The following is an 87,158-nucleotide window of genomic DNA, read 5'->3' as shown; positions in this document are numbered from 1 at the left end:
CGCCCGAGGCTAGCCCTAAAGCTATTTCGGGGAGAACCAGCTATCTCTGAGTTCGATTGGCATTTCACCCCTACCCACACGTCATCCGCCGACTTTTCAACGTCGGTCGGTTCGGGCCTCCACGAAACATTACTCCCGCTTCACCCTGCACATGGGTAGATCACTCAGTTTCGGGTCTACGACAACAAACTTTCGCCCTATTCAGACTCGCTTTCGCTCCGGCTCCGCTTCCTTCCGCTTAACCTCGCTTGTTATCGTAACTCGCCGGTCCGTTCTACAAAAAGTACGCGGTCATACCCTCTCGGGTACTCCCACTGCTTGTAAGCACACGGTTTCAGGTCCTCTTTCACTCCCCTCCCGGGGTGCTTTTCACCTTTCCCTCACGGTACTTCTCCGCTATCGGTCGCTAAGGAGTATTTAGCCTTGGGAGGTGGTCCTCCCTGCTTCCCACGGGGTTCCTCGTGTCCCGTGGTACTCAGGATACTCTCTTTAAGTCTTCCGCTTTCGCCTACAAGGCTTTACTACTTCCTGTGGCGGGCCTTTCCAGACCTCTTCGGCTAGCTTCCAACTTATTTACCGAGAGTCCTTCAACCCCAAAAGCTTTCGCTCTTGGTTTGGGCTCTTCCCCTTTCGCTCGCCGCTACTTAGGAAATCGATTATTCTTTCTCTTCCTCTGGGTACTAAGATGTTTCAGTTCCCCAGGTTCGCTCCTCTATGCCTATTTTCTTCAGCATAGGGTTACGGGATATTACTCCCGTAGGGTTCCCCCATTCGGGTATCTCCGGATCTCGGCCTGCTTGCGGCTCCCCGAAGCTTTTCGCAGCTTACCACGCCCTTCTTCGCCTCTTAGCGCCTAGGCATCCTCCGTGTGCCCTTCCTAGCTTGACCATCCTTGAGTTTTGAGTGTTGAGTGTTGAGTTTTGAGTTTTTTTCAACTCTTAACTCTTCACTTTTAACTCTTAACTCTTGACTCGCCTAGTGGATTGAATCCTTTTTTCTACCTGCGTGTACTACTTCTCGCTTCCTCTCGTTCGCTTTCCGTAGTCACTTCCTCGCTGTGCAGTTTTCAAAGAACATCCTTTTGCTTTCAGGTATTACTTACTGCTCTGGCCTTCAGCTCTCAGCTGTCAGCTTTTTCCCAAGTTCTTCTCTTGGGTCTTTTGGCTGACGGCTGCCAGCTAATCGCTGACCTTTTGTCATACCTTAAAGCTAAGTGGTGGAGATGAGCGGAATCGAACCGCTGACCCCCTGCTTGCAAGGCAGGTGCTCTCCCAGCTGAGCTACACCCCCACTTTTCTAGTGTTGAGTTTTGAATTTTGAGTTTTGAGTTATTTTTTTCAAACTCAATACTCAACTCCCTTAACTCAAAACTAGTTTCTGGTGGGCCTAGGTGGACTTGAACCACCGACCTCACGCTTATCAGGCGTGCGCTCTGACCAGCTGAGCTATAGGCCCTTATTCGCTTAGGTATTACTTACTGCTCTGGCCTTCAGCTCTCAGCTATCAGCTGTCAGCTTTTTCCCAAGTTCTTCTCTTGGGTCTTTTGGCTGACGGCTGCAGGCTAATCGCTGACCTTTTGTCATACCCCAGAGACTTCTGGTCTCTGAAAACTAAACAGTGGTTTTTTATGCCCGATTATCGACCTGGAGTGCTCTTTGGTATTACTTCTTGGTCCAGCCTTCAGCTATTAGCTATCAGCTTTTTTCCCAAGTTTTTCTCTTGGGTCTTTTTGCTGTCGGCTGTCGGCTGTTGGCTGACCTTTTGTCATACCCTTAAGCTTTTCTCCTTAGAAAGGAGGTGATCCAGCCGCACCTTCCGATACGGCTACCTTGTTACGACTTCACCCCAATCACCAACCCCACCTTCGACGGCTGCCCCCTTGCGGTTAGCTCACCGGCTTCGGGTGTTGTTAGCTTTCGTGGTGTGACGGGCGGTGTGTACAAGGCCCGGGAACGTATTCACCGCGGCATGCTGATCCGCGATTACTAGCGATTCCGGCTTCATGCAGGCGAGTTGCAGCCTGCAATCCGAACTGAGAGCTGCTTTTTGGGATTCGCTCCGGATCACTCCTTCGCCTCCCTCTGTACAGCCCATTGTAGCACGTGTGTAGCCCGGATCATAAGGGGCATGATGATTTGACGTCATCCCCACCTTCCTCCGGTTTGTCACCGGCAGTCCCTTTAGAGTGCCCAACCTCACTTGCTGGCAACTAAAGGTAGGGGTTGCGCTCGTTGCGGGACTTAACCCAACATCTCACGACACGAGCTGACGACAACCATGCACCACCTGTCTCCCTGTGCCAAATGGCTATTTCCACTTTCGTGTGTTTCAGGGGATGTCAAGACCCGGTAAGGTTCTTCGCGTTGCGTCGAATTAAACCACATGCTCCACCGCTTGTGCGGGCCCCCGTCAATTCCTTTGAGTTTCAGCCTTACCGTACTCCCCAGGCGGGGTACTTAGTGCGTTTGCTACGGCACAGAAGGGGTCGATACCTCCTACACCTAGTACCCATCGTTTACGGCGTGGACTACCAGGGTATCTAATCCTGTTTGCTCCCCACGCTTTCGCGCCTCAGCGTCAGGGTTAGGCCAGAAAGTCGCCTTCGCCACTGGTGTTCCTCCTAATATCTACGCATTTCACCGCTACACTAGGAATTCCACTTCCCTCTCCTACCCTCAAGTTAACCAGTTTCAGATGCAACCTCTCGGTTGAGCCCAGAGTTTTCACACCTGACTTAATTAACCGCCTACACGCCCTTTACGCCCAGTAATTCCGGACAACGCTCGCCCCCTACGTATTACCGCGGCTGCTGGCACGTAGTTAGCCGGGGCTTCCTCTTTAGGTACCGTCACCTATACCGCTTTTCGCAGCATAGACTTCGTCCCTCTTGACAGAGCTTTACGACCCGAAGGCCTTCTTCACTCACGCGGCGTTGCTGCGTCAGGGTTCCCCCCATTGCGCAATATTCCCCACTGCTGCCTCCCGTAGGAGTCTGGGCCGTGTCTCAGTCCCAGTGTGGCCGGTCACCCTCTCAGGCCGGCTACCCATCGTCGCCTTGGTAGGCCGTTACCCCACCAACTAGCTAATGGGACGCGGGCTCATCCTATTGCGGTAGCTTATTCCAGAGGCCTCCTTTTCCTTGCCCCAAGATGCCTTGGGACAAGCTTATCCGGTATTAGCACCGGTTTCCCGCTGTTATCCCGGTCAATAGGGTAGATTGCCCACGCGTTACTCACCCGTCCGCCACTAGCCTTTACTTATAGCAAGCTATTCATAAAGGCCCGTTCGACTTGCATGTGTTAGGCACGCCGCCAGCGTTCGTCCTGAGCCAGGATCAAACTCTCCATAGATATCTAGGCTATCAGCTTCCAGTTTTCAGCCTTCAGCTAAAAACTTTCCGCTGCCTTTTTTCTTGGTTTGTTCAATCGGCTCGATTGTCTTCTCTTCACGAGTTTCTCTTTCGATTCATTTCTTCGCCAGCCCCACTCTAGCTGATAGCTATGAGCTCTTGGCTGACGGCTAAAAGAATCGGGCATGTCGTCTTCCACTGTTCAGTTTTCAAAGACCAGCTTGCGGCTTGGGCTTTTGCCCCCGCGCGACAAAATTTATCTTACCATGTCCCGACCCTTTTGTCAACTGCCTTTTTTTCACGATGTCTATAAGTTGCTCTAAATTGCAATATTTAATGTCCGAATTATAGTAAAACCTAATATTGTAAAGTTATGTTCCTGCCTAAGCTTGCGGTTAAAAGGAACGTATTTTTACTAAAAATATTTTGCTTTTCCATATATGTAAGGGAGCGACCCCTAAGTTTTACTTATGGCTCGCTCCCATTCGCGGCGCTACCGGTTAATACTCATTTATCCTCCAGCAGCGGCTTACACTTGCGCATATCAGAATTTCTTATTGCCTTTTTCACCCACAATTGTATCAAGCCAGTTTTTTATCTTGTCAATTTCAATTTCGTCGCAAATTATTATTACAATACTATCTTCAATTTTAATGCAGCAGTTACACTCCTTTTCCTTTTCCTTTACCTTTTCATGTTCCAATGTCATTTGCTCCTTTCACATTAATTTTTTATAACCACCAGTGGTGTAATACATCTTATGATATGCAAGCAAAGCGGGTTCTTTTTTTTGCTAATTTTTCCGTTTTTTGTCTAGTTATTTTTTTGATTCTTAACTAAGTCTAAATTAACCGGATTACTAAACTATATATTTAGCAGCAATTTTATGCGGTACTCCCCAAAATAAAAACTAAAGCACCTGACCAGCAGGTGCCATTAATTTTTTATTCTTCTCTTGGTTTCATTGTGGGGAATAAAAGCACATCCCTAATAGAAGCCGCATCGGTGAGCAGCATGATCAGGCGGTCAACTCCAATCCCAAGCCCGCCTGCCGGCGGCATACCATACTCTAAAGCCCTGATAAAATCTTCATCCATAGGATGGGCTTCCTCGTCACCGGCAGCCTTTTGTTTTACCTGGGCTACAAACCGCTCTTTTTGGTCAATTGGGTCGTTGAGCTCGGAAAAAGCATTAGCCAATTCACGGCAGGCAATAAATGCCTCAAACCTGTAGGTAAATTCAGGATTATCTTTTTTGGGCTTGGCCAATGGTGAGATTTCCAAAGGATAATCAATAATAAAATGAGGCTGCATCAAATGAGGCTCAACATATGTTTCAAACATTTCGTTGATAATTTTACCTTTAGTTCGATTATTTTTCACGTCAATATTAAATTTTTCCCCGATTGCCACTGCTTCAGCATCGGTTTGTATGGTGGTAAAGTCTACATCAGTGTATTTCTTAATTGCATCCAGCATGGTTATCCTGGGCCACGGGGGTGTTAAGTTCAATACCTCACCCTGGTATACAATTTCGGTAGTCCCTAATGCCTCCTGGGCCACATAAGCTACCAGTTCCTCAGTCAGTGCCATCATATCTTCATAATCCGCGTAGGCTTGATATAACTCCATCATGGTAAATTCCGGATTATGACGAGTTGAAATACCCTCGTTGCGGAATACCCTGCCAATTTCGTAGACCCGCTCTAAGCCACCTACTAACAGTCGTTTGAGATGCAGTTCCAATGCAATCCGCATGTAAAGGTCAATATCCAGAGCATTATGGTGGGTAATAAATGGCCTGGCCGCAGCTCCTCCGGCAATAGGATGCAACACCGGGGTTTCTACTTCGAGGAAGCCCTTGGAATCAAGGAATTCCCTCATGGCTTTAATAGCTTTGCTGCGAACGATGAAAGTTTTTCTTACTTCCGGGTTCACAATCAGATCTACGTAGCGCTGACGGTACCTGATCTCCACATCCTTCAAACCATGCCATTTCTCAGGCAGGGGACGTAAAGATTTTGTTAAAAGCACCACATCCTCGGCCCAGACTGTCGTTTCTCCCATTTTGGTTTTAAAGACCTTGCCTTTTATGCCTATAATATCGCCAATATCCAGTTTGGTGAACATCTGGTATGTAAATTCACCTACATCGTCAAGGCGCACGTACACTTGAATTTGCCCGCTGAGGTCCTGGACATGGGCAAAACTAGCTTTGCCATGCCCTCGTTTAGCCATAATACGTCCGGCAATAGCCACAACCTGATTTTCCAGTTCTGCAAAATTATCCAGTATATTTTGGGCCATATGGGTACGCATATAACGCTGGCCAAAAGGATCTATACCTGCATTCCTAAGCTCGTCCAACTTTTGACGGCGCACTTGCATAAGTTCATTTAATTCGGCATCCACTATAAATTCCTCCCGGCTGCAAAATTGAAAATGAGAGGTAGTTGGGGACATACCTCCTGAAAACACATCCATTCAAAAGAGGTGTGTCCCCTGACCGACTCATCTTTTAATATCAAGTATCTGGTATTTCAAGACACCGGCAGGTACGTTGACTTCAACTATGGTGCCTATCCGCTGCCCTAAAATGGCTTTGCCCACAGGAGATTCATTTGAAATTTTGTTTTCCGCCGGATCGGCTTCCATTGAACCTACCAGAATATATTCCAACTCGTCATCGTATTCCAAATCCTTTAAAAGCACTTTTGAACCTAGGGAAACCACGTCAGTGGCTACGTCGTTATCCTCAATAACCCTGGCATTGCGCAGCTTTTTCTCCAGGGTTAAAATTTTCCCTTCGATAAATGCCTGCTCGTTTTTGGCATCTTCATACTCGGAATTTTCGCTGATATCGCCAAATTCAATAGCCTGCTTAATCCTCTCAGCAACTTCCTTGCGTTTAACGGATTTTAGGTACTCCAATTCCTCTTCTAATTTTTTTAACCCCTCGACTGTCAAAATGACTTCTTTTTCTGACATACCTTCCCGCTCCTTTTTATGTTTCTTGCCCCGGAATCAATAGTATGATATTACATTTAAGTTAAATCTGTGAAAACGACCCATTACTACCATAACAAGCACTGCTTACCCCACCAAAGGGGAAACAGTGCTTGCCTAAATTCAGTCTCCTTCTTCACAGGCTATTATATAAACGCTAACAATATTTGTCAAGGTTTTTAGCGCCTATGCTCTAAGAGCAACCCGATTGGCAAACGCTTTTTGCCGGATGGATTCAATTTGCTGTTCTTCTACAGGGCGCTCAAAACTTCGGAAACCAGCAAGTCTAAACCCATGTTTTTTGGCCAGCTTTCCAATTTCCTCCACTTGCTCCAAAGTCAGCTCCCGACCCAAAGTAAAATTTTCAAATCTTCCTTCCAAGGCTAAAATCATGGTTTCGGCCATGCAAGCCAACGCCAGTTTCGGTGGATAACCAAAGTTAAAATTGAAATTTACGTCTCCCGGAACTTCCACCATTCCGCCTTCTATTATCAGGACATCATCCCGCAGTTCAGCAACTTTTTTGGATACATCCCTTGGCCGGGCAACGTCACATACTATCGCCCCCGGTTTTAAATACTCGGGTTGAATTATAGTTTCAGCGGAAGAAGTAACTGTTATAACTATATCCGCTTTGGATAAAGCTTTTTTAACATCTGTAGTAATGCTTACTGCCAAGCCTGACTCCAGCATAATCTGCCGGGCTAACGCCTCCAGCTTCTCCAAATTCCTGGCTACCAGTGTAATATACCTTGTTTCTCTGGCCATTATACGTGCACAAATTGCTCCTATGGAACCTGTTGCGCCAATAATAACTACTTCCGCTTCAGCCAGGTCTACCCCCATAATTTCCGCCGCTTTACGGGTTCCTTCCAAGGCTGTGTACACCGTATAGCTGTTGCCTGTTGTAACTGCAATCCTGAGGTTTTTGGCCACGGTTATACCGGCATCACCTACTACGGAAGTAGTTGCGCCAAGCCCTAAAATTTTAGCCCCCAATTGTTCCGCCAATTTCCCTGTTTCAATAATTTTTTTGAGCACATATCTTTCAGGCAAATTCAACATTTGCCGGGTTGTCAACGTGCAGCCAACAAAATAGCCTTCTGTCTCGGCATATGCGGATTTAACTCCGGTGATATGGGAAGCTTTAACAGGTGGAAAGAACCGGAATACATTTTCCACCAGACTGTCGGGAAGTTTTTTCGCTAAAGGAAATTTTCTGGCCACATCATGCACATCCAGCGGATGAATCATGAAAGCAAACTTGTTCACGTCCGCACCCCCTTACAAAATCTCGACCCTAGGTTTAAACCCGATCCGGTCCAACAAATCTTCATAGTCCGCAGGCGTCATCTGCTCAGGCCGCTTACCGGCCGCTGCCACCAACACGGCTTCCATCACGTTGGTACCAAAGGACCTGCCGTTTAGTTCGGGGGTGGTAGTAATCAGCTGTTTCACTCCTCTGCCCCTTAGCAATTCTACATCCTCTTTGGTTACCGTATTGGTTAAAATAGTTTTACCTGTAAGGTTATCCGGCATGTATTTTTTAATAAAGTGAAAATCCCCCGCTATGATATCGGCCTCATGGTAATATCTGCTGTAACGGGGAACAGTCTTTTCCTGCTTGCTGCCTGTAGGATACAAATATTTAAAAGGCAATTGACATACAATGGGAGCCAGGATTTTGGCCACCATGTCCAGGGACTTGAGAGAGCGCAGCGGGATAGGAAGACCCAGAGCAAACATCAGGTCCCCGCAGGTAAGTCGCGCGCCGCTTTGGACTAATGCCTGGGCCATGCCGAAACGATCAGCGCCGCAGACCATTAATACAGGTACATTGTCAAATACCATGCCCAGTTCGGACTTCAAATATGCAATCACTTTGCGTTCCAAAGTGTTTTTTAACCCGCTGCCATCTACTATCGGAGTATGTTGGGCAGCCCTGGCGATTTGAGCCGCTTCGCGAATTACGTAGCGCTTTTCTCCGGCATAAATATATAAATCCGTCCCCCCCAGGCCAAAGGCATCTACTTTTCCGTCCAATGCTTGTATAACTGCTACTGCTTTGGCCATATCGCCATCAGTACCTCTGCGCTCTATTGTATATTTTTCTCCTAAAATCTCTGTCTCTACTTTATGGTCCCGTTTTGAGGAACCAAGGCTTACACTTACAACCCTTTTCATGCTTAACCAATCCTCCCTAACTGACACTGCAGGGGTATATTACCTTTTCAATGTTTTAACCAGTTTCCTGATTGTCTCGGGGTCAACATATACATCTTCCTGAATGGGGGATATGCCGATTTCCACTCCTACGACCTCTTTGTCCACCAATGCCTGGCACAATTTAATCCTGTAATTTGAGCCTATCACAAGTATGACATCAAAGGCCCTGGCTTTAGCAATCAGGTCCATAATATCATTTAGCAGCTGCTGACCTGTTTTGTCGCTGATAAATCGCCAGCGTTCCTCATCAGTCATGATCAGGTAAAACTCTATTCCTTCTTCCTCCAATATTTGTTCCAGCTCTTTTTTATTGGCAATAGGGAAACCAACAACCGCTACTTTACCGCCCCTTCTGACTTCCCCAATCCCTTCCAGGCGGGAGATAAACGTGCGGTCTACATTTAAACGGTTGGCCACATCTTGCTGGGATAAACCCTGCAAGCGCAAGTTTAAAATCTCATCTATGGTTGTAATGATGCGTTCCCGGTCCAGCAGCTTATCTCCGATCCGCAGCAAATGCATTCCCATCCCCCCTGTGCACAAGATTGTGTACAACTAAATTTTAGCAAACTTATGAAAATAAGGCAAGTTTTCGCCTTTTTGCGAATAAAAGAAAAAACTAGACATCACGCCAAATGTCTAGATTAATCAGGTGACACATAAATATTATGTCTTTGAGATATTTCCCATTATGCTCCAATTATTGCTCCTGCAAAAACTTGCGCAAAATTGCCTTTACATTTTCCAGCTTTTCTTCTCTGTTGATCTCCTCTCTGGCCCGGGCTGCTCCTTTCGCTCCCTTAATGTACCAGGCTAAATGCTTGCGCATTTCTTTTACTCCTATTTCTTCACCCTTGAAGCGAACCACCGTTTCTAAATGGCGCATTGCCGTAGCAATTCTTTCCCCAATACTGGGCTCGGGAAGATATTTTCCTTGTAAGAAAGCTATGGTCCGACTGAAGATCCAGGGGTTACCGAAGGAGCCCCGGCCGATCATTACCCCGGCACAGCCTGTAGTCTCCAGCATTCGTTTGGCATCAGCAGGGCAAAAAATATCGCCGTTACCAATAACGGGCACTTGGACAGCAGCTACTACCTGAGCAATAATATTCCAATCGGCCTGTCCCGAGTAAAACTGGTCTCTGGTCCGGCCATGAATTGTTAAAGCCCTGGCACCTGCTTCAACCACTCCTTGGGCTATTTCTACAGCGTTGACGTTAGAGCCGTCCCAGCCTTTGCGCATCTTGACAGTTACGGGAACCGGCACACTGGCGGCTACCTTTTCTACGATACGAAAAGCCAGCTCCGGAGTACGCATCAGGGCGGAGCCCTCCCCGTTTTTTACGATCTTAGGACTGGGGCAGCCCATATTGATGTCTACAAGGGCTGCGCCGTGTTCCACTGCAATTTTGGCAGCTTGAGCCATAGTTTCGGGTTCGGAACCGAAAATCTGCACAGCTACAGGGTATTCTTCTCCGCTTAAATCAAGCATCCTTAGAGTACGGTCATTATTATAGACCAGTGCCTTATCACTGATCATTTCTGTGTAGACCAACTGGCAGCCATGCTCCTTGGCTAGAAGGCGAAATGCTTTATCACTTATTCCCGCCAAAGGGGCCGGGACCACTTCATTCTCTACTACGACAGAGCCAATTTGTAGCATTGATCTACCCCTTATTGATTTCGTTCAAAAATAATTTTAAGCCCTTCAAGGGTTAAAAGCAAATCCACCCGATCGATGCTGGGAGTTTCCCCTTCAAAGAGCCTGGCTAAACCACCTGTAGCCACCACAAAAGCCTGTCCTCCAAGTTCAGCTTTCATTCTTTTGACAATTCCCTCGATCTGCCCGATATAACCGTAAACAATACCTGCCTGCATGCACACAACGGTGCTTTTGCCAATTACATTCTTAGGCTTGACCAGTTCAATCCTGGGGAGTTTGGCAGCATGTTGGAACAATGCTTCCGTGGATATTCCAATCCCTGGAGCAATGGCACCCCCCAGGTATTCTCCCTTGGCGGAAATAGCATCGTAAGTAGTGGCCGTGCCGAAGTCTACAACTATACAAGGTCCTCCGTATTTGGCAAAGGCTGCCACTGCGTTGACGATCCGGTCTCCACCTACTTCCTTAGGGTTGTCAAAGACAATTGGCATGCCGGTTTTAACTCCGGGACCAACGATGAGCGGCTTAACCCCGAAATATTTGTTGGCCATCTCTTCCAGAGCAATGTTTAAAGGGGGAACCACGGAGGAAATAGCTATATGCTTGATATCCCGAATATTTAAGTCAGAGGACTGAAAAAGCTGACGCAACAAAATGCCATATTCATCGGCGGTTTTAGCGCGGTCAGTGGCTATCCTCCAGTAAGCAATTATTTCATCCCCGCGGTAAACGCCCAGTACAATATTGGTATTACCTACATCAAACAAAAGCAGCATAATTAATCATCACCTTTCAAACTTTGACGTAGCTTTTACAACCAGCACTACGATGATAACAGCTACTATTACTTCGGGCAGGCCATGGGATACTACTATTCCGCCGGCAATCACCCAGGAAGGTATATAGCCCTTGAGTACAGCCAGGCTGAGTACCCCTATGGTATTGGTGAGTGTTCCCGCTACCGCCGCAACACCGGCGCCGAATAAAGGCCGATCAGCGAAAGGCCGGTAGGCCAAATAAGCTGCAACACCAATCAACATTCGGGGTACAATAGCTACCATAGGATCCGCAAAAAAAGCGTTAGCCTGCATAAAACTGAATAACCCAAAAATAAGTCCTACCAAAAAACCTACTGCCGGCCCTTCCAAAATTCCCGCTATAATAGCCGGAACATGCATAATTGTAGCTCTTCCCGCAGGAGTGGGCACAGGTACAAAACCTAAACCGGTAGCACCCAAAATAATGGCAATAGCACCAAGCAGCCCCGCAATTACAACTTGCCTTGTGGCTAAACGCATCATACAAAACCCTCCCTTATCCTTATAAGTATCACTTTAGGTCTGTCCCCAGTCCCTACTCCCCAGCCTTGTTTTTAATACTGCGGACTGGTGACAGGCGACTGCCCCAGAGAATTACATGCACCTGATGGCTGACGGCTGAAAGCTGAAAGCTAGTTACTGGTAACTGATGACTGGCGACTCTCTTTAAGCGTAACGTCCCCGCTGTAAAATGTTTGACTGCTCCCATCAGGGAGCAAAACCACCAGCCCCCCTGCCGCATCTACATCTACAGCTTTGCCGCTCAAGGTATTTTGCCAGGTAGTTATTTTAACTTCCTTGCCCAGCGTTACGTTATAGCTTTTCCAAAGCTCCAAAACAGGTCCAAACCCGTCTTCCAAGTAGCTGTAATAAAGCTTTTCCAGCGCCTCAAGAATAGTTTGCAGCAATTTCACCCGGTTTAACTGCCGCCCCTGTTCGATGGCCAGCGAAGTTGCAGTAGTTCTCACGTCCTCGGGAAAATCAGCCTCTTGCAGGTTGACATTGATTCCAATACCTAACACAAGATAATTAACAGCATCAGCTTCTGCTTTCATTTCCGTTAGAATGCCACAAACCTTTTTACTGTTGAGCAAAATGTCGTTGGGCCATTTAATCCCTGCAGGTAGAAAATACTGCTCTCGCAATACCTGGGTAATGGCAATAGCTGCAACGAGAGTTATCTGCCCTGCCTCCAGCGGACTAATCGGGGGACGTAAAATAAGGGAAAACCATAAACCTTTCCCAGCAGGAGACAGCCACGACCTGCCCAAACGCCCTTTGCCTCCGGTTTGGCTTTCAGCAATCACCATGAGGCCTTCAGGGCTGTGTTGGTCAGCCCTCTTTTTAGCCTCTATATTGGTAGATTCAATTTCTTCGAAAAAGATTATATTTTTGCCAAGGGATTTAGTATTTAACCCGTTGGCTATTTCTTGGGGCAGCATTTTATCTGGAACACCCTCCAACCTATAGCCAAGCTTGGAGAACGATTCTATGCGATATCCTTCCTCCCGTAAAGCCTGGATATGCTTCCAGACCGCAGTCCGGCTTACGTTCAGCATCCTGCTTAGCTCCTCTCCGGATACAAATTGGCCCTGTTGCCTTTTCAGCAGATTTAAGATATCCTCACGCAAGTCCAAACACCTCCTTCCCAAAACGCATGCTGAACATTGCCCGTAGCTATGGCTATTAGCCAAAAGCTAAAAGTTTATCATCAAAAAAAGCCTTCCGGACGCAAATCCAGAAGGCATGTCTTACCCTCTTCTTTCCGTCTCGGTCATCACGATCCAAGCGGCAGCATAAATATAATGCCATATGAGTGTTCGTCGTCAGTCATTAGTGTTATAAATTAACACCTAAACTAGCGAACTAAGAAAGGTAACATTGCAGTACGGCTACGTGGGGTATGCCGTCTAAGAACATTTTATCACCGTAAGCAGATGGCCACAAGTTACACAATTGATTTTCAGCAACAGCCTGCGGTCACGTCCCCAGTCCTCAGTCCCTAGTCCCCAGTTACTTCTTTAAATACCGGTGACTGATTACTGTCTTAGAGAAATACATGCAACTGATGACTGACGACTGGGGACTTCTCAATAGAATTACAAACACCTGACGGCTGATGGCTGACAGTTGAAAGCTGAAAACTATTGACTGATGACTAACGACTGGCTATTCCCCTCTGACTTCCTGACTGGCTAAAATTTCTTTAATGTCTTCGGCCAATTTTGCTAGCCCAAAGGGCTGGGCCTTAAGCTTTGGAATGAGCAAGCGGTACTGTTTCACAGTCCCCATGAGGAGAACGTCGCTGTATTCAACGCCTGCATCCACCACATGCTTGTGGACTGCTGCATCACCGCCCAAAGAAAGCATTTCCTGCTTTAATATATTGCAGGCTTTGCTCCTTAAATGCTCCACCTTGATACAAAAGTGCACTGCTTTGGGGGCCATGCGGAGCACTCCCCCCGGATCTGTGCCGATTTTGGCTATTTCTTCTTTGGCCACGGAAAGATTTGGTATGTAGACTATTTGTGTGCTGTAGTTAGGCATAAAAAATCTCGCCCCCTGAGCTTTAAAAGCAAACCCCGGGAATTGTCCCAGGGTTGCTGCTGTCAAATGTTTCTCGTTTAATTTTAGAATAAGCCGCTGATCACGCCGTTTTCATCAATATCTATGCTGCAAGCGGCAGGACGTTTGGGCAGACCCGGCATGGTCATAATAGCGCCGGTAATGCATACCAGGAAGCCGGCACCTGCGGAAAGGCGAACCTCGCGAACAGTGATATCGAAGTCTCTGGGACGGCCAATCTTGGTCTGATCATCGGATAAGGAGTATTGGGTTTTAGCCATGCAGATAGGCAGATTGCCGTAACCCATTTCGGTGAACTTAGCAATAGTCTTTTCGGCTTCAGCTGTATAAACTACGCCCCTTGCACCGTAAATTTCGGTAGCAATTTTGGCGATTTTGTCTTTGATGGGCAGCTCGGTCTCGTACAGCACTTTGAAGTTGGAAGGTTTCTGTTCAATAGTGTCAAGTACCTTTTGCGCCAACTCTTTACCGCCTTCTCCACCCTTAGCCCAAACCTCTGACAAGGCAACTTCGGCACCCAGTTCACGGCACTTGTCGTAAACGAACTGCAGCTCTTTTTCGGTGTCCGTTGGGAACGCATTAATGGCAACCACGGCAGGCACGCCGTACTTGGCAACGTTTTCAATGTGTTTCTGCAGGTTTTCAAAACCTTTAGCCAAAGCTTCCATATTTTCAGCGGCCAGTTCTGTCTTCGGTACTCCGCCGTGCATCTTGAGGGCCCGGACAGTGGCAACAATGACTACGGCAGAGGGCTTCAGGTTACCAAAGCGGCACTTCAGGTCGAAGAATTTCTCAGCGCCCAGATCAGCACCAAAGCCAGCCTCTGTTACTACGTAATCAGCCAGTTTCAAAGCAGTCTTAGTAGCTGTTAAGCTGTTGCAGCCGTGGGCGATATTGGCGAAAGGACCGCCGTGAACGAAAGCAGGTGTGTTTTCCAAAGTTTGAACCAGGTTTGGCTTAATGGCATCCTTCATCAGCAGGGTCATGGATCCTTGAGCTTCCAAGTCAGCAGCTGTAACGGGCTTGCCGTCATAGGTATAACCGATAACTATCTTGCTGAAACGCTCCTTCATATCCATCAAGCTGTCAGCCAGGCAAAGAATAGCCATAACTTCAGAAGCCACTGTAATATCAAAACCGGTCTCGCGAGGTACACCTTCTGTGCGTCCGCCTAAACCGATGACGCACTTTCTCAGCGCCCGGTCATTTAGGTCGATAACCCTGCGGAAAACCACGGTACGCGGATCGATGTTCAAAGCGTTGCCCTGGTGGATATGGTTATCGATCATGGCAGCCAGCAGGTTGTGGGCATATGTAATTGCGTGTAAGTCACCTGTAAAGTGGAGGTTAATATCTTCCATAGGCACAACTTGAGCATAACCACCGCCGGCGGCACCGCCTTTTACGCCGAAGCTAGGTCCTAAGGAAGGCTCCCGCAAGCAGACTATAACTTTTTTACCCAGTTTAGCCAAGCCATCGGTTAAACCAACGCTGGTGGTTGTTTTACCTTCCCCGGCAGGGGTTGGGTTAATGGCAGTTACCAGAATCAGCTTGCCGTCTGGCTTGTCCTGCAGTCTCTTAATAGCATCCATGGAGATCTTGGCTTTGTATTTGCCGTATAGTTCAATATCGTCCTCACTAAGACCAAGCTGCTTAGCGATCTCAACAATAGGCTTCATTTTCGCCGCTTGGGCAATTTCGATATCACTTGGCACTTTAGACATTGACTTTCACTCCTATCTTAATTAATTTCTTAATTTTTTGCTGTTCCTTACCGGAACAACTGCTGTCTCCGTAAATTAAACCACTCTTAAGATGACAGATAATTTTTAAATTCTCTTTTAATTTAAAAATTCCTCCCTCTATAATCTTTAATTTTCTTTGAAAATCTCGCTTAATCTTAGATTTTCATTTGTACAAAGTCAATCCTCTTGGACAATATGCCTATTTTTGTATATATCTGGATTAACAAGTGTATACCGACAGAATATGCGTCTTTTAAACGTATTTCGGCCATGTAATCCACTTGTTCTCCGGTGGCAAACCTCCCATGTCTCACAGGGTCTGTGCCCCTAAATTCCTTCGTACTGCCTGCCCATGAGGTGGATGTCAGCCTTGCTCCTTTGCTGGGTCAAATGCCCTTATGGATAAATTTCAACCTGACTATTCCGGCTCGCTTTGTCAATGAACGTAATCTTTAATTAAGCAAGGTTTTTTTACATTTCCAGCACCGCTTGATTGCTTGTTACATTGCAGGAGTTTGACTGTCAAGGGGCCGCGATAGCGGCGACGCAGTCTTTACCCTTGACTGGCAAACGGATGAAATGTAACATTGTCAGTTGCGGTGCGCTTTTTAGGCGGCTTCCTGTAATTCTTGCCTTCTTATATCACTCATCATTTTTTGTGGGTCATAAGCTACGCCTTTTCTCAGTAAGGTGTAAAATATCCTTATGAGCTTACAGCATAAGAGTACTAGCGACTGTTTCTTTTTGAGCGGGTTCTGTGGCCTTGTTGTGTAGTACTGGTGTAGTTCTTTAAATTCGTTGTTCTTAGCCACTATGGGCATAATCCCTTGAAATAACAACGATCTTAGCCTTTTTCGCCCTCGTTTGCTAATAGTTGTTTGGCCCTTATGCTTTCCTGAGCTATTTTCTTTCAGGCTTAGTCCCGCCAGCTTCTGTACCTGCTTTGGATGTTCAAACCTTGTAATATCCCCTACTTCAGCTATAAACCCTGCTGCTGCTATGAGGCCTACTCCCTTGATTTTTAGCATTTCTTCAATACCGGGAATCTGCATGGCTAATTCTTCTATTAGAGCCATTGTCCTTTCATATTGCCTCTGCAGCATTTCATATTCTTCTAGTAGTGTGGCAAGTTCATTTTGAGCTGCTCTTAATCCTTCTCGTACTCCTACTGATATCTTTGCTGCCTCAACTAGTTGGCTGGCTCGTCTAACTCCAACAGCTCTGCTGATTTCTTTTCTCCAGCTGGCAACTATGCCTTCGACGCCTTTTTCAAGTACTTTATCCGGTGTTGGAAACTCTTTTAGCGTTACTATTGCTGCTTTGCCTTCCCAATCCCCAAAGACTCTGTTGAACTCCGGGAAATATATGCTTATCCAGCGTTTAACTCTGTTTCGGATGCTGTTAAGCTGCTTCACTAATCTTAAGCGGGTTTCCATTGCATTTCGTAAATCGCTGTAAATTCCTTCGGGAATGTACGGTTCCATGTATCGACCGTCTTTTACCAGCATGGCAATGGTTTTGGGTCCTTTCGGTCATTTTTGGTCGGATTATTATCATCCAATTCTTTGCTTCGCTTTACGTGAAACGGATTCACTAGTACTATTTTCAGCTGGTGATCCTTAAGATGCTGGGCAAAGGTAAACCAATAGTGTCCCGTAGGCTCCATCCCAACCATTACCTGCTGCTTCTGCTGTTGTTTTGCCACACTTTTTACCCACTCAGAAAATGTCTTGAAGCCGTTGTTGTCATTATTGAATTTTAGTAGCTTAGCTAGTTCTACGCCTCTGTAATCGAAAGCTCTGGCGTAATTTGTCTCGCTAGCTACATCTACACCAATGATTAAAGTCTTTTCTGTTATTTGCAAAATTCTTGAGTTCTGGTTATACTTCATATTGAGTACCTCCTCTGTTATTTAAGGGTCGCTAGTTAATCGACACCTCGACACCTCGTATGTTAACAGGAGGTACTTCTTTTTTCAAAGCTCATTTTAATTCATTACAGGAATGCTCCTTCTCTTTAAAAAAATACTTAAATAGCAGCTAAAATTTTTATCTACCCTAAATTTTTTACCCACCTATGACACCTGATCAGGTTCCGGAGCTTCCAGCTTAAGGAAGTATTGAAATCAAGGTAACAGCGGCAGAACCAGCTACAACTTCGGCTCGGCTCGCTCGTATACTCTTGCCATATTTTTCTCTTAAAACCTTGGAGATATGCTGGGCAACACGCAAGTCATCAGTCTGGAAGGTTATTTGGTAACCCACGCTTTGCATTTTGACCTCCATCTGTCATCATAGCCAAAAATGACGGTTATGGAAATAATTTTCCTTGTTATTCCTGGTAAAAAATAAGGAAATGTGCACTTAAGATTACTCGAGCAGTACCCCTACCTCCTTGAGTTTTTGCTCGATGGCCGCCATAATCTGATCATTGTCTGCCTCCACCGTATGTAAATGGACGCCTCCGGTTAAAATTGACAATGGCTGTGCGCGTGACTCAGCTAACCGCTCACGAAAAAGCTGTACATCGTAACGGGATTTAAGGTTCAGGCTTCCACGCAAATCCCCGTAGAGAGGATGCTCCACGATAACATCCACTACCGTGCCGCCACAATCTACAATGGCCAGCAGTTCCTCCTCCAACTTGGTCTGATCATGTAAGCAAGCAAATGTCTTTCTGACTTTGGCGCAAGCAGAAGGCCTAAGCATCAGGTATCCTTGAGGAGTGGCCATTATATCCACACCTCCTGCCCGTAAAAGCGCTATGTCCTGCACAATAACCTGTCTGGAAACACCCAGCTCTTTTGCTAATGCGGTACCGGTTACAGGCGCTTTCGACGCAAGCAAAATCTCAATCATCTTTTTCCTGCGCCCTTCCGTATCCATCAAACCACCCCCAAATCGCGATCAGGTTCCAATAATAGCAAGCTACCCGGCACAAAAGCTGCCGGGTAATGTTTACGTAGATGCATATGTCTCTCTCCGTTACTCGTAAAGCCAGCCTTCCACCGCCTTAGAGTAAGAGAGTAACTCCTCAGGTTTAAAATAGATTGCCATTTCTCTGGCAGCACTTTCTACCGAATCGGCGCCATGAATCACATTACGGCCAACATCAAGGCCAAAATCCCCCCTGATGGTACCTGGTAAGGCATCAGCCGGATTAGTGGCCCCCATGAGGGTGCGCATACCTTTAACCACATTTTTCCCTTCCAAAACCATGGCAATTACCGGGCCGGAAGTAATATAACTCACCAAACCGGGGTAAAAGGGTTTACCCACATGCTCACGGTAGTGTTCTTCCGCCATTTCCTTGGTTAACTGCAGCATTTTCATGGCCACAATCTTATAACCCTTGGCTTCAATCCGGCGGACAATCTCCCCCACCAGATTCCGTTGTACACCGTCAGGTTTAATCATCGCATAAGTTCTTTCCAATTTCCGCTCCCCCTTATGAGAAATCAAAACTGCGCCAGTAGTTAAAACGCAATGTCGGGTCAATTTGGCCCGAGCCTGCTTCCTCTGTTTTTTGCTCTTTGTTCTCCGCCGCCTGCACCGACTGCGTCTTGCCGTTTAGCAATTCCTCAAATTCCTCTGCCTCCAGAGTTTCTTTTTCCATCAGCGTCTTGGCAATAAGATGCAACTCGTCCATATGCTGTTCCAAAATCTGCTTAGCTCTGTTATAGCTTTCATCCATGATGCGCCTTGCTTCTTTATCAATGGAAAACGCCACCGCTTCGCTGTAATTGCGGTCTCTGGCTATATCACGGCCAAGAAAAACTTGCTCCTGCTTATGCCCAAATGTCAGCGGGCCCAGTTCTTCTGACATGCCGTATTCGGTAATAATCTTTCTAACCAGGCCGGTTGCCCTTTCCAAGTCGTTTTGAGCACCGGTACTAATCTCTTTTAAGACAAGTGCTTCAGCAACCCGTCCCCCAAGCAGCATGGCCACTTGATCGAGGATCTGCGATTTAGTCATAAAGCGTCTGTCTTCTTTAGGCAAAAGCAACGTATAGCCGCCTGCCCTACCCCTGGGTATGATCGAAACTTTATGGAGCGGGTCGGTATGCGGCAAATAATGGCCTACGATAGCATGGCCCGCTTCATGATAAGCAACCAGTTTCTTTTCGTAATCACTGATTACCCTGGACTTCTTCTCCGGGCCTGCAATTACCCGTTCAATGGAATCTTCCAGCTCAGCCATCTCAATTTTCTTTTTTCCTCTGCGTGCCGCCAGCAGCGCAGCCTCGTTAACCAGGTTGGCCAAATCTGCCCCGGTAAAACCCGGCGTGCGGCGAGCCAGGACATCCAGGTTGACCTCATCGGCCAACGGCTTGCCTTTAACATGTACTTTCAGAATTTCAGCTCGTCCTAGCACATCAGGCACATCAACCACAATTTGCCGGTCAAAACGGCCCGGCCTTAAAAGAGCTGGATCCAAAATATCCGGTCGGTTGGTTGCAGCAATAATTATGATGCCTTCGTTAGCATTAAACCCGTCCATCTCAACCAGCAGCTGGTTCAATGTTTGCTCCCGTTCATCATGTCCGCCACCCAGGCCGGCGCCCCTTTGCCGTCCCACAGCGTCAATTTCATCTATAAACACGATGCAAGGTGCATTCTTTTTGGCCTGTTCAAATAAGTCCCGTACCCTGGAAGCGCCTACACCGACAAACATTTCCACAAAATCGGAACCACTGATGCTGAAAAAAGGTACGCCGGCTTCACCGGCCACCGCTCTGGCCAAAAGCGTCTTTCCGGTCCCGGGAGGCCCAAAGAGCAGCACCCCTTTAGGAATTTTAGCTCCCAACTCATTAAATTTCTTTGGGTTTTTTAAAAACTCCACGACTTCTTCCAATTCCTCTTTTACCTCATCGGCCCCGGCCACATCATCAAAGGTGACTCGCTTCTTTTCATCCGTATGCAGCTTTGCACGGCTCTTGCCAAACTGCATTACCCTGCTTCCGCCGCCTTGGGTTTGCTGCATCATGAAGAAGATAAGTCCAACCAGGAGCAAGATAGGCAGCAATGTCCCCAGAAGGTTAGTCCACCAGGGGGGCCCCGCGGCAGCCTTAGAGTTTACTTTGATCCCTCTATTAGCCAGCTCCAATTGTAAGTTGCCTTCTCCTCTGACAGCGGTAGTTGTAAACTTCTCGCCATTTTTCAAAGTACCGGCAATAGCGTAAGTATCCCTTTCTTCGGCTACCAATGTTACTTCCTTGACCTCACCTTGCTGAACTAACTGCCAAAATTCGGAAAAAGCCAGCTCTTTGACTTGGGGTTGTTCCGGTGTGGTTATGCGAATTAAAGATACTATAATTAAAACTACCAGCAAATAAATTGCCAGGTTTCTAAAAATACGGTTCAATCATCATCCTCCTCTCGGGATCGGGTACACTCACTCCATAATTAACCATTTTAACACAATTCCGTTTAATTATCAAATTTTGTTCATTATTCGGTATAGCTCAGCCTCAAATATGCGACTCGCTTTGTCTGTTCTCTCAGCTTATAATTTTCGTCTATCCTGTACCCCCCAACCCAAATAATCTGCCCCGTTGCATCGGTGACCACCGGAATGAGGTTGCGCCCGGCCTGCGGCACCTTGAGATCAATCAAAAAGTCTTTCAGCTTCTTTTTAGAGCCGCCCAGCCCGAGAGGCCGGAAAATATCACCAGGTTTTCTGGGGCGAACAGTAAGGGGCAGCTTGATACGCCCTAAATCCAAGTATGCTTCCCAATTTTTAGCCTGGCGGTAGTTCTGCCTGGCAAATGCCGGCTCCACTTCTTCGGCGGTCAAAACCAGCCCTCCCGGCAAACGGGCCGTTCCCGGCAAGTCCAAGGTAATTTTATATCCTGGAGAATCAGGAACAACCTGAAGCTTACTAAATATTATAGTCTCCTTCCCTGTTTTCAGTACAATTCCTTCTGGCAGGCCTAATTTTTTACCTCCCCTTTGGGTCGAAAGATAAGTTTGGGCTGCACGGACATAAGAATAATTAAGGCTCTTTTCCTCACCGGCCAAACGCTTAAAGCTAAACCTGATGAGCCTGCGCTGCAAGGCGGGATGAAGCTCACCGAAGCCGCTCTTTTCCAATACAACCTCGCAAGCAGTCGAGCGTCCAATCCTTAAAAAAACCTCTTCCGTAATTTTCTCCAAAAATTCATTTTCTACCCTGAGTATTTCAGCTGTCCGGTTAAGATTTTCTACCACGTTAGGATTATAGTCCTTTTTAAGCAGCGGTAACAACTCCAGCCTGATTTTATTGCGGGTGTAAATTGATTTGAAATTGGAGGGATCGGTCCTGGTGGGCAGGCCCTTTTCCCGGCAGTAATCCTCAATTTGCTGCCTGGTAATACCTAATAAGGGCCTAATCACTTTGCCCCGCTTAGGGCTCATCCCTGCCAACCCTGCAGTCCCACTGCCCCTAAAGAGATGCAAAAGTACCGTTTCCGCCTGATCATCGGCATGGTGTCCCAGGGCGATTTTGCTGGCCTTTAACTGTGCTGCCAAATCGTAAAAAAATCTATAACGCAAAATTCTGGCCCCCTCCTGGGGAGAAAGGTTGTACTCAGCCACAAAACGGGGGACATCCTGGGCTTTGACTGTACATGGCAGACCCAACCGTGCAGCTACTTCCCGGACAAATTCAGCCTCCTCGTCCGCCTCCTGCCCTCTGAACATGTGGTTAAAATGGGCTACGTGCAAAATCAGGTCAAATTCAGACTGCAGCATTTTCAGCAGATATAAAAGCGTTATGGAGTCCGGCCCGCCGGAAACCCCAATAACAACTTTATCTCCCTTGTCCAGCAATTGATACTGCCTAATAGCTTCTTTGACTTTGTTCAGCATTTCAGACCTAATCCTTATCAAAATGGATATTGGCTAGTTTTCGGCATCTTTTCGTCTTTCTCCTGCAAGAAATTTGTATTTTTTCCCTTTCTCTAGCTTAACTTCCCAGCTGGAAAAATATACATGAAGCAGCTTTCAGCTGTCAGCCAAAAGCTATCAGCTTTATATAAAGTAAAAACCCAGGTAATCCCGGGTTACAGACGTCGACAAATACTCCTAAGCCCGCATGTATTATGGAGCGGGACTTGTTTCGCTCCAGGCTGGCAGCTATGCTAAAGGTCAACGCGTGCGAGCTTGGCCAGAGCGAAATAATACATGCCAAGCTGAAACCAAAGGTGTGTCACTGGGTTTTTTACGCGGTCTCCCATTCAATTTGCGCCACTAATACACTCAAATCGTCGCTGCGCCTTTCCTGAGCGCTTATTTTTACCTGTCGCAATATTTGCTCCGCAATTTGCTGTGGAGTCCCTTTTACGTTATTTTGTAAAATCCCTACCAGCCATTCTTCCTGATTAACCGCTTTTTTATCTGCCTCCAACAGTCCGTCTGTCAACATCACCAAAATATCCCCGGCCTGGAGCATCTCCACCGTTGGCTCCAAAGGTATGTTAGTTATTATTCCGGCAGGCAGAGTGGAATTGTTAATAGCCCATACTTTATTTTTGCGCACTACAAAAGAGGGTGCACTGCCGATTTTTAAAAATTCAGTCTCACCGGTATAGCGGTCGATAATTGCTAAATCAACAGTAGCAAATGTTTCTTCCTCAGCCCGGAGAAGGAGCAAAGAATTTAGCATTTGCACCGCGACGCAATGCTGAAATCCGGTAAGCAATAGCCGTTCCAGCACTAAAACCGCTGTTTCACTTTCCCTGGCGGCTTTGGCTCCCACACCCATGCCGTCACTTAAAATTAAGGCAAATTTACCCCCGGGCAAATCAAACATGGCGCAGCTGTCACCGCAGATCTGCCGCTGATTTTTAGCCTCCTGGGCAAAACCGGTGACAACCCGTAGGGAAGGAAGAGGTAGAAGGCGCAGTTCACAATTCAGGCTACCCGCCGCACTCCCGCACTGGCGCCGTTCAAGCATTAGGGGGTGCCCCACCAAATCGGAAAGCAAGGGTAGAATTGTATATTCACAGGGATTGCCCCCGGGACAAGCAGCCAGGTTCAGGTTGATCTCAAGGTTCCCTCTCCGGGCTTCCTTCCAAACTTGTACATCTTCTAAATGAAAGCCTGCTTTTTCTAAGGTATCGGCGATGCTCACTTCCAGTTCCTCATGGAAATAACCCTCAGATCTGATGTCCTCCGCAGTGGCTTTCAATACTCCGGCAACTCCCTGCAGCTGAACGGCCATTAGATTTTGGCTTTCTGCAATTTTCCTGCGCCAAAAACGCTCTACCCGGTAAGTATCGTAAAGGCAGCTTAAAGTAGCCGCCATTTCCCTGCCGCGGGTGCAACGGCGGGATAATTCGGGCGGGAGCTGTTCCGGCGTTATAATACCCCCGGTTTCCACCAACCCAAAGGCTGACAGAATACTCTTGTATGTATTGTAAAAATCTTTTTCCCAGCAGACCGTATAAATGGGACAACGCTCACATACCCCTTTGGCTACAGCGTTAAACAAACCCTGAATTTTTTCTTCTTCTACCCGGTGGGGAGCAGGGGCATGCTGTAAAAAAGAATGGGAAAGTTCTTCAAAAGTCCTGACCACATCTAAGATCCTTAAGCGCAGAAGATCACCGTATCGTCTGTAATCACCAACTGCTGCAGGCATTCCTTTCCATGTGGAAACAGAACGCAAACGCAGAATAAGCCGGTTTGGCGTTAAAAACAGCAAAATGACCGCTATGGCGCTTTCGCTGAAAGCGGTGGTAATTGTCTGCTGGTCCAAGAGATAAACTGACAGCAGCAGATTACCCAGTAAAAAGCCGATACCGGCGCCAATTTTGTTCCACTGGGCCAAGACGCCTGCCAGCAGCCCGGAAAAAGCGTAGATCCCAACCAGCACAGGAGCGTTAATTGTAATTATACTGGGCATTATGCCCAAGACGGAACCAAGGGCAGCTCCTGCGCCTCCCCCGCCAATCAGGGCAGTTGCCAGGATCAAATACCGGCTAACAATATTTCCTAACGATAAGTCCCGAAAAACGACATCCAAAATACCGGCGCAGAAGCTTAAACAGAAAATAACTGCACAAACGGTTTCTTCACTGCTTAACCCGAAAGGTATTTTTTTAGCCTGTAAAGTGTTGAGGCAGGAAAAATATACAGCCACCAAACCAGCCGCTAACACACCTTCCACCAGGACGGCAATAATCTTATAGAGCACAAAGGAACTAAGCAGTACCCAACCAGCTTTCACAAGCGCTGTAATTAAAAAGACGCCAACAGGTAGAATAATCCATCTTTTTGTAAAATTGACGGGAAAAATTACTTGCCAAAATGTAAAAAGAGTGAAAACCGCTGCATTGATGCCCCACCTGAGATCCTGGTACACCACGGCCTGTCCTAATAACAGGGCAAAAAACATAGGCCACAGGTACCTCCGGTAAGAAGAGACTGCTGCCGCATAAAAAGCAAGGCCAAAAGGGGAAATACCTCCTAAAATTTGGGCTTTGCTCAAAACAAAACAAGTAGTAAAGAAAAAAAGGCCTTCCAGGGAAAACCAGTGTACCGGTAAAAAAACCTTCAGTCTCCCTCCGCCTTTATGCCTGTCTTTTCTTAACTTCTCCTTTCCAGGGGTATCATCAGTGTTCAAACGCCGGTAAGGATAAATATGCAACTGTTCCTGCACTACAAAGCACCCCACAAGTTTCGATTAGCATCTGGATCCACTTTTAGCATGATTATAGTACAAGCAGGGTGAAATCTTTGTAGCTTTAGGCGGTCAGCGACTGTATTGTTTCGACAAAAAAGCAGTAAAAAATGCAGGCAGATGCTCCAGAAACAAAAAAAGCCTTTGACAGGCTTCTTTTTTGTGTGGTAGCGGTGGTTGGATTTGAACCAACGACACTACGGGTATGAACCGTATGCTCTGACCAACTGAGCTACACCGCCAGGTTCAATTGGTTGCGGGGGATGGATTTGAACCATCGACCTTCGGGTTATGAGCCCGACGAGCTGCCAGCTGCTCCACCCCGCGACGAAAGTTACTTTATTATTATGTCTTAGAAAATGGCTGTTGTCAAGCCTTATTGCCGGGTATTATTTAACTTTTACTGTCGCTGGCAATACATTTGAGTCTAATTTAATAAGATCTTTGCCCCAGCAGCCAAAAGGCCTAAACCAACCAGTTTGAACCAGGCGAATGCGACCTTTTCCAAACCGAACATACCCAGGCAATCTATGATAAAAGCGGCGGAAACCTGCCCCACTATAATTGCGGCAGTGGCATTAGCCACCCCCACTTTGGGCATGCTGGCCACCACCCCGTAAGTAATCAAAACACCCAGCAGCCCGCCAAGATAATAATACCACGGAACCTGAGCAAATTTACCAAAATCGCCATCGCCGACGCGCAGCCCAAAAATTAAAATCAGCACAGCTATGGTTGCCGTAAGATGCACCACCAGAGTTGCTTGCAGCAAACCAATTACCTTTCCGAGGCCTGAATTCATGGCGCCCTGTAACGCCATGGTCACGCCTGCCACAGCCGCAATAATCAAAGCAAATAACGAACCTGTCAAAGACATAAAAATTCTCCTTATCAGACGGTTATTCAATTTAAAGATTTAAAGAATATAGCACATTTTAGTATAAATTCAGTGCAGTTAATTTATGTGCTCCAGGCCATGGGATTTATTTCTGGAATAAGCATAAACTTTATTCGGCACTCTAATAAATAGCAAAAACCACAGAAAGGGAGATGAAGTTGATCCGCAGGATATCCTATTTAAGAAATTTTTATATATTTTTCTTGACTTTAATCCTGGTTATCTTGACAAGCACAACTAATACTGATGCTTTAAATTTCTCAGAAAATGTTTTGGGGAAAGTCTGGGGATGCGGTGACATCTACCGCCAGTTACAGTTGACAAACCCGCCCCAGAGCGGAGATGATATCCTGGAATTAGAACAGCGGCTCATGCAGTTAGGCTTCGATCCGGGAAAAGTTGACGGCGTATTTGACCGCCAAACCCAAGCTGCCGTGCAGATGTTTCAAAAAGAAAAAAAATTAGAACCGTCCGGTGTGGTCACTATGTCCACTTGGGAAGCCCTGGGGGAAAATTGTGAGCGCCAAGTTTCCAGCCAAAAAACCCCTCCACCGGAAGGAGCGGTAAAAATCGTAATTGACCACGACACCTTAAAATTGACCGTCTATGCTGACGGAAAACCCTATAAGGAGTACCCCGTTGCTATAGGCAAGAGTGAAACTCCTTCCCCTATCGGTGAGTGGAGGATAATCCATAAGGCTGTAGGGTGGGGCACAGGCTTTGGAACCCGCTGGCTGGGATTGAATGTTCCCTGGGGGATCTACGGTATTCATGGCACCAATAAGCCTTGGTCCATAGGAACAGCTGCCTCCCACGGCTGTTTTCGCATGTTCAACAGGCATGTGGAAGAGATTTTCCCTTGGGTAAAGATTGGCACTCCTGTCATAGTAAAGGGCACAGTCCACGGATTAAGCAAAAGGCCACTTAAAGTCGGAGCAACCGGTCAAGATGTGGTCATTGTGCAGTTAAAACTTAGGGAAGAGAAACTCCTTTGGACCCCTGCCGACGGTCGATTCGGCCCAGCAACCGAACGCGCTCTAAAACTTTACCAACTGTTAAACGGCCTGCCCGCCACCGGCCAGGTGGATCAGTCTACCTGGAACCTGATTTTACCCGAAGGAGGGAGGCAATGAACAATTACCAAGAGCTTTTGGAGGCTCTCAAAGCTGAAGGATCTTATGACAAATATGTGAAGTACCTCGAAATGATGTACGGCACAAAGGAAGCAGGCAGCCACTATGGCCTGGGGATTGATGCTTGTGCTGCTACTGCTGATGTTGACCCGAACTTTTTGGAATATGCGATGAGCCGTGAACTGGCCAAAAAGTCGCTGGAGATCATAGCATGGATTGCCGAAGCAGAAAAAGAGTTCAGTCCGACTCCTTATTTCACGGCGCTGGACAGGTATTACAGGATTAACCCCCAGCAATATTCTTCCAAAGAAGAAGTGCAGAGCGCCGTCCGGGAATTGGAGCACATTTTCAGCGGTAAAGCAGAACTATTTGAAGATTATTACTTACGAAGATAGCTGCACCTCAATCCACGGTGCAGCCATTTAATGCCAAGATAATTCCGTCCAGCAGATCGCTTTCGGAAACCAGCAAATCATGCAGGGAGAGCTCATTTAAAATTACGCTTAAAATCCGGATACCTGCCAAAATTATATCTGCCCGTTCCGGCCTAAGACCGGGGACTTTTTTCCGTTCCTCCGGGGAAAGGGCCTCCAATTTTTTTAATATGCTTTCAACAGTTTTGCTTTCCAACCTGTACCCTTGGACCTTTTCCGGATCGTACAGCTCCAGCTTTTGGTCAATAGCAGCGAGAGTGGTTATAGTCCCGCCAACGCCAACCAGGTTCAGAGGCAGCTCTTTTGGTAAATGCTGCAAAGCAGGCTTGAGCGCTTGGACAATCTGGCTCTCAGGCCAAGTAGCCTCTGTACAGCGCACGGCCCCAACGTTGGTACTGGTGGTTTGTACCTTGCCCTCGTTGTCCAAATTGATAATTTCGGTACTGCCCCCACCGATGTCTACAACTACCGGGTTTTCGAGGCCCCTATGGACGCTCACAGCTCCGGCATAGCTTAAGCTGGCTTCCTCCTGCCCTGTAATGATTTCCACTTCAATCCCGTAAGCTTTAGCTGCGGATATCAACAAGGAGCTGTTATCCGCATCCCGCGCTGCGCTGGTGGCTACCGCTCTATAAACCGGGACTCCAAATTCCTGAAGAGACTGCTTGAATTTGGCCAGAGCTTTGACGGTCCTTTGTACAGCCTCTTCCTTAATCCGCCCCGAGCTTTGCACACCTTCACCGAGCCTGGTGGTGCAAAGAGAGCGGTAAATGGGCTTTACTTTCCGTTCCTCTACCTGGCCTATTAACAACCTGACTGAATTAGTACCTATGTCTATGGCTCCATACATCTTTTCCCACCCCAAATTGTTACTTTAGATCGCTGACCAATGTTGCAGTTCGAATTTGAACACAGATCATCAGACATAGAGTATCTCCAAAAATTTAAAGGTACTCGTTGTGAGTACCCTTCCATCTATTTAATATCGACTGGCGCCCCTGCCTCCCCGTTTAGCTTCAGTATTGCGCCTTACTTCCTGCAACCGTTCGTCGCTATCTTTTAGGAATTTAGCCAACTTCTCCTCGAAAGAAGCTTGGCTGGAGCGATTTTGACGGCGGCTTTTTTGCGCGGCGTCATAATCGGGGCTGGCTTGCTTGATAGATAGACCTATCTTGCCCTGGGCGTCTACGTTAATTACCTTGACAAGCACACGATCTTTTTCTTTTAGGTAATCCTTAACATCTTTAACGTAGGCGTCTGCAACTTCTGAAATATGCACCAGGCCGGTCACACCTCCGGGAAGCTCCACAAATGCACCGAATTTGGTGATCCCGGTGACCACGCCTTCAATAATGCTGCCTACTTCAATTGACATACTGAGAAAATTCCTCCTAACATTAATACATGATAACATTATACTGGAGGCCATAACTGCTGTCAATACAAGCTGCCACGCAGCTTAATCGTAGATTTCCGACTTATCCTTCAATTTCAGGGGCCTTACTTTGCCTGGTTCAGCAAAGAGCAGCACGGTTTCCCCCGGTTTAACCAGCCCCAGGTTTTCCCTGGCAGCCCGTTCCACATACTCCTTGCTCATCACCAGCTTTTTCTGTTCCTTTAAGCGTGCCTGTTCGGCCAGGATGGCATTTTTTTGTGCTTCCAGCGCTTGAATCTCCGCCTCAACCTGATTAATTTTATAATGCCAGTAGCCAAACAAAAGCAGCACGTAAAAAATGACAGCTCCAAAAAGCAGAGCCCTGCCCTTAAACCGAACTCTTCTCTTAATCGTAGTTTTGCGTCCCGGTTTCGGCACATATTCCCTGTAACCAAGCTCTAAAGCATCATAAACTTTAGGTAAATGAGACAACATTATTCACCTTCTTCCTCAATTCCGGCAGTAAATAAGCCCAGGGCATCGCCTGGCACTACAATTACCACCTCGTAGCCTTTACCCCTCGCCCGGTGGTACAGGGTGGAAACGGTACTGGCGCTTAAACCCAACTGTTTAGCAATCTGCTCAGTAGATCGCCCGGATTCCTTCAGAGCCACTACCTGTCTCTCTCTAAAACTTAATTTTTCCACGCCTCTGATTTCCATTTTCAAGAGAATCTACCCTTTACCGGAGTGTAATCCCCAAACATATCCACATGTTATCCACAAATTGTGGATAAATTATTTACAAATTTTGTACATAGTTAGATTCTACGCTTATGACAATAATCCTCCCTCATCCTTCAAGTTCTTTGAAAAAAAGGATTGGGGCAAAAACAACAGGTCAGCTCATAAAGCACAAAGAGCTGACCTGTTATCCACAAATTTATTACATTCGGCGGTTATTCACAGAAACCCGTGCTGCTGTCACCGCCCTATTCTTTAGGCCTACGCCAACAGAACGGGGTCTTAAGCCACCGAGCAGTTTTTTTCAGCAGCTTGCCAAAAAAGGGTTTAAATAATTCCGAAAGCTTAAAAAGCAACAAGCTGATGACACCTAAAGGAAATGCCAAAACCATTTTGACGAAAACGAAAGGTAATAAGGCTGTTTTCAACATTAGCCGCAAGCTTTTTCCCAGAAAAGCAAACCAATTGTACCAAAACTGCAGAATAAGATCGCTTAAGTATTTAAAATGGATAGCAAGACCAATAGCTAAACCTAAAAATACATATACCCTGACCTCGCCCCAGTTGCTAAAAATCAGCAGCAGAAATACCAGACAGGTCAAAAAAAGGCAGACGATTAAATCGGAAAGCCCTGTAGTCCACTTTTTCGGTCGAACCAGCCCACGCAAAGCCCGGTAAAAATCAAACACTATACCCATAATCAAACCTATGGCTATAGTGTTTAAAAAAATTTTTATCTGTACATATACGGGAGTCATTGGGCACCACCTTGCAGCAACTTATTTTAAAAGTTTTTGCAGCAGACCTTTACCTTTTTTCCCTCCCGCAGCATCGGAGTATGCCAGCTGGTTAACTTGACCGCTTACATTTAAGGTGCCGTTCTCCAAATTGAGCACACTTATATTCAAATCTTCGCCTTTGATAACCAAAACCCCTAAAGTGGTCTGAAGAGTGATTTCCGAGTCGTCGTAATTATCCACATGCACTACACCGGTTATAACCAACTGACGGCGATCCTCTAACTTTACCTGGTGCTGTTTCTCTTGTATCAAGGCTCATACCCCCTCTCATTAGGATTGATATGCAGCAGGGATAGCAAATATGCCTTTGACCTATATAGGTTTGGTCAAAAAATAAATAAAAAGCCGCCTTCAAAAGGCAGCTTAAGCTCTGATTTCCTGGCGCATAAAAGCGATGTAGCCTACAGCAAAACATAGCAAAGTAGCAGCAATCAACCCTACCAGATGAGGCCAGATGAGCAGCAGGCTTTGAGTAAAAGAAAGGGGACCTTGAATTGCCCCGTAAACCTGCATTACCAACACCGGCCCCAGAGTGCGGACCGAAGGGTTAAGCAAAGTAGTTATTGCTTCATCATATAAGGTAGCGGGAGACACTCTGCTTAAAGCCTGCTCCAAGCGAGATTGCGCCAAAATTTGAACTGCATCGGACGAATCTGTCACCGGGTAAACTGCACTGGCTATCATTCCCGCCAGCAATCCCGCAAATACAGCGAGGAATAACCATGATGCTATCCCTGCTAAAGCTGAGGTAGCTGTTTGTCTGAACAAAACAGAGAACAACATGGCAAGCCCAAGCCAAAACGAGATGTAAATCACGCTTAAACTTAAATATGCCAGCAAACGCAATACCTCTTCTATGGTTGGTGGGATTCCAGTTAATAACAGACCCAGCCCAGTGACCAACAGCCCTAAACTGAAAATAACCAGTGCCAAAACTGCAACGGCGGCAATAAATTTACCGTTTATCAATGCATCCCTGTAAATAGGCTGAGCTAAAATACGACTCAAGGTACTTCGATCCCGTTCACCGTTAATAGCATCAAATCCCATAGTTAACCCCACCAGTGGCCCTAGGAATGACACAAATGAGACAAAAGAAAAAGGCAGTGAGGAGCCAGAGGTGGTGAACAAGCGTAAAAAGATGAAATCAGCCGTTTCCTGCTCCAGCGTAGTCCTCAAGGTAGCTACGGCAACATAGAGTGCAGCCAGAGAAGTAACCGCTACTAAAAGAGACAGTATTAAGAAACGCTTTCCACTCAAGTGATCAGCCAACTCTTTACGGACAACTGCCCGCAATCCCTTGTTGGCTTGTAATACTTCCCCTAGTTTTTTAGCCTCTATATTAAGCGGAGAGGGTTTGCCCATAATACCCCTCCCTTTCGAAATATTCTAGGTAAATGCTATCCAGCGATATTCCGCGCAGGTAAAGGTGCAGCAGGTTAAAACCTTTTTCCACCAAGCTTTTAACCAATTCAGGACGAACATCGCGGCTGCAATGCAGGACAAAGGTGTCTGCTAGCTTTTCAATTTTTTCCACACCGGAAATACTGTTGCATAATTGCAATAGCGCCTCGCCGCCTGGTTCAGCCTTTAACTCTAACAGCCAAGGCTTACCTTGCAGGAGTTGTTCACCCAGTTCTGCAATCGTGCCACTGGCTATTAATTTTCCTTTAACAAAAATCCCAACCCGATGGCAAATTTGCTGTATTTGATGAAGATGGTGGGAAGAAATTAATATGGTCCGTCCTTCCTCTTTAGCTAAGCCTTTGATAAGCTGCAAAAGCTCCTGCACACCTTCAGGGTCGATCCCCAAGGTGGGTTCATCTAAAATGATTAACTTAGGATCCTTAATCAGAATATCGGCAATTCCCAGCCTTTGGCGCATACCGCGGGAGTATTGTGCAACTTTTCTGTCCACCGCTTCCCTCAACCCCACCTTTTCTATAGCATCTTCAATTCTATCTTCCGCAGTTTTCTTGGGAAGCCCGTTCAACGCCGCAGTATAGCGTAAATTCTCACGCCCTGTCAATTCTTGGTAAAAACCTACGTTGTCAGGCAAATAGCCAACCATGGACTTGACAAGCAACGGATTGCGGGCAGCGTCATATCCCGCAACCAGCGCTTGTCCCGCTGTAGGCTCACATAGCCCCAGAATCATCAGGATAGTAGTAGTTTTGCCAGCACCGTTAGGGCCCAGTAAACCGTAAATTGTGCCCTCTTCCACCTTGAGGCTTAAATTATCTACAGCTGTAATTTCTCCATAACGCTTGGTTAAGCCTATGGTTTCTACCAAGATACGTTTTTCCACATTCAAACCTATCGCCTCCCGTAGGTTTGAAATACTTTGTAAACGCCTACTAATACCAGTAACACAATTGCTATGCCTACAATGCCCCACAGAGTGGAGGTTTTAACGGTTACCCTTAGTTCTGCCGTACTGCTGACCTCCGGACTGGAAGCAGTAGCCGCAACCACATAGTCCCCGGCTATCGCCTTGCTTCCAGCAGTAATGGTTGCTGTAATCTGGCGGCTTTCTCCAGGTTGAAGGGTATCAATTGTATTAGGTTCAAAGCTCATCGACCACTCTTGCGGCTGGCGGGATGAAAGAGTAATGTTGTTGATAACGGCACTGCCGTTATTTTTCACCACTAAATTGAGTTTTTTCTCTTTACCCGCCACCACCTCTGCATTTAATCTGCCGGAAGGGGTATTCAGCTCCAAATCATAAGTGCCGGTAATTATCAGCTTAAGTTCCTTCGCCACTTTTCCGGCTGCACTTACAGCTTCCACCGGAATTACATATTCTCCTGCCTGCACACTGGCCGGAGGCGTTACTGCCACATCCAGCCCTTTGCTTTCTCCCGGTTTAATACTAATACTTGCTACCTGTTGATTTTCGTATGAAGGTTTAAATGTTACCTGCCATCCCTCCGGAGCCCGGGCCCCCAGGCTATAAATCTGCTCCGTACTTCCATTGTTGATCAAATCAAGTTTAAAATTAAAGGTGGCGTTACTGGGCCCCTTGAGTTCAGAGTACTGGGCTGCCAGTTCATCTTCGCCCTGCCTATCTTTGGCAATTTTTACATTTAACTTTAAAACGTCCCGTGTTCCTCCGTCACTAAAGGCCCAGACAGTAATGCCATAGTCCCCCGGTTTAGGGTTATCTTGGATTTTTACTTTCAAGTCAGCAGAAGCAGTGCCATTACCACTTACAAAGACCTGCTGAATCTCCCTGCCGTCACCTCTTAAGGCTACCACCCAATTATCCGGTCTTGTTTTGATTTCCAGGTTAATTACTTGGCTCGAACTGCTGTTATTTTTTATAGTCAGGGGGAAAGTAATATTTTCTCCCGCAGAACCGCTGATGCTAGGATATGGGGTTGATAATTCCAGCACTTTTTGAGCTGCAGCAGGCTGCAGGGGACAGATCAAAGTTAAGCTTAACAAAGCGAGCAGCACTATAGTAAGCTGAGTTGGAATAAATTTTGAATTATGTACTTCTAACGCACCTTTTTTCATTGCCTGTTCACTCCTTTCAAATAATCTAGCCTGTGGAACTACGCCAATACCCGGGACATATTCACCTCCTACGCTGGGCCCCTCTGGACCCTCATTAAAAGCTAACGGGAGACAATGTCTCCCGTTAGCATAGAGATGAACTAAAGCTTAATAAAAGCTTGCCATTTATTTCATCATGAAATAATATGGAGACATTTTATAAACTTTAAATCATCAAAATATTAGATTGTATTATTGGTAGATATACCCTAGTGTTTATTATAATTATATGGTTTGCCCATGTCAAAACGGCACTTTAAAGCGTTAATTACCAACACGCTTACTTTACTTTGATAAAAATATAAAACTCCGGCGGGTCGATATTAACCTTGCCTGTTGAACTCTCCTCGCGACCGCTGAGATATTTGAAAACATATAGCACCTGGAGGCTCTCATTTTCATCGGTAAAACTCATATCCGAGTGGCTAAGATTAGTTTTTCCTTTATTCCGGCTGTGAATCTTGAGCGCTACGTCATCAATGTTTTTGTCGTAAATCACTTTACCCTGCTCTGCTATTTTTAACCTTTTATCTTCCCGGTTATAGGATACTTCTAAGGGGCTGCTTTTTAGCAGGCTGCTATCCGACCGCTTGCCAAAACCAGCATTATAGAAGTACTCATAGCTCCCTATAGCGATCAGCATATTATCATTTTGCACATGGTAAGAAAAGTATTGTTCACCACCCACATTATAGTCCATCTCAAACCCGAAGGTGTTTTTCATGTTTTCAATCGTAAAGTCTTCTGGTAGGTATTTTAATTCCTCCAGACCATGATAGCGGTCAAAATATAGAATAATAGAACGTATATCGTTCTTATCAACTTCTGAGATGGTCTGAGGCGCCGGCGTAATGGCACCATTTTGCAGCATTTGGTTTTTTTGTAACAGGCGCTCGAACCTGGCATTTTGACTGTATTTTGAGACACTATAGGAACTCCAGGGACCTAACACCGTTAATATAGCGACAGCAGCCAAGAAAAATGCCAAGTAGACGTTTTTCTTTTCTTTACAGAACAGGAAATACAGCATGGAGCACGTAACCCAGATACCTGCCGCCACGACCAGATAACGGTTTTCCGTAATGCCGTAAGCATTGATCCGGATGCCCATTGCTACAAACATCATCACCAATAGGGGTAGAATTATTTTGGGTACAAACGATAGAAAGCTTCGTACCCACTGATTAGCGGGGCGTAACGGATAAATAATAAACATGACAAAGGTGCTAAGCAGCGCATACCAAAGGACCAGATGAGAAACCATCCCCACCGGCCACTGCCTGGTAATTAAAATTTTGGCGAAATACAGATAGAGTATCACCGTGTAGGCAGCAATGATGGGCATAACAATATAGAATAGCAAAGCCTTTAAAACTTTGGAATAATCTGTATCCGAAAGATCTGTACCGTAAGCCGGCACCTCCGATAACAAAAAGGCTGGGGCAAATAATCCCACAACAATCAGCCATAGATCTAAATAGAGTTTTTCAGGCAGGTTAAAAAGCAACCGGTCTATGGTAAATACCATAGCTGCCAGACCTAGAAACAACACAACGGCATAAAGGGCAGTAATTAAAAACTGCCTAATAAGTGCAACCACATATTGCTCATAACCCGGTTTCCCATCAAAGTACGGAATAAACGTAAAAACGCAATACAAGGCCAAAGTCAGCGAAATATAACGGGTAACCGGGACCATGCCCAAGTCAGGCAACAGGTAAAAATAATACAGCACCGGCACTGCGGCGGCAATGCCGTAAACTAGCAGCTTGACACCCAGTTTGATGTTCCGGGCGCGCTCAAAAAGCATTTTGAGGCAGAGTGACAAAGGAATACCCAGCGCCAGAGCCATCACCACCCGCCCAAGGATCTCTTCCAAGCCACTTTGCATGAAGTTGATATGGTTCATGGCAATCAGAATGACGGTGGCCGCTGCAGCCAGCAGAACGGCTTCAGGAAAACGTTTGAGGCTGGCAGCAAGCTTGTGCAGCACATCCTTGCCTAACGCAACAATCTTCAGACCCACTTGTACACCTCAATTCAAATTTTATTTTCGGTTCCGAATTTATATAAGATAGACGAGATTTTTGCAGCAGTCGTTCCCGGATTTAAAAAAGATTGGAGAGAATGCACCTACATTCTCTCCAATCTTTTTTCCGGGGTTATTTTTCAGCGCTTTCTACTATCTTGCGCAACTGGGCTTTTACATCGGCATCCAGGGGCTCCGGCTTATGCTCGTTTAAAATTTCCCTGGCTTTCTCAGCAGCACGCTGGGCGCAGTCCTTGCCACCGGCTTCAATTTCCCAAGTCTGCCGCATCCTCCTGTCAAAAATGCCTGCTCTGGATTGTTCCGCATGCATATAGTCAATGGTGTGTCTTTCGGTCAGGTAATGTTTTCCGCTGCCCCCACCCACTTTTTTAATCAGGTCAACTGCCAGGGTGGCATCGTTCACCTCAACACCTCTTACCACTCTTTTTACCATTTTCGCAATGTCATTATCTACAACCAGTTGAGCATAGCTAAAAGTAACCCCTAACTCCAGCATGCCCATGCCGTAAATCAAGTTAGCTCCTGCCAAGGCTGGTAAGATGGCAGTTATGGTTTTTTCATGGCCAGCTTGCACATCACAAACTTTACTGTCAGCCTAGGTACCTGCTACATAGCTGGGAAGCAGGTAGAATTGGGCCAATGCAGCAACACCGGCATTGCAGATGCCCAGTTCCGGCGAGCCTACGGGAGCAGTGGCATACTGCAGGTCAAAGGTAGTGGTGGAACTGCCGTAGATTACCGGCGCCCCTTTACATGTCAACTGGGATAATACGATACCTGTTAAAACTTCAGCGTTATGGACCACTAAAGTCCCGGCGATGGTGACGGGAGTAGTAGCGCCGGACATGGCCATGGATAAGACGTTCACCGGAATGCCTGCTCTGGCAAATTCAATAATAATCTCACAGCTCTCACGGTGCAGTTGAAGCGGGCTCTGTGGACATGTAAGCGCCGAAATAATGGGCCGCTTACGCAGTTCATCCATTCCGCCGACAATGGCTGCTGCCATTGCAATATATTTCTTGGCATTGGCGCCGCAGGTTAAATCGATGTGCTGGCAGTGCTTGGTGGTATTGGTCAAAAAGGCCTCCGCTTCATGAAGATCAACCGAAGACTTAGGGCAGTCCCTGGCTGACACTGCATGGGAATAAACGTCAACGCCGTCCAAATAATCGGCGACTAAAGCTGTCCCAGCCACATCCGCCTTTGTTGTGTTGCGCAGTTCACCTGTAAAAGCATCAACTATCTTGACACCGGCGCCAAAAGTGGTGAAATTAACCCTGCTGCCTTCCAAAACGCAATCGTTTTTAGGGTTGCGACCGGCCAGAGTGATCGTGCTGGGGGCCGACCTGATAGCTTCTTCAACCATATAAGGGTGAATCCTCACCACGTGACTGCTGCGGTCCACAATCGCCCCGCCATCTTCAAAAATGTCCAGTGCTTCCTCGGATCCCACATGAACCCCTTCCTGCCATAAAACCTCCAGGGTGGCAAAATGAATTTGCTGGAGCTCCTCCTGCGTAAACATGTTAATACTAAATCCTTCTTTTTTAGGGTAGTGTGCCCTTGCACCCCTTATTACCATGTTCATTCACTCCTCCTTTCGATTTCAATGTAAAAGTTCCGGCAATAACAGCTTTTTTCACCCCTTTGGGGTTTGCCACCACCTCCCCGCGCCTGGTTTTTTCCGCTTGTATGGCGGATAAAAATTGCCTTCTGGCAAGATAAGCAGCTTCGCCTGCGTCAATTGAACAGATATCCGCCCCGATTTCCTGCGCAAAAACATCGGTAACAGGCAGGCCGCCAATCATGATCAGCAGCTCATTCCTCAGCCCCGCCCCTTCCAAAGCTTTAATTACATCCCTGATGCCGCCCATGGTGGTAGTCATGGTAGCAGAAATACCTAACACATGGGGCCGGTATTCCCTGACTGCGTTGACAAATTCCTCTTCACCAACATCCCTGCCCAGGTCGTAAACCTCAAAACCTTCCCGCTCCAGCATTGCTTTAACCATATTTTTGCCTAGGTCATGTAAATCGCCCTTAACGGTGCCGATTAATGCCCTTCCTCCTATAAAGCCGCCGGTTGCCGTTGTCAGCCTGGGCCTTAGGACCTCCAGCCCTGCATTCATCGCCCTTGCCGCAAGGAGCACGTGAGGAATGTAAATTTCGTTGTTTTTGTATTTTTCTCCCACTATCTCCATCCCGCATAAAAGGCCGCTTTTTAAGATTTCCTCCGGGTGATATCCGTTGTCCAAGGCGGTTTGGACGCTGGCGATGACATTGCCGGCATCACCATTTTCCAAGTAACCGCTAATTTCCCGCAAAATATCCATGTCCGGCAACTACCTCCTTATTTAACCCATCCGACTACCTCCGTTTACACCACAAATGTTTTTACTATTTATAATTTTAAAAAAAAACAAAATTCAGGTCTTGCAATTATTTTAGCTGTTTTATAATTTTTTGCCTTTTTGGCTCAGTCCCCATTTTGTTTCCATTTTCGGGGGGAAACGCCTTCATACTTTTTAAAGATATTCGTAAAGTAGCTCTGGTCGTTAAATCCCACCATTTGTGCAATCTCCACCAGTGGCAGTCCCTTTTTTAAAAGTTCTTTGCTGGCTTCTATCCTTACCCTGTTTAAATATTCGCTATAAGACCTGCCCGTTTCTTCTTTAAACAATTTGCTGAAGTAGGCGGCGCTCAGGCCCACCTCCCCCGCTACAGCCTCCAGACAAATCTGGCTGTAATTCTCCCGGATGTAACTCATGGCTTTAAAAATGACGTTGCGGTTCTTAATATTAACCACAGGAAAAGTACAATCGATAAACCAGTCAATGGCTTTTGTCAGTTCCACCGAAAGCTCGTTAATATCAGTAGAGTCAAAAATCCTCCTGAGCTGCAAATATTCCGCTCCGAAAAGGATTTCCAAATCAACGCCCACCTCAAGGGCGGCCCGTGCTAAAACCACCATCAAACTGACGGCAACCAACTTGACAAGCTCAAATCTATTGTAAAAAAACATGTAACCGATAATATCGTTTAAAATCTCTTTCGCACCCTGCCTGTCGCCCAGCCGAACCTTAGCTATCAGCTCCTTTTCCCTTTCAAAGGGATATGGTTTTCCTGCACCCTCCCCGATCTTATGGGTAAATATCTCCTTTTTTAAATTCTGGATAACCCTGGCCACGTTAGCATTGATATTAGCCCTGTTACGCTTGCCCTCCAAAAACACGTCGGTCGCTCTCAGGCTTTTGGCCGCCAGCATTAACAGCCCGGCCAGATGGTTTACCCGCACCGGGTCAAATACCTGCAGTTCGTTCAGGGTCGTTCCAACATGGTGAAAATTTGTGCCGAGCTGAGGAAGCTGGCGAATAATTTCCTCAACCAACAGACTGTCAACCTTATGGAGTAAAACGGGGCCGCCCACCAGAAAAAATACAACCTCATTATTGCCCATCACCGGTACCGTCCAGTTCACTAAACCATAGGGACAAAAATAAATATAGGCATCGCCTAATTTTTCCGACTGCAGCCCCCCGTAAATATAAGACTTTTTGCAGCTTTTTTTCTGATCGTACTGCTGCACCAGCCGGCAAAAGGAGGAGCGTTTCCCGTAATCACCGCCGGTGATGATTTCTCCCTCCAGGTTAAAGGCAGCACAATTGGTACCGGTAGCGATTTTATAGGTCTCCACTATGCCCCGTATTTCTTCTTCCGTCGGAACCCTGAACTGCTCCATGCAACCCCCTCCTACCCAAGTTTTCTGTTATAAATTCCCGCCCCTTAATTACTCTATTTCTGTATACTGAATTCAATAACCTAAAGTAAAATCCTTCCAGGTAAATATTAACAAAAACTAAAAAAGCTTCGGATAACCGAAGCGCTTTAGCACTATTTCCACATCTTTTCTATTTTTACTCCTTTAAAGAAATACATTACAATATCCTCCGCCTTTTTGCCCTGCTCCGCCAGGGCCCTGGCTCCCCACTGGCTCATCCCGACTCCGTGTCCGTAGCCTTTGCCGTGGATCACCAGGTTGCCGTTTTTAATGGCAAAGGTGTCGATGAGGGTAGAGCGCATCTGATCGTTGCCCAGCTCCAAACGAAGAGCGGGAGCTCCCAGCGTCACGTGCCCGATTTTAACCTTGGTCGCCCTGCCCGAGGGCCCTTTTTCCACTATGGCGGCGCTGGTGGCCTTTCCTATATCCCGGCCGGTCAGTTTCTTTACCGCTGCTCTAACTTGGGAAAGAGGAAAAGTTGCGGTCCAGGACTTGTTTTCCGGCACCGTAATCGCAAAGCCCGGGTCTTTTACGCTGTGGATGTAGGGTGTCTTTTCTTTAAAATAGCCTAACCCTTCCGCTGCCGAAGCCGAAGTTTGGCCACCGCCGTCAGCGAAAAACCAGGCGTTGATGTAGCGCCCGCGGTAGGTGACTACTTCCCCCCGGGTCCGTTGCACGGCATTCCTGACCTTGTCGTTGATCTTTTGGGGATCGTAGGCCTGAAATTCTTCCACGCTGGTTGAAGCATCGGTACCGCGCGCCTTAACCCCACCTTCCTGAATTTTCTTCAAGGTAAATGTCCTTGCCAAAATCGCCTGGGCTGCCAGCGCCTCATCAGGCCAAGTGGGGTCCATTTCCGCAGCAACTACGCCCTGCAGGTACTCCTCAAGCTTAATTTTCTTTTTTTCCCCTGTCTCGTTTACATATAGGGAGATGGTCGGTTCCTTCCTTATCCGGCCAAAGTCGTCTCCGTTTGGTCCGGGGCGCCCTGCCGGGCCGGGGCAAGCCGTTAAAAGCAACATTACCAGTAAAAGCAAACAACCGTAAAGCAGCCTTTGCTGATTGAATTTATACATTTTGTTCCCTCCAGCTTTAACGTTACAATTTTGATCTTATTCTTAGCCGGGAGGGAGTTTTTTATCCATGCCGCTCGGTCGGACAGAGGTCACTTACGGTCAAACTCTGCGCAGAGCGCTCTATGGCTCGTCATAGCGTTTTTCAGGCTAAGTCTTTGTTTTGTTCTCTGATCAGCTCGTAAAGGTCTTTGGCCTCATTAGCCTTAACAACTTCCGGAGTGGCAAGAATTTTTACCTCCAGCACCTTTACTCCCAAATCAATGGTCAAAATATCGCCGGCATTTACTTCAGAACCCGCTTTGGCAGCCCTGCCGTTCAGCATTACCCTGCCGCTGTCGCACACTTCCTTGGCCACAGTCCTTCTTTTGATAATCCGGGAATTTTTCAAATATTTATCCAGTCGCATAAACCCTCCTGTTTACCGCATCCCGGGCCCTGGTCCCGGGGTTATAACGAAGCAGCAGAAAGCAAAATCAGGTTCACACCTGAACCTGATTGTACTTGCGCAGCTTTATTTACTAACAGCGTCTTTCAATGCCTTGCCGGGCTTGAAAGCAGGAACTTTTGTTGCCGGAATGCTGATTTCTTCCCCTGTTTTCGGGTTGCGGCCGGTGCGGGAAGCGCGCTCGCGTACCTCAAAAGTCCCAAAACCAACTAACTGGACCTTATCCCCCTTTGCCAGGGCTTCTTCGATGCTGGCAAAAATTGCATTAACAGCTTTTTCAGCATCCTTCTTGGTAAATTCGGCTTTTTCTGCCACGCTGCTAACCAGGTCCGTCTTATTCAACTGAATCCCTCCTAATAAAAATAGACTCATGATTCAACATACTATCTAAGCTAAATTCGCTACTATCCTACAATCTCCTGCTTTTTGCTCTGATTCAGGTGAAAAATTTTCCACTTTCTTAGCGATTTTTGGCTTCTTCCCAAAGCTTGTCCATTTCCTCCAGCGACATCTCTCTCAATTCTTTGCCCTTAAGCCTTGCCTGTTGCTCAATAAAGCGGAAACGCTTCACAAATTTGGCCACAGTTTTCTGTAACGCCTCTTCGGGATCAATATGGAGAAAGCGGCTGATATTGACTGCAGCAAACAGGATATCACCCATTTCTTCTTCCGTATGTTTAAATTCTTTTTTTGCCAGGGCCTCCTTTAATTCCTTGATTTCCTCATGAAACTTCGCCCAAGGTCCTTCTATGTCAGGCCAATCAAAACCAACTTTGGCAGCCCGGTTCTGAACTTTTTCAGCCCGATAGAGGGCCGGCAGGCCCCGTGGAATATCCATCACCGTTTTTAAGCCGCTGTTCTCCTTTTCCTGCCTTTTAATCTCATCCCAGTTGGCCAAAACCTGGGTGGAATTATCCACCCGGATGTCACCAAAAACATGGGGATGACGGCGAATCATTTTTTCCGTTATTCCTGCTATTACATCATTGATGTTGAAGTATCCGGAACAGCTTGCCAACTCCGCATGGAAAACTATTTGCAATAGTAAGTCTCCCAATTCATCGCATAATTTATACATATCCCGGTCTTCTATAGCCTCAATAACTTCGTAACATTCCTCAATCAAATAGCGCTTTAAAGAGTCATGGGTTTGTTCCCTGTCCCAAGGGCAACCGTTTTCGCCCAAAAGCTCCTGCATCACATCGACCAGCGGGTCCAGCGGGAAGCCTGCTGTACCCTGTCTTTGCTGTGCCGGCGGAACGTAAAGGCTGGTCAGGTGATCAATCCAGTCAATCCGGTCCAGCTGGAAAAGGGGTATTGTTTCCATGCGCTCCAGCCTGCTAACACCGGCGCCCCGGACCAATTTAACCAAATGATCGTCAGGATAAACCTCCATCAGTGTCAACTTGACATCCGACGCGATTTGCCGGTTGTAGAGCTGAGTCAATATTAAACCCACCGCCGGAACCAGTTCCTCGCTCTTTAACAGCAGGGCATCTTTGACCAACATGCCGGCAGTGGGGTCCAAATGCAAAGCTGCATAAACAGCATCCAGGCAGCTCATAGCAGGCAGTACTTCCGTTTCCACACCCTCCCGGGAAGCGGCCTGTAACAGAAGCGGCACGGTACTCTCGGCTACCAGGGGATGTCCCGGAACAGCATAGATGACCTGCGGGTACTTGGCGGCAGCGGCTATTAGCTTGTCCACTATAGTCTGGTATACTTCTTCAAAGGTTGGGAGCTGTTCGTAAAGATAATCAAAAGAAGCAAACTTAATCCCCTGTCCTTGCAGTTCCTCTACGGCGGGGTGTTTGGCCGTCCGCACCAGTATGTATTCGGCTTTTTTCAGCAATTCCAAATTCTGGGCCGGAATCAGACCTACCCCCCCGGGGCCTAAACCCAGCACAACTATTTTTCCTTTAAGCATTTTTTCACCTCAAAAGACGTATTTTCTGCAAAAAACTTGCCACCTTTTTACCGACACCGGGGACCATGGCAACATCCTCGACGGTAAGCCCCCCCAGCATGAGGAGGCTAAAGAAAAAAATGAAGATCCCAGCAAAAACAGCAGCTAAAGTAGCAAAACTTCCTGGGACAAAACCAAGGCTAAATTGGTACAGATGTTTAATCGCCACAGCCATTAAACCGGTAGCTAATCCCGGCAAAAAGAGACTATCCATAGCTGCAAGTTTCAAACCTATCAATTGGCGTAAAGCAAAGAAATTGAGCAAAAATGCCAAGAAAAAGGCACTGACAGTGGCAATGGCGGCACCCCTGACATCTACTCCCGGAATTGCCGTGAGATAATAATTCAAAAAACTCTTCAAAACCAAACCAATAAGCAGGTTAGTAACCGGGATAAATGTTTTGCTTAAGCCCTGCAAAGCGCCGGAGGTAGTCTGGTACAAACCCAGAAAAAGAATTCCCGGCGCAAGATAGGCGAGAGGGATACCCACCTCGGCTACGTCGTAGAGCAGCACGCTGATAGGCTTGGCCAGCACAGCTAAACCAGCTGCAGCAGGCAGACATAACAGGATTGTAATGCGCAGGCTGGCGGCGATGCGGGAAATGGCTTGCGGGCGCCGCCTTTTAGCCACAGCCTCAGAGACAGCGGGAACTAAACTAACTGCTAAAGAAATAGTAATAATTGTGGGGAGATTAATCAAGCTGCCTGCCATGCCCGTTAATTGGCCAAACAATTCGGTAGCTCTGGAAGCCGTCATTCCCGCAGCTTGCAGCCTAATGGGCACAATCAATGCATCCACCACCTGCATCATCGGCATTACTAAACCCCCGACCGATAAAGGCAATGCTATTTTAATTATCCTGGAAACCAAGCTCCAGGTTGATTCCTCCTGGAATCTACGGAAGCCCTCGCCCCCTCTTCTTTGAGGCATTCTTAAGAAGAATACGGCCAAAACCACGAGCGCTGCGGCTCCACCGGTTACAGCCCCGAAGGTTGCAGCTCCGGCTGCCAATTCGATGCCGTAGGGCAAAAGCACAATAGCTCCGGTTAAAACTGTGGTTACCCTTGCTAATTGCTCTACGACCTGAGAAACAGCTGTAGGCACCATCACCTGGTAGCCCTGGAAATAACCCCGGAAAGCAGACACCACCGCCGTGAAAAAAATAGCAGGGGCAATAGCGGCTATGGGATACAATGCCCGGGGCTCCTGTAGCACAATATGAGCCAAAAAACTCGCGCCGGAAAAAACCAGGTAGGCGAAGATCAATCCGGTTAAAGACAACAAGGCTAAAGAAACTGTAAATACCCTCTTGGCACCCCTGTAATCCCCGTTCGCCAGTTTTTCCGCCACTAAAATCGAAATGGCCACCGGAATACCCGCTGTAGACAGAGCAAGGATGCTGGTATAGATAGGATAGGCCATCTGGTAGAGCCCCATACCCTCGCCGCCTAAGATCCGGGCCAGGGGAATGCGGTATAAAGCGCCCAACAATTTGCTAACCATGCCTGCAACACTAAGTATAATCGCTCCCTGTAAGAACCTTTCTCCCGTCACCTCGAGACCCTCTCCCACCCATGGCTTTATGTTTCTATATTATACCAGCAAATGCTATTTTAGTATTGTTTTTGTTAATTGCAATAATTCGTTTAGAGGTTGCCGGAGAGTCAGGGGACGGTTCCTTGACTCATGTTGTTGCGAAGAGTGAGTCAGAGAACCGTCCCCTGACTCACTTTCTACTGCAGCAAAAAGAAAAGAGCGCCTATGCGCCCTTATTGTTCCATTTGTTTTGCTAAAAATCCTGCAGCAGTTTCCGCCAGTTTAACCTCCATGTCACCCATGCGTACATTTGGTTCCTTAGAACATAAAATTACTGCACCAATCGGATCTCCTTCGGCAATAATCGGAGCAATAACTTCAGAACTAAATTTGCATTCCTCACCGTTTTCCATGGGGCCACAGCCTTTGCACAGTACGTGCTGGCCGGGTTCATTGATAAGCACGGTCTTACGCTCTTCCATTACTTTTTCCACTGCAGCACTGATAGGTTTATTTAAAAATTCTTTCTTCGGAGCCCCCGCCACTGCTATAATACTATCGCGGTCAGAAATACAAGCTATATGACCAATTGCTTCGTATAACGAATCAGCATATTCTTTAGCAAAATCTCCCAATTCACCAATCGGAGAGTATTTCTTTAGAATTACCTCTCCTTCACGATCCACGAAGATCTCAAGAGGGTCACCTTCGCGGATGCGCAAGGTCCTGCGTATCTCTTTGGGGATAACAACTCTACCTAAATCATCAATACGCCTCACAATACCGGTTGCCTTCATGAACTTTATCCCTCCTTTTTGCCTAAAATTCTGGTGAGTCAGTTTTCATTGTTAGTATATATCAGCACAGGAGAGATTATTCATTTTTTTCCATAATGACGCAAAAAAAGTTAATTTTTGTACTTGTCCTTGTAAAATTAGGTTCTTGCGTCATTTTTTAGGGACATACTCTTGTATGTCCCTAAAATACTTACTCTTTTTTCTTGTCTATATTACCCTGGGTGGCCTCAGTTTTTTTAGCTTCTTCTTCCAGCTTGTTTTCTATTTTAGCTTTCTTCATGAGTTCGCTTAAATATTCTTGCCACTTCTGCCCTTTTTTATCCGCAGTTAACTTGGCAATCAAGTCTTCTTTCAGCTGTTCAAAAGTATCTTTGCGGTCCTCTACTTTAATTACATGAAATCCAAACGGGCTCTTGACCGGTTCCGCGCCGACCGTTCCCTTGGCAATTTTAAGGGCTCCTTCAGTAAATTCAGGCACATACATGCTGTCAGATTTGGAGAAGTAACCCTCCAACGCCCCTCCGGTGGTTTTAGCCATGGGCTCATCAGATTCCTTTTTAGCCAGCTCCGCAAAGTCAGCCCCGTCCTGAAGCCGCGCAATCAGCTCTTTCGCTTTAGCCTCAGCTTTTTTAACCTGTTCCGGGGTAGCCTCTCCTTCTTTAGCCTCTACCAGAATATGGCTTACTTTGACCTGAACCAGGTCCTCTTTATTTTTCGCAAAGTAATCTTTGGCTTCTTCCTCAGTAACTTTCACGTCTGCGGTTACTTTTTTGTACAGCTCATCAGCTGTAAGCCCAAAAAGGATGTATTTTGTAAGTTTTTCTTCATTGGTCTTTTGGGCTTCCAGCATCTTTTTAAATGCTTCCTCCCCATATGCCTTTTTCATCTGATCTAGCTGTTCCTTGGCCTTCTTGGGCTCAACTTTGATCCCCTGTTTCTCTGCGTCCTGGGTAATCACCGCTTCCTGAATCATCTGGTTCAATACTTCCTGCTCAAGCATTTTAAGAATTACTTTGCCCTGCTCGCCGTCAAACTTCATACCCTGGAGTTCCATGGCGGCTTTGGCGCCCTCCATTTTTTCATTAAACTCTTGCCGGGTGATGTCCTGCCCGTTTACCGTGGCTACCACATCTTTTTTCTTTCCACAGCCGGCAAGAACAAAAATAACAACTACCAATATAGCGCATACTTTCCATAGATTGCGCAGCTTCCTCACGGCTTCACGACCTTTCTCCTCTTTGAAATAAATGAACTGTGCGCTTGCACTAAACTAAATTCAATTATAGCAGTCAGGCGAAAGCTTAAGCAAGGCTTTTAATCTTTCTGAAAATACTTACCAGCAGGTTTAACAGGTTTTCGTGCTCTCTCGGACTGATCTTCACCGTTATGGTGAGCCCCTCCGATACGGCGAAAGTGAGCCTGCGCCTGAATTCACGGTCTAACTCCAAGAGCTTCTCCCCTCCCAGCGGGCTTTCACGGAATTCTAATTTAGCCTCGTTCTTTTTGGCTTTAATTGCTTTCGCCCCTGTCTGTTTAGCCAAAGTGCGCAAAACCGCAATTTGGGCCAGGTTAACTACCGGTTGAGGGGGATCGCCAAACCTGTCAATCAGCTCATCAATAATCTCCTGTACTTCCTCTTCGCTGCCCGCTTCTCCCAAGCGCTGGTAAAACTCCATTTTAATACCCGAGTTGCCAATATAGGCATCGCTGATGTAAGCATTAACATCAATATCAAGTACCGGCTGGACCTCAGTTCGGGCTTTTGTAGCCCCTTTAAGCTGGGCCACAGCCTCCTCCAGCAGGCGACAGTACAAGTCAAAGCCAACTGCCAGCATATGTCCATGCTGCTCCGGCCCCAGGAGGTTGCCTGCACCCCTGATTTCCAAATCCCGCATGGCAATTTTAAAACCGGAACCAAACTCGGTAAACTCCCTAATAGCCCTTAACCTCTTTTCCGCCACAGGATTTAAAACCTTGTCCGGGCGATAGGTAAAATAGGCATAAGCCAACCTGTTGCTCCGGCCAACCCTGCCTCTTAGCTGGTAAAGCTGGGCCAAGCCCAGATGATCAGCCTCATCCACGATCAATGTATTAACATTGCTTATATCCAGGCCATTTTCCACAATGGTGGTGCATAGCAGTACGTCGTATTCCCCTTCTATAAAGCCAAGCATGGCTTCTTCCAGTTCATCTTCTTTCATTTGTCCGTGGGCAATGGCAATCCTGGCGTTTGGTACCAACTGTTGCAAGAAACTAGCCACCCGGTCCAGATCAGCAATCCGGTTATGGATAAAGTATACTTGCCCGCCCCGGTTCAGTTCCCGCCTGATGGCATCCCGGATCAACTCGGGACTGTACTCTACTACGTAAGTTTGCACAGGGTAACGCTCCTCCGGCGGGGTCTCGATAATACTCATATCCCGGGTGCCGGCAAGGGACATATGGAGCGTCCTGGGTATGGGCGTAGCAGTCAAGGTCAATACATCGACGCTTTCCCTTATCTGTTTTAAACGTTCCTTGTGGGCTACTCCGAACCTCTGCTCCTCATCGACAATCACCAGGCCCAGATCTTTGAACTTTACATCGGAAGAAAGCAGGCGATGGGTTCCTATGACTACATCTATACTGCCATCTTTTAATCCTTGCAGCACCGCTTGCTGTTCTTTTGGGCTTTTAAAACGGTTTAACAATCCTATTTTGATAGGATAATTGCTGAAGCGCTGGGAAAAAGTGTTGTAGTGCTGCTGTGCTAAAACAGTGGTAGGCACAAGCACAGCCACCTGCTTGGAATCCATGGTGGCTTTAAATGCAGCCCGGAGAGCTACTTCTGTTTTGCCGTAGCCTACATCACCCACCAGCAACCTATCCATGGGCTTTGGCTTTTCCATATCCTTTTTGACATCGATAATAGCTTGGAGCTGATCGGGGGTTTCCGTATAGGGAAAGGCCTCTTCAAATTCTTTCTGCCAAACTGTATCGGGAGAAAAAGCAAAGCCAACGGACGCTTCCCGGGCTGCATAGAGCTGCAACAGCTCTTTGGCCATATCCTGCACAGAGGCTTTAACCCTGCTTTTCACCTTGTTCCATTCGTTGCCGCCTAACTTGTTCAGCTTGGGAACGTGTCCTTCCGCCCCAATGTACTTTTGAATCAGCTCAACTTGGTCCGTGGGGATGTATAACTTATCCTCCCCGGAATACTGGATAAGCAAGTAATCTTTGTACACCCCGCCTACCTCTAACTGCTCTATACCCAGATAGCGCCCAATGCCATGATGGACATGGACCACATAATCCCCTACTTTTAAATCGCTGAAAACACCGATTTTGCTGCCCTCTTTAAAAGCCTGACGGGGTTTTTTGCGCTTGCGCTGCCCGAATACCTCCTGCTCGGTGACCAGCACAAGCTTTAAATCAGGGTATTCAAAGCCTTGGAGCAAAGCCCCCACAGTTATAGTTACCCCTGGGCCGGGCCGTTTGTCCAGTCCGGGAATAACAGCAGCTTCAATACGGTGATCAGACAAAAGTCCTTGTAAAAATTTAGCCCTCTCCTGGTTGCTCACCATAAATACTATTTTGTATTTGTTTTTCTTCCAAAGCTCAACCTCTTCCGCCAAAAGATTAAACTTGCTCATAAAAGGATGCATGGTTTTGGTGTTGACACTTAAGATGTTTTGAGGCTGGACACCGCTTAATTTTTGCGGCAAGGCGCTGAAGTAACAAGCCTGGAATTTTCCTACAATCTCAGGAAAGCTGCTTACCGCAGCGTAAATTTTGGCCTGGGAGGGCAGCACCGCTCCGGCCTCGGTTAAATCCGCAAAAGATTCTGCCCTTTCAAGTTCAGCCCGTTCCATGCTTTCCATTACCCGGTTGATTTCATCCACAATGATTAAGGGTTTGCGCCGGAAATAGTCACTAATTGACTGCTGCTCAGGATAAAAAAAAGGCTGAAATCTCTCCAAACTTTCCGTCCACAAGTCCTGGGCCAGTTTCTCCAAATCGCCGGAAATCTTGGCGTCCAGGTTATCCACAGCTTCTTTTTTCTGCAGTTTCTCCAGGCGTTTGCGCGTCACGGCCCATTCTTTCTCTATTAATTGCTGTCCCAAAGCTTTTGCTTCGGAAGTCAAGAGCAACTCACGGGCAGGAGTCAGTGTAATGCTTTCTATTTCTGCAATTGAACGCTGGCTTTCCAGGTCAAAATAGCGGATAGAGTCAATTTCATCATCAAAAAACTCTATTCTTACGGGACTCACTTCAGTCAAAAGATAAAGATCAATCAGCCCACCCCTAACTGAAAATTGACCCGGAGCTTCAACCAGATCGACCCGCTCAAAACCAAGCCGGGAAATCTTATCCAGCAGCAATTCCCACTGGACCACATCTCCCTGTTTTAAGCTGAAAAAACTTCCCGCCAGGACCTGTTTAGGAATAAGTTGCTGCAATATAGCCTCACCGGTAGTTACCAGACAGGTAAGGCTCCCGTTTAGAATCTTGGCCATCACATTTAAGCGCCTGGCCTGGATCTCGTTGCTGTGGGCAAAAACCTGATAAGGCAGCATTTCCCGCGGAGGAAAGTAATCCACCCTTTCCGGCAAAAAGATGGCCAGCTCGGCAGCCAGCCCCCTGGCTGTCTCAGCATCCGGTGCTATCACTAAGAGCGGCTCTTTGGCCGCCAGTGCAATAGCCCCAATCCAGAAACTTTTTTGAGAACTGACCAAACCGTATACCACCTGGCTCTTCAGCCCTCGCTCCAGTCCCTCCAACATATTTTTAAACTGTTGGTCCTCGTATAACATTTCTAACAGTCCCCGGTGGTAAACCATAAATACCTCCACTGCATGTCTAATGCATGTTAGCCAAAAGCCTCCGGCCTTCAGCTTTAATTTGTGAAAATTTTCCTGAGAGAAACGGGTCCCTCTCCAGCAGGGAAACGCCAAAAGATGGACGCCCCAAAGGACCCCCACTAGTAGCTTTAAGCTCTCAGCCAACAGCCGTCAGCCATTGGCCCCCTAATAATCATACCTCACAATTAATAAAAGCTTACCATACTCTACGGCCTTTGAACAGTACAATAGGCTGATAGCTAATAGCTGGCAGCTGATAGCTAATGTTGTCGGCGCCGCGCCAGCAATACCACTGCAGCGTTCCACAGCATGTGAACAACCATGGCCGCCGCAACTCCCAGCCAAATATTTCCCGAAGCCAACCAAACGGTTTGGGTCAGCCAGCCATAGATACCATGGCTGATTAGCCCTGAGAGGCCCGCCGGCAAGTCATCCCTGCCGGGACGTAAGACATCAAAAATCCCCTCCGCTAACCCGAAAAGCAAATGGGATATAAATAAAGAAGTACCCAGTAAAAGGGCTAAGCCCGTTTTTAATGACTCCTCAACCAGGGGAGCAGCCAGCCAAATGGCCTCCTTTCCCCACCTGGCAATTAAAAACGAGTTGAAAAGCCATGCAAGTACGGCAGCAAGTGTACCAGATAGCAACTCTATGGTAATACCTCCATTCGCTCGGGTCATCAGTCCCCGGTAGCGACCTGCGGTCGCGTCTTTAGTCCTTAGTCGTTAGTCCTTAGTTGCATGTATGGCTTTTGTGGACTTATAAAACCATTAGCCACTAGTCATTAGCAATTATCAAGCCAGCAGGGAATTGCTGATAGCTGAGAGCTGATGGCTGACAGCTGTAGCTGACGACGTCGCAGCTTTCTGATAACTGAACAAGACCGCAGCCCTGAAGCTTTCTCGAAAATAGCTATAACGTCTATGTCCTGTCGCTCCCGTTGTCCGAATTAAGAGTACCATCTGCTCAGCTTTTGGCTTTCAGCGGCCCGCGGTGACGCGACGTCCTGTCGCTCCACCGCTCTACGGACGTCCTGTCCTCCGGCCACTTTCAGCCATCAGCTTCCCAGGGTACTATAAAATTCGGACAAAGGTCGCTTCCACGGACATAATCGTTGACCTAATTTTCACTGTACTGCTGGTGCTGCGACAGCAGCATTGGTGTCTACCTAGCAGTTGTACTTATTCATCGCAGCCTCCACCCCGTCTGCAAAGACAGCTAATGCTGCCTCTGCTGCTTTAGGCAACAGCTCCCTCAGGACCTCCCATTCCGCCTCGGAGAAAGGGCTAAGCACAAAATCCGCAGCCTGTGAGCCTAGAGGCGGTCGGCCAATGCCCAGCCTTATCCTTTTTAACTGTTCGGTACCGAGCAGTTGAATGATGTTAGCCATACCTTTCTGTCCGCCGGCGCTGCCGCTGGCGCGGATCCGCAGCCTGCCCACCGCAAGGTCCATATCGTCGTAAATTACCAGTATATCTTCAGCGCCTAGCTTGTACCATTGTACCACCGACCGGACAGCCTGGCCGCTCAAATTCATATAGGTTTGCGGTTTACAGAGCAAAATTTTTTCACCGTTTAAGCTGCCTTCGGCTATCAGAGCCTCATGCTTGGAACTTTTAAAATCAATACCCAGTTTATCAGCGATAAGGTCTGCTGCCATAAAGCCCACGTTATGCCTGGTGGTTTCATAACGGGGACCGGGATTGCCCAAACCAACAATCAGTTTCATCGTACCCCCACTTTCTGTACCTGAAAAAGCTAATCTCTCAACTCTCCCTAATATTCTGCCCGAAAAGCTTTTTTACCTGCTGCACTTATCAACCGAGGACAAAAGCATTTTTATGCCTTTCGCCATTTACAGTTAATGCTTCTATCCAATAAAAAATCCAACAACTTTCAGGATTAAAAAAATGCTTATGCCTCCTATAAAATAGAGCAATCCGCCCCATTTAGCCACTTCAGCCTCTCTTTTTAACCCCCGCTCCGCTAAAGCAGGGTTGACCATTAAGAATGACCAGGCACCGCAGATGGTAATCACCACCACAGCCCAAACCGAAAAAATGCTTTGCAACGTTTCAAAAACCTTTCCCAACATCTGTTTTAACTCCTTTTCTATAATCGCCAGACCTTCATGCTGCTCCAGCAGAACCAGCAGCAAAATGTAAACGTTGATATCCATGGTCTCGTCGTTAGTCCTTAGTTGCATGAATGGCTTTTGTGGATTATAAAACCATTAGTCACTGGTCATTAGTGATTATTAAACCAACGGCTAATTGCTGAGGACTGATAGCTGTTGGCTGACAGCTGACCGCTAACAACTGACGGCTGATGGCTTACCTGCTAATTCCCACACGCCGGATATTTACTTGCGCTTTTACTTCAACCTGAGCGGCAGCAAATACTTCACTCCAATTATTTTTCACTTGCTCCCACACCTGGGGATATCTTTCCTCCAAAGCCCGTCCAAAGTTGAAAACATCGGCTTGGAAATCCCGCTGCATTTTTTCAATAGTCAAACGGGCCTGCTTTTCAATGGCCCGGGCAAATTCTTTTTCCATGTCTTTTAAATGCTGTTCATCCAGCGTATCTGCCGGATTTTGGTGTTCCACCAAGCGGCCTTCAGTTTGGATTTGCACGGTAAAGGCTATTTGCCCCCCTTGAACTTGGGGTTTCACAGTGCTTTGTAGTTCCATAAATTCATATACGTCTAAACTCTTTTTTCCCGGCACGGAACGGGTAGAGACAGCTTCCACGGAGCCTCCCTTAACCTGGCCCGTGACCAAACGCACTCCTTGAGACTCAAAACCGCCCAGCCAGCCAATTAACTTGTCCTCTTTAAAAACGCCGGCCCCAATGAGCTTTACTTCCTCCTTAGCAGGTATAATCCGGGGCAGGAGATAAGAACCTCCTTCGTGGATATTTCTGGAGAGCTTTCCTAAATCCACCCGCGGAGGAAAATGGGACGTTTTTTTGGAGTTTTCCTGTAAACTGGCCAGGTAAACCGCATTAACTCCTTCCTGCCGCGGCTTGACCGCCAATACTTCTTGAGCAGTAGCCGGGGTAACGTAGACCAGGACCCGTTTCCTGATCTCGTTCTCCCGAAAAAGTGCGTCCAACACCTTATTCAGGCCCTGCCGAGCCAGGTCTTCTCCAATGACCAAAACCTGAACATGTTCCAGATAGGGCGACCGGTTGGCGCGGGTGGACGCTTCTCTGATGGCCTCAAAAACGCTGCCCGCGCTCTCTACGGTAAGATTCCAATAGGGAGAACCCTTTTCCCCACCGCCTTTTTTTTCACCTGCTACCTGGCCGGGATCTACCATTTGGAAGGTTACATTCAAAACTGGCTCTCCCCTGGCGTCTAACTCTCCTTCCACGCCCGGAATGGGAGGCGCCTTCTCGGCTTCATCCAGGCCAATACCCAGCACCATTCCCCGTTCCTCTAATTCCCACCGGTCCCAGCACCCTGTAGTCATAAGGAGAGCCAAAGCTGTCATGCAGATCATAAGCAACCAACGGGCAGTAACCTTAGCGGGCCTACTCATTTTTGTCTTTCCCCTTTTCTTTAAGCAGTGCAACGATTAACAGCAAAGGCACCGTCAAAGACAGGCCCATGCTGACCATACCGGCAACTCGCCCAAATGCATCGAGGGCGGTAATATCCTGCGGACGCATCGCAACCACGTAAATAACCGGCAACACAAGATAAACCAGAGGGCGAGGCTCACCTAACCCTGTTATTTGGCTCAAGCTGAGAGTCGTCAAAAAGTATGCGGCAGTAACTGTAGTATATGCAGCCAAAATCCAAATGCTTAAAAGGAAAACATCAAACCTTTCGATAAATGTGCCGGGAACTTCTATTGTCCTTACCAGGTCATTAACAGGAAAAAGGAGGTGAGTCATATCCACAGGCCCAAAAACACCCAACGACATAATGAACATCGCCAGGTAAACCGCCATTATCAAACCCTGGGCAAGCAGGCAGACTTTAATGGCTTTCCGTGGTTCCTCCATAAATGGTATTAGAAATCCAATCACCGAAAAGCCACTGTAAATGGTAAACCCGGCAGTGACTCCTTTTAACACGGGCAGCACCCCTTTTTGCAACGGCGGAAGCAACTGTTTAAAATCAGCCATGGGCGTTACCATTACAAATAATAACAGCAACGGCAGCACCAGGAGAGGGAAAAATACCTGCATTACCCTGACCAGCGAATTAACACCGTGGTTTACCAGATAGGCACTGACAAAAAGCATGCTTAAAATTATTACCTCCACCGGTGTCTTATCCAACAAATAAAGCTTTAAAATATCAGCAAACTCCCGCACTACAAAAGCAGCCACCAAAGCATAAAAAGCAAATACAATTAGACTGTAAAGAATACCCAAAATCCTGCCCAGTATCTCCTGGCTGTACTCTACAATGCTCTTTCCGGGAAACATCGCGCCCAAAACTGTAAGAAAATAAATAATAACCCCGACTATTAATCCACCTAAAATAACCGATATCCAACCGTCACGCCCGGCGGCTTCCGCCAAATCCCTAGGCATAGCCAAAATTTGTACCCCTATGACCGTGGAAATTAGACCGATGGCTACTTGATTGGGAGTTACTTTATCCTGTCCGCGCGGCATTTTACCACCCCTTTTCTTTCCTGTTGGCTTGGCGTGTACTATCCTGGGGCCCGGTAATTACAGGGCGGGTGAGCAAAGCTCTGAGAGGCCCTCTTAAGATCAAATCTTTCCAGTCCCTGGTTTGGTAAGGAACTATCGGAGACAAATAGCTGACTCCAAAAGTCTTCATGGTGACCATGTGAATGTTGATAATAATAAATCCCAGCATTACCCCGTATAATCCCAGGACAGCGGCAGCCACCATCAGCGGAAAACGGATAAGCCTAAAGCCAATAGCCAGGTTGTAGGCAGGAATTGTAAAAGACGCTATGGCGGTGACAGACACTACAATAATCATGATGGGGCTGGCCAGATTGGCAGACACGGCGGCATCGCCGATAATAATACCGCCTACTATCCCGATGGTTTGCCCGATAGGTTTAGGCAAGCGGGCGCCCGCTTCCCGGAAAAGTTCAAAGGACAGTTCCATCATTACAGCTTCCACGATGGGGGGGAAAGGCACTCCTTCCCTGGAAGCCGCTATAGCTAAAAGCAACTTGGTGGGTATCAGTCCGGGATGGTAGGATACTGCAGCAATGTAAATAGCTGGCATAAAAGTGGCAATATAAGAGGCCACAATCCGCAGCGCTCTGGTAAAAGAGCCTATGATCCAACGTTCATAATAATCCTCCGGACTTTGAAAAAACTGGGGGAAAGTTGCCGGCACAATCAACACAAAAGGAGTGCCGTCCAAGATTATGGCTATCCTCCCTTCCAACAATGCCGCTATCACTTTATCGGGCCGCTCTGTATACTGCATCTGCGGAAAAGGAGAAAGGAAGCTGTCTTCAATCAACTGTTCAATATAACCGCTTTCCAGCACACCGTCTATCTCAATCGTCTGCAAACGCCTTTTAGTCTCTTGCAGCACCTCCTGATTGACTAACCCATCAACATAAGCCAGCACTACATCGTTTTTTGTCCTGGTGCCTATTTGCAAAGCTTCCATCTTTAGATCAGGACTCTTCATTCTCCGGCGCAAGAGGGCAGTATTAATGCGCAGGGTTTCGGTAAAACCCTCCCTGGGACCTCTGACCAGTGATTCCGTCTCAGGTTCCCCCACATTCCGGCTGGCCCAGCCCCGGGCGCCGATAATCAACGCCAGGGCAATGCCATCAACAAAGAAAGCCACATCGCCAGAAAGAATAGCATTAGCTAATTCTTGCAGTTCCTCGCTTTCTTTGACTTCACCTGCAGTTAGCCCCCGTTCTTTGATGCGGGAAAGGAGACAAGCGCCCACAACATGCTCCTCCCCCCCATTGAGGTCAAATACGGGAGCCTGCAACATCAGCGATTTTAAAATTTGATTATCTAATATTAGTCTGTTGACCAGTCCGTCAACGTAAATAACAGCAGCAGGGATCCTGCCCAGGCCAATCTCAAATTCCCGGAAAATAACGTCATTGCAGTTTTTAAAGCTTGCTTTGAGTATGCGCAAATTCTCTTCTAAACTGCTTGAAACTTTAAGCTGCTTTAAAGGCCTTTCCTCTTGTTTTATGTCCTCAAAACGTGCAGGTTTTCTGCTGATTTTTTTTGGATAACGCAACAGGGCATCACCGTTTCCATATAATTTGGCATGGATTTATTTTATCCCTATTATTTCCAACATACAGGTATATTACTCCGGATAGCTGCATATTGTCTACCAGGACAAATTCTCGGGTATTCCTTTCCGGAAGTTGTTAGTTGTTGGTTTTTAGTTGTTAGTTAGTGCAATGCATTTTGCATGTCTTTTACAATACCCGACAGTCTAACAACTTCCCGTAACCCTGTCAGTATTAATCTTTCTTACATTCATAACTTCATCCATCTTTAACTAACAACCAGCAACTAACAACTAACAACTACTTAAAAGAAAGGGTGATTGCTGTGCGGCCTAGCAAAAAGCTGTTGGGCATGCCTATAGTAAGCCTGGAAAACGGGGAACAAATCGGCAAGGTAAAAGGGTTGATCTTGGATCCGCAAGGCTTAAACATTGCCGCGCTGGTTCTGGAACAAAAGGGGGTATGGTTTAAAGAGGCAAGAGTTATTTCCTTTGAACATATTAAAAGCGCCGGTGAGCACGCTGTTACTGTGGGGCATACGAAGTATGCGGAAAGAGCCAGCGCTTTACCGCAAATCATGCAGCTGATGAAAAGCGGAGTGGGAGTTATCGGGGCCAAGGTGTTAACCCAGGACGGAAGTCTTTTGGGTACAGTTGAAGAGTTCATGTTTGATCCCGTTACCGGACGGATTACTTCGTTGGAAATCAGCGGAAGGCTCCTGGACTCGCTTTTTAAGGGAAAAGCCTACCTTCCTACGGAAGCAATTGTTACACTCGGCAAACATGCCATAATTGTCCAGGAAGGAGCTGAGCAAAAATTAGAACGTTCGGACTCAGGGCTCCAGGAAACTATGAAAACGGTAAAAGAAGCTGGAACAAAAATGTGGGCATCCACAGTCGAAACCACAAAACGATTAGGAGAGCAGCTCACTAAATCGGTTGAAAAGTTCACCTCCGACGAAGAAGAGGAAACAAAACCTCCCCAGGACAAAGCAGAACTGCCCGGGGAGGCCAGTGTTCAGAATGCGCAAAATACTGAGGATGGGACAAACCACCCAAAAACCAATGCATAAAATGATCAACTTTTTGTATTAGCTAGTCAAACAGTTTGCTTACTGACAGATCCTCGTGAATGCGGATAATTGCTTCACCTAAAAGGGGCGCTACCGACAGGACTTTCATTTTCGGTATCATTTTTTCCTGGGGAACGGGTATAGTATTGCAGACCACAACCTCTTTGATGATGGAATCTGCCAAACGGCTGACTGCCGGTCCGGAAAGCACCGGGTGGGTACAGCATACCAGCACTTCCTTGGCGCCCCGCTCCAGCAAAGCCTGAGCCCCCTGAGTAATGGTTCCCGCCGTGTCAATGATATCATCGATCATGATCACAGTCTTATCCTGTACATTACCGATAATATGCATAATTTCGGAGACATTGGGCTGGGGCCTTCTCTTGTCAATAATTGCAAGTTCCGCGCCGATGCGGCCGGCCAAATTCCTGGCCCGCGTAACACCTCCGATATCGGGGGAAACTACTACCACGTCCTGCAAGTTTTTACTTTTGTAATATTCGGCCAGAATAGGTACACCGGGCAGGTGGTCCACAGGAATATCGAAAAAACCCTGTATGGCGCTGGCATGCAAGTCCATGGCCACTACTCTGCGCGCCCCGGCGGCAGTCAGGAGGTTGGCCACCAACTTGGCCGAGATGGGGTCTCTGGCCCGCGCTTTTCTTTCCTGCCGCGCATACCCGTAATAAGGCATGACAGCAGTAATTCTACGGGCCGACGCCCGGCGCATGGCATCAATCATGATTAAAAGTTCCATCAGATTATCGTTAACCGGGTTGCAGGTAGGTTGGATAATAAAAACATCAGCGCCCCGCACGCTTTCATCGATGGCGATGCTGATTTCACCGTCACTGAACCTTTTAACTTTACAGGCACCCAGACTGACCCCCAGATAATCTGCAATTTCTTCTGCCAAGCCAGGGTTGGCATTAGCTGTAAATATTTTTAACCTCTGTCTAGATGTAGACATAATATACCTCCATCCTATTTTTCCTCCAGCTGTTTTTTCTTTTCTTTCACCCAGCCGGGGATATTGGCCTGCCTCCCTCTGGCTACTCCCAACGCTCCTGCAGGCACATTTTCCGTAATCGTAGAGCCGGCAGCCACATACGCATTGCGCTCAACCTTTACAGGGGCAACCAGGTTGCTGTTGCTGCCGATAAATGCCCCATCCTCGATCTCTGTTAACCATTTGTTTTTCCCGTCATAATTGCACGTAATAGTTCCTGCGCCAATGTTGACCTTTTGTCCGACAACTGCGTCACCAATGTAACTTAAATGGGGAATTTTGCTGCCTTCACCGACCACCGTCTTTTTGAGTTCCACAAAGTCTCCTACCTTAACACCTCGACCTAACCGGGTACCTGGTCGTAAATAACTGTAAGGACCTATTTGGCAGTTCTCGCCTATTTCGCTCTCCACTATAACGGAATGAGTAACAGTAACACCCGCTGCTATAGTACTGTCCTTGATTGTACAGTTGGGGCCAATTTCACATTCCCTGCCAATAACAGTCCGCCCTTGCAAAAAAGTATATGGATAAATAACTGTATCAGGGGCAATTTGCACATCGCCTTCGATGTAGGTATTCCCGGGATCAAGTATCGTTACTCCTTGCCCCATTAATTTCTCATTGATCCTGCGCCTGAAAACAGCCTCAGCTTGAGCCAACTGTATTCTGCTGTTAATACCAGCGATTTCTTCAGGATCTTCCGTCTCATAAGCCAGTACTTTCAGTCCCTGCTGCTTAAAGACAGCAATCACATCCGTTAAATAATATTCCCCTTGGGCGTTATCCGGTCGGATTTGTAGCAGCGCCTCTTTCAAATGGCGGGCATTAAAGCAATAGGAGCCCGAATTGATTTCTTGAATTGCCAGTTCTTCCGGGGTAGCATCTTTTTGTTCCACAATCCGTACTACTTCATTACGGTCATCCCTGACAATCCGTCCGTAGCCCGTTGGATCGGGCATGCAGGTTGTCAGCACCGTTGCTGCTGCCCCTTGACCCTGGTGCATTTCCAGCAGGTTTTGCAGAGTGTCCGCAGTTAACAAAGGAGTGTCACCACAAACCAAAAGCACAGTCTCTACATCTTCGGTAATAAAATCCCCGGCTTGAAGGACAGCATGCCCGGTACCAAGCTGTTCCCTCTGCCAGGCATAGATGGGACCCTGACCAATTTTCTCCTGCACCAGTTCTCCCTGGTGCCCAACAATGATGATGATTTTATCAACTAACAGCTTTTTACACGTATCCAAAACGTGCTGAATCAGGTATTTGCCGGCCACTTTATGTAAAACTTTAGGCAATTGGGAACGCATCCGCGTGCCCTTGCCTGCAGCCAAAATAACCGCAGCTACTCTGCCCATAAACAACCTCCACCATCTGTTTTTCCAAAAAATATTTTACCACATTTTAATCTTTGGGAAACAGTTAAATGCAGTTAAAGGAACAAAAGCATTTTATACCTATCCACAGATTTCATGCAAGCATAATTTCCTATGCAACAAAAAAAGGCTACAACTAGCCTTTGTTGTTAATAGAGTTGTCCTTATGCGCCGTGAAATTTATACTTTCTGAATAGCCGAGACAAAAAGAGGAGCCAAAGCTCCTATTTTTTGTTCCAAGGGCTGACCCACTGGTAGGATTATGATTTAAATGGCTTCTTCGTAAGCTTTTAAAACAGCCGACTGGATAATACCCCTGGCATCAGACGAGATGGGATGGGCAATGTCCCTATACTCTCCCTCGGGTGTCTTCCTGCTCGGCATAGCCACAAAAAGTCCATTTTGTCCCTCAACAACTTTTACGTCATGTACTACAAACGCATCATCAAAAGTTACCGATACCACTGCTTTCATTTTGCCTTCCTGGCTGATTTTTCTAATGCGCACATCTGTAATGTTCAAACTGCTCACCACCCTTCCATATAGCCCCATGAACATGCTTGTCTTGTACTAATCCCTATTCGGCATTTGGCATAAAATTCCTTCTTTTTTAAATCATAATTTACACATGTTTCTTAATTTTTATACCTCGTTTTTTCGTATTTTTATGACAAATTCATGATTTGTGATAAAAATTTTATTTGATGCACCGGGACCGTCATTTTTGTTAAAGGAGCTCCCTGGGGCATTAAAATCACAGCAGGAATGCGACTCCAGGCGGTTTGTATTCATGTAAACACCCCTAGCCAGTAAAGTTATACAGCCATTTGCCGGGTTTGATTGAAATCCTCTTTTCTTTTTCATCCAACGCTTCCAGCTCTAAAAGAGCCAGGTAGTTATCCACAAGCTTTTCCTTTGGTTCGGTAGTGCTAACCAGTACTCCCATCCCAAGCACTTCCGCCTTAAATTCAGCCATCAATTCCAGCATTCCCCGGGCAGTGCCTCCTGCCTTCATAAAATCATCAATTAAAAGCACTTTGGAGCCGGTTGCCATGGATCGGCGGGCCAGGGCCATGGTACGGATGCGCCTGGTTGAGCCCGAGACATAGTTGATGCTGACTGCAGAGCCTTCTGTAACTTTGCTGTCATCCCGGATGATTACCAGGGGCACGTTGAAAGCCCGGGCCGTTGACATAGCCAGGGGAATTCCCTTTGTTTCTATTGTGACCACATAATCAGGTTCTATTTCCTTAAAAACGGTAGCGAAAATTTCACCAATTTCGCCGGCATGCTTAGGGTTAAAAATAAGGTCGGTCATGTACAAGTAACCACCGGGGATTATCCTTTCCTGTTCTGCCAGTCGTTCAGACATCTCTTCCAGGAGGGAAGCAATCTTAGACAGGCTAAGGAGCGGCAGAAATTTTACGCCACCTGCAGCCCCCGGAATTGTAACTACTTGTCCCAAACCGTATTCCTGAAAAGTATCCCTGACTAAGGTCAAATCTTCACTTATAGTTGATTTTGCTGCATCCAGGAGCCCGGCAAAATAATTCAGAGAAAAATGAGTGCGAGGGTTAGTGCTTAAGATTTTCGTAATAATGGCAATTCGCTCACTCCTGCGCATAGATTCATCCCCCCCACTTAGTTGATAGTTGTTGGTTACTAGTTGGTCGCCAGCCTAGTACTGCTGTCGAGTCCCAGGGGGGCGACCTACGGTCGAGTCATTGACCTTAGTCGTTAGTCGTTACTTGTATTTATTCTACTATGGACATATGGAACCTTTAGCCACCAATCATATGCAGCCGAAGGGTTAAAGCTGATAGCTTTTGGCTGACAGCTGAAAGCTGCTATGCCAATACCTTTCTTGCCAGTTCCAAATCGCTGGGCTTATCTACATCAATACCCACTTCCGGGTATTCTAAAATAACTGCTTTGCCTTTTAGGCCAAGCAACTGAGAAAACCGCATTTCCGTTTCTTTAAGGGTAAGTAATTTGCATAAAAATTTAACTATAAATAAGAAGCCAATTTGTTTGCTTAAGGCCAGCGGACTTTTGCGCAGCTTGACCAATTCTTCACCTTTAGCCGCACATCGGGGGAGCACTTCCAGGTTAAACAGAAAAAGGTTTCCTCCGGTAAAAGTTCCTTCTTTAAAAGTAACATATGTACGTTTAACCCCGGGGTAGTATTTTTCATTAATTTCCTTGGACACTATAGGGTAATACAGGTCCGCCTCCAAATCGCCGCACTTGTCTAAGAAAGCGTCTACCGCCTCCGCTTTCAATAAGGGGATATCGCAAGTTGCAATCAAAACATGTCCCGGGGTCTGTAGCTTAGCCACTCCGTTTTGCAAGCTTTCCAGCACCGTTTTTCCTGCTTCAGTCAAAATAACCCGGGGCTGTCCGCAATATATTGGCAATAGTTCGTCTACCGGTCCCACGATGACAATTTGCTCAATACTTTGTGAGTTAAGCAAAGCTGTAACAACATATTCTACCATAAAGCGATTGCCAATTGGGATAAGAGCTTCATTGGCCACCGGACTGCATTCCCGCAAACGGCCTTGATTTGGACTTCCGGCTAACACTATGGCATCGGTCTTCATACAACCACTTCCCCCCTTGGCTATTTCAAAGTGCAAAAATTAATTTGACTTTTATCCGCTCTATTTGCCTTATACCATTAACTTTCGGTGATTTTACGGATAGCTTCCAGCATGCTGTTTTCCGCATTTTCAATATGCTCTTGCGCTAATTGTGCCGCCAAAGCAACGTTGCGCTCCGATATTGCATCAACTATCTTTTTATGTTCTTCCAGAGCATCCTTCATTCTACCCGGTGCAGCTAATGTGGTGGAACGAAATCTTTGAATCTGTTCCCGTAAATTGGAAATAATTTGTACCAGCCTTTCATTCCTGCTTGCCTTGTACAGCACGTCATGAAATTCCGTATCTACCTGAATCAAGTTCTCTAAGTCATGGCTTTCCGCGCTTTTACTCACTTTGACCAGAATGCGCTGCAGTTCTTCCAACTCTTCATCGGTGATTCGCTCGGCAGCGAGCCCCGCGGCAAGAGCTTCCAAGGCTGCCCTGATTTCAAAAACATCGGCAATGTCTTTAGTGGAAATATCTGCCACATAAGCACCCTTGCGGGGCACCATCACCACAAAGCCTTCCAATTCAAGTTTGCGAATAGCTTCCCGGACTGGCGTACGGCTTACACCCATTTCTTCCGCCAGCTGCACTTCCATCAGTCGTTCACCCGGTTTCAGCTGGCCGGAAATTATGGCCTCCCGCATGGTTTCAAAAACAATTTCACGTAAAGGCTTGTAATTCTCCAGTTTCACAGGCGATAAACGTTGGTTCATAAACCGGCCCCCCCATATTTAGTCGTTAGTCGTTAGCTTTCAGCCGTAAGCTTTTAGCAATTAGCTGCTGGCTTTTTCCGCAAAAGCCATACATGCAGCTAAGGACTAACGACTATAACCCAATGTTACAAAGTGTGAGTAACGAATACTTGAGAATATTGTTTTCTAAGTAAACGTGCAGCCTGCTCCGCTGCCTCCTGTCCCTCCATTATGCCATAAACAGTAGGGCCACTGCCACTCATGACTGCCTTTTTCGCCCCGGTTTGCAGCAATTTCTCCTTAATTACACTCACTTCGGGATATAACTGGCAGGTAACATCCTCTAAATGATTATCCAACGAGTCCCATAATTTGTCCTGTGCCCCCTGCTCCAAAGCTGCAATAAATTGGGGGCTCGTGGGCTGCGCCAACCTTTTGGCTTCATCCCACTTCTGATATATTTCGCCGGTGGCAACTCCAAAGTCAGGCTTGACCAAAACCAGCCATTGTTTAGGCAGTTGCGGGAGCAGTGTCAGCCTTTCACCCCTCCCTTGGGCCAAAGCAGTTCCCCCGATTAGGCAAAAAGGGATGTCGGAGCCTAACTGGGCCCCAATCCTAAGCAGTTCCCCGGGAGCAAGTCTTAAATCCCACAAGATATTCAGACCCCAAAGGGTCGCTGCAGCATTGCTGCTGCCTCCGGCCAGTCCCGCAGCCATGGGAATATGTTTTTCTAAATGGATAGTTGCCCCTCGTTTAACCTGGTAGAGCTCTTGTAAAACCCTGGCGCTTTTTAGCACCAAATTGGTTGCATCGACCGGCAGTTCCGGATCAGTACAAGTTAAGCTCAATTCCGGAGCTAGCTGAAAATAAAGTTTATCGGCCAAAGCAACCGACTGCATTACCATCTGCACTTCGTGAAAACCATCGGGCCTTGTCCCTAAAACATCTAAGGTCAGGTTGATTTTGGCGTATGCGTTTAGAGCTAATTCCTCCAACTGTCTGAACTCCTCCGGAATGAAATCTTTAAAATGGATTGGTTAATCAGTTAGGTATTATACAAATTTGTAAAAAATCCTTTTTCTGCTGAAAAAAAAGGACTATTCAGCGACTGCCGCCAAACAGGGCAATTGTTCAACTTTTTCCCCGGCCCAGGCTCTTAGGCACTCCAAAACCGGTTCCAGGTGTTCATAGAAGATCAGCACAACTTCTCCCGGCTGTGCATCATCCAGGGCCCTTTTAAATGCTGTTACTTCGTCACATTCCACCACCACGTTTTTCAATTTGCCGCCGCTTCCTGCCAAAACTCCCTGACGCAAGAGTTCAGCCACCTCCCCCGGCTGCCTGCCCCGCAGGTCTTTGTCTTCTTTAAGATAAGCCCAGTGACAAAAGCTTCCGGCCACAGCTCCTGCTTTGAGAATAATATCATCGGAGCGGTCGCCGGGGACCCCAAGTACGGCCCGAATAGCCTTTTTATTTAGGCGTTTTACCCAACGGAAAACTTGTTCAAATCCCGCCGGGTTATGCCCGTAATCGACAACCACTGTAATTCCCTTGGTTTCGTATACTTCTAAGCGGCCAGGGTTGTGCCTGCGATCCATGCCAAAAAATCTTAAAGTGTTTATTATCTCCCCTAAACCAATGCCCAAAGCAATGGCCGCCCCTACAGCAGCCAAGACATTCTCCAAATTATGCGCAACCTGTCCTCCCCTGGTTAAGGCAATTTCTTTGACAGCCAGCAGTTTTTTGACCTCATTACCTTTAGCAACCACCACCTGGCCGCCGACTACAAAAGCAGCAGTCCCGCCTACGCCCAAGTGCCTTCTCACAATCACATTTTCCGCTTTTTGGCTAAAATAGATGACTTGACTGCGTACCCTACCCACCAGGTCCACCACGTGAGGATCATCCGCATTCAAAACGGCATGACCTTCCTTGGGCAAAGCCTCCAGCACCAAGGACTTAACGTGGGCCAAGTCCTTCAGAGTGTCTATTCCGTCTTGCCCCAAATGGTCTTCTGAGATGTTGGTAATGACCGCCACATCGGCCCAGTCGTAACCAAGGCCGCCCCGCACAATGCCTCCTCTGGCTGTTTCCAAAACGGCAGCCGTCACCCTATTATCACGCAGCACCGCCTGAGCGCTTTTAGGGCCCGTGGTATCCCCTTTGATAATGCATTCATCATTGATGTAAACGCCGGAAGTCGTGGCCAACCCCACTGTGTGACCGCTGTTTCTAAGCATCCAACCTAATAACCTGGTTGTTGTGGTCTTGCCATTGGTCCCGGTAACAACAGCCAGCGGTATTCTGCCGTTTTCACCTTGGGGAAAAAGGGAGTTTACTATAGCTCCTCCAGCATCCCTTGACTCCCCGCGGAACGGGTAGTGGTGCATCCTGATCCCGGGCGCAGCGTTAACTTCAATAATTGCTCCACCCTCCTCTTCTATTGGTTTGGAGATATCGGGTGTTACCAAATCAACCCCTGCCACATCCAAACCTATGGTTTGCACAGCCCTGAGCACCAGGCTGACATTTTTGTAGTGGATTTGATCGGTGACATCTACAGCTACCCCACCGGTGGAGAGATTAGCATTTTCCCGCAGGGTTACTTTTTCCCCTTGTTTAGGAACATAATCGAGACTCAACCCGTTTTTAGTTAATACAAGAATCAACTGCGGATCGATAGTAATTCTGGTCAAGGGTTTTTCATGACCATATCCCCGCATAGGATCCTGATTGATGAGATAAATCAGCTCCCGAATGTTATGCTTACCATCACCAACTACAATGGCCGGGATCCGCTCCGCTACGGCCACTACTTCCTTCCCTACCACCAACACCCGGTAATGTTTGCCTTCCACATACTCCTCTACCAGCATTTTTTCGCTGTAGTTTTTGGCTAATTGGAAAGCCGTGGTTATTTCCTGAGGGGTCCGCAGGTTTAAAGAAACGCCTTTCCCCTGATTGCCGTTGTAGGGCTTAATTACTACCGGCCCATTGATTTTTTTTGCTTCCCCCAGGGCATCTTCCAATGTTTCGGCTATATTTCCCAGGGGAACAGGAATACCTGCCTCCGCCAACAGCTCTTTAGTCAGCGTTTTATCGCCGGCAATATCTACGGCAATACAGGAGGTATTTACGGTGAGCGTAGCTTGTACTCTTTTTTGTTTAGCTCCATACCCCAGCTGTAAGAGGCTCCCGGAACCAAGGCGCATAACCGGAATATTTCTTTTTTTGCACGCCGCAAGGATAGCCTTTGTACTGGGGCCCAAAGCATGCCGGGCTATAACGCGGCGCAGTTCTTCCAGCTCATCCTCCAACCCCCAGGGCTGTTCATTTAAGATGGCTTTGACCAAGCTTACCGCTTGGGTGGCAGCTAGGAGTCCGCCCTCTTTTACCTCAAACTCGTAGACCACTTCATAAAGGCCCGGGTCAGCCAGCCACCTGGTTCTGCCGTAAACCACATTGGAACCCGCCAGGTGCTGCAGCTCTAAGGCCACGTGTTCAACCACATGCCCCAGCAATGTGCCTTCGGTGAGTCTCTCCACAAATCCCCCCGGTTTTCCCCTGGAGCAATGATGCTCTGCCAAGCCGGGTAAAATTTTAAGTAAGCGCCTGCTAAAATCTTTTAAGTCACTGGTGTAACATTGGCTGAATTCCGCTAAATCCAACAATAGTACGATTACGGGGCGATAGCAATAGATGTTCATTGACTCAATAGCCCGTAGGGATTTAATTTCCATTACTCTGTAAAGTCCTCCCTTTTTGTTAGTCAGCCGACGGCTCCAGCGGGATGCGTCTGTTTAAATCAAAACGATAGCCCGCAGGCAAAACATGCAGCGTAATGTTGGTTAATGCCAGCGCCTCACTGGGACTGGATTCGGAAGCATTGGTATGAGTAATCTGCCGCCCATCCACTACTGTCACCGTTTGTGAGCCGTAGACCTCGAACAGCCCATTGGCCGCAACTGCGATAGCCGTGTCTTCATCTATGCCTATCCCTAAGGTATGCGGGTTTTGGGCTACAGCTGAAAGCAACCTTCCTATCCGTCCCCGTTGGGCAAAATGCTGGTCTACTACCACTTCGGCTATAAGACCCATTCCAGGTGCCATTTTTAAAGTATTTTTTTTAGGAGCTTCATCACTGTCGCCTTCTACTATCATGGTTTCACTCATTGCCGAAGCGCCGGCACTTGTACCGGCAATCACTATCCCCCGCAAATAGGCCTCCTGCAGCGCCTGATAAACTGCAGTCCCACCCAAAAGACTGGTGATCCTCAATTGGTCTCCACCGGTGAAAAAAATGCCCGTAGAATTTTGAATAATTTGTACGTAGCGGTTTTGGTTAGCCTCAGTCCGACTGCTGATGTTTAGAATTTCAATTTCCTTAACTCTTAATTTTTTAAATATCCTGCGGTAATCTTCTCCTACCGCTTCCGGCTTCTCGGTAGCCGCTGTCATAATGACCAAACGGGCTTCTTCCCCACCTGCCAGCTCTACCACTTTTCTCAGGATCTCACATCTGCCTGTCTTGTCTTCCGCTCCTCCGATAATAACCAGCGTCCCCTGCACTTTGTCGCCCATAATGCCTCCTCTTGCTTTAAGAAGGTGTCGAAATTGCACATTTCATATTTTTACCAGTCCCTGTTGCAAATATACGAAAATGAAAGGCGTATTTCCGGCCAAGTCAAGGTATGGTATTTAAAGAGGAGACTACGTCACGGTATTGTTTGTTAATGTCAAAAGAAAGATAAAGCCCGCATGTATTATTTCGTTCTGGACAAGCTCCCACGCCGTTAACGGCAGCAAAGCTGCCAGCCTAGAGGGAAACCAGTCCAGCTCCATAATACATGCGGGCTGATAATATTTTGTGAACGTTCTGAAAGAGCCTGCAGTCAGTCTCTTTTTTAACATTCAGATGAACACAAGCAGGAATTAATTTACTTGCTGCCGAAATGTCTGGCAAATGAATAAAGGAGGGGGTCCTTTGGCTCAAGCTAAGGTTTTCTTAAAGAACTATATGGAAGACGTGGTCTGGAACTTTTTAGACGATCTTTTGAGCAAGTACCCGGAAGTATGCCGCTGTGAAACGTGCCGCTATGACATCGTTGCACTGGCCTTAAATGAGTTGCCACCCAAATATGTGGTCCGGGAGCAAGGCGAGCTTTACTCCCGGATCAAAACTCTGGAAGCACAGTACCGGATTGATGTCTACACAGCTTTAGCTAGGGCAATAATGCTTGTGAAAGACAACCCGCGCCATGCTAACGAAAATTAACTATTTAAATCCACCCTTTCCCCGGTAACCAGGTAGATAACCCGCTCACCGATATTGGTGGCATGATCGGCTATTCTCTCCAGATAGCGGCTGACAAAGAGCAGGTATGTGGCCTGGAAGATGGTGTTGGGATCTCTGGACATGTATACTTGCAGTTCCTCAAAGACCTGGCGATGCAACGAGTCGACCAGGTCATCTCTTTTTGCCATTTCGTAGACCAGGCTGACATCCTCCCTGACGAAAGCATCCAAACTGTCCCGAACCATACCCTGGGTAATCTCAGCCATTTTGGGAATATCAATTAAAGGCTTAATTAACGGTTCATGAGCAATCCTGGTCGTTATTTCCGCTATATCTTCCGCATAATCAGCCATCCGTTCCAAGTCGGTAATGATTTTAAAGCCGGCACCTATTCTGCGCAGATCAGTAGCAAGGGGCTGTTGAGTTGCGATCAACATCATGCATTTGCTTTCAATTTCCAACTCCAAGCGGTCAATCAAAGCGTCACCCTCGATCACTCGGTTTGCCAGGGTAACATCTCTTTTAGCCAGGGACCGGACTGCGTTGGCGATGGCCTCCTCCACTAAACCACCCATGCGTAAAATATCGTTTTGCAGCGTTTTCAATGCATTGGTGAAATTTTGCCTAATTGTGCCCATCATCGCTCCCCCTTTTCTTGTGGTTTAAGTATCATTATATTCCCCTTTGCCATTTTACGAAACTAGTATTTAGCAGTTTGAACACTTCCTAAACACAATTTTAATGATTATTTAAAAAATTCCTAACTTCTCCTTAAAATTCCTTGAGTATCATGTCAACACCCTGTCGGCGCAGGCCATGTAAAAATTCTTCATCTATTTTGGGCAGGGAAGACTGGAGTGAAAAAGGGAGACGTAAACAGGTTTTAACCCCCAGCTGCCCCTTCAAGAAAGCATTTACCTCGGTCAGCTCCTTTTCCGGCAGTTCACGGGTAAACCAGCCGGCCAGGCAGTCGATAATTAACTCACTCCGGTTTATGCCCCATCCTTTAGCTCTCTGCACGATTTTTTCAGCTATTTTTGTCCTGTCTGCCGCAGCATTTTGAGCCCGCACACCGGAGTCAACGGCGGTAGCCAAAACGGCAGCGCCGTATTTTTTTGCCAAAGGTAAAAGCTGGGATAGGTTGCTCTCTTCACCCGTGACCGCACTTAAGAGGGCTTTGCCTTTTGCCGTCTTCAACCCTGCCAGGACGACTTCAGGGTTAGCGGAATCAATTGCCACAGGCACATCAAGGGTACTTTGCAGCTGGAGGACCGCCTGCCGCATTGTTTCCGGTTCTTCCTTGCCACCGAAAAGCACATTGATATCTACTATCTGAGCGCCTGCTTCCACCTGCAGTGACGCATCCCGCACAACGGCTTCCACTTGTTCGAGAGTGGAAGCAGCAGTTAAATTCTCCCTAAACGGACTACCGGTTCTGCTGCCGATCACCACCGGCACCGGGGATTCATCTATAATAACCGGCTTCCGCCTTCCCACTAAGACCGTCTTGGCTTTAATCTCCCTGATGCCGGGCGTTAGACCTGAAGCGGCCCGGGCAATAGCCGCAATATGCTCAGGGGTGGTGCCGCAGCAACCGCCTAGAATCTGCACCCCGGCTTCAACAAATTTAGGGGCGAAACCGGCCATGCTTGATGGGGTTTGGTCATAACAGACCCGGCCTTCCCGCATTACAGGCAAACCTGCGTTAGGCTGGACAATCAGTGGCAGGCTGCTGGCTTGGGCCATGCGTTTAATTACCGGCAGCAATTCTTCCGGCCCGGTAGAACAGTTAGCCCCTATAGCATCAGCTCCCAAAGAAGCGAGCACATAAGCGGCCGTTTCCGGGCTTATGCCCATGATGGTGCTGCCGCCCTGCTCGAAAGTCATGGTACAAATTACAGGCAGCTTACAGGCAGCCTTGGCTGCAATTAAAGCGGCCCGCATTTCCCCTAAATCAGACATTGTTTCAATGCAGATCAGGTCAGCCCCGCCTGTGGCCAAGCCGCGGATCTGCTCAAAAAAGGCTGTATACAAATCATCAAAAGTAGCAGTGCCATAGGGTTCCATTAATAAGCCTGTGGGGCCAACGGAGCCTGCAACCAGCGCCTTCCCCCCTACGGCTTCTTTGGCCAGCTCCGCAGCCTTTCTATTAATCATCTGGGTCTTGTCTGCCAAGCCGTATTCCTTGAGTTTAATGGTATTTCCACCGAAGCTGTTTGTTTCTACTACCATAGCCCCTGCCTCCACGTAGGCCCGGTGGATATCCTGAATTATTTCCGGTCTTTCCAGATTCCACAGTTCGGGACATCTACCCAAATCCAGACCCGCGGCCTGCAGCATGGTGCCCATAGCACCGTCAAAAATGATAATTCTTCCTAAGAATTCTTCCCATGTCGGCATAGTGTTCCTCCCCTTGTTATAAGTCCCAAGTCACCAGCAGCGACCTACTGTCGCGTCCTTAGTCGTTAGTCGTTAGTTTTCAGCAGCGGCTAAGCCGAGTCATTGGTCATTAGCATCGGCTGAAACCGCGTCGTTAGTCCCTAGTTGTTAGTCCCTAGTTGTTAGTCCTTAGTTGCATGTATAGCTTTTGTGGACTTGTAAAACCGTTAGTCACTAGTCATTAGCAATTATCAAGCCAGCAGGGAAATGCTGACAGCTGACAGCTGATAGCTGATAGCTGATGGCTGGTAGCCATTGGCTGGCTGATGCTGAGAGCTGATGGCTAACAACTACGTTGCTCGCCTGGATAGAGAATTAGCTGAAGGTAGCCCACGGCTAGTTGCACCCGTCGTGTCACTTGATAGCACAAGGGCCTACACAGCATTTGCCGCAGACGTCACACAGCCCTAAATCGGAAAAATCTTTGGCCACCTCTAAAAGATGGCTGTAGCACTTATGTTTATCTATACCGCTTAACGTTAAAGCACCGGTAGGGCAATTGCTGACACAAAAATTGCATTTTCCTTCTGACTTAAACAAACAAAATTCCTGACTTATACGCCCCGAGGGCTCAATCTCGGCCGAAGTGACCACGCTGCCAAAACGTCCGGCGCAGCCTGCGGGCGTAATCAGCATCCGGTTTAGGCCAAAAGAGCCCAATCCGGCCAAATAGGCTACGCTGCGGTGCGACCATAATGACTCCAAGGTTTCTTCATTGAAATTGTGGGTAGCAGGCTGCCACCCGGTTTTGTACCCCAAAGGGGCCAAAAAATCATGAATTGCCTGGCATAACTCCCCTATCAAAGCATTGGTTTCAACATAGGCAAGAGCCCACTGGCGGGCAACTTCCTTGGAGCGACGGTTGGCCCGAATCGGTTCGATAGCAAAAGGTACAAAAAAAGCCAGCACCGTTTTCGCTTCCGGCAAGATATCCCGCGGCAACAGGTGGTTAGGAGTAACCACTTCCTTTATTTCTCTGAAACCGGGGTCATCTGCTGCAACAAAGCCCAAAAGGGGTGCCCGGTATTTAGTAACTTTTTTGGCGTTTAGGACTTTCTGTCTGAGCAAATCCTTTAGCTCCAAAGACAGATCAGGCATTTGTTTTCTCCTCCCCAAAAGAGGATGTGCTTACCACCCTCTTGGCTAATATGTGTTACTTATTGTTTAAATATTATACTACCTTTTCTTTCGTTAACAAGGGAAAATTGAGATCTTTCTCCTATGAGCGATGTTTAAACCGGTGCAAATTGGCAAAACTTATTATCAGGGAGGGAGATAACATGCCTGATAATTTAGATTTGTATATTAAACAAGGCAAAGCATATCTACAACTGCTGAAAAAAACAAACCCAGAAAGAAACAGCGCTAAAATCAAAGAAGTGCGCCGGAAAATAGACTACGCCAAAAAAGCAAAAAAATTTGCCTAAGTTATGACCCAACAGAACACTGTTGGGTTTTTTTAATTACTGAGTCTGCAAACATTTATTCTGCTCATCCACTTTAATTACAACGGGTTCATGCTGCAAAGCTTCAGCAGGGGTAAGCTGGCAATAAGCAATTATGATAACCAAATCGCCTACTTGGGCAAGTCTTGCCGCCGCCCCGTTCAGGCAAATCACGCCGGTGCCAGGTTCTCCCGGAATGGCATAGGTCTCAAACCGGGCTCCGTTATTAATATTGACCACTTGGACTTTTTCATTAGGTAGAATATTTGCCGCCTGTAAAAGTGTACTGTCAATGGTGATGCTGCCTTCGTAATTTAAATCTGCTCCAGTGACTTTTGCCCGGTGAATTTTGGATTTAAACATGGTTATAAACATCATCATACCTCCACTAAAATGTTGTCAATCAAACGGGCTTTGCCAACCCTGGCTGCCAATGCGATCACTATCCTGCCTTCCAAATACTCTAAAGGTTCCAGGTGCCTGGCTTCCCTGACTTCAATATATTCTGTTCTAATCAGCGGCTCCGACTGTAGGATACGGGCAATTAAATCCCTAATTTTTTCAGGGCTGCGTTCGCCATTTACAATCTCTTCCTTCGCTTTAAGCAGGCTTTGCTGCAAAAGAGGAGCAGCCTTTCTTTCCTCCGGGTTCAAGTAAACATTTCGAGAACTAAGGGCCAAACCATCCGGCTCCCGCACCGTAGGCAGCCCAACAATCTCCACATCCAGGTTAAGGTCCTCCGCCATTTTCCTGACCACTACCAGCTGTTGATAATCTTTTTGCCCGAAATATGCCCTATCAGGTGTAACTATGTTAAACAATTTAAGGACAACGGTAGTAACGCCTTTAAAATGTCCCGGGCGAAATTGGCCGCACAGGCCGCTGGTCAGCTGTTCTACTTCCACATAAGTACTAAACCCGTTAGGATACATTTCAGCATCAGCAGGTATAAAAACAGCATCTACCCCAATCTCCCCGGCAAGCGCCAAGTCCCTTTGCTCATCCCTGGGATAACTGGCCAGGTCTTCCTGCGGCCCAAACTGCAAGGGGTTGACATAAATACTCACTACAACGGTATCCCCGCTATTTTTGGCCTCACGCATCAATGCTAAATGGCCTAGATGAAAATACCCCATTGTCGGTACCAGGCCGATGACTTTCCCTTGGGCTTTTTTTTGACGAACGAACTCCTTAATCTCTGCAACTTTCCGAAAGACCTCCATCAAACTGCCTCCTAGTATAATTTGCATATTTTTTCCTTCTGGCCGGTGTACGAGTGCTCCAGGTCGGGAAATATACCTTCGTTAACCTCAGCAACAAAGGTTTGCAAAGCTTCCTGCACAGCAGCATGCAGATCGGCATATTTTTTGACAAATTTAGGCGTAGGCGTGTCGTTTATGCCCAAAAGATCATAAGTTACCAAGACTTGACCGTCGCAGTACGGGCCCGCTCCAATGCCGATAGTAGGTATGCCTATCCCAGTTGTAATCCTTTCAGCCAGCCGGGCAGGGATGCATTCCAAAACAACAGCAAATGCTCCTGCCGCTTCCAAAGACTTAGCCTCCTGGAATAAAAGCCCAGCTTCCGCTTCTTCCTTGCCCTGCACCTTATATCCTCCAAGCTGCAACACCCTTTGCGGCGTAAGGCCGATATGTCCCATTACCGGGATACCAGCTTCAACTATTGCCTCTACGGTGCCGGTAACCTGGGCACCGCCTCCCTCAATCTTCACCGCGTGGGCCCCCGCTTGGATTAGGCTGCCGGCATTACGGATGCTCTCCGCTGTAGTGAGGTGGCAGGATAAAAATGGCATATCGGCTACGATCATTGCCCTTTTAGCCCCACGGGCAACAGCCTGAACGTGATGCAACATGTCCTCCATTGTCACTTGTAAAGTATGCTCGTAACCCAAAACCACATTTCCCAGGGAATCCCCCACCAGGATGCAGTCTACTCCGCTGAGGTCAACTGCTTTAGCCAAGGAAAAATCATAAGCGGTAAGCATGGTAATAGGCTTTTTTAGCTTCTTTTTTTCCAGAAGAGTGGTAATAGTTACTTTGCCTCCCAAATTGTTTCCTCCTAACCTTCAAAAATAAAAAAGCCATCCAGCAATGTACCGTCGCTTGGATGGCAAAATGAAATCCTAAGAAGCAAATAATAAATGAATACAAGCAATGAATAATAATAGCAAAAAGGCCCACGTTGACCGTGAGACCTTAAAAGGCACAAATAGCCCTTACCTTATTGCCGTCTCGGTCCATAAAGATCCAAGCGATTTTTTCTATAGAATTATAATGGGCATATCTGCAGGTATGGCTCTGTTTCGGATACCACCCTATTGTATTTAAAATAATACATTTGCCTGAAGATTACAAGTATGATATAAAAAGCATTATCCATTTAGCCGTGCGTCAATCTATTTTAATACCACATATTGTCCCTTGAAAACCGCCGCCGTTTTTTCCCCATCAGGTATTACTTTATTGTTGTTTAAAAAGGCTTTGCAGCATTTTGCAAAGCCTTGAATATACCAAGTCGAATACTAAATATTTTTAAACAAATTGGCCATCTCGATGGCAGTAAGGGCTGCGTCCCAACCCTTGTTGCCTGCTTTGGTGCCGGCCCGCTCAATGGCCTGTTCGATGGTGTCGGTAGTCAGGACACCGAAAATAACGGGCTTTCCCGTATCCAGGCCCACATGGGCAATGCCCTTGCTGACCTCGGCGCTTACATAGTCGAAATGAGGGGTGGCGCCTCTGATTACCGCCCCCAGGCAAATTACCGCGTCATAATCGGGGGAACCAGCTGCTTTCTTGGCAGCAATGGGTATTTCAAAAGCCCCGGGTACCCAAACCAGAGTTATGTCTTCTTCCCGCACTCCATGCCTGTGCAGTGAATCAACAGCCCCTTCAATCAACTTATTGGTGATAAATTCATTAAACCTGCTGGCAACTATGCAAAACTTCAGACCTGTACCGATTAAATTCCCTTCAATTTTCTTCATTTTATTCTTCCTCCTAATCTAACATGTGTTGGAGCTTGGTTTTTTTAGTCTTAAGATAACGCAGGTTTTCGCATTTCGGCGGTATTTTCAGCGGTACCCGCTCCACTATGGATAGGCCGTGGCCCTCGAGTCCCTTAATTTTTCGTGGGTTATTAGTCATCAGCTTAATTTTCCTAACACCCAGATCAGCCAGCATTTGGGCCCCGATGCCGTAGTCCCTCAAATCGGCCGGGTAACCTAAAGCCTCGTTGGCTTCCACTGTATCCAATCCTTGGTCCTGCAGTTCATAAGCCTGCATTTTGGCGGCCAGACCAATGCCTCTTCCTTCCTGACGAAGATAAAGAACCACTCCTTTTCCTGCTTCCTCAATAGCCTGCAGGGCCTGTTCCAGTTGTTCCCCGCAATCGCACCTCAAGGAACCCAAAGCATCCCCCGTCAAACATTCGGAATGTACCCTCACTAAAACCGGTTCATCGCCTGCCACCTCTCCCTTCACGATAGCCAGATGGGTGGAATTGTCCAGCAGGTTCTGGTAGGTAACCAGCTGAAAAGTCCCAAACCGGCTGGGCAGTTTGGCTTTGGCAATCCGACGCACCAGCTTCTCGGTTTTTCTCCTGTACTCTATTAAACTGGCAATTGTGCCGATTTTTAAATTATGCTTTTCGGCAAATGCCAGTAAATCAGGCAGCCTGGCCATGGTACCGTCTTCTTTAATGATTTCGCAGATCACCCCGGCTGGTTTCCAGCCGGCAAGCCTGGCCAAGTCAACAGAAGCTTCCGTATGTCCGGCCCTCTGCAAAACTCCGCCCTCTTTTGCCCGCAAAGGGAAAATATGGCCGGGCCGGGCAAAATCCTCGGGTTTAGCGGCAGGGTTGACCGCATGCTTGATGGTGGCTGCCCGGTCATAGGGAGAAATTCCTGTGGTTGTCCCATACTTTAAATCTATGGAAACAGTAAACGCGGTCCGTAAGGAGTCACTGTTTTCCCGCACCATTTCAGGCAGTTCCAATTCATCCGCCCTCTTTTTGTCCAGCGAGAGGCAAACCAAACCTTTACCGTGAGTGATCATGAAATTAATTGCTTCGGGAGTTACGGCCTCAGCAGCCATGACCAAATCCCCTTCGTTTTCCCTGTCCTCATCATCGACGATAATCACCATTTTGCCCTGCTTGATATCTGCTATAATCTCATCAATTGAATTCAGCATTTTGTTTCCTCCTTAGAAGCCTAGTTCCTGCAAATAGCTCAGAGTTAATTTGCGTTTGGGCTGCACTTCACGGTTTAACAAGGTGAATTTCTCGATATACTTGGCTAACATGTCGGTTTCCAGGTTGAGTTGGCTGCCTTTCCTTTTATATTGCAAATTAGTAAGGGCATAAGTATGGGGAATCAAAGACAACCAAAAGCTCTTTTCGTCTACTTTGGCCACTGTCAAACTGATCCCCTCAACAGCAATGGAGCCTTTCTCCACAATGTAGCGCATGGTGGAAGGCGGAGCGCCGATTTCAAGCAGTACAGCATTCTCCTCCCGGGCTATAGTCAGGATTTCTCCCGTGCTGTCCACATGCCCGCTGACAAAATGGCCGCCAAACCTGCCTTGGGCTGACATGGCCCGCTCCAAATTGACCTTATCGCCTGGTGACAGCTTCTCCAAAGTGGTTTTGCGGTAGGTTTCAGGCATTACATCAACGGTGAAGGAGGATTTATCCAAAGATACTACCGTCAGGCAAACGCCATTGACCGCGATGCTGTCTCCCAGCTTTGTTCCCTCTAACACCAGCGATGCTTGTATTCTGAGATAGTTTTTCGACTGTAATCTCTTTGCTTCCAGCACTGTCCCCAGCTCTTCTATAATTCCGGTAAACATTTTTGGTCACTCACTTTCTAAAGTAGCCGGTAACCAGCAAGTCGCCGGCCATGTTCTCGCAATTTAACTCTGCCAACCGGTAAGCTTCCGCCATAGATTGGACTCCCCTGCCTTCCACCGGCGTTTTAGCCTGTTGTCCGCCGACAATTTTCGGGGCAATAAAACAGTATAGTTTATCAGCCAATCTTTGCCGCAGGTAGGACTCGATAACAGTACCTCCCCCTTCCACCAACAAGCTCGTAACTTCTTTTGCTCCCAAGCGGTCAAGTAAACAGGACAGGTCCAAGAGTCCCGCGGAACTGGGCAGCTGCCAGACCAGTACCCCTTTTTCTTCCAGTCTGCTGATTTTTTCCTTGTCCGCATTTTCAGCACAACAAATTATAGTAGGGGCCGGAGAATCCAGATTTACGACATTGGAATTCAAGGGAACCCGCAAGCGGCTGTCAAGAATTACCCGGATTGGATCCTTGCCTTTTTTCCCGGGCAATCTGGTATTTAGGCTAGGGTTATCGCTTAAGACAGTATTAATGCCTACTAAAATAGCATCGGTCTCATCCCGCAAAGTATGGACATATGCTCGGGAAACTTCATTGCTAATCCATTTAGCATCTCCTGCAACAGTGGCTATTTTGCCGTCCAAAGTCATGGCCCATTTGAGGGCAACAAAAGGCCTCCCGGTGGTGATGTACTTGATAAATACCTCATTAAGTTTTTCCGCCTCTTTTTGCAAAACGCCCACAATAACCTTAATTCCAGCTTCCCGCAGCATTTTTATCCCCCGCCCGTTAACCAGGGGGTTCGGATCGGTCATAGCAACCACTGCTTCTTTTACCCCGGCTGCAATTATTTTGTTGACGCAGGGCGGGGTCCGGCCATAATGGCTGCACGGCTCTAAAGTTACATAGAGGGTTGCATCCCGGGCGGCAGGTCCTGCCTGCTCAAGGGCAATTACCTCAGCATGAGACGTACCTGCTTTTTGATGGTAGCCTTCGGCAATGATCCTCCCCTCCTTAACCACTACGGCGCCTACCATAGGATTAGGGCTTGTCCTGCCTTTCGCCAGGGCAGCCAGTTCTAAGGCCCTGGCCATTAAAGTACGATGGTCCAAAATTTCGCCTCCTTGCTCAAGCATCATGATGACTTGAGCCAACGGCCATCAGCCGTCAGCTATCAGCCATTAGCAATCCTGAAAATATCTGTAGAGTATATGTCCTGTTGCACCCACTTTCTGCATGTAAAGCATCTTTTCCCGTGTCTGGATATTAGTGAGTTTTGCTGGAAGCTAAAGGCAAGGCAGATTGACGTTCTTAGCTAACTTTCACGGAACAGCGGGTGCTATGGTTAACAATTTTTAAGGCAGTATTAATTTGGGCTAATCATAAAAATTTAAAACCCCCGGATAGGAAACCCAGGGGTGATAAACTAAAACAAGCTTCAACAGCTTAAGCTTCTCAATCCTTCTCCCATCCAGACTTTACTGTCGGCTTCGGAACCTCCCCGAATCAGCCTTGCGGCTCGCGGGCTTAGCTTTTTAAGCATCACCGCCGGTGTGGAATTGAGGCAGTCGCCTCTCACCAACCCCTGAAGGTATTCTGCTGTACGTTATTCTATACCAATATTAACTTTTTATACTGCAAGATGCAAGAGCCGGCTGCAATTTCCATAATTTAGTTGCCTATAACCTTCTGTGAAAAAAAGGATTGTTGTCCAATAGCCGGTACCCTGACGATTTCCTTAACCAGTTCTACTTCACCGATGGGGAAGATATGAACGCCGTGGGCAAATCGCTGCAGTTCCTCGTACAACTCTCGGGCTATCGCAATCCCTTCCTGGCGACCGCCGGCTTCTATCCTCTTTAACACCTCCGGCTTAATCTTGATCCCTGGAACTTTCTCATTAAAGTAACAAGCAAATTTGTAGCTTTTAAGCGGTAATAATCCAAAAAGGATAGGTAGATTGAAAGAATGGGTTACTTCCAAAAATCGTTCGGCAGTTTCCAAATCAAAAACCGGCTGGGTCTGGATAAAATTAACCCCTGCGTCAACTTTTCGTTTTAATTTTTCAAGCTCTTGAGCCAAATTATCGGCACCAGGGTTGGCACCGGCTCCAATAAAAAAGGTGGGGGCTGCTAATAATTTTTTGCCGCTCAAGTCCCTACCTTGGTTTAAGGCAGAGGCCGTCTTAATCAAACCGATGGAGTCCATCTCAAATACATCTTTAGCATGGGGGTGATCGCCCTTATCGGAGGGGTCCCCGGTAATGACCAAGATGTTGCGCACTCCAAGAGCGGCAGCCCCCAGAAGTTCGGACTGAATCCCTATACTATTCCGATCCCGGCAGCTCATGTGAAATACAGCCTCTATACCCAGATCTTGCTGCAGGATATGGGCCAAAGCAATGGGACTCATGCGTAAAGTTGCCATGGGGTTATCCGCAATGTTAATAGCATCCACATAATTGCGGATTGAGCTGGCGGCTTCCAACGTCGGTATGGGCTCAGCGCTTTTCGGCGGCTCCAATTCCACAGTAACAATAAATTTCCCCCAACGAATTTTTTCCCTTAAGGTATGAATCGCATATGCCATACAACTTACTCCTTTCCTTGTTAAACTTGTTCGGGATTAACCCGGCTACAAAAAACCAATTATTAAAAAAATAGCATTGTATACCGTATCCCAACGGTTACTTGAATTTCAGTCTAATTGTCTTCATAGCAAAGGCACCCTGTTGCCATGGAATATTTTTAAAATTTTACGAATATTTAAGCTAAATTATACTCCGCATGGGCTGCTAAGGAAAGTAAAATTTGCTCAATTTAACATTAAATTGTATAGTTTAATCTATTAAAAAAAGTTATAACCGGTTACTTTATAAAATTACAGATCAACGCTAATAAAAAGGGCGAGAGACAACCATAAAAGGCTGTCTTTCACCCTTTTTAAACCTTACTGACCTTCACCGCACATACTTTTAGTTCCGGTATTTTACAAACCGGATCGGTGGCTGAGTTGGTTAAAAGGTTAGTCGGCGTTTCGGCAAAGTGAAAAGTCATAAAGATATTTCCCGGGGGTACGTGGTCGGTAACCTGTACCGTACTTCTTACTTTACCCCGGCGGGACTCAACTTCAATGGTATCGCCATCTTTAATGCCATAAGCCCTGGCATCCTCCGGGCTCATCATAGCCAGTTCGTGGGAGTGCAGTTCGCCGATACCTTTGGAACGACGGCTCATGCTGCCGGTATGGAAATGGTACAACATCCTGCCGGTTATGAGGTTCAGAGGGTACTGGCTGTCCGGTTCTTCCGCGGGATTCCGGTACCGTACCACGTGGAACTTGCCTTTGCCCCTGGCAAATTTGTCGCGGTGCAAATACCGGGTCCCCGGGTGGTCCTCCGTAGGACAGGGCCACTGCAGGCCATGTTCTTCCAGCCTGGGGTAGGTAATTCCTCCGTAATGGGGCGCTACCCTGGCTATTTCAGCCATGATTTCTTCCGGGTTTCGGTACTGCCAAGGCGCACCCAGCCTGTTAGCCAGCGCCATGATTATTTCCCAGTCGGCCTTTGCTTCCCCCGGTGGCTCAACAGCTTTGCGCACCCTCTGAATCCGCCGTTCCGTATTGGTAAATGTACCCTCTTTCTCAGCAAAGCTGGCAGCCGGCAGCACCACATGGGCAAGTTTAGCAGTGTCCGTTAAGAAAATATCCTGCACTACCAGGAATTCCAGGTTTTCCATCGCCGCCCGGACATGATTGCCATCGGGGTCCGAGAGCATTGGGTTTTCTCCGATGATATACATGCACTTGATGCTGCCTTCATAAGCTGCCTCAAACATCTCGGTAACTGTCAGGCCCCGCTCACCTGGGAGCTCGGCATCCCAGTACTCGGCAAATTTTCTGCGGTTTGCCTCTTCACTTACCGGTTGGTAGGAAGGGTAGTAATCAGGCAGTGCCCCCATATCGCAGGCACCCTGTACATTGTTTTGGCCCCGCAGCGGATCTACCCCGGTACCGGACCGGCCCACATTTCCGGTGAGCACAGCCAGATTGGCCAGCGCAAACACGTTATCGGTGCCCGAGGTGTGCTGGGTAATGCCCATGGCATAAACGATGGTGGCCCGCTGGGCGGAAGCGTACATCCGGGCAGCCTGAACCAGCAGCTCAGGATCCACCCCGGTGATTTCCGCCACCCTCTCCGGGGTATACTCTTCAATCCCTTTAACCCATTCTTCAAAACCTTCGCTCCGTTCCTGGACAAATTCTTTATCCCACAAATCCTCCTTTAGGATGATATGGGCCAAGCCGTTGAGCAGCGCTACATTGGAACCGGGCTTCAGGCGCAGCCAAAGGTCCGCGTACCTGGTGAGCTCGATTTTTCTCGGGTCAACCACAATCAGCTTGGCGCCGTCTTTAACCACCTGCTTGATGCGGTAACCGGTTACGGGATGGGCTTCGGTGGTGTTGGCGCCGATCAAGAGAATTACTTCTGTTTCCAACAGTTCGTTGATGGAATTAGTCATTGCCCCACTGCCGAAAGCGGTGGCCAGACCGGCCACAGTGGAGCTGTGTCAGAGACGGGCACAATGGTCGATATTATTGGTGTCCAGCACACTCCTCATCAGCTTCTGCATCAGGTAGTTTTCTTCATTGGTGCATTTGGCGGAGCTTAAGCCGGCAAAGGCCTGTCCGCCATAGGTATCTTTAATCGTTTTAAAGCGTGCTGCCACATAATCAAGGGCTTCATCCCAGGTGGCAGGGCGGAACTCCCCGTCTTTTTTGATCAGAGGCTGGGTCAAGCGGTCGGGGGAATGCACAAAATCCCAGCCGAACTGCCCTTTGACGCAGAGATGGCCTAAGTTGGAACCTGCAGTATCTTTGGCCACGCCGATGATCCTGCCGTCGTATACTTTCAGCTTTAATTGACAGCCTACCCCGCAATAAGGACAGGTAGTCTTGACTTTTGTAATTTCCCAGGCCCGGCCGTTCCACAGTTCCGACTTGGGCACCAGGGCAGCTACCGGGCAGACGTTGACACACATCCCGCAAAAGGTACAGGTAGTATTCTGCAGCTTGTCATCATAGGCAGAAGTTACCTTGGAGTCAAAACCCTTTTCCATGAAATCATAGACATGGGCGCCGTTGATTTCGGCGCAGACCCGCACGCATTTGCCGCAGACGATACATTTGGAATAATCCCTGATGAAAAAGGGGTTGCTGTCATCGATGACGTAACTTTTCTTCTCCCCCTGGTAAGGGGTGTCTTCCACCTGGTAGCGGTAGCAGTAATCCTGGAGGCGGCAGTCGCCGTTTCTTGGACAGGTCAGACAGCGCAGGTCATGGTTGGCAATTAGCAGGCGCAGCACATCCCTTCGGGCGCTGATTACCCGCTCCGATTCAGTCTGGATTTCCATTCCCTCTTGAACAGGAGTTGCACAAGCGGCCAAAAGCTTTCGAGCCCCTTTCACCTCCACGATACACAGGCGGCAGTTGCCGGATATGGATAGTCCTTTTTCATAGCACAGGGTGGGAATATGGATACCGTTTTCTTCGGCCACCTGCAAAATGGTGCTGCCCACCTGTGTACTATATTGTTGTCCGTTTATTGTTACAGTGATTTTCTGCATGCTATCACCTCTCTTAAGTGAGCTGTCAGCTATCAGCCACCAGCTATCAGCTATTAGCCACAGGTTAGAATTTCTGGTTTAGCAAATGAAATTGCCAAAACAAGCTGATGGCTGAAGGCTAATTGCTGATGGCCCTCATTCATATTACCTGCTTCATTTCATGATTGCTCCAAAAGGACACTTTTCAAAGCAAATGCCGCACTTGGCGCACTTTTCCGGGTCAATCACATGGGCTACCTTTTTCTCCCCTGTTATGGCGCCCGCCGGGCAGTGCTTTTTGCAGATGCCGCAGGCTTTGCATTTCTCCGCCAGCACCCGGTAGCTGGTTAAAGCTTTGCACACGCCAGCCGGGCAAACCTTATGCTTTACATGCAGCTCATATTCTTTCCGGAAATACCGGATGGTGCTTAAAATAGGGTTTGGCGCCGATTGCCCCAACCCGCACAGGGAAGTATCGATCACGTTTCTGCCTAAACTTTCTAACAGCTCGATGTCTCCTTCCCTTCCGTTGCCGCCGGTGATGCGCTCCAGGATCTCCAAAAGCCTCTTAGTTCCTTCCCTGCAGGGGGTACATTTCCCGCATGATTCCGTACGGGTGAAGGTTAAAAAGAAACGGGCCAAATCCACCATGCAGGTGCTTTCATCCATTACCACCAGCCCGCCGGAACCCATCATGGCCCCCGCGCTAATGAGCGAATCGTAATCAACTGGCAGGTCCAAGTGCTCTTCCGTCAGACACCCCCCCGACGGGCCACCGATCTGCACCGCTTTAAACTCCTTTCCTCCCCGGATCCCACCGGCAATGTCAAAAATGATTTCCCGCAGCGTAATCCCCATAGGCACTTCCACCAAGCCCGTATTGTTGATTTTCCCGGTGAGAGCAAATATCTTCGTCCCTTTGCTCTGCTCAGTGCCAATTTGGGAATACTTGTGGGGCCCCAAGCTAAAAATCACCGGAATGTTGGCGAAAGTTTCCACGTTGTTGATCAGGGTAGGCCTGTCCCATAAGCCTTTGACAGCCGGAAAAGGGGGGCGGGGCCTGGGCATACCCCTGTTGCCCTGGATAGAATTGATTAATGCTGTCTCTTCCCCGCAGACAAAAGCCCCGGCCCCATGCTTCAAGCGGATGGTGAAGGAAAAACCGCTGCCCAGGATGTTCTCACCCAAGAATCCTTCCTTTTCCGCCTGCTCAATAGCTACGGCCAACCTTTTTACCGCCAGGGGATACTCGGCACGGATGTAAATGAAGCCCTCCCTGGCGCCTGTGGCATAGCCAGCTATGATCATTCCTTCCAGCACTGCATGGGGGTCGCCCTCCAGGAGACTCCGGTCCATGAAAGCGCCTGGGTCGCCTTCGTCAGCATTGCAGATCACATATTTTTTATCTCCGACGGCATTCCTGGTGGATTCCCATTTGATCCCGGTGGGGAACCCACCCCCTCCCCGGCCCCTGAGGCCTGACTGCTTAACCCAATCCACTATATGCTGCCCGTCCATTTGTAAAGCCAGGGTCAGAGCTTTGTACCCGTCTCTGGCCAGGTAGTCTTTGATATCCTCCGGGTCAATCAAGCCGCAATTTTTGAGCACCAGGCGCTGTTGTTTTTGGTAAAAAGGAATCTCATCCCTCCGTAGCACCCGGCACCCCGATACAGGGTCTACATAAAGCAGTCCTTCCACTGCTTCTCCTTTCAATAGCCCAGTAACCACTTCCTTGGCTTTATCGGGAGTTACCTGGGCATAAAAAGTACCCTCAGGTTCAATGATAATAACCGGCCCTTGTTCACAAAAACCGTGGCACCCGGTAAATGCCAGCTGATATTCGGCCAACTCATCATGCCGGCGCAGTTCCTCTTCCAGTACATCATAAGTAGAGCGGGACTTAGAAGAAATGCAACCTGTACCCCCGCACACCAGGATTCGTTTATTGCTCATGGGGCTTATCTCCTTTGTAACTTGCTAAGAGCTCAGGAATTTTTTCCGGGCTCATTTTGCCATGAGTATCATCATTTACCATGACCACCGGTGCCAAGCCGCAAGCTCCCAAACAAGCTACAGATTCGATAGTAAACTGTAAATCCTTGGTGGTGCCACCACGGCCAATTCCCAGCTTTTCCTCGAATTTCTCCAACACCGCAAGGCCGCCCCGCACATGGCAAGCGGTCCCCTGGCAAACCCGGATGATGTTTTTCCCCCGGGGATGGAGGTGAAATTGGGAGTAGAAAGTAGCTACCCCCACTACTTTAGCCAAAGAAAGATCCAGGCCCTGAGCGATTTTTTCCATCACCTCCCGGGGAAGGTAGCCTACCAAATCCTGGGCTTCCTGCAGCAGCGGGACCAGACCCCCATCGGCCGTTCTGTATTTAGCAATCAGTTTTTCCAGCTCAGCGTGCAAATTGTCACTTAAGGTCTGCATTTCAACACCTCTCGCTTATACCTTTTTATGAAGATAAACAAACCAGTACACCAAGCCAACCAAAACCGCTCCTCCAATAATATTCCCCAATGTTACCGGCAATAAATTGCGCAGCACAAACCCGGCAACATTTAAATTGGCTAAATGCAAGTCGGGATAAGCAGCCAAAGCTGCCGCCGCTGCCTCGGGGTTAAGCTTGAGCAGCATACCGAAGGGAATAAAGTACATATTGGCAATACTGTGTTCAAATCCGGACGAGACAAAAGCCGTAACCGGAAAAATCACCGCCAGCACCTTATCCGTCAAAGTGCGTCCACTGTAGCTTAACCATACGGCCAGCACCACTAGGCTGTTAGCCAAAATGCCCCGCACAAACGCTATCCAAAGATCGCTGTTCACCTTATCGGCGGCAATCTTTATAGCTTGCGCCGCAAAGGCGTAATTGCCCAGTTTCCATTGTTCAGAAAAATAGATTAGAAGTACCGTTCCTATGGCCCCGAGAAAATTGCCAAGGTACACCAGGGCCCAGTTCCGCAAGAGCTGCCCGAAAGTTATTTTCCGCGTCATATAAGCTATAATCAACAAAGTGTTTCCCGTAAATAATTCTGCCCCGGCTACCACCACCAGGATTAACCCGAGGGAGAAAGCCAGTCCTCCCAGGAGCTTGGTAATACTGGGACCCAGGTGAGTATCGTAAATTACGACAGTATAAAACTCTCCCGCAAAAGCTATAAAGCTGCCGGCCAGAATACCCAGCATCACCGTACTGCGGATTGTATTCTTAGCTTTTTCCACTCCCAGGGTTTCAGCCTTGCGGGTAACGGCAGCCGGAGAGAGTAAATCAATGTTCAATCGATCATGCAATGGCATTATTCCACCCTTGACTTCATCATTATTATTACTTGAGACATTGTTCCCTTCAAAAACAAAGAATATGCCTTTTTAGCGAATTTAGCGAACTGCCGAGGTGTTTTTCCCTGGCGCATAATTTTGCCAAACAAAAATAAAGCAGGTAGCCATTAAAGCACCTACAGTAAAATGTAGCTTATAAAGTCTCACGTTATGTTTAATAAAAAAATGCCCCGGAGGGGCAAATAATTTATATTTTTTACAGTAAAAAGTAATTTTTACCAAGGTCATCCACAATAACCTTTTTATACAGCTGCATTAAGCCTTCTTTCCGCCCGTTCCACAACTGCTCCGATCTTCTTCTGTACGTCTTTCGGCAGGGGCTCGGGTTCGTAGTTTAGAATAATATCTTTAACTTTTTCGTTGGCTACTTCAGTTAATGTCTTGCTGCCTTGTCCTTTCCAAACTTCGTAGCTTTGGCGGTTGATCAAACTCGGGTTCCAAATTTCATACTTCATATGCCTTAATGACTGTTCTTCAGTGAAAAAGTGTCCACCAGGTCCCACCTTATCAATCAAGTCCACAGCCAAGGTATCTTCATCCACTCTGATGCCGCGCACCAGCCTCCTGGCCATGCCGATAATATCGTTGGCGATAGTTAAGAGCTCCAGGCTTGCTGTGGAACCATATTCCACATAACCCACGTCATGGTTCAGGT

At 47.4% G+C, this 87,158-nt stretch carries 75 protein-coding genes, 4 tRNA genes, 2 rRNA genes, 2 pseudogenes and 1 riboswitch (2 of these 84 running past the window's edge); of the genes and pseudogenes, 5 read left to right on the top strand and 78 right to left on the bottom strand.

Annotated elements, in window-relative coordinates; all coding sequences use genetic code 11:
• The 26 genes and pseudogenes from EYS13_RS14315 to EYS13_RS14190 form a co-directional block, all read right to left on the bottom strand.
• A 23S ribosomal RNA gene (locus EYS13_RS14315) occupies positions 1 to 888 on the bottom strand (it extends 2,213 nt beyond the left edge of the window).
• A gap of 326 nt (positions 889 to 1,214) precedes the next feature.
• Positions 1,215 to 1,290: transfer RNA gene (locus tag EYS13_RS14310), tRNA-Ala, on the bottom strand.
• A gap of 88 nt (positions 1,291 to 1,378) precedes the next feature.
• A tRNA-Ile gene (locus EYS13_RS14305) sits at positions 1,379 to 1,455 on the bottom strand.
• A gap of 335 nt (positions 1,456 to 1,790) precedes the next feature.
• A 16S ribosomal RNA gene (locus EYS13_RS14300) occupies positions 1,791 to 3,350 on the bottom strand.
• Together the 16S and 23S rRNA genes with 2 tRNA genes alongside form the textbook arrangement of a ribosomal RNA operon.
• Before the next feature lie 543 nt (positions 3,351 to 3,893).
• Positions 3,894 to 4,052 carry a hypothetical protein gene (locus tag EYS13_RS14295; protein ID WP_227764056.1) on the bottom strand — a complete coding sequence of 53 codons (159 nt, stop codon included), beginning with the start codon at positions 4,050 to 4,052 and terminating at the stop codon, positions 3,894 to 3,896.
• A gap of 241 nt (positions 4,053 to 4,293) precedes the next feature.
• Positions 4,294 to 5,811 carry a lysine--tRNA ligase gene (gene lysS / locus EYS13_RS14290; protein WP_227764054.1) on the bottom strand — a complete coding sequence of 506 codons (1,518 nt, stop codon included), beginning with the start codon at positions 5,809 to 5,811 and terminating at the stop codon, positions 4,294 to 4,296.
• A gap of 48 nt (positions 5,812 to 5,859) precedes the next feature.
• Positions 5,860 to 6,336 (bottom strand): transcription elongation factor GreA, encoded by a 477-nt coding sequence (greA, locus tag EYS13_RS14285; RefSeq protein WP_227764052.1) that lies wholly within the window; start codon positions 6,334 to 6,336, stop codon positions 5,860 to 5,862.
• A 204-nt stretch (positions 6,337 to 6,540) separates the two neighbouring features.
• Positions 6,541 to 7,626: a shikimate dehydrogenase gene (locus EYS13_RS14280; RefSeq protein ID WP_227764050.1), complete on the bottom strand. Its 1,086-nt coding sequence runs from the start codon at positions 7,624 to 7,626 to the stop codon at positions 6,541 to 6,543.
• Between the two features lie 12 nt (positions 7,627 to 7,638).
• Positions 7,639 to 8,538 carry a quinate 5-dehydrogenase gene (locus tag EYS13_RS14275; protein ID WP_227764048.1) on the bottom strand — a complete coding sequence of 300 codons (900 nt, stop codon included), beginning with the start codon at positions 8,536 to 8,538 and terminating at the stop codon, positions 7,639 to 7,641.
• Between the two features lie 39 nt (positions 8,539 to 8,577).
• Positions 8,578 to 9,102 carry a helix-turn-helix domain-containing protein gene (locus tag EYS13_RS14270; protein WP_227764047.1) on the bottom strand — a complete coding sequence of 175 codons (525 nt, stop codon included), beginning with the start codon at positions 9,100 to 9,102 and terminating at the stop codon, positions 8,578 to 8,580.
• Between the two features lie 178 nt (positions 9,103 to 9,280).
• The gene (dusB, locus tag EYS13_RS14265) at positions 9,281 to 10,243 is read right to left on the bottom strand and encodes a tRNA dihydrouridine synthase DusB (protein WP_227764045.1); all 963 of its coding nucleotides are present in this window, start codon (positions 10,241 to 10,243) and stop codon (positions 9,281 to 9,283) included.
• Positions 10,244 to 10,254: 11 nt separating this feature from the next.
• Positions 10,255 to 11,019: a type III pantothenate kinase gene (locus EYS13_RS14260; RefSeq protein WP_227764043.1), complete on the bottom strand. Its 765-nt coding sequence runs from the start codon at positions 11,017 to 11,019 to the stop codon at positions 10,255 to 10,257.
• 9 nt (positions 11,020 to 11,028) lie between these two features.
• Positions 11,029 to 11,544 carry an ECF transporter S component gene (locus tag EYS13_RS14255; protein ID WP_227764041.1) on the bottom strand — a complete coding sequence of 172 codons (516 nt, stop codon included), beginning with the start codon at positions 11,542 to 11,544 and terminating at the stop codon, positions 11,029 to 11,031.
• A 149-nt stretch (positions 11,545 to 11,693) separates the two neighbouring features.
• Positions 11,694 to 12,692: a biotin--[acetyl-CoA-carboxylase] ligase gene (locus EYS13_RS14250; protein WP_227764039.1), complete on the bottom strand. Its 999-nt coding sequence runs from the start codon at positions 12,690 to 12,692 to the stop codon at positions 11,694 to 11,696.
• Positions 12,693 to 13,230: 538 nt separating this feature from the next.
• On the bottom strand, positions 13,231 to 13,608 hold the full coding sequence (locus tag EYS13_RS14245; RefSeq protein WP_227764037.1) for a hypothetical protein: 378 nt from the start codon (positions 13,606 to 13,608) through the stop codon (positions 13,231 to 13,233).
• 83 nt (positions 13,609 to 13,691) lie between these two features.
• Positions 13,692 to 15,362, bottom strand: a complete 1,671-nt coding sequence (locus tag EYS13_RS14240; protein WP_227767968.1) for a formate--tetrahydrofolate ligase — start codon at positions 15,360 to 15,362, stop codon at positions 13,692 to 13,694.
• Positions 15,363 to 16,000: 638 nt separating this feature from the next.
• Positions 16,001 to 17,283: pseudogene (locus tag EYS13_RS14235) on the bottom strand (IS110 family RNA-guided transposase).
• A 217-nt stretch (positions 17,284 to 17,500) separates the two neighbouring features.
• On the bottom strand, positions 17,501 to 17,665 hold the full coding sequence (locus EYS13_RS14230; RefSeq protein WP_227764036.1) for a hypothetical protein: 165 nt from the start codon (positions 17,663 to 17,665) through the stop codon (positions 17,501 to 17,503).
• Positions 17,666 to 17,761: 96 nt separating this feature from the next.
• Complete coding sequence (locus EYS13_RS14225; protein ID WP_227764034.1) at positions 17,762 to 18,277, bottom strand: transcription repressor NadR; 516 nt, start codon at positions 18,275 to 18,277, stop codon at positions 17,762 to 17,764.
• A 99-nt stretch (positions 18,278 to 18,376) separates the two neighbouring features.
• Positions 18,377 to 18,826, bottom strand: coding sequence for a nucleoside-diphosphate kinase (ndk, locus tag EYS13_RS14220; RefSeq protein ID WP_227764032.1), 450 nt, complete (start codon positions 18,824 to 18,826; stop codon positions 18,377 to 18,379).
• Positions 18,827 to 18,839: 13 nt separating this feature from the next.
• Positions 18,840 to 20,756 (bottom strand): ATP-dependent zinc metalloprotease FtsH, encoded by a 1,917-nt coding sequence (gene ftsH, locus EYS13_RS14215; RefSeq protein WP_227764031.1) that lies wholly within the window; start codon positions 20,754 to 20,756, stop codon positions 18,840 to 18,842.
• A gap of 86 nt (positions 20,757 to 20,842) precedes the next feature.
• Positions 20,843 to 22,240, bottom strand: a complete 1,398-nt coding sequence (gene tilS, locus EYS13_RS14210) for a tRNA lysidine(34) synthetase TilS (RefSeq protein ID WP_227764028.1) — start codon at positions 22,238 to 22,240, stop codon at positions 20,843 to 20,845.
• 352 nt (positions 22,241 to 22,592) lie between these two features.
• The gene (gene spoIIE / locus EYS13_RS14205) at positions 22,593 to 25,034 is read right to left on the bottom strand and encodes a stage II sporulation protein E (RefSeq protein WP_227764026.1); all 2,442 of its coding nucleotides are present in this window, start codon (positions 25,032 to 25,034) and stop codon (positions 22,593 to 22,595) included.
• A gap of 186 nt (positions 25,035 to 25,220) precedes the next feature.
• Positions 25,221 to 25,297 (bottom strand) — tRNA-Met (locus EYS13_RS14200).
• Positions 25,298 to 25,306: 9 nt separating this feature from the next.
• A tRNA-Met gene (locus EYS13_RS14195) sits at positions 25,307 to 25,382 on the bottom strand.
• A 100-nt stretch (positions 25,383 to 25,482) separates the two neighbouring features.
• Complete coding sequence (locus EYS13_RS14190) at positions 25,483 to 25,932, bottom strand: DMT family transporter (protein ID WP_227764024.1); 450 nt, start codon at positions 25,930 to 25,932, stop codon at positions 25,483 to 25,485.
• 179 nt (positions 25,933 to 26,111) lie between these two features.
• On the opposite strand from EYS13_RS14190, the gene EYS13_RS14185 reads away from it, so the two are divergent.
• Positions 26,112 to 27,086 carry a L,D-transpeptidase family protein gene (locus EYS13_RS14185; protein ID WP_227764022.1) on the top strand — a complete coding sequence of 325 codons (975 nt, stop codon included), beginning with the start codon at positions 26,112 to 26,114 and terminating at the stop codon, positions 27,084 to 27,086.
• On the top strand, positions 27,083 to 27,481 hold the full coding sequence (locus EYS13_RS14180; RefSeq protein ID WP_227764019.1) for a hypothetical protein: 399 nt from the start codon (positions 27,083 to 27,085) through the stop codon (positions 27,479 to 27,481). Before EYS13_RS14185 ends, EYS13_RS14180 begins: the two co-directional genes overlap by 4 nt.
• Positions 27,482 to 27,488: 7 nt before the next feature.
• On the opposite strand, the gene EYS13_RS14175 is transcribed toward EYS13_RS14180, so the two are convergent.
• The 27 genes and pseudogenes from EYS13_RS14175 to EYS13_RS14045 form a co-directional block, all read right to left on the bottom strand.
• Positions 27,489 to 28,370, bottom strand: coding sequence for a Ppx/GppA phosphatase family protein (locus EYS13_RS14175; protein WP_227764017.1), 882 nt, complete (start codon positions 28,368 to 28,370; stop codon positions 27,489 to 27,491).
• 129 nt (positions 28,371 to 28,499) lie between these two features.
• Positions 28,500 to 28,895 carry a S1 domain-containing RNA-binding protein gene (locus EYS13_RS14170; protein ID WP_227764016.1) on the bottom strand — a complete coding sequence of 132 codons (396 nt, stop codon included), beginning with the start codon at positions 28,893 to 28,895 and terminating at the stop codon, positions 28,500 to 28,502.
• A gap of 84 nt (positions 28,896 to 28,979) precedes the next feature.
• Entirely contained in the window at positions 28,980 to 29,390 is a 411-nt protein-coding gene (locus EYS13_RS14165; RefSeq protein ID WP_227764014.1) for an FtsB family cell division protein, read from the bottom strand.
• A complete protein-coding gene (locus tag EYS13_RS14160) occupies positions 29,390 to 29,623 on the bottom strand; it encodes a sigma factor-like helix-turn-helix DNA-binding protein (protein WP_423055284.1) in 234 nt (77 codons plus the stop codon). Before EYS13_RS14160 ends, EYS13_RS14165 begins: the two co-directional genes overlap by 1 nt.
• 263 nt (positions 29,624 to 29,886) lie before the next feature.
• The gene (gene yabQ / locus EYS13_RS14155) at positions 29,887 to 30,396 is read right to left on the bottom strand and encodes a spore cortex biosynthesis protein YabQ (RefSeq protein WP_227764012.1); all 510 of its coding nucleotides are present in this window, start codon (positions 30,394 to 30,396) and stop codon (positions 29,887 to 29,889) included.
• A 21-nt stretch (positions 30,397 to 30,417) separates the two neighbouring features.
• On the bottom strand, positions 30,418 to 30,690 hold the full coding sequence (gene yabP, locus EYS13_RS14150) for a sporulation protein YabP (protein ID WP_227764010.1): 273 nt from the start codon (positions 30,688 to 30,690) through the stop codon (positions 30,418 to 30,420).
• 111 nt (positions 30,691 to 30,801) lie between these two features.
• Entirely contained in the window at positions 30,802 to 31,803 is a 1,002-nt protein-coding gene (locus tag EYS13_RS14145) for an ABC transporter permease (protein WP_227764008.1), read from the bottom strand.
• Entirely contained in the window at positions 31,781 to 32,746 is a 966-nt protein-coding gene (locus EYS13_RS14140) for an ABC transporter ATP-binding protein (RefSeq protein ID WP_227767965.1), read from the bottom strand. Before EYS13_RS14140 ends, EYS13_RS14145 begins: the two co-directional genes overlap by 23 nt.
• 8 nt (positions 32,747 to 32,754) lie before the next feature.
• Complete coding sequence (locus EYS13_RS14135) at positions 32,755 to 33,957, bottom strand: COG1470 family protein (protein WP_227764007.1); 1,203 nt, start codon at positions 33,955 to 33,957, stop codon at positions 32,755 to 32,757.
• A gap of 319 nt (positions 33,958 to 34,276) precedes the next feature.
• The gene (locus EYS13_RS14130; RefSeq protein WP_227764005.1) at positions 34,277 to 36,022 is read right to left on the bottom strand and encodes a DUF4153 domain-containing protein; all 1,746 of its coding nucleotides are present in this window, start codon (positions 36,020 to 36,022) and stop codon (positions 34,277 to 34,279) included.
• A 136-nt stretch (positions 36,023 to 36,158) separates the two neighbouring features.
• Positions 36,159 to 37,574: pseudogene (gene mttB, locus EYS13_RS14125) on the bottom strand ([trimethylamine--corrinoid protein] Co-methyltransferase).
• 22 nt (positions 37,575 to 37,596) lie between these two features.
• On the bottom strand, positions 37,597 to 38,382 hold the full coding sequence (locus tag EYS13_RS14120) for a cobalamin B12-binding domain-containing protein (protein ID WP_227764002.1): 786 nt from the start codon (positions 38,380 to 38,382) through the stop codon (positions 37,597 to 37,599).
• A 143-nt stretch (positions 38,383 to 38,525) separates the two neighbouring features.
• The gene (locus EYS13_RS14115; RefSeq protein WP_227764000.1) at positions 38,526 to 39,788 is read right to left on the bottom strand and encodes a PocR ligand-binding domain-containing protein; all 1,263 of its coding nucleotides are present in this window, start codon (positions 39,786 to 39,788) and stop codon (positions 38,526 to 38,528) included.
• 152 nt (positions 39,789 to 39,940) lie between these two features.
• Positions 39,941 to 40,903 carry a SpoIID/LytB domain-containing protein gene (locus EYS13_RS14110; protein ID WP_227763999.1) on the bottom strand — a complete coding sequence of 321 codons (963 nt, stop codon included), beginning with the start codon at positions 40,901 to 40,903 and terminating at the stop codon, positions 39,941 to 39,943.
• Positions 40,904 to 41,045: 142 nt separating this feature from the next.
• A complete protein-coding gene (locus EYS13_RS14105; protein ID WP_227763996.1) occupies positions 41,046 to 41,309 on the bottom strand; it encodes an RNA-binding S4 domain-containing protein in 264 nt (87 codons plus the stop codon).
• Positions 41,310 to 41,414: 105 nt separating this feature from the next.
• Positions 41,415 to 41,690, bottom strand: coding sequence for an HU family DNA-binding protein (locus EYS13_RS14100; RefSeq protein ID WP_227763994.1), 276 nt, complete (start codon positions 41,688 to 41,690; stop codon positions 41,415 to 41,417).
• A 118-nt stretch (positions 41,691 to 41,808) separates the two neighbouring features.
• Positions 41,809 to 43,275 (bottom strand): bifunctional methyltransferase/pyrophosphohydrolase YabN, encoded by a 1,467-nt coding sequence (yabN, locus tag EYS13_RS14095; protein WP_227763991.1) that lies wholly within the window; start codon positions 43,273 to 43,275, stop codon positions 41,809 to 41,811.
• A gap of 4 nt (positions 43,276 to 43,279) precedes the next feature.
• Positions 43,280 to 44,869, bottom strand: coding sequence for a putative polysaccharide biosynthesis protein (locus tag EYS13_RS14090; RefSeq protein ID WP_227763989.1), 1,590 nt, complete (start codon positions 44,867 to 44,869; stop codon positions 43,280 to 43,282).
• A 215-nt stretch (positions 44,870 to 45,084) separates the two neighbouring features.
• Positions 45,085 to 45,648 carry a stage V sporulation protein T gene (gene spoVT, locus EYS13_RS14085; protein ID WP_227763986.1) on the bottom strand — a complete coding sequence of 188 codons (564 nt, stop codon included), beginning with the start codon at positions 45,646 to 45,648 and terminating at the stop codon, positions 45,085 to 45,087.
• 190 nt (positions 45,649 to 45,838) lie between these two features.
• On the bottom strand, positions 45,839 to 46,864 hold the full coding sequence (locus tag EYS13_RS14080) for a peptidylprolyl isomerase (protein ID WP_227763984.1): 1,026 nt from the start codon (positions 46,862 to 46,864) through the stop codon (positions 45,839 to 45,841).
• An 85-nt stretch (positions 46,865 to 46,949) separates the two neighbouring features.
• Positions 46,950 to 50,468: a transcription-repair coupling factor gene (gene mfd / locus EYS13_RS14075; RefSeq protein WP_227763983.1), complete on the bottom strand. Its 3,519-nt coding sequence runs from the start codon at positions 50,466 to 50,468 to the stop codon at positions 46,950 to 46,952.
• 281 nt (positions 50,469 to 50,749) lie between these two features.
• Complete coding sequence (locus EYS13_RS14070; protein ID WP_227763981.1) at positions 50,750 to 51,169, bottom strand: hypothetical protein; 420 nt, start codon at positions 51,167 to 51,169, stop codon at positions 50,750 to 50,752.
• A gap of 488 nt (positions 51,170 to 51,657) precedes the next feature.
• Positions 51,658 to 52,218: an aminoacyl-tRNA hydrolase gene (gene pth, locus EYS13_RS14065; protein ID WP_227763979.1), complete on the bottom strand. Its 561-nt coding sequence runs from the start codon at positions 52,216 to 52,218 to the stop codon at positions 51,658 to 51,660.
• Between the two features lie 141 nt (positions 52,219 to 52,359).
• Positions 52,360 to 52,695, bottom strand: a complete 336-nt coding sequence (locus EYS13_RS14060; protein WP_227763977.1) for a CLC_0170 family protein — start codon at positions 52,693 to 52,695, stop codon at positions 52,360 to 52,362.
• Positions 52,696 to 52,822: 127 nt separating this feature from the next.
• Positions 52,823 to 54,034 carry a Ger(x)C family spore germination protein gene (locus tag EYS13_RS14055; RefSeq protein WP_227763976.1) on the bottom strand — a complete coding sequence of 404 codons (1,212 nt, stop codon included), beginning with the start codon at positions 54,032 to 54,034 and terminating at the stop codon, positions 52,823 to 52,825.
• On the bottom strand, positions 54,027 to 55,124 hold the full coding sequence (locus tag EYS13_RS14050; RefSeq protein ID WP_227763974.1) for a GerAB/ArcD/ProY family transporter: 1,098 nt from the start codon (positions 55,122 to 55,124) through the stop codon (positions 54,027 to 54,029). Before EYS13_RS14050 ends, EYS13_RS14055 begins: the two co-directional genes overlap by 8 nt.
• A 1-nt stretch (position 55,125) precedes the next feature.
• Positions 55,126 to 56,709, bottom strand: a complete 1,584-nt coding sequence (locus EYS13_RS14045) for a spore germination protein (RefSeq protein ID WP_227763971.1) — start codon at positions 56,707 to 56,709, stop codon at positions 55,126 to 55,128.
• 323 nt (positions 56,710 to 57,032) lie between these two features.
• Between EYS13_RS14045 and EYS13_RS14040 the strand changes: the two genes are divergently transcribed.
• Entirely contained in the window at positions 57,033 to 57,779 is a 747-nt protein-coding gene (locus EYS13_RS14040; RefSeq protein ID WP_227763969.1) for a PRC-barrel domain-containing protein, read from the top strand.
• Positions 57,780 to 57,801: 22 nt separating this feature from the next.
• Here the strand turns inward: EYS13_RS14040 and EYS13_RS14035 are convergent, their stop codons facing one another.
• The 9 genes from EYS13_RS14035 to EYS13_RS13995 all read right to left on the bottom strand — a co-directional run bounded on the left by EYS13_RS14035 (position 57,802) and on the right by EYS13_RS13995 (position 68,088).
• Positions 57,802 to 58,749 (bottom strand): ribose-phosphate diphosphokinase, encoded by a 948-nt coding sequence (locus tag EYS13_RS14035; protein WP_227763966.1) that lies wholly within the window; start codon positions 58,747 to 58,749, stop codon positions 57,802 to 57,804.
• 14 nt (positions 58,750 to 58,763) lie between these two features.
• On the bottom strand, positions 58,764 to 60,146 hold the full coding sequence (glmU, locus tag EYS13_RS14030; protein WP_227763964.1) for a bifunctional UDP-N-acetylglucosamine diphosphorylase/glucosamine-1-phosphate N-acetyltransferase GlmU: 1,383 nt from the start codon (positions 60,144 to 60,146) through the stop codon (positions 58,764 to 58,766).
• Positions 60,147 to 60,431: 285 nt separating this feature from the next.
• Positions 60,432 to 60,686, bottom strand: coding sequence for a septation regulator SpoVG (spoVG, locus tag EYS13_RS14025; protein WP_227763962.1), 255 nt, complete (start codon positions 60,684 to 60,686; stop codon positions 60,432 to 60,434).
• A gap of 280 nt (positions 60,687 to 60,966) precedes the next feature.
• A complete protein-coding gene (purR, locus tag EYS13_RS14020; protein WP_227763960.1) occupies positions 60,967 to 61,788 on the bottom strand; it encodes a pur operon repressor in 822 nt (273 codons plus the stop codon).
• A gap of 223 nt (positions 61,789 to 62,011) precedes the next feature.
• A complete protein-coding gene (locus tag EYS13_RS14015) occupies positions 62,012 to 62,767 on the bottom strand; it encodes a nucleotidyltransferase family protein (RefSeq protein ID WP_227763959.1) in 756 nt (251 codons plus the stop codon).
• Positions 62,768 to 62,844: 77 nt separating this feature from the next.
• Positions 62,845 to 63,528 (bottom strand): GntR family transcriptional regulator, encoded by a 684-nt coding sequence (locus tag EYS13_RS14010; RefSeq protein WP_227763956.1) that lies wholly within the window; start codon positions 63,526 to 63,528, stop codon positions 62,845 to 62,847.
• A 125-nt stretch (positions 63,529 to 63,653) separates the two neighbouring features.
• Positions 63,654 to 64,502 (bottom strand): 4-(cytidine 5'-diphospho)-2-C-methyl-D-erythritol kinase, encoded by an 849-nt coding sequence (gene ispE, locus EYS13_RS14005; protein ID WP_227763954.1) that lies wholly within the window; start codon positions 64,500 to 64,502, stop codon positions 63,654 to 63,656.
• 102 nt (positions 64,503 to 64,604) lie between these two features.
• Complete coding sequence (cphA, locus tag EYS13_RS14000; protein WP_227763952.1) at positions 64,605 to 67,247, bottom strand: cyanophycin synthetase; 2,643 nt, start codon at positions 67,245 to 67,247, stop codon at positions 64,605 to 64,607.
• 25 nt (positions 67,248 to 67,272) lie between these two features.
• Positions 67,273 to 68,088, bottom strand: a complete 816-nt coding sequence (locus tag EYS13_RS13995) for a cyanophycinase (RefSeq protein WP_227763951.1) — start codon at positions 68,086 to 68,088, stop codon at positions 67,273 to 67,275.
• 403 nt (positions 68,089 to 68,491) lie between these two features.
• Between EYS13_RS13995 and EYS13_RS13990 the strand changes: the two genes are divergently transcribed.
• The gene (locus EYS13_RS13990) at positions 68,492 to 68,782 is read left to right on the top strand and encodes a late competence development ComFB family protein (RefSeq protein WP_227763949.1); all 291 of its coding nucleotides are present in this window, start codon (positions 68,492 to 68,494) and stop codon (positions 68,780 to 68,782) included.
• Here EYS13_RS13990 and phoU read toward each other — a convergent pair.
• From phoU to EYS13_RS13975, 3 genes are all read right to left on the bottom strand, one after another.
• Positions 68,779 to 69,441, bottom strand: coding sequence for a phosphate signaling complex protein PhoU (phoU, locus tag EYS13_RS13985; RefSeq protein WP_423055360.1), 663 nt, complete (start codon positions 69,439 to 69,441; stop codon positions 68,779 to 68,781). The genes EYS13_RS13990 and phoU overlap by 4 nt on opposite strands.
• 133 nt (positions 69,442 to 69,574) lie before the next feature.
• Positions 69,575 to 71,203 carry a homocysteine S-methyltransferase family protein gene (locus tag EYS13_RS13980; RefSeq protein ID WP_227763944.1) on the bottom strand — a complete coding sequence of 543 codons (1,629 nt, stop codon included), beginning with the start codon at positions 71,201 to 71,203 and terminating at the stop codon, positions 69,575 to 69,577.
• 393 nt (positions 71,204 to 71,596) lie between these two features.
• Complete coding sequence (locus tag EYS13_RS13975; RefSeq protein ID WP_227763943.1) at positions 71,597 to 72,340, bottom strand: epoxyqueuosine reductase; 744 nt, start codon at positions 72,338 to 72,340, stop codon at positions 71,597 to 71,599.
• A gap of 182 nt (positions 72,341 to 72,522) precedes the next feature.
• Here EYS13_RS13975 and EYS13_RS13970 point away from each other — a divergent pair, with 182 nt between their 5' ends.
• The gene (locus EYS13_RS13970; RefSeq protein WP_227763940.1) at positions 72,523 to 72,669 is read left to right on the top strand and encodes a hypothetical protein; all 147 of its coding nucleotides are present in this window, start codon (positions 72,523 to 72,525) and stop codon (positions 72,667 to 72,669) included.
• A gap of 36 nt (positions 72,670 to 72,705) precedes the next feature.
• Here EYS13_RS13970 and panD read toward each other — a convergent pair whose 3' ends face one another.
• The 13 genes from panD to EYS13_RS13905 form a co-directional block, all read right to left on the bottom strand.
• Positions 72,706 to 73,062 carry an aspartate 1-decarboxylase gene (gene panD, locus EYS13_RS13965; protein ID WP_227767963.1) on the bottom strand — a complete coding sequence of 119 codons (357 nt, stop codon included), beginning with the start codon at positions 73,060 to 73,062 and terminating at the stop codon, positions 72,706 to 72,708.
• Between the two features lie 2 nt (positions 73,063 to 73,064).
• A complete protein-coding gene (gene panC / locus EYS13_RS13960) occupies positions 73,065 to 73,910 on the bottom strand; it encodes a pantoate--beta-alanine ligase (RefSeq protein WP_227763938.1) in 846 nt (281 codons plus the stop codon).
• A gap of 11 nt (positions 73,911 to 73,921) precedes the next feature.
• Positions 73,922 to 74,755 (bottom strand): 3-methyl-2-oxobutanoate hydroxymethyltransferase, encoded by an 834-nt coding sequence (gene panB / locus EYS13_RS13955; protein ID WP_227763935.1) that lies wholly within the window; start codon positions 74,753 to 74,755, stop codon positions 73,922 to 73,924.
• Between the two features lie 474 nt (positions 74,756 to 75,229).
• Positions 75,230 to 75,691 (bottom strand): 6,7-dimethyl-8-ribityllumazine synthase, encoded by a 462-nt coding sequence (gene ribH / locus EYS13_RS13950; RefSeq protein WP_227763933.1) that lies wholly within the window; start codon positions 75,689 to 75,691, stop codon positions 75,230 to 75,232.
• A gap of 13 nt (positions 75,692 to 75,704) precedes the next feature.
• The gene (locus EYS13_RS13945; protein ID WP_227763931.1) at positions 75,705 to 76,898 is read right to left on the bottom strand and encodes a bifunctional 3,4-dihydroxy-2-butanone-4-phosphate synthase/GTP cyclohydrolase II; all 1,194 of its coding nucleotides are present in this window, start codon (positions 76,896 to 76,898) and stop codon (positions 75,705 to 75,707) included.
• A gap of 12 nt (positions 76,899 to 76,910) precedes the next feature.
• On the bottom strand, positions 76,911 to 77,558 hold the full coding sequence (gene ribE / locus EYS13_RS13940; RefSeq protein WP_227763930.1) for a riboflavin synthase: 648 nt from the start codon (positions 77,556 to 77,558) through the stop codon (positions 76,911 to 76,913).
• 10 nt (positions 77,559 to 77,568) lie between these two features.
• Positions 77,569 to 78,666 (bottom strand): bifunctional diaminohydroxyphosphoribosylaminopyrimidine deaminase/5-amino-6-(5-phosphoribosylamino)uracil reductase RibD, encoded by a 1,098-nt coding sequence (gene ribD / locus EYS13_RS13935; RefSeq protein WP_277998211.1) that lies wholly within the window; start codon positions 78,664 to 78,666, stop codon positions 77,569 to 77,571.
• A gap of 343 nt (positions 78,667 to 79,009) precedes the next feature.
• Positions 79,010 to 79,151: riboswitch (FMN riboswitch) on the bottom strand.
• 74 nt (positions 79,152 to 79,225) lie between these two features.
• Positions 79,226 to 80,143 carry a methylenetetrahydrofolate reductase gene (locus EYS13_RS13930; RefSeq protein WP_227763928.1) on the bottom strand — a complete coding sequence of 306 codons (918 nt, stop codon included), beginning with the start codon at positions 80,141 to 80,143 and terminating at the stop codon, positions 79,226 to 79,228.
• A gap of 353 nt (positions 80,144 to 80,496) precedes the next feature.
• Positions 80,497 to 83,178, bottom strand: a complete 2,682-nt coding sequence (gene fdhF / locus EYS13_RS13925; RefSeq protein ID WP_227767957.1) for a formate dehydrogenase subunit alpha — start codon at positions 83,176 to 83,178, stop codon at positions 80,497 to 80,499.
• A gap of 153 nt (positions 83,179 to 83,331) precedes the next feature.
• Entirely contained in the window at positions 83,332 to 85,110 is a 1,779-nt protein-coding gene (locus EYS13_RS13920; protein ID WP_227763926.1) for an NADH-quinone oxidoreductase subunit NuoF, read from the bottom strand.
• On the bottom strand, positions 85,100 to 85,591 hold the full coding sequence (nuoE, locus tag EYS13_RS13915) for an NADH-quinone oxidoreductase subunit NuoE (protein WP_227763925.1): 492 nt from the start codon (positions 85,589 to 85,591) through the stop codon (positions 85,100 to 85,102). Before nuoE ends, EYS13_RS13920 begins: the two co-directional genes overlap by 11 nt.
• 15 nt (positions 85,592 to 85,606) lie before the next feature.
• The gene (locus tag EYS13_RS13910; protein ID WP_423055283.1) at positions 85,607 to 86,461 is read right to left on the bottom strand and encodes a formate/nitrite transporter family protein; all 855 of its coding nucleotides are present in this window, start codon (positions 86,459 to 86,461) and stop codon (positions 85,607 to 85,609) included.
• 284 nt (positions 86,462 to 86,745) lie between these two features.
• Positions 86,746 to 87,158, bottom strand: the 3' end of a protein-coding gene (locus EYS13_RS13905) for a trimethylamine methyltransferase family protein (protein WP_227763921.1). It continues 1,054 nt past the right edge of the window; only the last 413 of its 1,467 coding nucleotides appear in the window; its start codon lies off the right edge, out of view — the gene reads right to left on this strand; it ends in the stop codon at positions 86,746 to 86,748.

The sequence above is a fragment of the Zhaonella formicivorans genome (assembly GCF_004353525.1).
In the GTDB taxonomy this organism is placed as follows: domain Bacteria; phylum Bacillota; class DUOV01; order DUOV01; family Zhaonellaceae; genus Zhaonella; species Zhaonella formicivorans.
Note: the sequence above shows the minus strand (reverse complement) of the source record. Positions and strands in the feature narration are given on the sequence as shown.

Bases quoted from the DNA above. Each gene is read 5' to 3' on its own strand.
- lysS (WP_227764054.1), bottom strand. From the start codon at position 5,811: ATGTCCCCAACTACCTCTCATTTTCAATTTTGCAGCCGGGAGGAATTT.
- greA (WP_227764052.1), bottom strand. From the start codon at position 6,336: ATGTCAGAAAAAGAAGTCATTTTGACAGTCGAGGGGTTAAAAAAATTA.
- EYS13_RS14275 (WP_227764048.1), bottom strand. From the start codon at position 8,538: ATGAAAAGGGTTGTAAGTGTAAGCCTTGGTTCCTCAAAACGGGACCAT.
- EYS13_RS14270 (WP_227764047.1), bottom strand. From the start codon at position 9,102: ATGCATTTGCTGCGGATCGGAGATAAGCTGCTGGACCGGGAACGCATC.
- dusB (WP_227764045.1), bottom strand. From the start codon at position 10,243: ATGCTACAAATTGGCTCTGTCGTAGTAGAGAATGAAGTGGTCCCGGCC.
- EYS13_RS14260 (WP_227764043.1), bottom strand. From the start codon at position 11,019: ATGCTGCTTTTGTTTGATGTAGGTAATACCAATATTGTACTGGGCGTT.
- EYS13_RS14255 (WP_227764041.1), bottom strand. From the start codon at position 11,544: ATGATGCGTTTAGCCACAAGGCAAGTTGTAATTGCGGGGCTGCTTGGT.
- EYS13_RS14245 (WP_227764037.1), bottom strand. From the start codon at position 13,608: ATGCCTAACTACAGCACACAAATAGTCTACATACCAAATCTTTCCGTG.
- EYS13_RS14230 (WP_227764036.1), bottom strand. From the start codon at position 17,665: ATGCAAAGCGTGGGTTACCAAATAACCTTCCAGACTGATGACTTGCGT.
- EYS13_RS14225 (WP_227764034.1), bottom strand. From the start codon at position 18,277: ATGGATACGGAAGGGCGCAGGAAAAAGATGATTGAGATTTTGCTTGCG.
- tilS (WP_227764028.1), bottom strand. From the start codon at position 22,240: ATGCTGAACAAAGTCAAAGAAGCTATTAGGCAGTATCAATTGCTGGAC.
- EYS13_RS14190 (WP_227764024.1), bottom strand. From the start codon at position 25,932: ATGTCTTTGACAGGTTCGTTATTTGCTTTGATTATTGCGGCTGTGGCA.
- EYS13_RS14180 (WP_227764019.1), top strand. From the start codon at position 27,083: ATGAACAATTACCAAGAGCTTTTGGAGGCTCTCAAAGCTGAAGGATCT.
- EYS13_RS14175 (WP_227764017.1), bottom strand. From the start codon at position 28,370: ATGTATGGAGCCATAGACATAGGTACTAATTCAGTCAGGTTGTTAATA.
- EYS13_RS14170 (WP_227764016.1), bottom strand. From the start codon at position 28,895: ATGTCAATTGAAGTAGGCAGCATTATTGAAGGCGTGGTCACCGGGATC.
- EYS13_RS14165 (WP_227764014.1), bottom strand. From the start codon at position 29,390: ATGTTGTCTCATTTACCTAAAGTTTATGATGCTTTAGAGCTTGGTTAC.
- yabQ (WP_227764012.1), bottom strand. From the start codon at position 30,396: ATGACTCCCGTATATGTACAGATAAAAATTTTTTTAAACACTATAGCC.
- EYS13_RS14145 (WP_227764008.1), bottom strand. From the start codon at position 31,803: ATGGGCAAACCCTCTCCGCTTAATATAGAGGCTAAAAAACTAGGGGAA.
- EYS13_RS14135 (WP_227764007.1), bottom strand. From the start codon at position 33,957: ATGAAAAAAGGTGCGTTAGAAGTACATAATTCAAAATTTATTCCAACT.
- EYS13_RS14120 (WP_227764002.1), bottom strand. From the start codon at position 38,382: ATGGATATTTTGCGGGAAATTAGCGGTTACTTGGAAAATGGTGATGCC.
- EYS13_RS14115 (WP_227764000.1), bottom strand. From the start codon at position 39,788: ATGGAGCAGTTCAGGGTTCCGACGGAAGAAGAAATACGGGGCATAGTG.
- EYS13_RS14110 (WP_227763999.1), bottom strand. From the start codon at position 40,903: ATGTATAAATTCAATCAGCAAAGGCTGCTTTACGGTTGTTTGCTTTTA.
- EYS13_RS14105 (WP_227763996.1), bottom strand. From the start codon at position 41,309: ATGCGACTGGATAAATATTTGAAAAATTCCCGGATTATCAAAAGAAGG.
- yabN (WP_227763991.1), bottom strand. From the start codon at position 43,275: ATGCTTAAAGGAAAAATAGTTGTGCTGGGTTTAGGCCCCGGGGGGGTA.
- spoVT (WP_227763986.1), bottom strand. From the start codon at position 45,648: ATGAAGGCAACCGGTATTGTGAGGCGTATTGATGATTTAGGTAGAGTT.
- mfd (WP_227763983.1), bottom strand. From the start codon at position 50,468: ATGGTTTACCACCGGGGACTGTTAGAAATGTTATACGAGGACCAACAG.
- EYS13_RS14070 (WP_227763981.1), bottom strand. From the start codon at position 51,169: ATGACCCGAGCGAATGGAGGTATTACCATAGAGTTGCTATCTGGTACA.
- pth (WP_227763979.1), bottom strand. From the start codon at position 52,218: ATGAAACTGATTGTTGGTTTGGGCAATCCCGGTCCCCGTTATGAAACC.
- EYS13_RS14060 (WP_227763977.1), bottom strand. From the start codon at position 52,695: ATGCAACTAAGGACTAACGACGAGACCATGGATATCAACGTTTACATT.
- EYS13_RS14055 (WP_227763976.1), bottom strand. From the start codon at position 54,034: ATGAGTAGGCCCGCTAAGGTTACTGCCCGTTGGTTGCTTATGATCTGC.
- EYS13_RS14050 (WP_227763974.1), bottom strand. From the start codon at position 55,124: ATGCCGCGCGGACAGGATAAAGTAACTCCCAATCAAGTAGCCATCGGT.
- EYS13_RS14035 (WP_227763966.1), bottom strand. From the start codon at position 58,749: ATGTCTACATCTAGACAGAGGTTAAAAATATTTACAGCTAATGCCAAC.
- glmU (WP_227763964.1), bottom strand. From the start codon at position 60,146: ATGGGCAGAGTAGCTGCGGTTATTTTGGCTGCAGGCAAGGGCACGCGG.
- purR (WP_227763960.1), bottom strand. From the start codon at position 61,788: ATGCGCAGGAGTGAGCGAATTGCCATTATTACGAAAATCTTAAGCACT.
- EYS13_RS14015 (WP_227763959.1), bottom strand. From the start codon at position 62,767: ATGAAGACCGATGCCATAGTGTTAGCCGGAAGTCCAAATCAAGGCCGT.
- EYS13_RS14010 (WP_227763956.1), bottom strand. From the start codon at position 63,528: ATGAACCAACGTTTATCGCCTGTGAAACTGGAGAATTACAAGCCTTTA.
- cphA (WP_227763952.1), bottom strand. From the start codon at position 67,247: ATGGAAATTAAATCCCTACGGGCTATTGAGTCAATGAACATCTATTGC.
- EYS13_RS13995 (WP_227763951.1), bottom strand. From the start codon at position 68,088: ATGGGCGACAAAGTGCAGGGGACGCTGGTTATTATCGGAGGAGCGGAA.
- phoU (WP_423055360.1), bottom strand. From the start codon at position 69,441: ATGGGCACAATTAGGCAAAATTTCACCAATGCATTGAAAACGCTGCAA.
- EYS13_RS13980 (WP_227763944.1), bottom strand. From the start codon at position 71,203: ATGCCGACATGGGAAGAATTCTTAGGAAGAATTATCATTTTTGACGGT.
- EYS13_RS13975 (WP_227763943.1), bottom strand. From the start codon at position 72,340: ATGCCTGATCTGTCTTTGGAGCTAAAGGATTTGCTCAGACAGAAAGTC.
- EYS13_RS13970 (WP_227763940.1), top strand. From the start codon at position 72,523: ATGCCTGATAATTTAGATTTGTATATTAAACAAGGCAAAGCATATCTA.
- panD (WP_227767963.1), bottom strand. From the start codon at position 73,062: ATGTTTATAACCATGTTTAAATCCAAAATTCACCGGGCAAAAGTCACT.
- panC (WP_227763938.1), bottom strand. From the start codon at position 73,910: ATGGAGGTCTTTCGGAAAGTTGCAGAGATTAAGGAGTTCGTTCGTCAA.
- ribH (WP_227763933.1), bottom strand. From the start codon at position 75,691: ATGAAGAAAATTGAAGGGAATTTAATCGGTACAGGTCTGAAGTTTTGC.
- EYS13_RS13945 (WP_227763931.1), bottom strand. From the start codon at position 76,898: ATGCTGAATTCAATTGATGAGATTATAGCAGATATCAAGCAGGGCAAA.
- ribE (WP_227763930.1), bottom strand. From the start codon at position 77,558: ATGTTTACCGGAATTATAGAAGAGCTGGGGACAGTGCTGGAAGCAAAG.
- EYS13_RS13930 (WP_227763928.1), bottom strand. From the start codon at position 80,143: ATGGCATATGCGATTCATACCTTAAGGGAAAAAATTCGTTGGGGGAAA.
- EYS13_RS13920 (WP_227763926.1), bottom strand. From the start codon at position 85,110: ATGAGCAATAAACGAATCCTGGTGTGCGGGGGTACAGGTTGCATTTCT.
- nuoE (WP_227763925.1), bottom strand. From the start codon at position 85,591: ATGCAGACCTTAAGTGACAATTTGCACGCTGAGCTGGAAAAACTGATT.
- EYS13_RS13910 (WP_423055283.1), bottom strand. From the start codon at position 86,461: ATGCCATTGCATGATCGATTGAACATTGATTTACTCTCTCCGGCTGCC.